The sequence below is a fragment of the Streptomyces sp. NPDC026672 genome (assembly GCF_040638185.1).
GTDB lineage: Bacteria > Actinomycetota > Actinomycetes > Streptomycetales > Streptomycetaceae > Streptomyces.
This window is the reverse complement of record NZ_JBEZXS010000009.1, coordinates 173,015-274,201: the sequence shown is the minus strand read 5'-3', so window position 1 is coordinate 274,201 and position 101,187 is coordinate 173,015. Positions and strand designations below refer to the sequence as shown.

General features: G+C 71.6%; 80 protein-coding genes and 1 pseudogene (1 of these 81 running past the window's edge). 51 read left to right on the top strand and 30 right to left on the bottom strand.

Annotated features, from left to right (window positions below; all coding sequences use genetic code 11):
• Positions 1 to 198: 198 nt before the first annotated feature.
• The 5 genes and pseudogenes from AB0F77_RS13705 to AB0F77_RS13685 form a co-directional block, all read left to right on the top strand.
• Positions 199 to 1,023, top strand: a pseudogene (locus tag AB0F77_RS13705) (TIGR03560 family F420-dependent LLM class oxidoreductase); the annotation flags it as partial.
• A gap of 143 nt (positions 1,024 to 1,166) precedes the next feature.
• On the top strand, positions 1,167 to 2,636 hold the full coding sequence (locus AB0F77_RS13700) for a 3' terminal RNA ribose 2'-O-methyltransferase Hen1 (RefSeq protein WP_361946480.1): 1,470 nt from the start codon (positions 1,167 to 1,169) through the stop codon (positions 2,634 to 2,636).
• Complete coding sequence (locus tag AB0F77_RS13695) at positions 2,633 to 5,176, top strand: polynucleotide kinase-phosphatase (protein WP_361946477.1); 2,544 nt, start codon at positions 2,633 to 2,635, stop codon at positions 5,174 to 5,176. The genes AB0F77_RS13700 and AB0F77_RS13695 overlap by 4 nt, the downstream gene beginning before the upstream one ends.
• Before the next feature lie 223 nt (positions 5,177 to 5,399).
• Positions 5,400 to 7,256: a RiPP maturation radical SAM C-methyltransferase gene (locus AB0F77_RS13690; RefSeq protein ID WP_361946475.1), complete on the top strand. Its 1,857-nt coding sequence runs from the start codon at positions 5,400 to 5,402 to the stop codon at positions 7,254 to 7,256.
• Positions 7,253 to 7,819: a DUF5825 family protein gene (locus AB0F77_RS13685; protein WP_361946472.1), complete on the top strand. Its 567-nt coding sequence runs from the start codon at positions 7,253 to 7,255 to the stop codon at positions 7,817 to 7,819. The genes AB0F77_RS13690 and AB0F77_RS13685 overlap by 4 nt, the downstream gene beginning before the upstream one ends.
• Positions 7,820 to 7,824: 5 nt before the next feature.
• On the opposite strand, the gene AB0F77_RS13680 is transcribed toward AB0F77_RS13685, so the two are convergent.
• Positions 7,825 to 8,724, bottom strand: a complete 900-nt coding sequence (locus AB0F77_RS13680) for a hypothetical protein (RefSeq protein WP_361946469.1) — start codon at positions 8,722 to 8,724, stop codon at positions 7,825 to 7,827.
• Entirely contained in the window at positions 8,721 to 10,130 is a 1,410-nt protein-coding gene (locus AB0F77_RS13675; protein WP_361946466.1) for an SPFH domain-containing protein, read from the bottom strand. The genes AB0F77_RS13680 and AB0F77_RS13675 overlap by 4 nt, the downstream gene beginning before the upstream one ends.
• 139 nt (positions 10,131 to 10,269) lie before the next feature.
• Between AB0F77_RS13675 and AB0F77_RS13670 the strand changes: the two genes are divergently transcribed.
• On the top strand, positions 10,270 to 11,493 hold the full coding sequence (locus AB0F77_RS13670; RefSeq protein ID WP_361946463.1) for an arginine deiminase: 1,224 nt from the start codon (positions 10,270 to 10,272) through the stop codon (positions 11,491 to 11,493).
• A 101-nt stretch (positions 11,494 to 11,594) separates the two neighbouring features.
• A complete protein-coding gene (gene argF / locus AB0F77_RS13665; RefSeq protein WP_361946460.1) occupies positions 11,595 to 12,659 on the top strand; it encodes an ornithine carbamoyltransferase in 1,065 nt (354 codons plus the stop codon).
• On the opposite strand, the gene AB0F77_RS13660 is transcribed toward argF, so the two are convergent.
• On the bottom strand, positions 12,619 to 13,071 hold the full coding sequence (locus tag AB0F77_RS13660; protein ID WP_361946457.1) for an ATP-binding protein: 453 nt from the start codon (positions 13,069 to 13,071) through the stop codon (positions 12,619 to 12,621). The two genes, argF and AB0F77_RS13660, sit on opposite strands and share 41 nt — an antisense overlap.
• A 320-nt stretch (positions 13,072 to 13,391) precedes the next feature.
• Here AB0F77_RS13660 and AB0F77_RS13655 point away from each other — a divergent pair, with 320 nt between their 5' ends.
• Entirely contained in the window at positions 13,392 to 14,219 is an 828-nt protein-coding gene (locus AB0F77_RS13655) for an enoyl-CoA hydratase family protein (RefSeq protein WP_361946454.1), read from the top strand.
• Between the two features lie 2 nt (positions 14,220 to 14,221).
• Entirely contained in the window at positions 14,222 to 16,516 is a 2,295-nt protein-coding gene (locus tag AB0F77_RS13650; protein ID WP_361946451.1) for a bifunctional salicylyl-CoA 5-hydroxylase/oxidoreductase, read from the top strand.
• A gap of 22 nt (positions 16,517 to 16,538) precedes the next feature.
• Here the strand turns inward: AB0F77_RS13650 and AB0F77_RS13645 are convergent, their stop codons facing one another.
• Together AB0F77_RS13645 and AB0F77_RS13640 are read right to left on the bottom strand one after the other, a co-directional pair.
• Entirely contained in the window at positions 16,539 to 17,351 is an 813-nt protein-coding gene (locus AB0F77_RS13645; RefSeq protein WP_361946448.1) for a PaaX family transcriptional regulator C-terminal domain-containing protein, read from the bottom strand.
• Between the two features lie 15 nt (positions 17,352 to 17,366).
• Entirely contained in the window at positions 17,367 to 18,959 is a 1,593-nt protein-coding gene (locus AB0F77_RS13640) for an AMP-binding protein (RefSeq protein ID WP_361946445.1), read from the bottom strand.
• Positions 18,960 to 19,093: 134 nt separating this feature from the next.
• On the opposite strand from AB0F77_RS13640, the gene AB0F77_RS13635 reads away from it, so the two are divergent.
• Together AB0F77_RS13635 and AB0F77_RS13630 are read left to right on the top strand one after the other, a co-directional pair.
• Positions 19,094 to 20,329 (top strand): acyl-CoA dehydrogenase, encoded by a 1,236-nt coding sequence (locus AB0F77_RS13635; protein ID WP_361946442.1) that lies wholly within the window; start codon positions 19,094 to 19,096, stop codon positions 20,327 to 20,329.
• Complete coding sequence (locus tag AB0F77_RS13630; RefSeq protein WP_361946439.1) at positions 20,326 to 20,724, top strand: RidA family protein; 399 nt, start codon at positions 20,326 to 20,328, stop codon at positions 20,722 to 20,724. The genes AB0F77_RS13635 and AB0F77_RS13630 overlap by 4 nt, the downstream gene beginning before the upstream one ends.
• 7 nt (positions 20,725 to 20,731) lie before the next feature.
• Here the strand turns inward: AB0F77_RS13630 and AB0F77_RS13625 are convergent, their stop codons facing one another.
• The gene (locus AB0F77_RS13625; protein WP_361946436.1) at positions 20,732 to 20,926 is read right to left on the bottom strand and encodes a DUF5999 family protein; all 195 of its coding nucleotides are present in this window, start codon (positions 20,924 to 20,926) and stop codon (positions 20,732 to 20,734) included.
• Positions 20,927 to 21,184: 258 nt separating this feature from the next.
• Here AB0F77_RS13625 and AB0F77_RS13620 point away from each other — a divergent pair, with 258 nt between their 5' ends.
• The 12 genes from AB0F77_RS13620 (at position 21,185) to AB0F77_RS13565 (ending at position 37,053) form a co-directional block, all read left to right on the top strand.
• Entirely contained in the window at positions 21,185 to 21,685 is a 501-nt protein-coding gene (locus AB0F77_RS13620; RefSeq protein WP_361946433.1) for a DUF6299 family protein, read from the top strand.
• A gap of 912 nt (positions 21,686 to 22,597) precedes the next feature.
• Entirely contained in the window at positions 22,598 to 23,251 is a 654-nt protein-coding gene (locus AB0F77_RS13615) for a Crp/Fnr family transcriptional regulator (protein ID WP_361946430.1), read from the top strand.
• 150 nt (positions 23,252 to 23,401) lie between these two features.
• Complete coding sequence (locus AB0F77_RS13610; RefSeq protein ID WP_361946427.1) at positions 23,402 to 24,313, top strand: hypothetical protein; 912 nt, start codon at positions 23,402 to 23,404, stop codon at positions 24,311 to 24,313.
• A gap of 248 nt (positions 24,314 to 24,561) precedes the next feature.
• Positions 24,562 to 26,469, top strand: coding sequence for a hypothetical protein (locus AB0F77_RS13605; RefSeq protein ID WP_361946424.1), 1,908 nt, complete (start codon positions 24,562 to 24,564; stop codon positions 26,467 to 26,469).
• On the top strand, positions 26,466 to 27,350 hold the full coding sequence (locus AB0F77_RS13600) for a hypothetical protein (RefSeq protein WP_361946421.1): 885 nt from the start codon (positions 26,466 to 26,468) through the stop codon (positions 27,348 to 27,350). Before AB0F77_RS13605 ends, AB0F77_RS13600 begins: the two co-directional genes overlap by 4 nt.
• A gap of 228 nt (positions 27,351 to 27,578) precedes the next feature.
• Positions 27,579 to 27,821, top strand: coding sequence for an S-type pyocin domain-containing protein (locus AB0F77_RS13595; protein ID WP_361946418.1), 243 nt, complete (start codon positions 27,579 to 27,581; stop codon positions 27,819 to 27,821).
• The gene (locus AB0F77_RS13590; protein ID WP_361946513.1) at positions 27,808 to 29,841 is read left to right on the top strand and encodes a hypothetical protein; all 2,034 of its coding nucleotides are present in this window, start codon (positions 27,808 to 27,810) and stop codon (positions 29,839 to 29,841) included. The genes AB0F77_RS13595 and AB0F77_RS13590 overlap by 14 nt, the downstream gene beginning before the upstream one ends.
• A 738-nt stretch (positions 29,842 to 30,579) precedes the next feature.
• Positions 30,580 to 30,852, top strand: coding sequence for a DNA-binding protein (locus AB0F77_RS13585; RefSeq protein WP_361946415.1), 273 nt, complete (start codon positions 30,580 to 30,582; stop codon positions 30,850 to 30,852).
• Between the two features lie 75 nt (positions 30,853 to 30,927).
• Positions 30,928 to 31,980 (top strand): hypothetical protein, encoded by a 1,053-nt coding sequence (locus AB0F77_RS13580; RefSeq protein ID WP_361946412.1) that lies wholly within the window; start codon positions 30,928 to 30,930, stop codon positions 31,978 to 31,980.
• Between the two features lie 602 nt (positions 31,981 to 32,582).
• Positions 32,583 to 34,544: an RICIN domain-containing protein gene (locus tag AB0F77_RS13575; RefSeq protein ID WP_361946409.1), complete on the top strand. Its 1,962-nt coding sequence runs from the start codon at positions 32,583 to 32,585 to the stop codon at positions 34,542 to 34,544.
• A 650-nt stretch (positions 34,545 to 35,194) separates the two neighbouring features.
• Positions 35,195 to 36,340, top strand: a complete 1,146-nt coding sequence (locus AB0F77_RS13570) for a hypothetical protein (RefSeq protein ID WP_361946407.1) — start codon at positions 35,195 to 35,197, stop codon at positions 36,338 to 36,340.
• Between the two features lie 41 nt (positions 36,341 to 36,381).
• A complete protein-coding gene (locus tag AB0F77_RS13565) occupies positions 36,382 to 37,053 on the top strand; it encodes a hypothetical protein (RefSeq protein WP_361946404.1) in 672 nt (223 codons plus the stop codon).
• Positions 37,054 to 37,152: 99 nt separating this feature from the next.
• Here AB0F77_RS13565 and AB0F77_RS13560 read toward each other — a convergent pair whose 3' ends face one another.
• Positions 37,153 to 38,031 (bottom strand): helix-turn-helix transcriptional regulator, encoded by an 879-nt coding sequence (locus AB0F77_RS13560; RefSeq protein ID WP_361946401.1) that lies wholly within the window; start codon positions 38,029 to 38,031, stop codon positions 37,153 to 37,155.
• A gap of 155 nt (positions 38,032 to 38,186) precedes the next feature.
• Here AB0F77_RS13560 and AB0F77_RS13555 point away from each other — a divergent pair, with 155 nt between their 5' ends.
• Positions 38,187 to 38,906, top strand: coding sequence for a type 1 glutamine amidotransferase domain-containing protein (locus tag AB0F77_RS13555; protein WP_361946398.1), 720 nt, complete (start codon positions 38,187 to 38,189; stop codon positions 38,904 to 38,906).
• A 366-nt stretch (positions 38,907 to 39,272) separates the two neighbouring features.
• A complete protein-coding gene (locus tag AB0F77_RS13550; RefSeq protein WP_361946395.1) occupies positions 39,273 to 40,235 on the top strand; it encodes an aldo/keto reductase in 963 nt (320 codons plus the stop codon).
• 202 nt (positions 40,236 to 40,437) lie between these two features.
• Here the strand turns inward: AB0F77_RS13550 and AB0F77_RS13545 are convergent, their stop codons facing one another.
• Positions 40,438 to 41,967, bottom strand: a complete 1,530-nt coding sequence (locus AB0F77_RS13545) for a UDP-N-acetylglucosamine 1-carboxyvinyltransferase (RefSeq protein WP_361946392.1) — start codon at positions 41,965 to 41,967, stop codon at positions 40,438 to 40,440.
• Positions 41,968 to 42,089: 122 nt separating this feature from the next.
• Here AB0F77_RS13545 and AB0F77_RS13540 point away from each other — a divergent pair, with 122 nt between their 5' ends.
• The 3 genes from AB0F77_RS13540 (at position 42,090) to acnA (ending at position 46,555) form a co-directional block, all read left to right on the top strand.
• Positions 42,090 to 43,046: a virginiamycin B lyase gene (locus AB0F77_RS13540; RefSeq protein WP_361946389.1), complete on the top strand. Its 957-nt coding sequence runs from the start codon at positions 42,090 to 42,092 to the stop codon at positions 43,044 to 43,046.
• A complete protein-coding gene (locus AB0F77_RS13535; protein WP_361946386.1) occupies positions 43,039 to 43,641 on the top strand; it encodes a GNAT family N-acetyltransferase in 603 nt (200 codons plus the stop codon). Before AB0F77_RS13540 ends, AB0F77_RS13535 begins: the two co-directional genes overlap by 8 nt.
• A 184-nt stretch (positions 43,642 to 43,825) precedes the next feature.
• Complete coding sequence (gene acnA / locus AB0F77_RS13530) at positions 43,826 to 46,555, top strand: aconitate hydratase AcnA (RefSeq protein WP_361946383.1); 2,730 nt, start codon at positions 43,826 to 43,828, stop codon at positions 46,553 to 46,555.
• 68 nt (positions 46,556 to 46,623) lie between these two features.
• On the opposite strand, the gene AB0F77_RS13525 is transcribed toward acnA, so the two are convergent.
• Complete coding sequence (locus AB0F77_RS13525) at positions 46,624 to 50,367, bottom strand: GH92 family glycosyl hydrolase (RefSeq protein ID WP_361946510.1); 3,744 nt, start codon at positions 50,365 to 50,367, stop codon at positions 46,624 to 46,626.
• 397 nt (positions 50,368 to 50,764) lie between these two features.
• On the opposite strand from AB0F77_RS13525, the gene ngcE reads away from it, so the two are divergent.
• From ngcE to AB0F77_RS13475, 10 genes are all read left to right on the top strand, one after another.
• On the top strand, positions 50,765 to 52,210 hold the full coding sequence (gene ngcE / locus AB0F77_RS13520) for an N-acetylglucosamine/diacetylchitobiose ABC transporter substrate-binding protein (protein ID WP_361946380.1): 1,446 nt from the start codon (positions 50,765 to 50,767) through the stop codon (positions 52,208 to 52,210).
• A gap of 85 nt (positions 52,211 to 52,295) precedes the next feature.
• Positions 52,296 to 53,222 (top strand): sugar ABC transporter permease, encoded by a 927-nt coding sequence (locus tag AB0F77_RS13515; RefSeq protein WP_361946377.1) that lies wholly within the window; start codon positions 52,296 to 52,298, stop codon positions 53,220 to 53,222.
• 4 nt (positions 53,223 to 53,226) lie between these two features.
• Positions 53,227 to 54,150 carry a carbohydrate ABC transporter permease gene (locus AB0F77_RS13510; protein WP_361946374.1) on the top strand — a complete coding sequence of 308 codons (924 nt, stop codon included), beginning with the start codon at positions 53,227 to 53,229 and terminating at the stop codon, positions 54,148 to 54,150.
• A 766-nt stretch (positions 54,151 to 54,916) separates the two neighbouring features.
• Complete coding sequence (locus AB0F77_RS13505) at positions 54,917 to 56,116, top strand: ROK family transcriptional regulator (protein ID WP_361946371.1); 1,200 nt, start codon at positions 54,917 to 54,919, stop codon at positions 56,114 to 56,116.
• Between the two features lie 133 nt (positions 56,117 to 56,249).
• Entirely contained in the window at positions 56,250 to 57,359 is a 1,110-nt protein-coding gene (locus AB0F77_RS13500; RefSeq protein ID WP_361946507.1) for a substrate-binding domain-containing protein, read from the top strand.
• Between the two features lie 183 nt (positions 57,360 to 57,542).
• Complete coding sequence (locus AB0F77_RS13495) at positions 57,543 to 58,334, top strand: ATP-binding cassette domain-containing protein (RefSeq protein ID WP_361946368.1); 792 nt, start codon at positions 57,543 to 57,545, stop codon at positions 58,332 to 58,334.
• Positions 58,331 to 59,626 carry a sugar ABC transporter permease gene (locus AB0F77_RS13490; RefSeq protein ID WP_361946365.1) on the top strand — a complete coding sequence of 432 codons (1,296 nt, stop codon included), beginning with the start codon at positions 58,331 to 58,333 and terminating at the stop codon, positions 59,624 to 59,626. The genes AB0F77_RS13495 and AB0F77_RS13490 overlap by 4 nt, the downstream gene beginning before the upstream one ends.
• Before the next feature lie 141 nt (positions 59,627 to 59,767).
• Complete coding sequence (gene dxs / locus AB0F77_RS13485; protein ID WP_361946362.1) at positions 59,768 to 61,699, top strand: 1-deoxy-D-xylulose-5-phosphate synthase; 1,932 nt, start codon at positions 59,768 to 59,770, stop codon at positions 61,697 to 61,699.
• A 155-nt stretch (positions 61,700 to 61,854) separates the two neighbouring features.
• A complete protein-coding gene (locus tag AB0F77_RS13480; protein WP_361946359.1) occupies positions 61,855 to 63,366 on the top strand; it encodes an amino acid permease in 1,512 nt (503 codons plus the stop codon).
• 87 nt (positions 63,367 to 63,453) lie between these two features.
• Entirely contained in the window at positions 63,454 to 64,902 is a 1,449-nt protein-coding gene (locus tag AB0F77_RS13475; RefSeq protein ID WP_361946356.1) for a glycosyltransferase family 39 protein, read from the top strand.
• A gap of 32 nt (positions 64,903 to 64,934) precedes the next feature.
• On the opposite strand, the gene AB0F77_RS13470 is transcribed toward AB0F77_RS13475, so the two are convergent.
• Positions 64,935 to 65,315, bottom strand: coding sequence for an NTP pyrophosphohydrolase (locus AB0F77_RS13470; RefSeq protein ID WP_361946353.1), 381 nt, complete (start codon positions 65,313 to 65,315; stop codon positions 64,935 to 64,937).
• A 100-nt stretch (positions 65,316 to 65,415) separates the two neighbouring features.
• Here AB0F77_RS13470 and AB0F77_RS13465 point away from each other — a divergent pair, with 100 nt between their 5' ends.
• Together AB0F77_RS13465 and AB0F77_RS13460 are read left to right on the top strand one after the other, a co-directional pair.
• A complete protein-coding gene (locus tag AB0F77_RS13465; RefSeq protein WP_361946351.1) occupies positions 65,416 to 66,432 on the top strand; it encodes a hypothetical protein in 1,017 nt (338 codons plus the stop codon).
• 10 nt (positions 66,433 to 66,442) lie between these two features.
• Positions 66,443 to 66,823, top strand: a complete 381-nt coding sequence (locus tag AB0F77_RS13460) for a hypothetical protein (protein ID WP_361946504.1) — start codon at positions 66,443 to 66,445, stop codon at positions 66,821 to 66,823.
• Between the two features lie 60 nt (positions 66,824 to 66,883).
• Here the strand turns inward: AB0F77_RS13460 and AB0F77_RS13455 are convergent, their stop codons facing one another.
• The 5 genes from AB0F77_RS13455 to AB0F77_RS13435 form a co-directional block, all read right to left on the bottom strand.
• Positions 66,884 to 69,013: a 3-hydroxyacyl-CoA dehydrogenase NAD-binding domain-containing protein gene (locus AB0F77_RS13455; RefSeq protein WP_361946348.1), complete on the bottom strand. Its 2,130-nt coding sequence runs from the start codon at positions 69,011 to 69,013 to the stop codon at positions 66,884 to 66,886.
• Entirely contained in the window at positions 69,010 to 70,227 is a 1,218-nt protein-coding gene (locus AB0F77_RS13450; RefSeq protein ID WP_361946345.1) for an acetyl-CoA C-acyltransferase, read from the bottom strand. The genes AB0F77_RS13455 and AB0F77_RS13450 overlap by 4 nt, the downstream gene beginning before the upstream one ends.
• A 188-nt stretch (positions 70,228 to 70,415) precedes the next feature.
• Positions 70,416 to 71,705, bottom strand: a complete 1,290-nt coding sequence (locus tag AB0F77_RS13445; RefSeq protein ID WP_361946342.1) for a ribonuclease D — start codon at positions 71,703 to 71,705, stop codon at positions 70,416 to 70,418.
• 128 nt (positions 71,706 to 71,833) lie between these two features.
• Entirely contained in the window at positions 71,834 to 72,493 is a 660-nt protein-coding gene (locus AB0F77_RS13440) for a response regulator transcription factor (RefSeq protein ID WP_361946339.1), read from the bottom strand.
• 288 nt (positions 72,494 to 72,781) lie between these two features.
• A complete protein-coding gene (locus AB0F77_RS13435; protein ID WP_361946336.1) occupies positions 72,782 to 73,459 on the bottom strand; it encodes a DUF3000 domain-containing protein in 678 nt (225 codons plus the stop codon).
• Positions 73,460 to 73,555: 96 nt separating this feature from the next.
• On the opposite strand from AB0F77_RS13435, the gene hemE reads away from it, so the two are divergent.
• Positions 73,556 to 74,623, top strand: coding sequence for a uroporphyrinogen decarboxylase (gene hemE / locus AB0F77_RS13430; protein ID WP_361946334.1), 1,068 nt, complete (start codon positions 73,556 to 73,558; stop codon positions 74,621 to 74,623).
• A gap of 3 nt (positions 74,624 to 74,626) precedes the next feature.
• Here hemE and AB0F77_RS13425 read toward each other — a convergent pair whose 3' ends face one another.
• Positions 74,627 to 75,451, bottom strand: coding sequence for a rhomboid family intramembrane serine protease (locus AB0F77_RS13425; protein ID WP_361946331.1), 825 nt, complete (start codon positions 75,449 to 75,451; stop codon positions 74,627 to 74,629).
• Positions 75,452 to 75,542: 91 nt separating this feature from the next.
• Here AB0F77_RS13425 and AB0F77_RS13420 point away from each other — a divergent pair, with 91 nt between their 5' ends.
• Positions 75,543 to 75,869: a hypothetical protein gene (locus AB0F77_RS13420; protein ID WP_361946328.1), complete on the top strand. Its 327-nt coding sequence runs from the start codon at positions 75,543 to 75,545 to the stop codon at positions 75,867 to 75,869.
• 37 nt (positions 75,870 to 75,906) lie between these two features.
• On the opposite strand, the gene AB0F77_RS13415 is transcribed toward AB0F77_RS13420, so the two are convergent.
• Positions 75,907 to 77,304, bottom strand: coding sequence for an FAD-dependent oxidoreductase (locus AB0F77_RS13415; RefSeq protein WP_361946325.1), 1,398 nt, complete (start codon positions 77,302 to 77,304; stop codon positions 75,907 to 75,909).
• A 194-nt stretch (positions 77,305 to 77,498) separates the two neighbouring features.
• Here AB0F77_RS13415 and hemG point away from each other — a divergent pair, with 194 nt between their 5' ends.
• On the top strand, positions 77,499 to 78,953 hold the full coding sequence (gene hemG, locus AB0F77_RS13410) for a protoporphyrinogen oxidase (protein WP_361946322.1): 1,455 nt from the start codon (positions 77,499 to 77,501) through the stop codon (positions 78,951 to 78,953).
• A gap of 5 nt (positions 78,954 to 78,958) precedes the next feature.
• Positions 78,959 to 79,690 carry a hydrogen peroxide-dependent heme synthase gene (hemQ, locus tag AB0F77_RS13405; RefSeq protein WP_361946319.1) on the top strand — a complete coding sequence of 244 codons (732 nt, stop codon included), beginning with the start codon at positions 78,959 to 78,961 and terminating at the stop codon, positions 79,688 to 79,690.
• 36 nt (positions 79,691 to 79,726) lie between these two features.
• Here the strand turns inward: hemQ and AB0F77_RS13400 are convergent, their stop codons facing one another.
• The 3 genes from AB0F77_RS13400 to AB0F77_RS13390 form a co-directional block, all read right to left on the bottom strand.
• Positions 79,727 to 80,560: a DUF4142 domain-containing protein gene (locus AB0F77_RS13400; RefSeq protein ID WP_361946316.1), complete on the bottom strand. Its 834-nt coding sequence runs from the start codon at positions 80,558 to 80,560 to the stop codon at positions 79,727 to 79,729.
• 101 nt (positions 80,561 to 80,661) lie between these two features.
• Entirely contained in the window at positions 80,662 to 82,095 is a 1,434-nt protein-coding gene (locus AB0F77_RS13395; protein WP_361946313.1) for a DUF692 domain-containing protein, read from the bottom strand.
• A gap of 224 nt (positions 82,096 to 82,319) precedes the next feature.
• Complete coding sequence (locus AB0F77_RS13390) at positions 82,320 to 83,081, bottom strand: aminoacyl-tRNA hydrolase (protein ID WP_361946310.1); 762 nt, start codon at positions 83,079 to 83,081, stop codon at positions 82,320 to 82,322.
• Here AB0F77_RS13390 and AB0F77_RS13385 point away from each other — a divergent pair.
• Positions 83,073 to 83,918: an ATP-binding cassette domain-containing protein gene (locus tag AB0F77_RS13385; RefSeq protein WP_361946307.1), complete on the top strand. Its 846-nt coding sequence runs from the start codon at positions 83,073 to 83,075 to the stop codon at positions 83,916 to 83,918. The two genes, AB0F77_RS13390 and AB0F77_RS13385, sit on opposite strands and share 9 nt — an antisense overlap.
• A gap of 6 nt (positions 83,919 to 83,924) precedes the next feature.
• Here the strand turns inward: AB0F77_RS13385 and AB0F77_RS13380 are convergent, their stop codons facing one another.
• From AB0F77_RS13380 to zapE, 7 genes are all read right to left on the bottom strand, one after another.
• On the bottom strand, positions 83,925 to 84,107 hold the full coding sequence (locus AB0F77_RS13380) for a hypothetical protein (protein ID WP_361946304.1): 183 nt from the start codon (positions 84,105 to 84,107) through the stop codon (positions 83,925 to 83,927).
• An 18-nt stretch (positions 84,108 to 84,125) separates the two neighbouring features.
• Positions 84,126 to 84,983, bottom strand: a complete 858-nt coding sequence (locus AB0F77_RS13375) for a polysaccharide deacetylase family protein (protein WP_361946301.1) — start codon at positions 84,981 to 84,983, stop codon at positions 84,126 to 84,128.
• A gap of 63 nt (positions 84,984 to 85,046) precedes the next feature.
• Positions 85,047 to 85,883 carry a slipin family protein gene (locus AB0F77_RS13370; protein WP_361946298.1) on the bottom strand — a complete coding sequence of 279 codons (837 nt, stop codon included), beginning with the start codon at positions 85,881 to 85,883 and terminating at the stop codon, positions 85,047 to 85,049.
• A gap of 105 nt (positions 85,884 to 85,988) precedes the next feature.
• Positions 85,989 to 87,479, bottom strand: a complete 1,491-nt coding sequence (locus tag AB0F77_RS13365) for a SulP family inorganic anion transporter (RefSeq protein ID WP_361946295.1) — start codon at positions 87,477 to 87,479, stop codon at positions 85,989 to 85,991.
• Between the two features lie 8 nt (positions 87,480 to 87,487).
• Positions 87,488 to 88,066, bottom strand: coding sequence for a carbonic anhydrase (locus AB0F77_RS13360; RefSeq protein WP_361946292.1), 579 nt, complete (start codon positions 88,064 to 88,066; stop codon positions 87,488 to 87,490).
• Between the two features lie 74 nt (positions 88,067 to 88,140).
• Positions 88,141 to 88,536 (bottom strand): hypothetical protein, encoded by a 396-nt coding sequence (locus AB0F77_RS13355; protein ID WP_361946289.1) that lies wholly within the window; start codon positions 88,534 to 88,536, stop codon positions 88,141 to 88,143.
• A 185-nt stretch (positions 88,537 to 88,721) separates the two neighbouring features.
• The gene (zapE, locus tag AB0F77_RS13350) at positions 88,722 to 89,831 is read right to left on the bottom strand and encodes a cell division protein ZapE (protein WP_361946286.1); all 1,110 of its coding nucleotides are present in this window, start codon (positions 89,829 to 89,831) and stop codon (positions 88,722 to 88,724) included.
• 37 nt (positions 89,832 to 89,868) lie between these two features.
• On the opposite strand from zapE, the gene AB0F77_RS13345 reads away from it, so the two are divergent.
• From AB0F77_RS13345 to AB0F77_RS13325, 5 genes are all read left to right on the top strand, one after another.
• Positions 89,869 to 90,669: a pyrimidine reductase family protein gene (locus tag AB0F77_RS13345; RefSeq protein WP_361946283.1), complete on the top strand. Its 801-nt coding sequence runs from the start codon at positions 89,869 to 89,871 to the stop codon at positions 90,667 to 90,669.
• Between the two features lie 173 nt (positions 90,670 to 90,842).
• On the top strand, positions 90,843 to 91,298 hold the full coding sequence (locus AB0F77_RS13340) for an indole-3-glycerol phosphate synthase (protein ID WP_361946280.1): 456 nt from the start codon (positions 90,843 to 90,845) through the stop codon (positions 91,296 to 91,298).
• Between the two features lie 161 nt (positions 91,299 to 91,459).
• The gene (gene murC, locus AB0F77_RS13335) at positions 91,460 to 92,851 is read left to right on the top strand and encodes a UDP-N-acetylmuramate--L-alanine ligase (protein WP_361946277.1); all 1,392 of its coding nucleotides are present in this window, start codon (positions 91,460 to 91,462) and stop codon (positions 92,849 to 92,851) included.
• 14 nt (positions 92,852 to 92,865) lie between these two features.
• Positions 92,866 to 93,273 (top strand): peptide-methionine (R)-S-oxide reductase MsrB, encoded by a 408-nt coding sequence (gene msrB, locus AB0F77_RS13330; RefSeq protein ID WP_361946274.1) that lies wholly within the window; start codon positions 92,866 to 92,868, stop codon positions 93,271 to 93,273.
• Between the two features lie 100 nt (positions 93,274 to 93,373).
• Positions 93,374 to 94,669: a PP2C family protein-serine/threonine phosphatase gene (locus tag AB0F77_RS13325; RefSeq protein ID WP_361946271.1), complete on the top strand. Its 1,296-nt coding sequence runs from the start codon at positions 93,374 to 93,376 to the stop codon at positions 94,667 to 94,669.
• Positions 94,670 to 94,830: 161 nt separating this feature from the next.
• Here the strand turns inward: AB0F77_RS13325 and AB0F77_RS13320 are convergent, their stop codons facing one another.
• The 3 genes from AB0F77_RS13320 to AB0F77_RS13310 are packed head-to-tail and all read right to left on the bottom strand — an operon-like array spanning position 94,831 to position 100,045.
• Positions 94,831 to 98,703 (bottom strand): CHAT domain-containing protein, encoded by a 3,873-nt coding sequence (locus tag AB0F77_RS13320; protein WP_361946268.1) that lies wholly within the window; start codon positions 98,701 to 98,703, stop codon positions 94,831 to 94,833.
• 57 nt (positions 98,704 to 98,760) lie between these two features.
• Positions 98,761 to 99,633 carry a hypothetical protein gene (locus AB0F77_RS13315; RefSeq protein WP_361946265.1) on the bottom strand — a complete coding sequence of 291 codons (873 nt, stop codon included), beginning with the start codon at positions 99,631 to 99,633 and terminating at the stop codon, positions 98,761 to 98,763.
• Between the two features lie 25 nt (positions 99,634 to 99,658).
• On the bottom strand, positions 99,659 to 100,045 hold the full coding sequence (locus tag AB0F77_RS13310) for a hypothetical protein (RefSeq protein WP_361946262.1): 387 nt from the start codon (positions 100,043 to 100,045) through the stop codon (positions 99,659 to 99,661).
• 604 nt (positions 100,046 to 100,649) lie between these two features.
• Here AB0F77_RS13310 and AB0F77_RS13305 point away from each other — a divergent pair.
• A protein-coding gene (locus AB0F77_RS13305; protein WP_361946259.1) for a right-handed parallel beta-helix repeat-containing protein crosses the window boundary here: on the top strand, positions 100,650 to 101,187 show its start. 3,047 nt of this gene lie beyond the right edge of the window; 538 of the gene's 3,585 nt are visible here — the first part of the coding sequence; it begins with the start codon at positions 100,650 to 100,652; its stop codon lies beyond the right edge, outside the window.

Sequence of the window (101,187 nt, the reverse complement as noted above, 5' to 3'; positions counted from 1 at the left end):
CCTGCATGCGTCCTGAACCCCTGTCTCCTGCCGTCGGCCGGGAGGCAGAACCCCCGCCCGGTGCCGATCCCGACCCACATCGGGGTTCGGGCGGGTAGGAGCCCCGTTCACTTCCTCCCCCGTGGAGGTGGGCGGGGCTTCTTGACGTTTATGCAGGTCAGGGGGCGTGGTATCTTAAGGTAGATAGAAGACCGGATCTTCCGTTCCGACCACTATCTCCGCATGGGCAGTTCCGACGGTCTGCCCGGCCCCACCGACGCCTGGATCACCCTGGCCGGCCTCGCCCGGGAGACCCGGCGCATCCGCCTCGGCACCCTGATGACCGCCGGCACCTTCCGGCTGCCCGGCGTGCTCGCCATCCAGGTGGCGCAGGTCGACCGGATGTCCGGCGGCCGCGTCGAACTCGGCCTGGGCGCGGGCTGGTTCGAGGAGGAGCACCGGGCGTACGGCATTCCCTTCCCGAAGGAGAAGTTCGCGCGCCTCGAAGAGCAACTGGCCGTCGTCACCGGTCTGTGGGAGACCAAGGCCGGCGAGACCTTCGACTTCCACGGCGCCCACTACGACCTCACCGACTCCCCGGCCCTGCCCAAGCCCGCCCAGGACCGCATCCCGGTGCTGATCGGCGGCCACGGCGCGACCCGCACCCCGCGCCTCGCGGCGCGCTACGCCGACGAGTTCAACATCCCGTTCGCCTCCCTGGAGGACACCGAGCGGCAGTTCGGCCGGGTGCGCGCCGCCGCCGAGGCCGCCGGTCGCCGGGCGGACGACCTGACGTACTCCAACGCCCTCGTCGTCTGCGTCGGCAAGGACGACCAGGAGGTGGCACGCCGCGCCGCCGCGATCGGCCGCGAGGTCGACGAGCTCAAGGCCAACGGTCTCGCGGGCTCCCCGGCCGAGGTCGTCGACCGCATCGGGCGGTTCGCCGCCGTCGGCTCCCAGCGGATCTACCTCCAGGTGCTCGACCTCGACGACCTGGACCACCTGGAGCTGATCTCCGCCCAGGTCCAGTCGCAGCTGTCGTGACGCCCGTGCCGTGACCGGCCCGGGGACCTGCCCCGGACCCGACCCCGCCCTGCCCGCGCCCCGTGCGCGGGCCGCGCCGCGGGCTCCGGGGCAGGCCCCGAAAACCGCTGGTGATGGTGGCGCCGGACCGGAAGACTCGGGACATGTTCCTGACCATCACCACCACCGGCACACCCGAACGCCCCGCCACCGACCTCGGCTTCCTGCTGCACAAGCACCCCGATCGGGCCCAGGCGTTCTCCACCTCGTACGGCACCGCCCACGTGTTCTACCCCGCGGCGGACGCGTGGCGTTGCACGGCGGCCCTGCTGCTCGAGGTGGACGCGGTCGCGCTGGTGCGGCGCGGAAAGGGCAAGGGGCGCGGCGGCGCTCCGGACGCGGCACTCGCGCAGTACGTCAACGACCGCCCGTACGCCGCCTCCTCGCTGCTCGCCGTCGCCCTGAGCGCCGTGTTCTCCAGCGCCATGCGCGGGGTGTGCGCCGCCCGGCCCGAGCGGACCGGCGAGCCGCTGCCGCTGCGCGTCGAGGTGCCCGCGCTGCCCGCGCGCGGCGGCCCGGAGCTGGTCCGTCGGCTGTTCGAGCCGCTGGGCTGGACCGTGGGTGTCGAACGCGTCGCGCTGGACGCCGAGTTCCCGGAATGGGGCGACTCTCGCTACGTCCGGCTCGAACTGGAGTCCGAGAAGCTGACGCTCGCCGAGGCCCTGCGCCATCTGTACGTCCTGCTGCCCGTCCTCGACGACGCCAAGCACTACTGGGTGGCGTCCGACGAGGTCGACAAGCTGTTGCGGGCCGGCGAGGGCTGGCTGGCCGGGCACCCCGAGCAGAAGCTGATCACCAGCCGCTATCTGACCCGGCGCTGGTCGCTGACGCGCGAGGCGATGGAGCGGCTGGAACTGGTGCGGCTCGCCGAGGCCGACGACAGCGAGGTCGAGGACATCGACAACGCCGTGGCGGCCGAGACCGAGACGGAGGAGCGGCCGACCCCGCTCGCCGTGCAGCGCAGGGACGCGATCCTCGACACGCTCAGGCGTTCCGGGGCCGCGCGCGTCCTCGACCTCGGCTGCGGACAGGGGCAGTTGGTGCAGGCCCTGCTGAAGGACCCGTCGTTCAGCGAGATCGTCGGCGTCGACGTGTCGGTGCGGGCGCTCACCATCGCCTCCCGCCGGCTCAAGCTGGACCGCATGGGCGAGCGGCAGGCGTCGCGCGTCAAGCTCGTCCAGGGCTCGCTCTCCTACACCGACAAGCGGCTCAAGGGGTACGACGCGGCCGTGCTCAGCGAGGTCGTCGAGCACCTCGACCCGCCCCGGCTGCCCGCCCTTGAGTACGCCGTGTTCGGCTCGGCCCGGCCCCGCACGGTGATCGTGACCACGCCGAACGTGGAGTACAACGTGCGCTGGGAGAGCCTGCCCGCCGGCCATGTCCGGCACGGCGACCACCGCTTCGAGTGGACCCGGCGGGAGTTCGCCGACTGGGCCGGCGCGGTGGCCGAACGGCACGGCTACGACGTCGGGTTCGGCCCGGTCGGACCCGACGACCCGGAGGTCGGCCCGCCCACCCAGATGGCCGTGTTCGTCCTGAGGACCGTGAACGAGAAGGAGGCGGAAGCAGCATGACCGAGAACCGACAGGCGCGCACCCTGCCCGTCACCGACCTCTCCCTCGTCGTCCTCGTCGGCGCCTCGGGATCGGGCAAGTCCACCTTCGCCCGGCGCCACTTCACGCCGACCGAGGTCATCTCCTCCGACTTCTGCCGCGGACTCGTCTCGGACGACCAGAACGACCAGAGCGCCACCCGCGATGCCTTCGACGTGCTGCACTACATCGCGGGCAAGCGCCTGGCGGCCGGCCGCCGCACCGTCGTCGACGCCACCAGCGTGCAGCAGGAGAGCCGCCGCCAACTCGTCGAACTGGCGCGCAGGCACGACGTGCTGCCCATCGCCATCGTGCTCGACGTGCCCGAGGAGGTGTGCGTCGCACGCAACGCGGCCCGCAGCGACCGGGCCGACCTGCCGCGCCGGGTCGTCCAGCGGCACATCCGCGAACTGCGCCGCTCCGTACGAGGCTTGGAGCGCGAGGGCTTCCGCAAGGTGCACGTCCTGCGGGGCGTCGAGCAGGTGGAGGCCGCCACCGTCGTCACCGAGCCGCGCTTCAACGACCTCAGGCACCTCACCGGCCCCTTCGACATCGTCGGCGACGTCCACGGCTGCGCGAGCGAACTGGAGGCACTGCTCGCCGAGTTGGGCTACGTCGACGGCACGCACCCCGAGGGCCGTACCGCCGTGTTCGTCGGCGACCTCGTCGACCGCGGCCCGGACACGCCCGGTGTGCTGCGCCGGGTGATGGGCATGGTCGAGTCCGGCGCCGCCCTGTGCGTGCCCGGCAACCACGAGAACAAGTACGGGCGTCATCTGGGGGGCCGCAAGGTCCAGCACACCCACGGGCTCGCCGAGACCGTCGAGCAGATGGCGGGCGAGAGCGAGGAGTTCAGGCAGCGGGTGCGGGCCTTCATCGACGGACTGGTCAGCCACTACGTGCTCGACGGCGGCCGGCTCGTCGTCTGCCACGCCGGGCTGCCCGAGAAGTACCACGGCCGCACCTCCGGCCGGGTGCGCTCGCACGCGCTGTACGGCGAGACCACCGGCGAGACCGACGAGTTCGGGCTGCCGGTGCGCTACCCGTGGGCCGAGGACTACCGGGGCCGTGCGGCCGTGGTGTACGGACACACACCGGTGCCCGAGGCGACATGGCTGAACAACACCATCTGCCTGGACACCGGCGCGGTGTTCGGCGGAAAGCTGACCGCGCTGCGCTGGCCGGAGCGTGAGCTGGTCGACGTACCGGCCGAGCGCGTCTGGTACGAGCCGCTGAGGCCGCTGCGCACCGAGGCGCCCGGCGGGCACGACGGCAGGCCGCTCGACCTGGACGACGTCCAGGGGCGGCGGACCGTGGAGACCCGGCACGGCGGACGTGTCGCCGTCCGGGAGGAGAACGCGGCCGCGGCCCTGGAGGTCATGAGCCGCTTCGCGGTGGACCCGCGGCTGCTGCCATACCTGCCGCCGACCATGGCCCCGACGGCGACCAGCCAGGTCGACGGCTACCTGGAGCACCCGGAGGAGGCGTTCGCGCAGTACCGCGAGAGCGGGGTCGCGCGGGTCGTGTGCGAGGAGAAGCACATGGGCTCGCGGGCGGTGGCCCTGGTGTGCCGTGACGCGGAGGTGGCGCGGACGCGGTTCGGCGCGGCGGGGGACGTCACCGGCTCCCTCTACACCCGTACCGGACGGCCGTTCTTCGACGACGCCGCGGTCACCGAGGAGATCCTGGCGCGGGTGCGGGCGGCGGCCGACGCCGCGGCCCTGTGGGACGAACTGGACACGGACTGGCTGCTCCTCGACGCCGAGCTGATGCCCTGGTCGCTCAAGGCCGGCGGTCTGCTGCGCAGCCAGTACGCGGCGGTGGGCGCCGCCTCCGGCGCGGTGTTCCCGGGGGCGCTCGCCGCGCTCCAGGAGACGGCCGCGCGGGACGTGGACGTGTCCGGACTGCTCGCGCGCCAGCGCGAACGGGCCGCCGACGCGGGCGCGTTCACCGAGGCGTACCGGCGCTACTGCTGGACCACGGACGGCCTGGACGGTGTCCGCCTGGCACCGTTCCAGATCCTCGCCGTGCGGGGCCGCAGCCTCGCCACGCTGCCGCACGACGGTCAACTCGCCCTGCTGGACCGGCTCGTGGAGCACGACGGGAGCGGACTGCTGCAGACCACACGGCGGCTGTACGTCGACACCGGTGACCCGGAGTCGGTGCGCGCGGGCGTCGACTGGTGGCTGGAGATGACCGGCCGCGGCGGCGAGGGCATGGTCGTCAAGCCGGTCGGGGCGCTGGTGCGCGACGAGCAGGGCCGGCTGGTGCAGCCGGGCGTCAAGTGCCGGGGCCGCGAGTACCTGCGGATCATCTACGGCCCCGAGTACACGCGCCCCGACCAACTGCGCCTGCTGCGGCGCCGCTTCCTCAACCACAAGCGGTCGCTGGCGATCCGCGAGTACACGCTGGGCCTGGAGGCCCTGGACCGGCTCGCGGACGGGGAGCCGCTGTGGCGGGTGCACGAGGCGGTGTTCGGGGTGCTCGCCCTGGAGTCCGAGCCCGTGGACCCGAGGCTGTGAACCGCTCCGCCCGGACCGTCGTAAAGCCCCCTTGTGGCATACACGTATCCGTGCCTACCGTGACGGCCGTGCCGCCGCGTACATGTGTTCGGAGTCGGAGAGCTGCTGAGGGAGTGGTGGACATGGAGATCAAGAAGGTCGTGGTCCGCGAGGAGCGGAGCACCGGACGCAGGCCGGCGGTCCTGGAGAAGCGACCGACGCGCTGACCGGAGGAGACCCGGCCGTGCGTGTGCACCTGGTGACGATGCCCTGGCATCCCCTCGACCTTCCCTCGCTCCAACTGGGCCTGCTGCACCGTCTGGTGCGGCAGGCCCGCCCCGCCGACGAGGTGAGCGAGTTCCACGGCTCCCTGCGCTGGGCCGAGTTCCTCCTCGACCGCTCCGACGGGCGGCTGCGACCCGGTGACTACGTGTCCGTCGGCAGCGACGCGATCTTCCACGGCCTCGGCGACTGGGTCTTCTCGGGCGCCCTGTACGACGACCCCGACTGGGGCACCGCCCGACTGAGGGACTACGCGGCCGGCCGGGACGTCTTCGTGGACACCGCCCTCGCCATGCGCCCGTACGCCGCCGCCTTCGTCGCCGAGTACGCCGACGAGGTGCTGGAGGGCGGCCCCGACGTCGTCGGGTTCACCACCACCTTCATGCAGAACGTGGCCTCCCTCGCCCTCGCCCGTGAACTCCGGCGGCGCCGCCCGGACCTCACGGTGGTGTTCGGCGGCAGCAACTGCGACGGCCCCATGGGCCACGCCCTGCACCGCAACCACCCCTTCGTCGACCACGTGGTGCGCGGCGAGGCGGAGTACGCCCTGCCCGCGCTGCTGCGCCACCTCGACGACGGCACCCCGCCCGCGGACGTGCCCGGCCTGTGCTGGTGGGACGGGGAGCGCTCCCGGGCCAACCCCGCCTCCCGGCGCACGGTGGCGCCCGCCGACATCCCCTCGCCCGACTACGACCAGTGGCAGCGCGCCCTGGAGTCGTCCCCCGTCCTGGAGTACGTCCATCCGAAACTGGTGGTCGAAGGGGCGCGGGGCTGCTGGTGGGGCGAGAAGCACCACTGCACCTTCTGCGGGCTCAACGGCACCGCCATGGCCTTCCGCGCGAAGCCGGGGGAGCGGCTGTGGTCCGAGATCGACCGGCTCGTGCGACGCCACCGCATCCTCGACGTCGTCACCGTCGACAACATCATCGACATGGCGTACTTCCGCGACTTCCTGCCCCGGGTCGTCGACAGCGGCTGGGACCTGCGGCTGCACTACGAGGTGAAGTCCAACCTCACCCCCGCCCAGCTCGAACTCCTCGGCCGCTCCGGCACGGTGCACCTCCAGCCCGGCATCGAGAGCCTGGGCAGCCGGGTCCTGGACCTCATGGACAAGGGCGTCACCGGCGCCCGCAACGTCCGCACGCTGCGCGAGTGCGAGAACCACTCCCTGACCTGCTCCTGGAACCTCCTGTACGGCTTCCCGGGCGAGACCGACGAGGACTACGACCCGGTCGTCGCCCAACTCCCCGCGCTGGTGCACCTCCAGCCGCCGAGCGGCGCCCACCGCATCCAACTGGAGCGGTTCAGCCCGCACTTCACGAACCCCGCCCTAGGCTTCGGAAAGCGGGGCCCGGCCGAGATGTACCGGCACGTCTACGACCTGCCCGAGGACGAACTCGCCGATCTGGTCCACTTGTTCGACACCGAGGACGCGGGCATCGCGGGCCCGGCCGAACGGCGGCTCAAGGACGCGGTGGCCGCCTGGCGGGCGGGACACCCGGACTCGCGGCTGCTGTTCGAGCGGGACGGTGACACGCTGCTGGTGCACGACCGCCGCTCCGGATGGCCGCCCCGCACCCACCGCTTCACCGGCTGGCGGGCGGCGGCCCTGCGCCACCTGGAGGACGGCCGTACCGACACCGCCCTGCACCGGCAGTTGGCCGGGGACGGCCACGAGGTCACGGCGGACGCGCTCGCCGACTGGCTGCGACGGGCCCTGTCCCAGGGCCTGTTGTTCCGGGACGGCGCCACCCGTGTCGCCCTGCCCACCTGGGGCGAGCCGGTGCGGATGCCCGACGGGGCGGGGGCGGCGGGGTGAGCGGACTGCCGGCCGGGGTCGCGCACCGGGTGAGCGGGCGCCTCGTCGAGGTGACGGACCCGCTGGACCTGGCCCGGGGCGGCCGCGGGACGGCCGTCGCGGTCGCCTTCCTGCGGGAGTGCGAGGGCCTGGGGCTCCGGGTGCGCTGGCGGCCGGCCGGACCGCCGCCGGCCGAACCGCCGCCGGCCGGACCGCCGTACGACGTCGGCCTCCTGCGCCATCTGCCGCCTCCGACGGAACTCCCCGGCGAGCGGGCCGGGTCGGCGGACTGGCGTGCCGGCCACACCCCCGGTCTGCTCTACCACCGCCGGGGCCCGGACTTCATCAGCGTCCTGGACCGCCGCGAGCCCGGCGCCACCGCCCGCTACACCCTCGACCACCCCGATCTGCGCGCCGCGTTCCACACCCTCCTGGCACCGACCCGCCTGGACACGCTGCCCTCCCGGCACCGCGAGGCCGCCGCCCTCCTCGCCGCCGAACGGCTGGCCCTGGTCACGGACGGCTGGGCGGTGACCCTGCCCCCGAGGGTGCGGCGCTGGCCGGTGCCGTGCACGGCGATCTGAGGCCGTCACCCCACCAACCGCAACCGCTCCTCCCGGACCCCGACCCTTACGGTCTGTCCCCAGGTGAGGTCCAGGGTGTCGGACTCGATGCCGTCGCCGAAGGCGACGAGGCGGTCCGACTCGACGGTCAGGGACAGGGTCTGCGCCGCCGTGAGGGTGCCGGAGACCAGGGAGGTGCCCGTCGCCGGGGACGGCCACGCCTCCCGCACGAACCACAGGAGGCGGTCCTCGGTGGGGGAGGGCAGGGCCAGCGTGCTGGAGCGCTCCTGCCAGACCGACCGCAGCCAGCCCGTCGCCCCCGTGCCCGTGCCGACCAGCACCCCGGAGGATGCCTGGGCCTCGACGACACCCCCGTCGACGTCGAGGCCCAGGCGGTAGCGGGCGGTCTGGTGACCGGCCGGGCCGAGGTAGATCTCGTTGAGCGCGACCAGGCGCTGGCTGTCGTCGGCGACCGCCTCGACCATGGTCAGCTCCTCCGTGCCCGTCGCCCGCGCCAGGGCCGCCGGCAGCAGGGTCGCCGCGTCGGCCGGGCGGTGCCTCACCAGGACGCCCGGATTGCGGCCGGGGTCGGTGTCGACGCCCACCACCGGCTGGCCGTCCAGGTACTTGGCCACGTTCGCCACCAGCCCGTCCTGGCCGACGACCACCACGACGTCCTCCGGGGCGAACAGGAAGCGGTCCAGGTCGGCGCGCTCCACCCGGGTCTGGCGCCAGGTCAGCGGGACCGCCGCGGTGATCTCCGCCACGGCGCGGCGGGTGCGGTGGTGGCGCGCGGCGACCTCGCCGACGTCCCGGCCGCGGGAGGAGAGGAAGAAGGCGGCCTGCCCGTGCGTGCCGTGCCGGGCCACCAACTCCTCGTACTCCGTGGTGCGGTGGACCAGCACGGCCCGCGGCGCGAGACTCATTCCCCCGACCCCGCCGGCCCCGAGGGCCCGGACGGCCTCGGCATGGCGCCGGCCGGACCGTCGGGCACGCTCGACCCCGCCGCGCCCGACGGCCCGTCGAAGTCCGCCGGGTCCGCCGGGCCGGCCGGTCCCACCGGTTTTGCCGGTCCGTCCGCGGGCGCCGACATCACCCCGTCCGACGTCCCGTTCGGCGCGGACGCCCCCGTCGTCGCGCCCAGGCGTTCCAGCATCGTCGTCACCACGTCCGGGGACACCGTCACGCTGTTGACGCGGGGGAGGTTCTCCGCGAGGCGGGCCGCCGTCAGCGCGTGGAGCGTCGCCGCGCCGTCCACACCGGCCTCGGCGTGCACCCGCAGCCAGGCCGCCCGGGCCCGCGCCCGCGCCTCCCCGACCTCCGTCGCCCGCTCGGCCTCGGCGCGGGCCAGTCGCACCGCACGCGCCGACTCCGCCTCCGCGAGCTGCACGGTCCGCGCCGCCTCCGCCTCGGCCAGCACCCGGTCGCGCCGCGCCTCCGCCTCCGCCAGCCGCTCCGCACGCCGGGCCTCCGCGTCGGTCAGCCGCGCCGAGCGCGCCGCCTCGGCCTCCGCCAGCTTCACCGAGCGCGCGGCCTCCGCCTCAGCGAGCCGTACCGTCCGGGCCGCCTCCGCCTGGGCCCGTATCGCGTCGGCCGCCGCGTGCTCCTCCGCCTCGCGCCGTGCGTTGGCGCCGCGCTGCTCCACCAATCGCTCCTCGCGGCGGGCGAGTTCGATCTGGCTGGCCAGTTCGTTCTCGGCGATGGTCCGCTCCCGTTCGACGGCCACGGCCCGGCGCTCGTAGGTGGCGCGGTCGGCCTCCTGCTGGATCTGCTCGCGCGCCGGGGTGCGCAGCGCCCGCTCCACCTCCGGTTCGGGCCGCAGCGCGACCACACGCACCGCGACGACCTCGATGCCGGTCGCCGGGAGCCGGGGCTCCGCGGCGAGCCCGGCCGCGACCCGCTCGCGCACCGCGCCCACCCCGTCGACCAGCGCCGCCGACAGGGACGTACGGGCCAGGACGTCGAGGGCGTGCTGCTGCGCGGTCTCGGTCAGCAGCGTGGCCAGCTGCTCCAGGGGCGCTCCGCGCCACACCCCGGTGTCCGGGTCGATGGAGAAGTCAAGCCGGGCCGCGGCCACGGCGGGGTCGCCGATCCGGTAGGTCACCGTCGCCTGCACGGCCACGTCCTGGAAGTCGGACGTCCGGGCGTGGAAGGTCATCGCCAGTTCGCGGTCGTCGACCGGCACCTCGGAGAGCGCGGCGGTCAGCGGGCGGAACCAGAAGCTGAGCCCCGTGCCGTCGTGCACCAGCCGGCCCGAGCGGTGGTGGCGTATGTGTGCCGTCGGCGCGCCACGCAGATGGCGCAGACCGGGGCGGCGGGTGATGTCGGCCATGGGGCCCCCTCGCTCTTTCTCGTCATGTAGACGATAACCGGAGCGGGGTGTTGTCGTCAATGGGACGAGAAGGGGGAGTGCGCGCGCGGAAACGGGCGAGGGGAGGGTGAACCGGGTCCCCGGTGGTCAGGATGGAGGCATGGGATTCCATGTCGACTCCGAGGCCGGGCGGCTGCGCCGCGTCATCCTGCACCGGCCGGATCTCGAGCTCAAAAGGCTCACCCCCAGCAACAAGGACGCGCTGCTCTTCGACGACGTGCTGTGGGTGCGCCGGGCGCGCGCCGAGCACGACGGGTTCGCCGACGTGCTGCGCGACCGCGGTGTCGCCGTCCACCTCTTCGGCGACCTGCTCACCGAGACCCTGGACGTCCCGCAGGCGAGGACCCTCGTCCTGGACCGGGTCTTCGACGAGAAGGAGTACGGCCCCCTCGCCACCGACCACCTGCGGGCCGCCTTCGAGGCGCTGCCCTCGCGCGAACTCGCCGAGGCGCTGGTCGGCGGCATGACCAAGCGGGAGTTCCTGGACGCGCACGCCGAGCCGGCCTCCGTGCGCTTCCACGTCATGGACCTCGACGACTTCCTGCTCGGCCCGCTGCCCAACCACCTCTTCACCCGCGACACCTCGGCCTGGATCTACGACGGCGTGTCCATCAACGCGATGCGCTGGCCCGCACGGCAGCGCGAGACCGTGCACTTCGAGGCGATCTACCGGCACCACCCGCTGTTCCGTGACGAAACGTTCCGCGTGTGGTCGTCGGGGCAGGCCGACTACCCCTCCACGATCGAGGGCGGCGACGTCCTGGTGATCGGCCGCGGCGCCGTCCTCATCGGCATGAGCGAGCGCACCACCCCGCAGGCCGTGGAGATGCTGGCGCACAAGCTGTTCGCGGCGGGCTCCGCGCGCACCATCGTGGCGCTCGACATGCCCAAGCGGCGCGCGTTCATGCACCTCGACACCGTGATGACCATGGTCGGCGGCGACACCTTCACCCAGTACGCGGGCCTCGGCATGCTCCGCTCGTACACCATCGAACCCGGTGTCGGCGACAAGGAGCTGAAGGTCACCGACCATCCGCCGGAGCACATGCACCGCGCCGTCGCCGCCGCCCTGGGGCTCAGCGAGATCCGCGTCCTGACCGCGACGCAGGACGTGCACGCGGCTGAGCGCGAGCAGTGGGACGACGGCTGCAACGTGCTCGCCGTCGAGCCCGGCGTCGTCGTCGCCTACGAGCGCAACGCCACCACCAACACGCATCTGCGCAAGCAGGGCATCGAGGTCATCGAGATCCCGGGCAGCGAACTGGGCCGGGGTCGCGGCGGTCCGCGGTGCATGAGCTGCCCCGTCGAGCGGGACGCCGTATAGCCTCCGCGCAGCCGCACGAAAGTGCGTGGAGGGTGTGTATATAAATGCCGAGAGTCGTATAGAATTCCACGGTCCGTTTCCCCGCATCCCTGGAGCGCCCCATGGCGACTGTCCCGACCGCCCTCGCCGGCCGCCACTTCCTCAAGGAGCTGGACTTCACCCAGGAGGAGTTCCGCGCCCTGATCGAGCTGGCCGCCGAACTGAAGGCGGCCAAGAAGGCGGGGACCGAGACCCAGCACCTGCGGGGCAGGAACATCGCCCTCGTCTTCGAGAAGACCTCGACGCGCACCCGCTGCGCGTTCGAGGTCGCCGCCGCCGACCAGGGCGCCCACACCACCTACCTGGACCCGTCCGGCTCGCAGATCGGGCACAAGGAGTCCGTGAAGGACACCGCCCGGGTACTCGGACGGATGTACGACGCGATCGAGTACCGCGGACACGGCCAGGGTGTCGTCGAGGAGCTGGCCGCGTACGCGGGCGTCCCCGTCTACAACGGTCTGACCGACGAGTGGCACCCCACCCAGATGCTGGCCGACGTGCTCACCATGACCGAGCACACCACCAAGCCGCTCGACCGGATCGCCTTCGCCTACCTCGGTGACGCCCGCTACAACATGGGCAACTCCTACCTCGTCACCGGCGCCCTGCTCGGCATGGACGTGCGGATCGTCGCGCCCCGGCTGCTGTGGCCCGACGACACGATCGTCGAGCTCGCCCGGCGGCTCGCCGCCGTCTCCGGCGCCCGGATCTCCCTCACCGAGGACGTGAAGGAGGGCGTGCGCGGCGCCGACTTCGTCGCCACCGACGTGTGGGTGTCGATGGGGGAGCCCAAGGAGGTCTGGGACGAGCGCATAGCGCTGCTCGGGCCCTACGCCGTGACCATGGACGTGCTGCGCGCCACCGGCAACGACGACGTGAAGTTCCTGCACTGCCTGCCGGCCTTCCACGACCTCGGCACCGACGTGGGCCGCGAGATCCACGAGCGGCACGGGCTGACCGAGCTGGAGGTCACCGACGAGGTCTTCGAGTCCGCGCACTCCGTCGTCTTCGACGAGGCCGAGAACCGGATGCACACCATCAAGGCCGTCCTCGTCGCCACGCTCGCGCGGGTCCCGGCCGGGGAGGTCACGCCGGACGCCACTGACGCGGGACCACGGGCAGTCTGAACCACACCGCCTTGCCCGACTCGGTGGGCCGGTGACCGCAGGACGAGCTGAGGGAACGGATCAGCAGCAGCCCGCGCCCGTGCTCCTGCCAGGGATCGGGCGTCTCGACGGTGGGCCGGGTGAGATTACCGGGCGGCGCCGGGTCGGGGTCGTGCACCTCGACCTGGCAGCCCGTCGGCCGTACCTCGACCACCAGCTCGATCGGGCCGCTCCCCGCGGTGTGCTCCACCGCGTTCGCGACCAGCTCCGCCGTGAGCAGCTCCGCGGTGTCGCTGTCGGCCACGTGCTCCAGCTCCGCCAGGGCCGTACGGACCAGGGCGCGGGCGACCGGCACGGCCGCGGTGGTGTGCGGCAGCGCGATGCGCCAGGAGGCGGAGGAGGCGGGGCTCTCGGGCAAGGCGGGTCCGTTCATGGAGCAGGCTGTCCTGCTTTCAACTTTCTGAATGGTACGGGGCCCGCCTAAAGAGGTCCTCGACCGGGCACCGCACGGGGCCTTGGGCCCCTGGTACGGGCGGCATACCCGGCCGCACGCCCCGTCTCCCTCCTCGACGCCCGCTGTTACCGCGTTATCGACGTCCCGTGATGTGCCGTGACGCGAGTGACCGGATCGCACCGGTCCCGGACCCGCTCTTGTCGCGCGGTCGTGACGACAGTCGCAAACAGGTGATAGCTTCGTGGGGCAGAGCAGACCCAGCCACGTGCGGCACCGTCCGCCCGAGGAGGCCGCGCGTCATGAGTCCCTTCACCGGCTCCGCCGCCCGCACCGCCCACTGGGAACACCTCCGGGTCGACATCGCCGAGGGCGTCGCCACCGTCACCCTCACCCGCCCCGACAAGCTCAACGCCCTCACCTTCGGCGCCTACGCCGACCTGCGCGACCTGCTCGCCGAACTGTCCCGGGAACGGGCCGTGCGCGCCCTCGTCCTCGCCGGGGAGGGTCGCGGCTTCTGCTCCGGGGGCGACGTCGACGAGATCATCGGCGCGACCCTCGCCATGGACACCGCGCGACTGCTGGACTTCAACCGCATGACCGGCCAGGTCGTCCGCGCCCTGCGGGAGTGCCCGTTCCCGGTGATCGCGGCCGTGCACGGAGTGGCGGCGGGCGCCGGGGCGGTCCTCGCCCTGGCCGCGGACTTCCGGGTCGCCGACCCCACGGCACGCTTCGTGTTCCTCTTCACCCGCGTCGGCCTGTCGGGCGGCGACATGGGCGCGGCCTACCTCCTGCCCAGGGTCGTCGGCCTCGGCCACGCGACCCGGCTGCTCATGCTGGGCGACCCGGTCCGGGCACCGGAGGCCGAACGCATCGGCCTGATCGGCGAACTGGTCGAGGAGGGCGGCGCGGACAAGGCCGCCCACGCCCTGGCCCAGCGCCTCGCCCGGGGCCCGGCACTCGCACACGCCCAGACGAAGGCCCTCCTCACGGCCGAACTGGACATGCCCCTGTCCACCGCGATCGAACTGGACGCCTCCACCCAGGCCCTGCTGATGAACAGCGAGGACTACGCGGAGTTCCACCGGGCCTTCACGGAGAAGCGCCCGCCGGCCTGGCGGGGACGCTGACGATGCGGGCCCCGGGGGCGCGCGGAACCGAGCGCGTGGCGATCGTCGGCGGCGGCCCCGGCGGGCTCTACACCGCCGTCCTCCTCAAACGCCTGGCCCCCGACCGCGAGGTCACCGTCTGGGAACGCAACGCCCCCGACGACACCTTCGGCTTCGGTGTGGTCCTGTCCGACGAGACCCTCGGCGGCATCGAGCACGCTGACCCCGACGTCCACACCGCCCTGCGCCGGCACTTCGTCCGCTGGAACGACATCGACATCGTCCACCGCGGCACCCGCCAGACCTCCGGAGGCCACGGATTCGCCGCCCTGGAGCGCAAACGCCTCCTCGACATCCTCCAGCACCGCTGCCGCGCCCTCGGCGTGGACCTCCGCTTCCACGGCGAGGCCCCCCACCCCGACCGGCTCGCCGAGACGTACGACCTCGTCGTCGCCGCGGACGGTGTGCACAGCACCACCCGCGAGACCTACGCCCCTGTGTTCCGCCCCCATGTGACCGCACACCACTGCCGTTATCTCTGGCTCGCCGCCGACTTCGCCTTCGACGCCTTCCGCTTCGAGATCGCCGAGACCCCGCACGGCGTCATGCAACTCCACGGCTACCCCTACGCCCCCGACGCCTCCACCGTGATCGTCGAGATGCGCGAGGAGGTCTGGAGGGCCGCCGGATTCGACACCGCGGACACCCAGGAGTCCGCCGCACGCTGTGCCAAGATCTTCTCCGACGCGCTCGGAGGCCGCCCGCTGCGCACCGGGAACTCCACCTGGACGACCTTCCGCACGGTGGTCAACGAACGCTGGTCGCACGGCAACGTCGTCCTCCTCGGCGACGCCGCCCACACCGCCCACTTCTCCATCGGCTCCGGCACCAAGCTCGCCGTCGAGGACGCCCTCGCGCTCGCCGCCTGCCTGCGGGAGCGCCCCACCCGGGCCGAGGCGCTGACCGCGTACGAGGAGGAGCGCAGGCCCGTCGTCGCCTCCACCCAGCGCGCCGCCCGCGCCAGCCTGGAGTGGTTCGAGGACCTCGCCCGCCATCTCGACCAGCCGCCCCGGCAGTTCGCGTTCAACCTGCTCACCCGCAGCCGCCGGGTCACCCACGACAACCTCCGGCTGCGCGACGCCCGGTTCACCGAGTCCGTCGAGCGGGAGTTCGGCTGCCCGCCCGGCACCCCGCCCATGTTCACCCCCTTCCGGCTGCGCGGACTGACCCTGCGCAACCGGGTCGTCGTCTCCCCGATGGACATGTACTCGGCCACCGACGGCGTCCCCGGCGACTTCCACCTCGTCCACCTGGGCGCCAGGGCACTCGGCGGGGCCGGGCTGGTGATGACCGAGATGGTGTGCGTCAGCGCCGAGGGCCGCATCACCCCCGGCTGCGCCGGCCTCTACACCGGCCGGCAGGCCGACGCCTGGCGGCGCGTCACCGAGTTCGTGCACACCCGGGCACCGGGCACCGCGATCGGGGTGCAGCTCGGCCACAGCGGACGCAAGGGCTCCACCAGACTCATGTGGGAGGGCATGGACGAACCGCTGCCCGAGGGCAACTGGCCGCTCTCCGCCGCCTCCCCGCTGCCCTACCGGCCGGACGGCCAGATCCCGCGCGAACTGTCCCGCGCCCAGCTCACCGACGTCCGCGAGCAGTTCGCGGCCGCCGCCCGGCGGGCCGCCCACGCCGGATTCGACCTGCTCGAACTGCACTGCGCCCACGGCTATCTGCTCTCCGGCTTCCTCTCCCCGCTCACCAACCGGCGCACCGACGCCTACGGCGGCCCGCTCGACCGACGGCTGCGCTTCCCCCTGGAGGTCTTCGACGCCGTACGGAGCGTCTGGCCGACGGAACGGCCCATGACCGTACGGATATCCGCGACCGACTGGGCCGACGGCGGCACCACGGCGGAGGACGCCGTCGAGATCGCGCGGGCCTTCGCCGCGCACGGCGCCGACGCGATCGACGTGTCCACCGGACAGGTCGTCCCCGACGAGCGCCCCGAGTACGGGCGGTCGTACCAGACGCCGTTCGCGGACCGCGTCCGGCACGAGGCCGGCGTACCGGTGATCGCGGTCGGCGCGATCTCCTCCTGGGACGACGTCAACTCCCTGATCCTGGCCGGGCGCACGGACCTCTGCGCCCTGGCCCGGCCGCACCTCTACGACCCGCACTGGACGCTGCACGCCGCCGCCGAGCAGGGCTACGACGGGCCGGGCGTGCGGTGGCCCGCCCCCTACCGCGCGGGCAGCCGCCCGCCGCGCACCGGCCGCACCGACGCACCCGCACCCCGGCTCACCCTGGGGAACTGACCCGCCCGCCGCGGCCCGCGGCCTACAGCCCGGCGTACCCGGCGCCCGCGTCCCGCAGCCGCTCGTGCAGCGCCCGGAACACCTCCGCCGAGCGCGCACCCGGCCAGTTCGCGGGCAGCAGCCGGGCCGGGAGCCCCGGGTCGACGTAGGGGAGGTGGCGCCAGGAGTCCAGGGCGAGGAGGTAGTCGTGGTACGCCTCCTCGGGCGGGGTGTCCGCACGCCGCTCCCAGACGCGCAGCACCGGGGCGTGCGTGTCCAGGAACGCCTCGTGCTCCTTGGCGATCGCCGCCAGGTCCCACCAGCGGCCGACCGCCTCCACCGTGGGGGCGAACCCCAGGTGCTCGCCCCGGAAGAGGTCCACGTACCCGTCGAGCCCCAGCCGGCACAGGGTGTGCCGCGTCTCCTCGAACAGCGGCGCCGGCGCGATCCACACCCCGGGCGCCGCCGAGCCGAAGCCCAGGCCCGCGAGACGGGAGCGCAGCACATGCCGCTTCTGCCGCTCCGACTCCGGCACCGAGAACACCGCCAGCACCCAGCCCTCGTCCCGCGGCGGCGCCTCGGCGTACACCCGCCGGTCGCCGTCGTCGAGCAACTGGCGGGCCTCCGCCGACAGTTCGTAGCCCGCCGCGCCCTGCGCCGTACGGGCCGGCAGGAGCAGCCCGCGGCGTTTGAGCCGGGAGACCGACGACCGCACGGACGGCGCGTCGACACCGACCGCGGCCAGCAGTCTGATCAGCTCGGCGACGGGCACGGGGCCGGACACGAAGCGGCCGTACGCGCCGTAGAGCGTGACGATGAGGGACCGGGGGGCGTGCTGCTCGGACACGTTGATCATCTTAGTTCTTCGGCATCAGTCCTGGTCACCATCGGTGCGCAGCCGGAAACGCTGGAGCTTGCCGGTCGCCGTGCGGGGCAGCGCGTCCAGGAAGACGATCTCACGCGGACATTTGTACGGGGCCAGTTCGGACCTGACGAAGGCGCGCAGCGCCTCCGCGTCCCGGTCGGCGCCCTCCTTCAGTACGGCGTACGCCACCACCACCTCGCCGCGCGCCTCGTCGGGCCGGCCGACCACCGCCGCCTCCACGACGTCCGGGTGGCGCAGCAGGGCGTCCTCCACCTCCGGGCCCGCGACGTTGTACCCGGCCGAGATGATCATGTCGTCCGCGCGGGCCACATAGCGGAAGTAGCCGTCGCCCTCGCGGACGTAGGTGTCGCCGGTGACGTTCCAGCCGCCGCGCACGTACTCCCGCTGGCGCGAGTCGGCGAGATAGCGGCAGCCGACCGGGCCGCGCACGGCGAGCAGCCCCGGTTCGCCGTCGGGCACCGGCCCGCCCGCCTCGTCCTGCACCCGGGCCTGCCAGCCGGGGACCGGGACGCCCGTGGTGCCGGGGCGGATGTGCTCGTCGGCGGCGGAGATGAAGATGTGCAGCAGCTCGGTCGCGCCGATGCCGTTGATGATCCGCAGCCCGGTGCGCTCGTGCCAGGCCCGCCAGGTGGCGGCGGGCAGGTTCTCGCCCGCGGAGACACAGCGCCGGAGCGAGCCGACGTCGTGCCCGTCCAGCTCGTCGAGCATCGCGCGGTACGCGGTCGGGGCGGTGAACAGCACGGACACCCGGTGGCGCGCGATCGCGGGCAGCAGCAGCCGGGGGCCGGCCTGTTCGAGGAGCAGGGCACTGGCGCCCACCCGCATCGGGAACACCACAAGACCGCCCAGACCGAAGGTGAAGCCGAGCGGGGGACTGCCGGCGAAGACATCCCCCACATGTGGTCTGAGCACATGCTTCGAGAAGGTGTCGGCTATGGCGAGCACATCCCGGTGGAAGTGCATGCACCCCTTCGGCCGGCCGGTGGTCCCCGAGGTGAAGGCGATCAGCGCGACGTCGTCGGAGGCGGTGTCCACGGCCGGGTACGGCGTGCCGGGCGCCGGGCGGCGCAGCAGGTCGTCGGGCGCGTCACCGCCGTACGTCGTGATCCGCAGACCCGGGACCTCGGCCTTGGCCAGGTCGTCGAGGGACCGTACGTCGCACAGGGCGTGCCGGACCCGGGCGATCTCGCAGATCGTCGCCAGCTCGTGCGGGCGCTGCTGGGCCAGCACCGTCACCGCGACCGCGCCCGCCTTCAGCACCGCGAGCCAGCAGGCGGCGAGCCACGGGGTGGTCGGACCGCGCAGCAGCACCCGGTTGCCGGGGACCACACCGAGGTCGTCCGTGAGGAGGTGGGCGAGCCGGTCGACACGGGTGCGCAGATCCCCGTACGTCCACGAGGTGCCCGTGGGGGTGTGGAACACGGGCCGGTCCGGATCGGCGCCGTCCAGCAGCTCGGCGGCGCAGTTGAGACGGTCGGGGTACGCCAGGTCCGGCAGGTCGAGCGGGAGGTCGGGCCAGGTGTCGGGCGGAGGGAGATGGTCGCGCGTGAAGGTGTCGACGTGCGCCGAGACGTTCATGGCGGTTCGCCCCCTCGCCTGGCCGGCCGGTCGTGGGCTCGCACAAGCAGCGTATCGTGTTGGTGACGACAGTCAACGGTCCGCGATAACGTCGAGGAGGGCCGCGGTGGCCCGTCGTGGAGGGAGGACCGGCCGTGCCCGCTTTCTCGCTCGGACCCGAACAGACCGCCTGGTGCGCCGAGTTGCGCGCCCTGGCCGCGCGGCGGCTGCGCCCGCTCGCGGACAAGGGCGAGCCCGGCCGCGTCAACCGCCCGCTCGTCGAGGAACTCGGCCGGCTCGGGCTGCTCGACCGGCTGTTCACCTCCGGCGCGCTGGACCTCTGTCTGATGCGGGAGTCCCTCGCCTACGCCTGCACGGAGGCGGAGACCGCCCTCGCCCTCCAGGGCCTCGGCGCCCATCCCGTCCACGCCCACGGCACCCCCACCCAACGCGCCCACTGGCTCCCCGGCGTCACGTCCGGCACCACCGTGGCCGCCTTCGCCCTGACGGAACCCGACGCGGGCTCCGACGCGGCGGCCCTTTCGCTACGGGCGGAGCCGGAGCCGGAGGGAGAAGCCGAAGCGGAGCCGCAGCCGGAGGGAGTCCGCGGCGGATCCGGCGGGGGCGGGGGAGTCGGTTCCGGGGTCGACGCCCGCAGGGCCGGGGGGCGTTGGTGGCTCAGCGGTGAGAAGTGCTGGATCTCCAACGCTCCCGAGGCCGACTTCTACACCGTGTTCGCGCGGACCACCCAAGGGGCCGGAGCGCGCGGCGTGACCGCGTTCCTCGTGCCCGCCGACCGGGACGGACTCACCGGCACCGCCCTGGAGATGCTCTCCCCGCACCCCATCGGCAGCATCACCCTCGACGGCGTGCCGGTCACCGAGGACGACGTGCTCGGCGAGGTCGACCACGGCTTCCGCGTCGCGATGACCACCCTCAACCTGTTCCGCCCCAGCGTCGGCGCCTTCGCCGTCGGCATGGCCCAGGCCGCCCTCGACGCCACCCTCGCGCACACCCGGCGACGGCGGGCGTTCGGCGGCCCCTTGAGCGACCTCCAGACCGTCGCCCACCAGGTCGCCGAGATGGCCCTGCGCACCGACGCGGCCCGCCTGATGGTGTACGCGGCGGCCACGGCATACGACTCCTCGGCGCCGGACGTCCCCCGCCGCGCGGCGATGGCGAAGCTGCTCGCGACCGAGACCGCGCAGTACGTCGTCGACCGCGCCGTCCAACTGCACGGCGCCCGTGCCCTGCGCCGCGGCCACCTCCTCGAACACCTCTACCGGGAGGTGCGCGCCCCACGCATCTACGAGGGCGCCAGCGAGGTCCAACGCGCCATCATCGCCAAGGAGTTGTACGCCGCCACGCCCGCACCCGAGGAGCAGCCGTGACCACCGAGCGCGTCAACCCGCCCGAACTCTCCCCGCCCACCGGCTTCTCCCACGCGGTGGTCGCGACCGGCACCCGCCTGGTCCTCCTCGCCGGGCAGACCGCGCTCGACGCGGACGGCGAGGTCACCGGGGACACGCTCCCGGAGCAGTTCGAGCAGGCGCTCGCCAACCTGCTCACCGCCCTGCGCGCGGCCGGCGGCACCCCCGCCGACCTCGCCCGGGTCACCGTTTACGCCACCGACGTCGCCGCCTACCGTGCCCACGCCCCCGAACTCGGCCGCATCTGGCGCAAGTCGGCGGGCCGGGACTATCCGGCGATGGCGGTCGTCGGGGTCGTACGGCTGTGGGACGAGCGCGCGCTCGTCGAACTCGACGGCCTCGCGCTCCTGCCGTAGCCCAGGCTCAGGCGGCGGCGGTGAGCCGCTCGGACGGAACGCGGCACGGCGGGACGACGCTGCCGTCGGGGTGCAGCTCGCCCGTGTCGTCGAAGTGGATCGAGCCGTCGCACAGCAGGTTCCAGCCCTGCTCGGGATGGGCGGCGACCACATGTTGGGCGTCGCCGTTGTGATGCTGATTCTGTGTGTGCTGGGAACACATGGCGCACCTCCGCGTGGGACGTGACGGGTGCCGGCGGCCCGGTCACCGCCCGTCACAGTGCACCATGCGCCGCTCGCGGACTCCTAGGAACCCTCTGAAGGCGCCTGTGACAGGGCCCGGACGACTCCCTGACCGTTCCACGACGCCCATGACGCACCGCCGAAGGAGTGAAGATCACGAACCCTGCCGTTGCCGCCCGGTATGTACCTGGAGAACCCCCACCCCACGCCCCCATCCCACGCTCCAGGAGGTACCCCCATGCCCCTACGCCCCTTCCTCGGCGCCGCCGCCTGCACCACCGCGCTGCTGTGCGCGGCGCCCCTCGCCCCTGCGACCGCCGCGACCGCTGCGACTGCTGAGACGGCAGAGACGGCAGAGACCGCTTCGGCTGCCGCGACCCCCGTGACCGCGGTGCCCGGCGAGTCCGTGACCGTCGACCCGACCGGCCGTGTCGCCGCGGACGGCACGCTGACCCTGTCCGGCACCTACCGCTGCGTCGGCGGCACCGGCCCGGTGTTCGTCAGCTCCTCCGTCGGCCAGGGCGACACGTCCGTCCGCTACGGCATCGGCGGCACCCACGCCGTGTGCGACGGCGCCGCACACATGTGGCGCAACACCGGCCAGGTCCCGCCGGACGCACTCGCCCCCGGCGCGGCCCGGGTGGAGGCCACCGTCATGGAACTCCGCTTCCAGGGCTGGCTGCCGCTCCCGGTGTTCCACGTGTCCGGACAGCGGGACGTGACCCTGATCACGGACTGACGCCCCGGGCGCGGGAGTCTGCTCGGCACGGCCCCGCCCTGATCGTGTGCCCCGGCCCGGGGGCCCTGGAGGCGGGGTGCGGCGGTACGTGCGGTCCTTCGGGCGGGGGCCGTGCCGAACGGCGGCGTCCGCTCCCACGGCCACGTCCATCACACACCAACGGGACGTCGATCCGGCGCCAACGGTGCGTAGACGTCCGTCCGGTTGCCTGAGTCACGGCGGTACGGCCCAACCCCGACCGCCCGACGCGGCACGCCCAGGGCGGGGGAGGGCGAGGGGGGAGGACCGGATCGGGGTGAGGGCTCTCTTGGTCCCCGTGCCGGACCAGGCGGCGGTCCCCGCCGTGCTGCCCGGCCGGCCCGAACCGGCGCGGCCGAGCGCGGACGGTGACGGTGGAGGAGGAGAGCGGCGTCACCCACCAGCGTGCGGCGTGGGCAACCGTACGGACCGCACGTTTTGCCGCAACGACGGTGCCTCCCCTCGACCGGGGCGCAGAGCGCGCTCCCGCGAACGCGCGTCCAACTCGGACGCGGCGCACCCCGCGAGGTCGGCCTTCGACGGGGTCAGCGACAGCTGGTGGGGTCCGGGATTCTCAGGGAACGCGGCGGGCCAGTACCTCCAGGCGAACTGCGCGACCCCGGTGAAGCTGGAGCAGATCATGATCACCCGTGGTCCTCGGGGCGACGCGTACGGCACGGCGGACACGAAGCAGGTGGCGATAGCGGAGGTGGAACTCTTCGGCAGGACCCGCACCTGATCCCCATCGGACCGGCTGATCACCGACCAGGCTCAACCTGGTTGCCCTGACAGGGATTTCGCCGGGTGGAAAGGATCCAGCCTCTTTTTGTGGCCGCGCCCGCGGAAGGAGTGGTTCCGTACGTGCTCGGCTCCCTCCCCCTTTAGCGTGATCGCATGAGCGAATATCGTTCCTTCTCGGTGCCTTCGCTCCGGGATCTGGTGTCGAACGAGGTGTGGTCGGGGCTGGCGCATTATCAGCCCCAGACCTATGCGACGGATCAAACTCTGTTGCGGCAGGGGGATCACGGCACTCATGTGCTTGCCCTGCTCTGCGGATTGGTCAAGGTGGTCCGTACGGACCGCGACGGGTCGCAGCGGCTGCTCGCCTTCCGTGGGCCGGGGGAGATTCTGGGCGAGATGGCCCTCCAGCAAGGAGGGGTGCGCCTGGCCGACGTGCGAACGATGAGCAAATGCAAAGCATCTGTGATTCCCGCTGGGGAATTCCATCGATTTGTTCGTGATCAGCGGCTTGCTTATCCGCTCGCGGTGCTGGCCTCCCATCGGCTGCGTGAGCAGACCGAGGTCTACGACGGGGCCGTGCACGAACGTCTCGCCATGGCGCTGCTTCGCCTTGTGGCCGTCTCCGGCGAGCGGACCTTCTCCCTGACCCGGGAAGAGCTGGCCCAGCACATAGGCGTAGGCCGCAAGTCCGTAAGCAAGGCGCTGATGCAGCTCGGGCCGGATCAGGTGAGGGCCGCCAAGAGCAGGATCAGTGTGATCAGCGTGGAAAACCTGCGGAAGACGCTCGCCGACAGCACGGGCATGTGACAGGGGAGTGGCCCACGTCACATCCCGTCCGTGCCTGCGGAGCGGAACGCTTGCGCGCCCACTGTGAAGCTCAAGTTGCGCCACTGCCCCATGCAGGGCCATGCCGCCCGGTCCGCGAAGGGCCGGGCGGCCTTCACAGAGGAGTGCGACATGCGCGAGAACATCGATGCGTTGCCACCGGGGATCACGGGTTCGTACGCCCGTAGTCGGCGGTTACCCCCCTACCGGGGCATCCTGGCCGTGGACGCCAAGGACTTCACAGGGCGACCTGCCATCGAGCACGAGGCCGTCAGTCGTGTCGTGCCCGAACTGCTCAAGACCGCACTGGCCCGGGCGGAACTGCAGGAACTGTGGCATGACCGCATGTTTCCGGCTTCGACCGGTGACGGCTACGTATTCGGGTTCGATCCATCGCTGATGCCTTTCGTGGTCCACCCGCTGCTGCTGACCCTTCAGGACGTACTGACCGACTACAACGTCCTGTCCCACGGAGTGGTCCCCATCAGACTGCGTGCCAGCCTGCACATCGGCCCGCTTCCCGATACCGGTGACGAGTTCAGCGGCAATGGGACGGCCCGCAATGAGACGCACCGGCTGCTCGACTCACGTCCGGTCAAGGCCGTGCTCGCCTCGCACAAGGAGAACGTCACACAGGTCGCTGCCATCCTCTCCGACCGTTGCTACGGGGACGCGGTCGCCAGCGGGTACACCGGCCGGCACCCGGACCACTTCGTGGAGGTGGCCGCGACGGTCGACGGTAAGCAGTTCTCCCAGCGGGCCTGGATCTACGTACCCCAGCCTTCAGGGCCACTGTACGAAGATCCCCCGACCGGTCGAGCTGCTCCGGAGACGGTCCGTCCGCCCGAGAGCGGCGAGACGCAGAGCCATCGCGTGAGCAACCGCGCACCCAACGGCAATATCAACACGGGCACCGTGCACGGTGGGCAGAGCGTGAGCAACTCCCATGTCGCTGGAGACCACGTGGGAGGCAACAAAGCCGACCGTGTCCGTGGTTTCCAGGGAGATCAGGTCCATGGTGACAAGTATCAGGGGCGGCAGTGATCCCGGACGGGGAAGCCGCACCGGAACCGCCTGGCTCCGTACGCCCTGAACCGGATGACTCGACCAGGGACGAGGTACCTTCCGCGGAACCGGATCACGACGTCTCCGAGCTCATCGACGCCTTCGTGGGCACCTCGAGTTCATTCGTGTACGCACCGTACGGAAACGTCAACGCCGGCTCCGTCCATGGCGGCCAACGTGTGCACAACAGGTCTGCGAAAGAGGCGCGGGGGCCACAGGAAGCCAGGGTGCGCGAGGGACCAATCCCGGACGCGGAAGTGCAGGCAGCGGCTTTCGGCTTCGCGAAACCGGAATGGTTCGACACTGCCCTTGACCGACTCGACCGAGGTCCGCTCTTTCTCTCGGGGCGACCGGCCTCCGGCCGTCGCACCGCGGCGCTCAACCTCCTGCGTGCGAGCTGCGGGGCGGACGCCCCGCTGCGGGCCCTGGACAGCGTTACCGAACTGGATCGTTGGCAGCCCACCGATACGTCGGCGCGTGGTTATCTCATGGACGGTCTGTTCCCCTCCCGGCCCCTGGGGCCCGGGGTCCTGGGCCATGTGCGGTCACTGCTGAAGCAGGCAGGGGCACACATGGTGATCGTCCTGCCCGACGACGCGGCTTTGCTTCGGCGCCTTGAACAAGATCTCCATGTCGGCATCACCGTGTGCGAACCGCCGCCACCCGCCTTGATCTTCGGCAGCCGTTTCGAGGCGCTGGTTCCCGACCAGCGGGAGCGGGAGCGCCTGCTCGCGGCGCTGGACGGCCGTCATGAGCTGGGAGATCTGCTGGTGCCGGAGTTGGTGCCTGCTGAAGTGGTGGAGTTGGTCACGGCGATCGTCTCGGCCGACGGCGATCCCCATGCGCTCGGGGATCTGAGCGCCCGGCTGAGTCACCGAGCCGAGCAGGAGGTCCCGGAGCTCATAGAGAAACTGCGCGATGATCCGGATGCCTTGGCCTTCCTTCTGGCCGCCTGCGTCTTCGAGGGCTCGGATCACCGGATCGTCAGAGAACAGAGCGACCGGTTGCTGGAGTTGTCGAAGGAGCGTCTGACAGCCGTGCTGCCGGCGACAGACGCTCAAGGGGCGGAGAAAGCCGAGCGGCCCAATCCTGACTTCGTCTTCCGGCGTTCCCTGACGGAGCTGTTGCACGCCATCCGTGCATATCGGCAGTCACGAGAGATCTACACGGGCGGAGCCTACGCGTACAGCGTGGAGGCGGTCGCGTTCATCAAGCACCGACAGGCCGACACAGTGCTCAGGCACGTGTGGCGTGAATACGGGCAGTTGTCGGAACTCCTCGTCGAGTGGCTGCGGGAGGTGGACCGCACTTCTGAACTGACCGCGCCGGTGGGCCGGGTCATGGGCAGGGCGGCGAGCTGGGGAGGCGGACGAAGGGCCTTGCGGCACATCCAGGCCCTCGCCGAGTCCGAGCGTATGACCAGCCGCCTCATTGCGGCACATGCGCTGGGAATCGCGGCCGAAGACCCCGTGCTGGTCGCCGAGGTGCGCTATCGCCTTCACCGCTGGAGCCTGGCAGCCAGCTCCAGTCTGCGAACCACGGTGGCGTACGCGTGCGGCACGGAGTTCGGTCTGGCACGCGTGGATCTGGCCCTGCAACTTCTTCACACCCTCATTCTCGGTGGGCGGGTTCGTGACGGAGAGGGCCAGGGGGACGACCGGGTCCTCCTGGCCGTACGGGAGGCGGTCCGGAATTTGTTCCAGGCCGGCAATGAGGAAAAGGTGTTCGGTCGCCTTCTCGAGTGGCTGGGCGCCGAGCAGCACGACGTACAGCTTCTTCTCGTGCTGTTCGGCCAGTTACTCCAGTCTCCGCAATGGTTCCAGTGGCAACTTGCCCATGAAACGCCCCAAGCCCGGTATGTCACTGACATGATGCGCCGCGCACTGAACGAGGACGCTTCATTCGACACGACGTGCGCGGCGTTACTGCGATGGGCTGCCTGGGGGCAATGGGACGAGACCGTTTTCCGAGCGGTGGAGATCCTATTCGTCACCCTGGCGCGGTCCATGAGATCCGGCGAGTTCCGGTTGTTCGTGGAAATGGATGAGAGAGGTACCGACGGCTGGGCAGGGCTGGAGACGGCGCGAGCTTCGCTCAGCAGATGGCGGGAAGGCGAAAAGAGGGAGGCGGCATGAGTGACGAGTCCACCGAGCGTCTCTACGTGCGGGCGACCAAGTCGCCCTGGCGAGAGATCCTGAGTCATCGCTGGTCCGCCGAGAGGGACTGGTCCCTGGTGCTCAAAGACGCCGTCGGCGACTACTTCTTGCTCGGCCGTCATGGAGATCCCGAGGACATCGGAACTTCCGCTCCTTTGTCCGAGGAAGTTTCATCTCCTGGTCTCGGCGGCAGCTACACCGATGTCTTCCGGGTGGATGCGGCTGAGCACGTGGACACAAGAGCAGTCGGCCTCCCCACGGTGTACGGCACAGAATCCGTGGACTTGTGGGTGTCGTGGTGGGTCCATGATCCCGTACGTGTCGTCCGCACGAAGACCGTGCACGGCTGGCACATGGTCCGCACTCATCTCACAGGTGCCCTGCACTACTTGGCCGAGGCGCAGTTGGTGTCAGGAAACGGGCTCGGGGCCCCTGAGATCATGCAGCATCTCGGCATGCCGCAGCGTTTGGAAGAAATCGGCCTGAGCTACCGTGTGTTCGACGTGCGGCTCCGAGAAACCGGTGAGGAGCTTCTCCTCGGTCAGCAGGATGAGGAAGGAGTCCGCTACTCCTGGACGTCCAGCCGTCGCGGTGAGTACGAGTTCTGTCTCCAGGCACTTCACGCCGGCCCGGCATCCCTGGCGGCGCTCTGGCTGCTCAGGCATCCGGACCAGGTGCGTCAGGTGCTGGACTGGGCGGTCGATCACCAGGATCTGCTCAGTCCTCCACGCACTGACTGGCAAGAGGAACTGGCCGCGTTGCTCGGTACGCTGACCGACCAGGAGCGGAAGGAAATCTCCTACCTGTTGCGTGACCGATTGTCCGCGTTGGGTCGTCCTGTTCCCGGCGGGACTCTCTGACACGGCAGTTGTATTCAGTAGTCGAATTGGTGGGTGGGTGTGCCGTCTCAAGGCGGCACACCCACCCATTTTTTCGTGCCATTTTGCGGGACTTCTCGGCTTGTGACCACGGTCACCTCCCGTCTGCGTTCCGGGACCAGACAGCCGGACAAGTCCGCGGGAGTCTGGAGCCGTCCACATAGCTGCGCCTCGCTGATCCCGGCGCGCCCATACTGCTGGAAGGGTGACATGGAAGCGGAAGAGACCTGCCCCGCGGACAACGTAATCAAGTTCTGTCGAGCGCAGGAGAACGAAGAGGGGGCCGTCCGACGCGATGTGTCGGACATTGCCCATGAACCGGAAAGGCTCCCGGCCATGGTTCTGAACGCCGAACGCGGAATCATCAACACCGGGACCGTCCATGGCGGTCAGCACGTCACCGCCATCGAACTTTCCAGTCACCCTCACCGCGGAGCCGATGGTGACATCTGAGATCTCCCAGACCGGAGACCTCGAGGCTCTGGTGGCAGCCCTGACTTCCGGGCGGGAGATGGTGGTCCTGGCCCCGAACGGCACAGTCAACACAGGACTGGTGACGGGTGATCAACGGCAGATAGTGGCCACGTCGACGGATTGCGCCGGCACCACGGAACCGATACGCGAAGGCCCCGTTCGCGCCGCGCGTGTGAAGACCGCGAGGAAGCGCTTTGTGCCACCACCTTGCTTCGAGGACGGACTCGCAGCTCTTGATTCCGGCATTGCCGTGCTTGTCGGAGAACCGGGGACCGGACGTGAAACACATGCTCTCAACCTGTTGGCCCACGGCAGAGAGGAGCCCGTGCTCGTCCAGGTGGACGGGGCCGTCAACTTCGCTCGGTGGACACCGCGGCCGCGGGGCGTACACGGCTACCTGGTGATGGAGCCTCCGGACCCGTTTGCGCTTCGCTCCTGGGACCTGTCCCGCCTGGAGGCTCCGCTGGCGGAGGCGGGGGCGCGTCTGCTCATTGTTCTCGCGGACGCCCCCGGACTGGCCGGCACGCTCGAGGACCACCTGGGCATGCCGGTCCTCCGACACCGCCCACCGGACCCGAGGCTGGTCTTCACCGCTCATCTCTCCGACGGCTGCTCCGCCGAGGAAGCGTGTGCTCAGTGGTTGCGGACACTGGGACCCGGCCAATTGGTCGAGTTGCTGCCCTCGGCGCTCCCTCCTCGTCATGCGGCGCAGGCCGCGGAAACCGTGCTCCGGCTGGGCATCGCTGACGGAGCCTCCGGCGCCGAGGTATTGCGTGCCTTGGGTGAGGCGGAAGGCCCGGAAATCGTTGCCCGAGCGCAGTCGGATCCCGTTCTTTTCGCTCACCTGCTCTCCGTCAGCGTTTACGGAGGACTGCACCGCAGTGTCGTGACGGAGCGGGCGGCCGACCTGCTGCGGCTGATTCGGCCTGGAGGGGAGCAAGACTCCTCCACTCGGAGCTTCCCACGACAGTCGGTCGACGCGGCCCGTCAGCGTCCCCTGTCCGAAACCTTGCGTGTCCTCGGAGCGCACCGGGTGCCGTGCGTGGGGGAGGCCGACACGGACGCAGTTGCCTTTCTCTGGCCGTCGATGGGCGGGGCCGTGTTAGAGGCCCTGTGCCGTGACCATACGAACCTGCTGTCCTTGTTCCACACTTGGCTCGCTGCTCCCGGCTATGAAGAGGCTCAGATCGAACGAGCCGGCCGGGCGGCTGCCGCCATGGCTGTGGCGACGGACGGCCGCTCCTTGGGACTCCTGCGTGATCTGGCGATGGCTCCATCGTTGTCGGCGCCGGAGGTGGCCGCCTGGTGTCTGGGCACGGCCCTCCGGGACCAGGCGTCGGCGAGGACGGCGGGCGATCTGCTGGAGGAGTGGAGTGTCTCGGCCGAGGTGCCCCTTCGCAAGGCGGTGGCGCATGCCTGCCACTCGGACCGGGGCGGTCTCAAGGTCGATCGGGCCCTGGACCTGGTGTACCGGCTCATGGAGACACTGAGCGACGACACGGCCGACACGTCAGTCGCTGCCGCCATCACGGCAGCGCTGGTGCAACGCTTCGTGGAGGGTGACTCCAGGGGCAGGTCGACTGTCCTGTGCCGGATGAGTGACTGGCAGCAGTCGGACGGCGTCCCCGGCCTGCTGACGGCTCTGACCTTTCCTGTGATGGCGAGCACGGACCTCGCATGGTGGAGCGAGCAGATCCTCGCGGACGTCGAGCTGTCAGCGAACGCTGTTCTGCTGACAGGCCACGCTCTCAGCGAGCCAACCGCGTACGTCTCCATGCGTGATGTCCTCCTCGCCTGGTGTTGCGCTGCGGACGAGGTGCAGCAGCGAGATCGGGCTCTGGAAGAACTCCTGGGTGGTCTGGTGGCTGCCCGACAGCCCGGATTCCTGCGTTGGCTGCTGGCTGTCGACCGAGGCCCGGACACGATGCCCGGCAAGGCACGGGCAGCCCGATCGCTCGCTACGTGGCGCAGCAAATCCCCGACGTCGAAAACAGATTGATCAGGAGGAACCCATGTCACTTCCCCCTCACTCCGGGCTCTTTGCGTCCCTTGAGCGCCATTGCGCCGACAGTGATCCGAAGCCTCGACTGCGCCTCTTCGACGGATCGGAACAAGCGGGTGTCCCGCTTTCTCTGGCGCAGGCCCGTCAAGCGCTTTACGACCGTTCTATGTGTCCCGTGGCGCGTGGTGCCCTTTGGCGACAGATCGCGGAGCGCCGGCGTTCGGAAGCCCACGGATCCGACTGGCCGACGGCAGTCGTGTGGTTGGGGCTCCCCGGTCTACGCCGAACCGCGTTCAGGATCACACGGAACTTCCGCGCCGAACGGGGAGATGTCGAGGCCGAACTCGTCACCTGTTATCTCGAAGAGCTGGCGGAGGTCGGAGCGCACACTCCCGACCCGGGTGGACAGGTTCTGCGTTCAGCTTGTTCACGCGCTTGGACCTTATGGCGCAGGACCCGCCCCGAGATGGCTGTGGACGATGTGGAGACCGTCGGAGGCGCTCCCGTCGAGACGGACGTGGAAGGTCTTTGGGAGGCGGACTACGATCCGCCCACCCGACGGCCCGGACTCTCGGCGACCGTGCGGATCACGGTCCCGGCCCACCGGATGGAAGGCGTACGACTCGGGGCGCTCGCTCAGGCTTGGGGCGTGGCCGACACGGCCGCAGGCATCCGGTACTCAGGCAGGGGCCACCAGGTCGCCAAGATCTCATTGCGGCGCGTCGGGAGGAAGGGATGACAGGCCAGGCCGAGTCTCCTCTCACCTTCCGGGAGATCTTCAACCTTCCGGTCAGCGTCGACCTGCGAACGGCGGCCAGGGCGTTCGGTATGTGCCTCAGCACTGCCTATCGACTCGTGGCCCAGGACGCCTTCCCCTGCCACACGGTTCGGGTCGGTCACCGCCACCGTGTGCTCACCGTGGACCTGCTGCGGGCGCTGGGCATCGAAGAACGTCCTGTCTTCGCCGACGAAGTCGCCGACGGAGTCGCGCTCACCCTCTTCGACTGATGCTCGCCCTCGACCGTCGGCTGCCTGGCCGCCGTACACGGTCACACCTCATGGACATCTTCCAAGGAGCCCGCCATGCCTACCTGTCTCGCCATCAGTGGAACGAAAACCACTGGCCACTGTTCTGCCTCCCCCTCTCCGGAGCGGCGGCATCGGTCCACCGTCCTCTACGAGGAGGTCATGGGCCCGGTGTGCGAGCAACTCGGTCTCACCTTTCTGCGGGCGGACAAACTCGCGGAAGCCGGTTTGCCCGGGGAGCAGCTGCTGCGCATGGTCGCTGAAGTGGACATCGTCGTCGCGGACGTCGGTGAACCCGACGCGGAATTGTCCTTCGGGCTCGGAGTGCGGCATGCGCTCGGTCGGTACACCGTCCATGTCACCGAAGGGACCGCCGTGCTCACTGGTGCGGCGACGACACCTCGTATCGAATTTCCCTCACGCTCCGCGGATGTCGTCATGGCCCGGCGACAACTCATGGGCCTGCTCACCGAAGTGGTCTGCGGGGAAACCGCCGTGCCACTGCCCGCTCTCTCGACGGCGCCCATTGCGCAGGCGGCAGCCGAGCACGATGAGGAAGCCCCCGGCCTTTTCGAGGTGGTCGTCGACGCGGAGGCACAGCTGGAGGCAATGGAGGGCCACATGGCCGACGTGGAGTCCGCCCTGACGGATTTCACGGCGATGATGGACCTGATCGGGGAGGACATGGCCCGCGTCAGTCATCCCGGAGCATCGATGAGTATGAAACTGTCCGTCGTCAATCGCCTGGCCAAGGCCATCGACGGACCGGCCGATGACCTGGAGTCGGCGGCCAAGAGCTTCGCGGAGGGTATGGGAGCTGCTGCGGTCGCGCTCAGAGTGTTTCTGGAATGGGCGGGGAACACGCCACGCTCCGAATGGCCGGAGGGCGCGGACGGTGTGCTGGATGACGTGGGCAACGCGACGTGGGACGTACAGGCCGCCGCGGTCGGCTTTCAGGAGGGGATGGCGTTGATCGACATGTTCGGTGCTTCCAGTCGTCGGCTGCGCCGACCGGTTCGGCGAATCAGCACGTCCTTCCGGATCATCTTCCAGAGCGTGTCCGTTCTGGAAGAGCTGCAGGACATGGCTGTGGCGCTCAAGAAATCCTGATCCACCGGCACTTCGGTATGCGCCGTAGGACCGCCCGGACGAAAACCGGGCGGTCCTCGTAGATGTGGAAGTCCCGCAGGGGGCATCAGCACCCTTCGAAGCGGCGCCCCCGGCGGATGCGGCGGCAGACGTTCGTCAGATGTCCCAGAGGACTCCTACGACTCGCGGATGCCCTTTCGGTCCTGCTCGACGTAGGACCGGGCAGCCGCTCGGCACGTCGGTGGTGCAGGTGTGGGTGGCCGACGGCCCGACGTACGCGTGCCCCGGGCAGCGCACCCAGCCCGCCCCGAGACACCACACCTCATGCGCCCGTTGTGACGCGAGGGTTGACGGTGCCTCAGCACCCCTTTAAATTCACGGCTTGTAAAAAGCTGTGAACCCCTTGTGCCACCCCACTGACCGTCCACCACAGTCGCATCAGCCTCCCGCCTTCGGAACCCCCTGCCCGATCCACCGCCCGCACCGCACGCCCGGCGTCGGACGAGCGAGCATCACCGGCTCACGCCGAGCGGCAGGCGACATCCCCCACCCGATCAGGAGTTTCCGTGCCTCTGAGACACCCACACTGGCGGCGACCGCGCTCCCGGACTGCCAGTCCCGTGGTGCGCAGCCGTCGGGCCACGCTCGCGCTGACTGCGACGGCGGTCGGCGCGCTGCTCGCGCCCGTTGCTCTGGCCACAGTGAACGCACCGCCGGCACAAGCGGTCGGCGCTCCCGTTCAGGTGTACTTCAGCTCGGAGTCGACCGCCTCGGGATTCGGCCCGGCCAACGCGAACTGGTTCACCAACCCGGCGGCGGGACTCGCCTCGACCCGGTATCAGTTGTCGCGGCAGTCCGACCTCACCGCGGTCACGGCCTCGGGCACGGCCACCATCACCGCTGACACTTCCACCCGTTACCAGTCCGTCCTGGGCGTCGGCTCCTCGCTGGAGGAGTCCACGATCTACAACCTGTCCCGGATGAGTGCCTCTGCGCGTACCGCGGCACTGCACAAGCTCGTCGACCCGGTCAACGGTGCCGGGTTCAACATCGCCCGGATCGCGCTGGGTTCGAGCGACTTCACCTCGCGACAGTTCTACACCTACGACGACGGCGCGGCCGACCCGAGCCTGTCGCGGTTCTCCATCCAGAAGGACATCGACTACAACATCATCTCGGTCCTCAAGGAAGCGAAGGCGATCAACCCGAACCTGCTGTTGTTCGGCAGCGTGTGGAGCCCCCCGGCCTGGATGAAGGACAACAACAGCCTGATCGGCGGCACGCTTCCCGACGCGAACATCCCTGTGCTCGCCACGTACTTGCGCAAGGCCGTCACCGCCTACGCCGGCCAGGGACTACCGCTGTACGCCGTCACGATGCAGAACGAACCGCTGTTCTCACCGCCGGACTACCCGGGCATGAAGCTCACCGCCGACCAGGAACGCAGGATTGCCACCGCACTGCGCGGCGAGCTGAACAGCAACGGCTCGTCAGCCACCAAGATCTGGGCCTTCGACCACAACTTCGGCGACGGCCCGGCCTACGCCGCCGGTGTCCTCGGCAATCCCGGCTCGCCCAGCAGCGCGTTCAGCTCGGTCGACGGCGTCGCCTTCCACGACTACGGCGGGGATCCGACCGCCATGGCACAGGTCAAGTCGAGCTACCCGACCAAGGACGTGGCCATGACCGAGCGCGCCGTGTGGGGCACCGCGGGCGCGGACCGGATCGTGCAGTACTTCCGCAACCAGTCGATCATGTACCAGGACTGGGTCACCATGCTCGACCAGAACCGCAGCCCCGAGCAGTGGTCCGGCGCACCCGACCCGACCATGCTCATCCAGTCGCCGAGTAACCCGGACACGTACTGGGCACTGCCCGAGTACTACATCGTCGGCCAGTTCTCGAAGTTCATCGCACGCGGTGCCACCCGGGTCCAGACGAACAACGGCAACAGTGGCAATGTAACCAACGTCGCCTTCCTCAATCCTGACGGCAGCCTGGTGACCGTCGTGGTCAACCAGACAGGTTCCAACCAGCCCTTCACGCTGCGGGCCGCCGGCCAGCAGGTCAGCAGCACGCTGCCCGCCAAGACGGTGGGCACGTACATATGGCCGGACGTCGGCGGAGGCAGCACCGGGCCCGTCGACCCGACGAAGTGGTACACGGTCACCAACACCAACAGCGGCAAGTGCGTTGACGATGCGGCTGGTTCGACCGCCAACGGCGCCGCCGTGCAGCAGTGGGCCTGCGTGCCGGGCAGCACCAACCAGCAGTGGCAGTTCCAGCCCACCGACAGTGGCTACTACAAGGTCGTCAGCCGCAACGCGGCCAACGCCGCCTGGGACATCACCGGCGGGACGGGCGCCGGCAACGGAGCAAAGATTCAGCTCTGGGCCTACGGCGGCGGTACCAATCAGCAGTGGAAGGCGGTTCCCGGGGCAGGTGGCACGTACACCCTGACGCCACGCAGCAATCCCGCCCAGTGCCTGGACGTCACTGACGTCTCCACTGCCGACGGTGCCCGGCTCCAGCAATGGACGTGCTCCGGCGGTACTGCCCAGTCCTTCACCCTTACCCCTCAGTAGGTCGGATCGGCGCTGCCCGGCGTCCGGCACCCGCGGTGCCTCAGGATGCCGGGCGGCGCCACCCGAGAAAGAGCAGGACTCACACCGGGCGATCGGCGTGCACCTGCTGGGTGGCCGGTCGAGCGGCTGAACCAGGCGAGGCGACAGGCCGCCTCGGAGCCGTCCGCTCCGTGCAGGGAGCCGGGTGCACGTCACGGATGCTCGTCGGCGTGCAGAGCCAGCGGGCGGTGATGGTGGCGAGGGCGAGGGCGGCTTCGGTCATGCCGAAGGTGTCGCCCATGCAGGTGTGCACACCTCCGCCGAACGGGGATGTGGCAGGGCCTCTGCATCATGTGGCGGCGGTTGCGGAGGCAGCGTCACGGATTGGTCGGCTGCCGAATCAGATCCGCGCGGTCTTTGACGACTGGGTTCTCACGGGTTTTCAGGCGTACTTGGCGTCGATCGCTGAGCACGCACAACGCCACGGGACCTTCGTCGGTCCGCTCGAACGGGCTCGCATGGCGTGGGGCCGTGGGGCGCCAAGCCGCGTTTACTGGCTCCTGTCGGTCGCCTGCGCGCGCGAGGGCATGGGCGCCTCTCGGAGGCCGGAGAACGGAGCCCCACGGACAGGGGCGCGTTCGGTGTCAGTGGGGTCTTCTAGGGTGCCTGCCATGAGCAGATGGATGGGGAACACCCAGGTCCTGGCAGAACAGGCCGCTCGGTACCGGTTCCTCGCGGAGCGCGGCGAGCTGCCCGAGCTGTCTCGCGTCGTCATGCGGACCGCCTGCAACAACGGCTCCATGACGGGTGTGGGGGTCGAGAACATGGAGCTCCTACGGGCGCTGCCCGACGAGGACCGGCTGGAGCTCGCCCGTATATGGGCCCATTGGTACGCCCATGTGGAAGACGACTGTTCTGCCGAGGAGTTCAGGCGGGATCCGGAATACCTCCGCACCGAACTGCTCATGGTCGCTTCCGGAGTCGTCCGGGGCCTCGACGGGGACCTGCTGGCCGCCGAACGCCAGGACGAGCTTTCCCGGTTGGGGGACCAGTTCCTCGTCTGGTCGACCCACCGGATCTGGGAACTGGCCGACGCGGAACTCACGGCGGGGCGTACTCCCGACGCGGCCGTCCTGGCCGCCTTCCGGCGCACGAGTGCGTCGGCGCACCTGCCGGGCTTCCGTCGCACGCATGCGGCCGCGAACGGCAGGGAACCCGGACTGCGGACCCTGCTGGCCCATTTTCCCGGTCCGCTGCTCAATCCCGGTGAACCGTGGGCCGACGCCGCCCTCAAAGAAGCAACTGCCGGGGGAGAGCCGTGGCAACGGCTGTTGAAGCATGCGGCCCCGGCCACGGCCGAAGCACCGTCGGCGAAGTGGAGACGGACCGGATCGGAGCTGCTGGACGCCATCGGCCCGGAGGAGGTGCGACGAGCGGTGCTCAGGTGGTTGGAGCTGGCTCATCTGGATCGCACCTCCCCGCTTCTCGGCCATCCGCACCTCCCGTTCGATGTGAACGAGTGTTTCGACCCCTACAACTCCCACGTCCTACGCGGACTCACATGGATGCTCGCCCTCCTTCCACCTCGGCCGGACACCGTCCATGCCCTCGTCGACGCCCTCGTCGACCTCGTCGAGACCTCCCTGGACGAGCGGTCCGCGGACGCGCCCCGCTCGCCGCAAGTGGCTGAGGCGGCCGTCGTCGCGCTGGCTCTGCTCGGTGACCGGGCGGCACGGACGGAACTGGAGATCCTGAGCAGACGGGTCACGCACCAGGGCACGTCACTGCGCATACACAAAGCACTCGCGATGCTCTGATCAGGCCACGGACGCTCTCGCCGAAGCGAGAACATCGAGAGATGACGGACTACATCAAGAAGGCAGGTCCGGCGGAGCGACCCGTCGGCGAACCGGGGCTCTCCGCCCACCAGCGGGCACTGCGCGACCGATTGCTCGCGGCCCCTGTCGTTCCCGCGCCCGCGCCTTGGCGGCCCGTCTTCGAGCACGCGTACGGAGTCCCCGTCGGCGGACTGCTCGGCATCGGCTTCGCGGCGCATCCCGACAGCGGCCATGACCTGGTCATGGTCGTCTCGCACGACGGTCACGGTCTCTTCGACGCCGTCACCGGCGAAAAGATCGCCCGGGACCGCGACCCCGACCCCGACGACGGCACCCCCGACGCGGTCGCCGACCTGACCTGCCCCGGGCCGGGGCCGATCGCCGGCAGCCGCGTACACATCGCGGGGCTCTTCGGGGGACGGCTGCACACCACGACCGGGGACGGCTGGACCCTGGAGGCCGTCACCCCGGCATGGCCCCACGATCGTGTGCTGCTCTCGGTCGACGGCGGGCTTCCCCACACCGGCCCGTACGGAGAGCGGTGGTGGCACATCTTCCACTCCACGTACTCGGAGCTTCGAGCCTTCGGGTTCTCCCCCTCAGGGGAGACCGTCGCCGTCGCGACGAGCAGTGACCTGTCCCTGTGGACCCGCCGCCCCGAGCACGGCAAGGGCGGCGTGGCCCCGCACTGACCCGACTCTCCGCGCACGCCGTACCCCTTGGGGTCGGGCGACCAGCCCGACCCCAACCGGTGCTTGCCGGCGTGCTCGCACCGCCGTGCTCGACCGCATTCAGGCCGAGGCGAGGAGTTCTCGCAGTTCGGTCAGCTTGGCCTCCGCGGGTGAGCCGGTGGGGGCGCTGTGGACGTTCATCTTCTGGACCGCGTCGCCGGGCACGGGCAGGGCCTCGCAGTCGAGCCGGAACTCGCCGACGGCGGGGTGGCGCATCAGCTTGCTGGCGAAGGTGCACTCGAAAGCACCCTGCTTCGCCCACATCACGCGGAAGTCCTCGCTGCGGTCGCGCAGCGAGGCGGTCACCTCGGCGACCCGGGCGTCGCCGGGATTGCTCGCGGCCTGCATACGCAGGCCGTGCGCCATGCCCTGGGCGATCCGCTCCCACTCGACGAACCGCTCCCTGGCCTCCGGAGCCAGGAAGGTCCACACGGCGAGGTTCCGCTCGGAGGCAGGCACGGCGGTGGGGTCGAAGAAGATCTCGGCCGCCAGCGCGTTCACCGCCAGGACGTCCATGCCGCGGCCCGTCACCATGACGGGAACGTCGGTGAAGGTGTCCACGAGGCGTCGGATCGTCGGCCGCACCCGTTCACCACGGGACGACGAGATGCCGGCGCGGGACGCGGCGGCGGAGGGGTGGCGCGGTCCCGCCACCAGGTCGCGCAGGTAGCGGCGCTCTGCGTCGTCGAGCGTGAGGGCGTCGGCGACGCCTGTCAGCACCGAGTCGGAGACTTGGCCGATGCGACCCTGCTCGAGCCGGGCGTAGTAGTCGAAGCTGACGCCGGCGAGCTGGGCGACCTCCTCGCGGCGCAGTCCCTTGACCCGGCGCTGGCGGACATCGACGCCGGCACTGCGGGACGAGCGTCCGCCGACGGCAGCGGGCGCCGCGCGGGCACGCGCGGCACGAAGGAACCTGCCGAACTCTTCCCTCGTGTCCATCACGCCTCCCGCTCCACGTTCCGTCCTAATGAGTACTGCCAGTCCTAGGTAACGCAGGGCCGACCGACCCGCATTCCTGACCGTCCGATCTCCGTTGTCATAAGTGGACGCGGAACGCAGCGTCCAGCCATCACATCCCGATTCAGGAGATCCCCATGTCCAAGGTACTCATCATGCTCACCGGTGCGCGTGTCTGGAGCCAGAACGACGGCACCCAGCGTCCGACCGGCTTCTGGGGCGAGGAGTTCGCCGTCCCGCACCAGCTGCTGTCCGAGGCGGGCGTCGAACTCACCCTGGCCACCCCGGGCGGCGTGGTCCCCGTCGTCGACGAGCTCAGCCTGTCGGTCGAGGCCAACAACGGTGACGCGGACGCCGTCGCACGCTTCCGCTCCTACCTCGAACAGGTGCGCGATTTCCTTGAGAACCCGCTGCGCCTGGAGGACATCGACCCGTCGGAGTACGACGCGGTGCTCGTCCCCGGCGGTCACGGACCGATGCAGGACCTGGCCGTGAACGCCGAGTCCGGCCGGATCCTCGCCGCCATGCTGCCCGACAACAGCAAGACGGTGGCGGCGCTCTGCCACGGGCAGGCGTCCTTCCTCTCCGCGGGAGACGCGGAGGGCAAGTGGCCCTTCACGGGCCGCAGGATGACCTCGTTCACCGACGAGGAGGAGCACATCACCGGTCTGGACGCGAACGCGCCGTGGCTCCTGGAGGCCCGTCTGCGCGCGGGTGGCGCCGAGGTCACCGGCGGTCCGGCCTGGCAGTCGCACGTCGTGGTCGACGGCAACCTGATCACCGGCCAGAACCCCGCCTCGGGTGCGGCCGTCGCCAGGAAGCTCCTCGCAGCCCTCGGTGTCGAACAGGCCGCTTGACCGGTGTGGGCCTGCCGTCCGGTGCCGTAGCGCGGTCCGTCCAAGAGACCGACGGGGCGATCGTCCGGCAGGTCCACGAAGTCGCCGCGGCGCGGACCTCGAAGCCCTCTTCGAGGTCCGCGCCGCGGACCATCGGCTGACGCTGCCCGAGGGCCGTCAGGCACCCGGCCCGTGGACCGGACACGACGCCGACGCGGTCCGGGAGCGGAACTCCGCCGCGGACGGTGCCGACGTGATCACCGCCCACGGGACCACCCACGAGCTCATCGCCGACGGCCCTCACCGGGTGATCGCCGTCGTCGGACTCGACCGGCCCGCGGACGGCCCGCGTCGAACCATCGCAGTGACAAAGTGAAGGACACCCCCATGACCCCGCCCATCCCGACCCGAGACCTCGGCCCCGAGGAGCTCACCGTCGGCGCCGTCGGCTTCGGCGCGATGAGCTTCGGCAACTATCACAACCCTCCGGCGTACTACGACAAGGACGCCGTCGCGAAGGAAATCCTCGATCGAGCCGGGGAACTCGGCCTCACCTTGGTCGACACCGCGGACGTGTACGGCCCGAGCGAGGAAGTCGTGGGCCGCGCCCTGCGGGGCCGTCGCGACGACTTCGTGGTGGCGACCAAGTTCGGCATCGTTCCCATGACCGCGGCGACACCCCCGCGTGCCGACGGGACCCGCGCCTACCTGCGCGGCCAGGTGGAGCGGTCGCTGCGCCGACTGGGCACCGACCACATCGACCTGTACTACGTCCATCGGATCGACCCGACCACCCCGATCGAGGACACGATCGAGGCGATGGCCGAGCTCGTGACCGAGGGCAAGGTCCGGCATCTGGGTCTGTCCGAGGCTGCCGTCGACACCGTCCGCCGGGCCGCGGCGATCCATCCGATCACCGCACTCCAGACCGAGTGGTCGCTGTGGCAGCGCGGCATCGAGGCCGAGGTCCTGCCCGCCGCCCGCGAGCTGGGGATCGCCATCGTCCCCTACAGCCCGCTCGGGCGCGGCGTCCTGACGGCGACGGGTTCACCCCGGGGCGGACAGGTCGACCCGAGCACGCGCCTGCTGGAGATCGTCCAGCGCATCGCGGGTGAGGTCGGAGCCGAGCCGGGCCAGGTCGCGCTCGCCTGGCTGCTCCACCAGGGTGATGACGTGCTGCCGATCCCCGGCACGCGCCAGGCCGACCACATGGAGAAGAACACGCTGTCGGCGCTCGTCGAGCTCAGCGCCGACCAGCTCGCCGAGCTGAGCTCCATCCCTCTCGCCGCGGAACGCAGGGGCCTCACGCCCAACTGGTTCGACGGCGTGACCCCTCCCCGACGGGCCTGACGAGCGACGCGCTGTCGGTCGACGTCCGAGGGCGCGGACGGACAAGGCCCCCGGGCCGTCGACGGAGATGTCCGACACCTCGGCCGAGCGGCCCGGCGGCCTCGTCCCGGAGGAGCCCCAGGGCTGCCGCCGCCGCACCGCCGCCGCACCCTCCCCGACCCGCCAGGCAGCAGGTCGGGCAGAGTGCGGCGGCACCCGTTCGTCAGATGTCCCGGAAGATCTCGATCTGCGCGCCGATCGAGTTGAGGCGTTCCGCCAGGTCCTCGTAGCCGCGGTTGATGACGTACACGTTGCGGAGCACCGACGTGCCCTCCGCCGCCATCATCGCCAGCAGGACGACCACCGCCGGGCGCAGGGCCGGCGGGCACATCATCTCGGCCGCGCGCCAGCGGGTGGGGCCCTCGACCAGGACGCGGTGCGGGTCGAGCAACTGGAGCCTGCCGCCGAGGCGGTTGAGGTCGGTGAGGTAGATCGCGCGGTTGTCGTAGACCCAGTCGTGGATGAGGGTCTTGCCCTGGGCGACCGCCGCGATGGCCGCGAAGAACGGCACGTTGTCGATGTTGAGGCCGGGGAACGGCATCGGGTGGATCTTGTCGATGGGCGCCTCCAGCTTGGAGGGGCGCACGGTCAGGTCCACCAGGCGCGTACGACCGTTGTCGGCGACGTACTCCGGGGTGCGGTCGTGGTCGAGGCCCATCTCCTCCAGGACCGCGAGTTCGATCTCCAGGAACTCGATCGGCACCCGGCGCACGGTGAGTTCGGACTCCGTCACCACCGCCGCGGCCACCAGGCTCATCGCCTCGACCGGGTCCTCGGAGGGGGAGTAGTCGACGTCGACGTCGATGTTCGGCACGCCGTGCACGGTGAGCGTGGTGGTGCCGATGCCCTCGACGCGGACGCCCAGCGCCTCCAGGAAGAAGCAGAGGTCCTGGACCATGTAGTTGGAGGAGGCGTTGCGGATGACGGTGGCGCCGTCGTGGCGGGCCGCGGCCAGCAGCGCGTTCTCGGTGACGGTGTCCCCGCGCTCGGTCAGCACGATCGGGCGGTCCGGGCGGACGGCACGGTCGACCTCGGCGTGGTACTGGCCCTCCGTCGCCGCGACCTCCAGACCGAAGCGGCGCAGGGCGATCATGTGCGGTTCGATGGTGCGCGTGCCGAGGTCGCAGCCGCCGGCGTACGGCAGCTTGAAGTGGTCCATGCGGTGCAGCAGCGGGCCGAGGAACATGATGATGGAGCGGGTGCGGACGGCCGCCTCGGCGTCGATGGCCGTGAGGTCCAGATCGGCCGGCGGCACGATCTCCAGGTCGACGCCGTCGTTGATCCAGCGGGTGCGCACGCCGATGGAACCGAGCACCTCCAGCAGGCGGTACACCTCCTCGATGCGGGCGACCCGGCGCAGCACCGTGCGGCCCTTGTTGAGCAGCGTGGCGCACAGGAGGGCGACGCAGGCGTTCTTGCTCGTCTTGACGTCGATGGCGCCGGACAGGCGACGGCCGCCGACGACCCGCAGATGCATCGGGCCCGCGTAGCCCAGTGAGACGATCTCACTGTCCAGGGCTTCACCGATTCGGGCGATCATCTCAAGGCTGATGTTCTGGTTGCCGCGCTCGATACGGTTCACGGCACTCTGACTGGTGCCGAGGGCCTCCGCGAGTTGGGCCTGTGTCCAGCCCCGGTGCTGTCGGGCGTCGCGGATGAGCCTGCCGATGCGTACGAGGTAGTCGTCTGCCATGAGGTTGAGGCTATCTCAGATATGAGATGGTGCCTGTCGGGGGGTCCATTCGGGTGACACTTCGTCAAGGATGCCTGGTGAGGCGGTTGTCGCCCTCACCCGATCGCCAGTGAAGCAGGGACATGTCTACCGAATCACCTCATAACGTGACGCTCGACTCGTTTCCGGTGGCGTCCGACGGGGCCGGCCCCTACGGCATCGCCTCCGGCCCGGACGGCGCCCTGTGGCTCACCCTCGTCCACGGCGGCCGCATCGCCCGCCTCGCGCTCGACGGCACGGTCCGGGAGCACCCCCTCGACCCGCCGTCCTGCCGCCCCTGTGTCATCACGCCCGGCCCGGACGGCGCCCTGTGGTTCACCCGCTCCCAGGACCACGCCGTCGGCCGGATCACGGTCGACGGCCGTACGGACACCTTCCCCACGCCGACACCCGGCAGCGCCCCCTACGGCATCACGGCCGGCCCCGACGGCGCCCTGTGGTTCACCGAGCCGGGGGCCGACCGCGTCGGGCGGATCACCGTCGGCGGGGAGGTCACCGAGTTCGCGCTGCCCGTCTCCGGGGCGTTCCCTGCGGCCATCACCGCCGGTCCGGACGGGGCGCTCTGGTTCGCCCTCAACCAGGCCGACGCGATCGGGCGCATCACCGTCGGCGGTGACGTCTCCGTGTACGCCCTGCCGACCGCCGGCTCCGCGCCCGTCGGCATCACCGGTGACGGTGTCCACGTCTGGTACGTGGGGATCGGGGCCGGCCTGGTCGGGCGGATCTCCATGGACGGCGACGTCGAGGAGTTCCCGCTGCCCGACCCCGAGGCCAAGCCCCACGCGATCGTCGCCGCCGCCCCCGGCGAGTGCTGGTTCACGGAGTGGGGCACGGGCCGCGTGGGCCGCGTGACGGCCGACGGCACCATCGAGGAGTACGACCTCCCCTCACCCACCGCCGCACCGCGGGGCGCCACCCTCGCCCCCGAACCCCACGGCCTCACCGTCGGCCCGGACGGCGCGATCTGGACCGCCCTGGAGACCGGCGGCGTCTCTCGGATCACGCTCACGGGCGTGCGATACGTTGCCCGCCGTGACTGAGCCGGGACCCGTCGCCTGGCCACCGGCCCCGATCAGGACCGAACGGCTCGTCCTCAGGGAGTCCGAGGCGCGGGACCGGGCGGCGTTCATCGAACTGTTCGCCTCGCCGGAGGTGCGTACCTACCTCGGCGGCCCCCGACCCCGTGACGAGCTCGAACGCGCGGTGCCCGAACTGCCGGGGCGGCGCCCCGGCCTCTTCGTGGTCGATCTCGACGGAGCGGCGATCGGCACGGTCACGCTCGATCGGCGCGACGCGGAGCGTCCGGGGCACGTCCGTGCGGATGCCGGGGAAGCCGAGCTCGGCTACATGTTCCTGCCCGAGGCGTGGGGGCACGGGTACGCCGTCGAGGCGTGTGCGGCGGCGCTCGGCTGGTTCGCCGACGCGCTTCCCGGTGAGCCGGTGGTGCTCTGCACCCAGACCGCCAACGATCGCTCGATGCGCCTCGCGGCGAGGCTGGGGTTCACCGAGGTGCAACGGTTCGAGGAGTGGGGCGCCGAGCAGTGGTTCGGCGTGTGGTCCCCGGCCACGCGAAACGATGGCGTTCGCTGTCAAATGCCGCGAAAGGGCGGCAGCGGTCGTCCGGGCCGGGCATGACCATCCCCGTCCCATGTACTAGAGTTATCTCGACATCGAGATATCTGCCGAGGCGCACCGCAGTCGCACGCATCACCGGTCTGGCGGTAAGGATTACCTTACTTAGTCTTACCTTAGCGGATCGGCCCACATGCCGTGGCGGCAGGATCGTGGTGATAGGCGCACATCAATGAAGGAGACTGTCGTGTCGGCGAACAGCTTCGACGCCCGCAGCACGCTGCAGGTGGGCGACGAGTCGTACGAGATCTTCCGGCTGGATAAGGTGGAAGGCTCGGCTCGCCTTCCGTACAGCCTGAAAGTGCTGCTGGAGAACCTGCTCCGCACCGAGGACGGCGCGAACATCACGGCCGACCACATCCGCGCCCTCGGCAACTGGGACTCGCAGGCCCAGCCGTCCCAGGAGATCCAGTTCACGCCCGCCCGCGTGATCATGCAGGACTTCACCGGCGTGCCCTGCGTCGTGGACCTCGCCACCATGCGCGAGGCCGTCAAGGAGCTCGGCGGCGACCCGGCGAAGATCAACCCGCTGGCCCCGGCCGAGCTGGTCATCGACCACTCGGTCATCGCCGACAAGTTCGGCACCAACGACGCCTTCCAGCAGAACGTCGAGCTGGAGTACGGCCGCAACAAGGAGCGTTACCAGTTCCTGCGCTGGGGCCAGACCGCCTTCGACGAGTTCAAGGTCGTCCCGCCGGGCACCGGCATCGTCCACCAGGTCAACATCGAGCACCTGGCCCGCACGGTCATGGTGCGCGGCGGACAGGCGTACCCCGACACCCTGGTCGGCACCGACTCCCACACCACGATGGTCAACGGCCTCGGCGTCCTCGGCTGGGGCGTCGGCGGCATCGAGGCCGAGGCCGCCATGCTCGGCCAGCCGGTCTCCATGCTCATCCCGCGCGTCGTCGGCTTCAGACTCACCGGTGAGCTCCGGCCCGGCACCACCGCCACCGACCTCGTGCTCACGATCACCGAGATGCTGCGCAAGCACGGCGTCGTCGGCAAGTTCGTCGAGTTCTACGGCGAGGGCGTCGCCGCCACGAGCCTCGCCAACCGCGCCACCATCGGCAACATGTCCCCGGAGTTCGGCTCCACCGCCGCGATCTTCCCGATCGACGACGAGACCCTGAACTACCTGCGCCTGACCGGCCGCAGCGACCAGCAGGTCGCGCTCGTCGAGTCGTACGCCAAGGAGCAGGGCCTCTGGCTGGACCCGAAGGCCGAGCCGGACTTCTCCGAGAAGCTCGAACTCGACCTCGCCACGGTCGTCCCGTCCATCGCCGGCCCGAAGCGCCCGCAGGACCGCATCGTCCTGGCCAACGCCGCCCAGCAGTTCGCCCAGGACGTCCGCAACTACGTGGACACCGCCGACGAGGCGGGCAAGGAGTCCTTCCCGGCCTCCGACGCCCCGGCCGCCTCCAACGGCGTCCCCTCCAACCCGGTCCAGGTCACCGCCCCCGACGGCACGGTCTACACCCTCGACCACGGCGCGGTGACGGTCGCGGCCATCACCTCCTGCACCAACACCTCCAACCCGTACGTCATGGTCGCCGCCGCCCTGGTGGCCAAGAAGGCGGTCGAGAAGGGCCTGACCCGCAAGCCCTGGGTCAAGACCACCCTCGCCCCGGGCTCCAAGGTCGTCACCGACTACTTCGACAAGGCGGGCCTGACCCCGTACCTCGACAAGGTCGGCTTCAACCTGGTCGGTTACGGCTGCACCACCTGCATCGGCAACTCCGGCCCGCTGCCGGACGAGGTCTCCAAGGCCGTCAACGACCACGACCTCGCGGTCACGTCGGTCCTCTCCGGCAACCGGAACTTCGAGGGCCGCATCAACCCCGACGTCAAGATGAACTACCTGGCCTCCCCGCCGCTGGTCGTCGCGTACGCCCTCGCGGGCTCCATGAAGGTGGACATCACCCGTGACGCCCTGGGCGCCGACCAGGACGGCAACCCGGTCTTCCTGAAGGACATCTGGCCGAGCGAGGCCGAGGTGAACGACGTCGTCGCGGGCGCCATCGGCGAGGACATGTTCAACAAGTCCTACCAGGACGTCTTCGCGGGCGACGCCCAGTGGCAGTCCCTGCCCATCCCGACCGGCAACACCTTCGAGTGGGACGCCGAGTCGACCTACGTGCGCAAGCCCCCGTACTTCGAGGGCATGGCCATGGAGCCGGCCGCGGTCACCGACATCGACGGCGCCCGTGTCCTCGCCAAGCTGGGCGACTCGGTCACCACCGACCACATCTCCCCGGCCGGTGCCATCAAGGCCGACACCCCGGCCGGCAAGTACCTCACGGAGCACGGCGTCGAGCGCCGCGACTTCAACAGCTACGGCTCGCGCCGCGGCAACCACGAGGTCATGATCCGCGGCACGTTCGCCAACATCCGCCTGCGCAACCAGATCGCGCCGGGCACCGAGGGCGGCTACACCCGCGACTTCACGCGGGCCGCCGAAGGTGAAGGAGGTGCTCCGGTCGCCTTCATCTACGACGCCTCCCGCAACTACATCGAGCAGGGCATCCCGCTCGTCGTCCTCGCGGGCAAGGAGTACGGCTCCGGCTCGTCCCGCGACTGGGCGGCCAAGGGCACCGCGCTGCTCGGCGTGAAGGCCGTCGTCGCCGAGTCGTACGAGCGCATCCACCGCTCGAACCTCATCGGCATGGGCGTCCTGCCGCTCCAGTTCCCCGAGGGCCAGAACGCCGAGTCCCTGGGCCTGACCGGTGAGGAGACCTTCTCCGTCGCCGGCGTGACCCAGCTCAACGAGGGCACCACCCCACGCACCGTGAAGGTCACCACCGACACCGGCGTGGAGTTCGACGCGGTCGTGCGCATCGACACCCCCGGCGAGGCGGACTACTACCGCAACGGCGGCATCCTCCACTACGTGCTGCGCAGCCTGATCACCAAGTAGGCGGCGCCCCACAGGAGAAGAGGGCCGCACCCCCGGCACCGGGGGTGCGGCCCTCTGCCGTGCGGGGATCAGGCCAGGAGTTCCACCTCCGCGAGGGTCGACTCACCGTCGAGGACCAGGCGGTACTCGGCGTACGAGCCCGGCGCGGCGACGGTGAACGCCCTGGTCTGGCGGTCCCAGGCGAAGGACTCGCCGGAGCGGTGGTCCAGCGTGCGCCACGTGGTGCCGTCCGCCGAGCCCTGGAGGGTCCAGCCGGTCGGCGCCGCGGTGTGGTCGGTGCCCGACGTCAGCGTGTACTGGATCGCCTTCGCCGCGGCGTTCACCGGCAGGTCCACGGAGGTCACCGCCGCTGACGTGGCCGACGTGTTGTCGAACAGGGCGCCGGCGCCCTTCAGCACGTCGGCACGGGGCGTGGCCACCTCGTCGTCCTTGGTGATGGAGACGGGCGCCGCGTCCTTGCCCGTGCCCCACCTGGACGGCCGGGAGCCCATGTCGAAGGTCAGCACCCCGCCCTTCTCCAGCAGCTCGTGCGGCAGCGAGGTCTTCGTCCAGGCACGGCCGTTGACCTTCAGACCCTGCACGTAGACGTTGTTCGCGCTGTTCTTCGGCGCGTTGACCACGAGGTCGCGGCCGTTCTCCAGGTGGACCGTGACCTTCTTGAACAGCGGGGAGCCGATGGCGTACTCGTCGCCGCCCATGACCAGCGGGTAGAAGCCGAGCGAGGAGAAGAGGTACCAGGCCGACTGCTCGCCGTTGTCCTCGTCGCCGTGGTAGCCCTGCCCGATCTCGCTGCCCGTGTAGAGGCGGGAGAGCGCCTCGCGGACGTTCGCCTGCGCCTTCCAGGGCTCACCGGCCGCGTCGTACATGTAGATGACGTGGTGCGCGACCTGGTTGGAGTGGCCGTACATGCCCATCCGCACGTCCCGCGCCTCGGTCATCTCGTGGATGACACCGCCGTAGGAGCCGACGAACTCCGGTCCGGCCGTCTCCGGCGTGGCGAAGTACTCGTCGAGCTTGTCGGCCAGTCCGGCGCGGCCGCCGTACAGGTTGGCCAGGCCCCGGCTGTCCTGCGGGACGGTGAAGGCGTAGCCCCAGCCGTTGGTCTCCGTGTAGTCGTAGCCCCACACCCGCGGGTCGAACTCGGCGGAGTCCACGCGCCAGTCGCCCTGCGCGTCACGGCCCTGGAAGAAGCCCGCCTTCGGGTCGAAGAGGTTGACGTAGTCCTGGGCGCGGTTGAGGAAGTACTGCGACTCCTCCTTGTAGCGCCTCTCGCCCGTCTTCTCGTACAGGGCCTGGCCCATCCTGGCGATGCCGTAGTCGTTGACGTAGCCCTCCATGGCCCACGAGAAGCCCTCGCCGGTGGCGGTGGAGGTGTAGCCGAGGAACGGCGACGTGGCCATGCCCTTGCGGCCCACGCCCGAGGACGGCGGGACCACGGTCGCGTTCTTCACGGCCGCGTCGTACGCCGCCTTCGCGTCGAACTTCACGCCCTTGACGTAGGCGTCCGCGAACGCCACGTCCGAGGAGGTGCCCGTCATCAGGTCCGCGTAGCCGGGGGAGGACCAGCGCGAGGTCCAGCCGCCGTCCTTGTACTGCTGCACGAACCCGTCGACCATCTCGCCCGCCTGGGAGGGCGTCAGGAAGGAGTACGCCGGCCAGGTGGTCCGATAGGTGTCCCAGAAGCCGTTGTTGACGTACACCTTGCCGTCGACGATCTTCGCGCCGGTGTGGGTCGGGGTGTCCGGACCGGGCATCGGCGAGAACGGCGAGGCGTACCGGTACGTCGAACCGACCTTCTCGAAGCCCGAGTTGGGGTACAGGTACAGCCGGTACATGCTGGAGTACAGCGTGGTCAGCTGGTCCGGCGTCGCGCCCTCGACCTCGACCTTGCCGAGCAGCTTGTCCCAGGTGCGCTGCGCACGGGACCTGACCGTGTCGAAGGAGGTGCCGTCCGGGATCTCCTGGCGCAGGTTGTCCCTGGCCTGGTCCACGCTGATCAGCGAGGTCGCCAGCCGCAGGGTCACCGTGCGGTCGGCGCCCGCGTCGAAGCGGAGGTAACCCTTGACCCCGCCGGCGTCGCCCTCCTTCACCGGCTTGTCGAACACGCCGTACACGAACAGCCGCGTCGCGCCCGTCGACAGGCCGGACTTGACGTCGGAGTAGCCCGTGACGACGCCGTTGTCCTTGTCGAGGGTCAGGCCCGCCTGGTCGGTGACGTTGTCGAACAGCACACTGGCGTCGTCACCGGGGTAGGTGAAGCGCAGCGCCGCCGCGTGGTCCGTCGGGGTCATCTCGGCCTTGAGGCCGTTCTCGAAGCGGACGCCGTAGTAGTACGGGCGTGCCGTCTCGTTCTCGTGCCGGAAGGCCAGTGCCCGCGCCGTGCGGTCGGTGCTCGGGGTGCCGGAGGCGGCGGACGGCATCACCTGGAAGGTCTGCCGGTCGCCCATCCAGGGGCTCGGCTCGTGGCTCGCGCTGAACGCCTGGATCGTGGGCAGGTTGTCCGCGTTGTTGCCGTGCGCGTACTCGTAGAGCCAGCTCAGCGAGCCCGCGTTGGTCACCGGCGTCCAGAAGTTGAAGCCGTGGGGCAGCGCGGTCGCCGGGAAGTTGTTGCCCCGCGAGAAGCTGCCGCTGGAGTTGGTGCCGCGGGTGGTCAGCGCGTAGTCGGACAGGTGCGCCTTCGGCTTCTCCTGCGGGACCGGTTCGATGGCGACGTCGTCCAGCCAGCCGCGGAACTTCGCCGGCCCGGCGGGGGAGTCGTAGGCCAGCAGGACGCGGTCCACGGTCTTGCCCGCGGCGACCGAGCCTATCCGGGAGGTCACGTTGTTCCACTGGTTGACGTACAGCGCCTCGGACGCGCCCTGGCCCCGCGGGGACAGCGTGAAGCCGTGCTGGTCCGTCGCGCCGAGGCCGCTCAGATAGGTGCCGTCGGTGAAGGCCAGGTCCACGGAGACGTTGGTGGCGTCGTAGTCGCGGTCGCCGTCCGCCATCGACGGGAAGAGGCGGTACGACAGCTGGGTGTCGCGGTCGACCCGCACGTCCACGTCGAAGACCTTGTTGTACGAGTACGCCCGCCCGTCGGCGGTGTGCCGGCCCGCGTACCGCAGCGCGCGCTTGCCGGTGTAGCCGGCGCCCGCCTTGGCGGTCGGCGAGCCGCTCGGGCCGCGGTCGACCAGCGAGAGCATGTCCGGCGGCACCGGGGTGTCGCCGCCGCCCGTGGAGAACTGCACGTCGGCCAGCTGCACGATGCCCGAGGCGCCGTTGTTCCGCGTGATGTCGAGCCGGAAGTGCTGGTACTCGGCGGGCTCGGCGAGGTCGTACGACCTGGTCTGGAAACGCTGCGGGAAGGTCTCACCGGAGCGGGTGTCGACCGTCTTCCAGTCCTTGCCGTCCGCCGAGCCCTGAAGGGTCCAGTCCTTCGGGTCGCGTTCGGCGGCGTCGTTGGCCGAAGTGAGCGCGTACGTCACCAGTTTGACGGGCTTGTCGAGGTCGAACTCGACCCAGCCGGTGGGCTCGAAGGTGAGCCACTTGGTGCTCGGCTCACCGTCGACGAGGTTCTCCTTGACCTCGCCGCCGCCCGTGTTCTCGCTGCTCGCCCGTACCTCGGTGACGTGGTCGTTCACACTGCCCGGGATGCCGGTGCTGTAGCCGCCGTCGACCCCCGACGCCCGCTTGCTCCCGTCCCGTGCCGTGTCCACCGTGCTCAGCCAGTCCGGTGCCGGGTCGTCGGTCTCGAACGACGAGGCGAACGTCCGGCTCGCGGTGTGCCCTTCGACGGGCAGCGCCACCGCCGCCCCCTGTGAGCCGACCACCAGACCTAATACGGCCGTGGCGACGGCCGCGGTGCCCCATGTGTGCCGGGTTCTTCGCAACAAAGCGGATACCCTCCCTGCGTGCGCTGGACAACGTTGTCAAATTCCTTGCGCAGCAACCAGTAGCGGTCAAGTGCCGCATGGTGTCAAGGGTGTTGGGTGTGGCGTTAAGGGGCCTATGTCGCGGATTTTTCCGGCAAGGGGCACCCAGCCACCGCATATTTCCGCGAGGTCTCAACTCGGAAAAGACCCATGGCCAACCTTGCATTCGATCTTGCTCAGCCGACCGGAAGTGGACTATACCTGTCGGCGTTTCCTGCACGACCCAGCGCTACCCGACCGCGGTGCCGGGGAGGATCCGGTTCACCGCCTGAGTCCTGGAGAAAGCGAGGACTTGAGCATGGGATCCAACCCGGCAGCGAGCCATGGTGGCGTGGGCCGCCGCGACCTCATCAAGCGGTCCGCCGCCCTCGGTCTGTTCACCCTTCCCGCGGCGGGCTTCCTGTCCGCCTGTGCCAGCAGCGGCGGCGACGGTCAGGACAAGGCCAAGGCGGGCAAGAAGTCCGCGAAGAACCCCCTCGCGGTCAATGACTCCGCGGGCATGGAATTCGTCCTGTTCGACGGCGGTTTCGGCAAGGAGTACGCCCAGGACGCGGTGAAGATCTACGAGAAGGACTTCCCCGGGGCGAAGGTGAAGTTCGCCGCCACCCAGAAGATCCAGTCCACCCTCCAGCCCCGCTTCAACCAGGGCAACCCGCCGGACCTCATCGACAACTCCGGTGCCGAGCAGATGGACATGGGCGTCCTCGTCGGCAAGAACCAGCTCGCCGACCTCACCCCGCTGCTGGACGCGCCCTCGTACGACGACCCGGGCAAGAAGGTCCGCGACACGCTGCGCCCCGGCATCGTGGAGATGGGCCAGTTCGACGGCGACCCCGTCTGGATCATGTACTACGCCTACACGGTCTACGGCGTCTGGTACTCGCAGAAGGCCCTCGACTCGCTGGACGCCGAGTACCCGCAGACCTGGGACCAGATGCTCGCGGTGTGCGAGAAGGCCAAGAAGAAGGGCATCGCGGGCTGGACGTACGCGGGCAAGTACCCGTACTACATCCCGTTCTCGCTGTACCCGATGATCGGCAAGGTCGGCGGCCGCGAAGTGCTCGACGCCATCGACAACCTGGAGCCGAACGCCTGGAAGCACCCGGCGGTCAAGGCGTGTTTCGACGCCTACTACGAGCTCTTCAAGAAGGGGTACATCCTCAAGGGCACCCCCGGTCTCGACCACATCCAGTCGCAGACCGCCTGGGCCCAGGGCAAGGCCCTGTTCATCCCCAACGGCTCCTGGGTGGAGAACGAGTCGGCGAACGTCATCCCCGCCGACTTCGACCTCGCCGTCTCGGCGCCCACCGGCATCGACAGCTCCGACAAGATGCCCTTCGGCACCATCTGGGCGTCCGGCGGCGAGCCGTTCATCGTCCCGGCCAAGGCGAAGAACGCCGCGGGCGGCATGGAGCAGTTGCGCATCATGCTCAGCGAGGCGTCCTCGAAGAACTTCACGGCCAAGGTGAAGTCGCTGACCGCGTACAACGGCGGCACCGACGGCATCACCCTCACTCCGGGCCTCAAGTCCGGTGTCGCCGCGCTGGACAAGGCCGGCGACAACGTCGTGAACCCCCGCCTCCAGGACTGGTACGTGCAGCTCCAGAAGGAGAAGATCGGTGTCGCCGGTCTCGGCGAGATGATGGCCGGCCGGCTCACCCCGGCCGAGGCCATCAAGAAGATCCAGGGCTTTGCCGACGAGGCCGCCAAGGACACGTCGATCAAGCACTACAAGCACCAGTGAGCAATCGTCACCAGGGCCCGTCCGCGGTGTTTCCGCCGGACGGGCCCTGGTGGCGGCGCCCGCACGGAGATCGGGGTCGGCAGTAATGCAGCACGGGAAATACCGGTTCATCGTGGGGTTCCTGGTGGTTCCCCTGGGGCTGTACGCGCTTTTTGTCGTCTGGCCGTTCATCCAGTCCATCTACTACTCGTTCACGGACTGGACGGGGCTCAGCCCCGAATTCAAGATGGTCGGCCTCGACAACTACAAGAGGATGCTCGACGACGAGATCTTCTGGAAGTCGTTGCAGCACAGCCTGCTGTTCGCGTTGGTGCTGCCGGTGGTGACGATCGGCCTCGCCCTGTTCTTCTCCTTCATGATCAATGTGGGCGGGCGCAGGAGAAAGGGCGGCCCGGCCATCTCCGGCGTCCGGGGCTCCTCCTTCTACAAGATCGTCTATTTCTTCCCGCAGGTCCTCTCCATCGCCATCGTCGCGCTCCTGTTCGCCTTCGCCTACAACCCGGACAGCGGCGCCATCAACTCGCTGCTGCGCGGCATCGGCCTCGACAGCCTCCAGCCGCTGTGGCTGGGTGATCCGGGGCTCGCGCTGTGGTGCGTGATGGCGGTCCTGGTCTGGTCGACGACCGGCTTCTTCGTGGTGCTGTTCTCGGCGGGCATGGCGTCCATCCCGGCCGACCTCTACGAGGCCGCGCTGCTCGACGGCGCGGGCCGCGCCGCCACGTTCTTCCGCATCACCCTGCCGCTGCTGTGGGACACCGTGCAGTCCGGCTGGGTCTACATGGGCATCCTCGCCCTGGGCGCCGAGTCGTTCGCCGTCGTGCAGATCATGACGACCGGGCCCGGCGGTCCCGACTACTCGACCACGGTGATGGTCCTGTACGTGTACCAGAAGGCGTTCCGGGACGGTCAGGCCGCCTACGCCACCACCATCGGCGTCGCCCTGCTCGTCGTCACGCTCGCCTTCGCCGCGATCGTGATGCGGCTGGGCCGTCGCGAGCGGCTGGAGTTCTGATCCCATGAAGACGACCGAGACCCCCGCCTCCGTCCCGGCCCAGCCGGGCGCCCCCGTCGTGAAGACCGCCGCGCCGGCCGGGCGGCCCGAGCGGCGCAGGAAGGAGGGCGGCATCCTCAACGCCTTCTCGCACGGCTTCCTGATCATCTGGGCGTTCATGGTGGTCATGCCGCTGCTGTGGGCGGTGATGACCTCCTTCAAGGACGACCGCTCGATCTTCAGCTCGCCGTGGGCGCTGCCGGACAAGCTGCACTTCGACAACTGGTCGCGGGCGTGGACCCAGGCCAACATGAGCGACTACTTCCTCAACACCATCCTGGTGGTGGGCGGTTCGCTCATCGGCACGCTGGTCCTCGGCTCGATGGCGGCGTACGTGCTCGCCCGGTTCGACTTCCCGGGCAACCGCTTCATCTACTACCTGTTCATCGGCGGCATGAGCTTCCCGATCATGCTCGCGCTGGTCCCGCTGTTCTACGTCGTGAACAACATGGGCCTGCTGAACACGATCCACGGGCTGATCCTCGTCTACATCGCGTACTCGCTGCCGTTCACCGTGTTCTTCCTCACGGCGTTCTTCCGGACCCTGCCCACCTCGGTGGCGGAGGCGGCCTTCGTCGACGGCGCCTCCCACAGCCGTACGTTCTTCCAGATCATGCTGCCCATGGCCAAGCCCGGTCTGATCAGCGTCGGCATCTTCAACTTCCTGGGCCAGTGGAACCAGTACATGCTCCCGACGGTGCTGAACACCGACCCGGACAAGCGGGTCCTCACCCAGGGCCTGGTGCAGCTGGCGGTGAGCCAGGGCTACAAGGGCGACTGGTCGGGACTGTTCGCGGGGCTCGTCATGGCGATGCTCCCGGTCCTCGCGGCGTACATCGTCTTCCAGCGCCAGGTGGTGCAGGGGCTCACGGCGGGGGCGCTGAAGTAGCCTCCCGGCGGCTCGGGCCCGCCCCGCGGCGGCCCCGGGGACGGACGGCACCGGCGGGCGGCGGCTCGGACGCCCGCCGGTGCTCCGGCACCCTCCGCCGGGCCGCTCCACGCGTATACAACGGCATGTGATTTAGGTCACCAGATCATGAGTGTTTCCGTCGATCGCACTCGCAAGTCCGCGTTCGCGGGCGCCCGCCGCCCGCGGTTCCGCCGCGCGTGGGCTGGGTGGCCCGCGCCGGCGCCGTCCGGGCCCTCTCCCGCGAGGTCACCGGCGTGCGTGGAGCGCTCCCCGGCCGAACGCGCGACACGGCCTCCGGTCCGCCTGTCCCGCGCGGGTGCCGGACGCTTCCGCGTTCGCAACTGCGCGCTACCCACCGCGCCGTCGTCACACGCCCGGTCCGCCCCCGGCTTCACGGCAGCAATTCGTACAGGCATTCCCGTATACCCCCGTGCGAGGGTGTCGAGGTTTCTGCGGCTGAAGGCTCGGACGAGGGACTCGGCACCCTCGCGCGGGGCCTCCGGAAGGCTCCTGGACGGGCCTCACGAGGGCAACGCCGCCCTGCTCCGGGGTGGCGTAGGCATGTCCTCGGGGTGTCCTGGACGGGTCGGGGTGAGCGAGAGCGATTTCCGTCAAGGTCTTGACTGCGACAACCCCTTCGGCAGAGCTTGGAGTTCATAACTTGTAAGTGGCCCGGTTCCGCAGATGTGACCTGGGCCACGGGCGGCACAGGGGCCGCCCACCGATGGCAGGAGTGGATGGGTCGATGGAGACTCCGGGGTCGCAGTCGTCGCTGCACCGAGCCAACCTGGAACGAGTCGTACGGGCCGTGCGGCTGGCCGGGTCGCTCACGCAGGCGGAGATCGCGCGGACGACCGGCCTGTCCGCGGCCACGGTCTCCAACATCGTGCGAGAACTGAAGGACGGCGGAACCGTCGAGGTCACGCCGACTTCAGCGGGTGGACGCAGGGCCCGCAGCGTCTCGCTCAGCGGCGACGCCGGCATCGTCATCGGCGTCGACTTCGGGCACGCCCATTTGCGCGTGGCGATCGGGAACCTCGCCCACCAGGTGCTCGCCGAGGAGTCCGAGCCGCTGGACGTCGACGCCTCCTCCAGCCAGGGCTTCGACCGGGCGGAAGAGCTGGTCAACCGTCTGATCGACGCCACGGGCGTGGACCGGACGAAGATCGCGGGCGTGGGCCTCGGTGTGCCCGGCCCCATCGACGTCGAGTCCGGCACCCTGGGCTCCACGGCCATCCTCCCGGGCTGGAGCGGCACCCGGCCCGCCCAGGAGCTGCGCGAACGGCTCGGCGTGCCCGTGCACGTGGACAACGACGCCAACCTCGGCGCCCTCGGCGAGCTGGTCTGGGGCAGCGGCCGGGGGGTGCGCGACCTGGCGTACATCAAGGTCGCCAGCGGTGTGGGCGCCGGCCTGGTGATCAATGGGAAGATCTACCGGGGACCCGGTGGAACCGCTGGTGAGATCGGACACATCACGCTCGACGAGTCCGGTCCGGTCTGCCGCTGCGGAAACCGTGGTTGCCTGGAGACGTTCACCGCCGCGCGCTACGTACTGCCGCTGCTCCAGTCCAGTCACGGCACGGATCTGACCATGGAGGGCGTGGTGCGGCTCGCGCGGGACGGCGACCCCGGTTGCCGTCGGGTGATCGCCGACGTCGGCCGCCATGTCGGCAGCGGGGTGGCCAATCTGTGCAATCTGCTCAACCCGAGCCGTGTGGTCCTCGGCGGTGATCTCGCCGAGGCCGGGGAACTGGTGCTCGGTCCCATCAGGGAGTCCGTCGGCCGCTACGCGATCCCCAGCGCGGCGCGTCAACTGTCCGTTCTCCCGGGGGCACTTGGTGGCCGTGCGGAGGTGCTCGGAGCACTCGCTCTCGCGCTCAGCGAGATGGGTGATTCGACCCTTTTGGACGGGACGCTGCACGCATCCACCCCTGCCTTCACTTAGAGAACGGATGGCATCGTTGCCATCTCGTTAAGGATTTACTTCTTGACGTTGCACGCGCGGCCGAGTTGACTTCCAGCCACCTCGGCCGCAACGACGCGGCCTCGTCAGGGAGGTTTCTGAAGTGAACACGCGTATGCGTCGTGCGGCCTTCGCCGTTGCTGCTGGTGCCATGGCCGTTTCGCTGGCCGCATGTGGCAGCGCCAAGGACTCGGGTGACAAGGCGTCGTCCTCGTCCTCGTCGTCGTCCGCCAAGAAGGGCGACGACATCAAGGTCGGTCTGCTTCTCCCCGAGAACAAGACCGCCCGCTACGAGAAGTTCGACCGGCCTCTGATCGAGAAGAAGATCAAGGAGCTGACGAACAACAAGGCGGAGATCCAGTACAACAACGCGCGCCAGGACGCGAACCTGCAGGCGCAGCAGGTCGACACCATGATCACCAACAAGGTGGACGTCCTGATCGTCGACGCGGTCGACGCCAAGGCCATCCAGAACTCGGTCCAGAAGGCCGTGGACGCCGGCATCAAGGTCGTCGCGTACGACCGTCTCGCCGAGGGCCCGATCAGCGCCTACACCTCCTTCGACAACGAAGAGGTCGGCAAGGTCCAGGGCGAGGCCCTGCTGAAGGCCCTGGGCAGCAAGGCCACCAAGTCCTCCAAGATCGTCATGATCAACGGCTCGGTCACCGACCCGAACGCCGCCCTCTTCAAGAAGGGCGCGCACTCCGTCCTCGACGGCAAGGTCACGGTCGCCAAGGAGTACGACACCAAGGAGTGGTCGCCGGACAACGCCAACTCCGAGATGGAGGCGGCGATCTCCTCGGTCGGCGCCAAGAACATCGCGGGCGTCTACTCCGCGAACGACGGCATGGCCGGCGGCGCCATCACCGCCCTCAAGGCCGCGGGCATCAACGTCCCGGTCACCGGTCAGGACGCCGAGCTCGCGGGTGTGCAGCGCATCGTCACCGGTGAGCAGTACATGAGCGTCTACAAGCCGTACGCCCCCGAGGCCGACGCCGCCGCCGAGATGGCCGTCGCGCTCGCCAAGGGCGAGGACCTGGCGTCGATCGCCAAGGACAAGGTCTCCAGCGGCAGCGCCAAGGACGTCCCGTCGGTGCTCGTCCCGGTCACCTCGCTGACCAAGGACAACATCAACGACACCGTCATCAAGGACGGCGTCTACACCGCGGCCGACATCTGCGCGGGCAAGTACAAGTCCGCCTGCGACAAGCTCGGCATCAAGTAAGCGGCAGCCGGTCCCGGCACGAACACGGGGATCCGTTCACGGGTCCCCGTACGGGGCCGTCCGCACCCAGATCTCCTCCGGCGCCCCGCGCATCAGTCAGCCCCGCAAGCTCGTGCGGGGCGCCGGACGGAACTCCCCCCAATCTTTCTGCACAACCTCCCGCCGGGTCAGGCGGCGAAGGAGATGGTTCACGTGTCCGCTACGCCCGTGCTGGCGTTGCGCGGGGTCTCCAAGCGGTTCGGTGCCGTTCAGGCGCTCACCGACGTAGAGCTTGAGGTCCACGCCGGTGAAGTGGTCGCCCTGGTGGGCGACAACGGCGCCGGAAAGTCCACGCTGGTCAAGACGATCGCCGGCGTGCACCCCATCGATGAAGGCGTCATCGAATGGGAAGGCAAGCCGGTGTCGATCGGCAGGCCGCACGACGCCCAGAGCCTGGGCATCGCGACGGTGTACCAGGACCTCGCCCTGTGCGACAACATCGACGTCGTCGGCAACCTCTTCCTGGGCCGTGAGCTGAAGAAGCGCGGCATCCTCGACGAGGTCGAGATGGAGCGCCGCTCCCGCGAGCTCCTCACCACGCTGTCGATCCGCATCCCCAGCGTCCGTATCCCGATCGCCTCGCTCTCCGGCGGTCAGCGCCAGACCGTGGCCATCGCCCGCTCCATGCTCGGCGAGCCCAAGCTGGTCATCCTCGACGAGCCCACCGCCGCCCTCGGCGTCGAGCAGACCGCCCAGGTCCTCGACCTGGTCGAGCGGCTGCGGGAGCGCGGCCTCGCCGTCGTCCTCATCAGCCACAACATGGCCGACGTCAAGGCGGTGGCCGACCAGGTCGCCGTGCTCCGCCTGGGCCGCAACAACGGCGTCTTCGAGGTCAAGACGACCTCGCAGGAGGAGATCATCTCCGCCATCACCGGCGCCACCGACAACGCAGTGACCCGCCGTGCGGCGCGTACGACCGGGGAGGTTTCCAAGTGAGCGTCGACAAGACCTCCGCGACGGCGACGGACGAGACGGCCGTCGAGAACCCCGAGGCCGCGGCCGCCGCGGTCACCGCGGTCGACCCGCGTCTGCTCGTGCGCGAGCAGGGCCTCGCCGGCTACGTCGGCGAGTTCAAGCGCAAGATGAAGGCCGGTGAACTGGGCTCCCTCCCGGTCATCCTGGGCCTCATCATCATCTGCATCGTCTTCCAGAGCCTGAACTCCAACTTCCTGTCCTCGCAGAACATCAGTGACATCACCGTCACGATGGTCGGCACGGGCATGATCTCGGTCGGCATCGTCTTCGTGCTGCTGCTCGGCGAGATCGACCTGTCCGTCGGCTCGGTCAGCGGCGCGGCCAGCGCCCTCGCGGCCGTCCTCGCCGTCAACCAGGGCTGGCCCGAGTGGCTCGCGGTGCTGGTCGCCGTCGCCGCCGGCGCGGCCATCGGCGCGCTGCACGGCTTCTTCTTCGCGGTGCTCGGCGCCCCCGCCTTCGCCGTGACCCTGGCCGGTCTGCTGTTCTGGCTCGGCTTCATGCTGAAGGTGCTGGGCGACAACGGCACGATCAACCTCGACAGCGACGGCTTCATCGGCAACCTCACCACGTACTTCTTCTCGGACGTGGCCGCCGCCTACGGTCTGGCGCTCGTCGTGGTCGTGGTGTTCTTCGTCACCTCCTTCCTCGGCAACCGCCGCCGCGAGGCCGCGGGCGTCCCCTCCCGGCCGCTCAGCGACACCCTGATGCGTACGGTCCTGCTCGCCGTGATCTCCTTCGCCGCGGCGTTCATGTACAACCAGTACAAGGGCCTGCCGCTGGCCACGGTCGTCTTCCTGGTCTTCCTGATCGGCACGGACTTCGTGCTGCGCCGCACGGCCTACGGCCGCAAGGTGTTCGCGCTCGGCGGCAGCGTCGAGGCCTCCCGGCGTGCCGGCATCAACGTGACCGCCATGCGCATCTCCGTGTTCGCCATCTCCGGCGGCTTCGCGGCGATCGGTGGTCTGTTCCTCGCCTCCAAGATCGCCTCGGCCAACCAGAGCGCCGGCGCGGGCGACCTGCTCATGAACGCGATCGCCGCGGCCGTGATCGGTGGCACCTCGCTGTTCGGTGGTCGTGGCCGGACGTGGAACGCGCTGCTCGGTGTGCTGGTGATCGTGTCCATCCAGTACGGCCTCCAGCTGGAGTCCATCGCCGAGCCGGTGAAGTACATGATCACCGCGGCGGTCCTGCTCACGACGGTGGTCATCGACTCCATCACGCGCAAGACGCAGAAGACCGCCGGTCGGGCCTGACGGTTCGCCCGGTCGCCACAGGGGCGTGACAGTGCCCGGTGCCTTCAAAGGCACCGGGCACTGTCGTGTCCGGTCCGGGGCGAACATTAGACTCGTCGGGCCCGGCAACAGCTCGATCAGCTCTACTGCAAGGAGGCACGGGTGCCGCTGCTGACCCGCATCACGGGACCGCGCGATCTGGACCGGCTCAGCCTGGAGGAGCTGGACCTGCTGGCAGAGGAGATCCGGACCTTCCTGGTCGACGCCGTCTCCAAGACCGGCGGCCACCTCGGTCCCAACCTGGGCGTGGTCGAGCTCACCATCGCCCTGCACCGTGTCTTCGAGTCGCCCAGGGACCGGGTGCTGTGGGACACCGGCCACCAGTCCTACGTGCACAAGCTCCTCACCGGACGTCAGGACTTCTCGCGCCTCAAGATGAAGGGCGGCCTGTCCGGCTACCCCTCGCAGGCCGAGTCCGAGCACGACGTCATCGAGAACAGCCACGCCTCCACCGTCCTCGGCTGGGCCGACGGCCTCGCCAAGGCCAACCAGGTCCTCGAACGCGACGCCCACGTGGTCGCCGTGATCGGTGACGGCGCCCTCACCGGCGGCATGGCCTGGGAGGCGCTGAACAACATCGCCGCCGCCAAGGACCGCCCCCTGGTCATCGTCGTCAACGACAACGAGCGCTCCTACGCCCCGACCATCGGCGGCCTCGCCAACCACCTGGCCACCCTGCGCACCACCGACGGCTACGAGCGCTTCCTGGCCCGCGGCAAGGACATCCTGGAGCGCACCCCGGTCGTCGGCCGGCCCCTCTACGACACCCTGCACGGCGCCAAGAAGGGCCTCAAGGACTTCATCGCCCCCCAGGGCATGTTCGAGGACCTGGGCCTCAAGTACGTCGGCCCGATCGACGGCCACGACATCGAGGCCCTGGAGTCCGCGCTCGCCCGCGCCAAGCGCTTCGGCGGCCCCGTGATCGTGCACTGCCTCACCGAGAAGGGCCGCGGCTACCAGCCCGCCCTCCAGGACGAGGCCGACCGCTTCCACGCCGTCGGCAGGATCCACCCCGACACCGGCCTGCCGATCGCCACCTCCGGCGCCGACTGGACCTCCGTCTTCGGCGACGAGATGGTCAAGCTCGGCAGGGAGCGGCGGGACGTCGTCGCCATCACCGCGGCCATGCTCCAGCCGGTCGGCCTCGACCGCTTCGCCAAGGCGTTCCCGGAGCGCGTCTACGACGTCGGCATCGCCGAGCAGCACGCCGCCGTCTCCGCGGCCGGCCTCGCCACCGGCGGACTGCACCCCGTCTTCGCGGTGTACGCCACCTTCCTCAACCGCGCCTTCGACCAGGTGCTGATGGACGTCGCCCTGCACAAGTGCGGCGTCACCTTCGTGCTCGACCGGGCCGGCGTCACCGGCACCGACGGCGCCTCCCACAACGGCATGTGGGACATGTCGATCCTCCAGGTCGTCCCCGGCCTCCGGCTCGCCGCCCCGCGCGACGCCGACCAGGTCCGCGCCCAGCTGCGCGAGGCCGTCGAGGTCACCGACGCGCCGACCGTGGTCCGCTTCTCCAAGGGCGCCGTCGGCCCCGCCGTACCCGCCCTGCGCCGGATCGGCGGCATGGACGTGCTGCGCGAGCCCGGCACCGACACCCCGGACGTCCTCCTGGTCTCCGTGGGCGCCCTCGCCCCCATGTGCCTGGAGATCGCCGGACTCCTCGACCAGCAGGGCATCACCACCACCGTCGTCGACCCGCGCTGGGTCAAGCCCGTCGACGAGGCCATGGCCCCGCTCGCCGAGCGCCACCGCGTCGTCGTCACCGTCGAGGACAACTCCCGCGTCGGCGGCGTCGGCTCGACGATCGCCCAGGCCCTGCGCGACGCGGACGTCGACGTCCCGCTGCGCGACTTCGGCATCCCGCCGCGCTTCCTCGACCACGCCTCGCGCGCCGAGGTCATGGCCGAGATCGGGCTGACCGCGCCGGACATCGCCCGCCAGGTCACCGGCCTGGTCGCCAAGCTCGACGGCGCCCGCTACGACCGCCCGGTCGGCGAGGCCGACCCCGTGGAGACCGCCCGCGACTGACGCCACCGCACACCGCCGTACGGGCCGGTCCCACCACCGCGACGGGTGGCGGAACCGGCCCGTCCGCGTGAATCCGCCCGCGCCGGGGCATACGAACTGCGCCCCCTCTCGATCATGTCGAGCATGTCGAGGACGACAAGCGTGGGAGGTATCCCGTGAGCAGCACCCTCTTCCGGACGAAGAAGGTCGAGCAGTCCATCCTCGACACCGAGGAGCCGGAGCACGCGCTCAAGAAGTCCTTGTCCGCGCTGGATCTGACCGTCTTCGGTGTCGGGGTCATCATCGGCACCGGCATCTTCGTCCTGACCGGCACGGTGGCCAAGAACAACGCCGGACCCGCCGTCGCCCTGGCGTTCGTCGTGGCCGGCGTCGTCTGCGCGCTCGCCGCGCTCTGCTACGCCGAGTTCGCCTCCACCGTCCCGGTGGCCGGTTCCGCGTACACGTTCTCGTACGCCTCCCTGGGCGAACTGCCCGCCTGGATCATCGGCTGGGACCTGGTCCTGGAGTTCGCGCTCGGCACGGCGGTGGTGGCCGTCGGCTGGTCCGGCTACATCGCCTCCCTGCTCGACAACGCGGGGGTGCACCTGCCCGCGGCGCTCAGCGGACGTGAGGGCGCCCAGGGGTTCGGCTTCGACATCCTCGCCGCCGCGCTCGTCCTGGTGCTCACCGGCATCCTCGTGCTCGGCATGAAGCTGTCCGCGCGCATCACCTCCCTCGTGGTCGCCGTCAAGGTCGTCGTCGTCCTCATCGTGATCATCGCCGGCGCCTTCTTCGTGAAGGCCGAGAACTACCGGCCCTTCGTCCCGAAGCCGCAGCCCGTCGAGGCGGGCGGCAACCTCCAGGCGCCGCTCATCCAGCTGATGTTCGGCTGGGCCCCCGCGAACTTCGGCGTCATGGGCGTCTTCACCGCCGCGTCGGTCGTCTTCTTCGCGTTCATCGGCTTCGACGTCGTCGCCACCGCCGCCGAGGAGACCCGCAACCCGCAGCGCGACATGCCCCGCGGCATCCTCGGCTCCCTGCTCATCTGCACCGTGCTGTACGTCGCGGTGTCGGTCGTCGTGACCGGCATGCAGAAGTACACCCAGCTGTCCGTGGACGCCCCGCTCGCCGACGCCTTCAAGGCCATCGGCCACCCCTGGTACGCGGGCGTGATCAGCTTCGGGGCCGCCGTCGGCCTGACCACGGTCTGTCTGATCCTGCTGCTCGGCCAGACCCGCGTCTTCTTCGCCATGAGCCGCGACGGACTGCTGCCCCGGTTCTTCTCCCGCGTCCACCCGCGCTTCAAGACCCCGCACCGGCCGACCATCCTGCTCGGCGTGATCATCGCGATCGTCGCGGGCTTCACCAGCCTGAGCGAACTGGCCGAGCTGGTGAACATCGGCACGCTGTTCGCGTTCGTGGTCGTCGCGATCGGCGTGATCATCCTGCGCCGCACCCGCCCCGAGCTGCCGCGCGCGTTCCGCACCCCGTGGGTGCCGTTCCTGCCGATCGTGTCCGTGCTGGCCACGCTGTGGCTGATGCTCAACCTGCCCGCCGAGACCTGGCTGCGGTTCGCGATCTGGATGGCGATCGGCTTCGTCGTGTACTTCCTCTACGGCCGTACGCACAGCCGCCTCGCCAAGGGGGAGCAGGAGACCGGGGAACCGGGCCGCCGGCCCACCGCCTAGTCCGGCCCACCCTCCCGCGGAGTTCGTCGCTCCGGCCCCGTATGTCCCGCTTCGGTGGGAGGTGCGGGGCCGGATAGCGTGCTGTGCATGCTCGCCGCCGTGCCCCTGGCCCCCGCCCGGTCCGCCGCCGTACGGACGGCGTACTGGACGCGGCTCCTGCCCCTGCTGGCGCTGCTGGCCTGCCTCACCCGCGTCCCCTCGTTCACCCGGCCCCTGTGGAACCCGGACGAGGGCTACCTCGCCGTACAGGCCCGGATGCTCGCGCACGGCGGCCGGCTCTACGAGACGGTCGTGGACCGCAAGCCGCCCCTCGTGCCCTGGCTCTACCAGGCGGCGTTCGCGCTCGACGGGTCCGAGTCGCTCACCGCGGTCCGGGTCCTCGCGGTCCTCGCCCAACTGCTCACCGCGGCGCTGCTGGCCTCCCTCGCCCGCAGGCGCTGGGGCGACACCGCGGGACGCACCGCCGGGGTGCTGTACCTGCTGGTGTCCGTCGGGCTCAACCCCGAGGACGCCCAGGCCGCGGGCTTCGAGGTGTTCATACTGCCCTGCACCGCCGCCGCGATGTGGTGCGCCGACCGCCGCCGCTGGGGCGCCGCCGGGGCCGCCGTCGCCTGCGCCCTGCTCGCCAAGCAGACCGGCGGCGCGGTGCTGGCCCCGGTCTGCTGGCTGCTGCACCGCTCGGGCGCCCCGGCCGGCGGGGCGCTGCGGCTGGCGGCCGGGGCGGTCGTCCCCGTGCTGTGCGCGGCGCTGCTCACCGACCCCGCGGGCTTCGTGTTCTGGACCCTCACCGGCTCGGCCGCGTACGCCTCGTTCGCCGGCTCCGAACTCCACCTCCTCGCCCGGGGTTCGGCCAACGCGGCCATCCTCGCGGTGGCCTGCGCAGGACTGCTGCCACCGGTGGCACGGGCGCTGCGCCGCACCCGCCTGCCCGCCGACCTGTGGCTGTGGCTCGCCTGCTCGGCGGGCGCCGTCCTGCTCGGCTTCCACTTCTTCGGCCACTACTACCTGCAACTCATCCCGCCGCTCGCCCTGCTGGCGACCGCGGCGCTGCGCGTCCTGCCCCGGGAACGGCTGACGGCGGCGGTGGCCGCCTCCGGCTGCTGCTGCGCCCTCTTCGTCACCTGGGGGCTGCTGGCGCCCCGGCCCGAACTCGCCCACGCCCAGCGGGTCGCCGCCGCCGTCGCCCACCGCACGTCACCCGCCGACCGCGTCCTGGTGTGGGGGATGCATCCCGAGACGTACTGGCTCGCCGACCGCACCCCCGCCAGTCGCTATCTCACCGCGGGCCTGCTCACCAACTACAGCGGCGGCCGCGACGGTCCCGAGGTCGGCGAGGAGTACGCCGTCGACGGCAGCTGGCCCGTGCTGCGCGCCGAACTCGCCCGCCACGCCCCGGCGCTGGTCGTCGACGACTCCCGGGGCAAGCCGTACGCCCCGGACCGCCTGCCCACCCTGCACCGCCTCCTGGAGGCCCACTACGAGGAGGTGGACCACGTGGACGGCGCCGTGGTCTACGCCCGGGTCGGCCACGACTGACGCCCGCTCGGCCGCCGGAGCCGGGCGGATGCCTACGCCGTGTCGCCGAGGACCGAGCGGGGGCCGGTCACCTCGGCGCCCAACTCCATGACCCTGCGGCGCAGTTCACGGTCGGCCGTGATGACGAGACAGGGGCGGGCCGGGTTCTCCGCGACCAGCTCCACGATCCGGTCGTCGCCGCTCGCCGGGGCGGACACCACACGGACGCCCGGCGCGGACTCCACCCCGCGCGCGGCACCCTCGACGACCAGCACCAGGTCCACCGGGCTCGGCCGGCCGGGCAGCCCCTCCGAGGCGAGCCGGTCCCGCAGCCGCTCCGCGGCGCCCTTGCGGTCCCGCCACCACCCGTCGGGCACCGACCCGACCACGTTCGCGCCGTCCACGATCACGAGCAGGGGGTCTTCCACGTCCATGGGTCAAGCGTCCCACGCCGCCCGCCCCGACGGCCGTACGGACGCAGCGGGTGCCGGGGCCGGGCCGCGGCACCGCGCCCGTGCGCCGTAGAGTGAACCGGTGAACGGCGACTGGCTCATACGCGGCCGCGACGGCCGCCTCAGCGTCTATCTCCTCTCCGGCGAGGCCGTCCTGTGCCGGGCGGAACGTTCGCCCGGCGGCCCCTGGACCGCCCCCCGCAAGGTCGGCGGCGACCAGCGGCTGCACGACGTCCTCGCCCTCGGCCGCGGCGCCGACGGCTACGCCCACCTCGTCTCCTGGCGGCCCACCGTCCGGAACGAGTCGGGCATCGTGCACTCCACCCACTTCCGCCCGCTGCTCGCCGCCCTGGACTGGGACCCGGTCGGCCACCCGGACCGGACCGGCGGCCGCACCGGCACGCCCGCCGTCGCCGTCGACGCCCAGGGCCGCGCCCATCTCTTCGTGCGCAACAAGGCCGGCGGCGTCAGCATGCTCGCCCAGAAGGAGAAGGGCGGCTGGGGCCCCTGGCGCGACCTCAAGGGCCGCGACGTCCAGGAGGAACCGGTGGCGGTCACGGGGGAGTCCGGGCTCGTCGAGGCGTACGCGGCCGTGCGCGGGGCCGTCCTGCACTGGCGCCAGGAGGAGCCCGGCGCCCAGCCCGTCCTGGAGGAGGCCATGGAGGCCCCGGTCCGGACCGGCACCCTGTACGCCCTCGCCACGTCCGCCGGGAGCACCACGCTCTTCTACACCGACACCTCGGGCGACGTGTGCGCCTGGCGCCCCGGCGGCAAGCCCGTCACCGTGCTCCCCGCCGCCGGACCCGGCCCGGTGGCCGCCGTGCGCTGCGAACTCGACGGCCACGACTGCACCCTGCTCGCCCAGCGCTCCGCCGCCGGCCGGGTCGCCTTCGCGGCCTATCCGACCGAACAGGAGACGGCGGGCGCCTGGTGGGCCGAGTCGGGACCCCGACTGCCCCCGGACGCCGTGGTGGGCCTCGCGCTCGACGAGGAGGAGCGGGTGGTGGCGGCGACCCTGTCCCCGTCGACCGGACAACTGCTCGTCACCCGCCGCAAGGACGAGCCCGGTCTGGCCCTGGAGGCATGGCGCGAGGTGTGAGTGCGCCATGATGGCGGACGTGGACACCGAGACACTCGTCGACGCCTGGCGGCGTCTGCTCAGCGGTTCAGGGAAATCGTGGGTGCTCTTCGAGCACGGCACCTGTGTGGTCCTCGACAACCCGCCCGGCGACCTCGCCGAGCGGGCGAAGGACATCCTGCGGGAGTACGGGCCCGTCCACGTGGCCACGTCCTCCGGCGACTTCCGGGTGCTCGAACTCAAGAACGGCGCGGGCTGGCTGGTGACCGGGCACCACCCGGACGTCGTCACCTTCGTCCCGCTCGACGAACCCGCCGAGCCCACCCACCTCGCCGTCGGCATCCACGGCCGGGGCAAGCGGCACGAGGACGGCACGGAGCTGAACGCCGTTCACGTCGAGGACGCCCGCTGACACACCGGTGCCCGGCCCGCCCCGGGGGCGGACCGGGCACCGTGCGCCGGCCGGGACCGGTTACGCCGGGACGCTCGCCACGCCCGGGGCGAGGAACGGCTTGCCGTTCACCCGCTCCGCGACGCCCTCGCGGTCCAGGTACGGCGTGATGCCGCCCAGGTGGAAGGGCCAGCCCGCGCCCGTGATCAGGCACAGGTCGATGTCCTGGGCCTCGGCGACCACACCCTCGTCGAGCATGAGCCCGATCTCCTGCGCCACCGCGTCCAGCACCCGCGCCCGCACCTGTTCCTCGGTCAGGACGCTGTCGCCCTGCTCAAGGAGCGCGGCGACCTCCGGGTCCAGCTCCGGCCTGCCGCTGTCGTAGACGTAGAAGCCGCGCTTGCCCGCCTCGACGACCGCCTTGAGGTTGCGGGAGACCGTGAAGCGGTCGGGGAAGGCCCGGTTGAGGGTCTCCGACACGTGCAGGCCGATGGCCGGGCCGACCAGTTCGAGCAGCACCAGCGGGGACATCGGCAGCCCGAGCGGCTCGACGGCCCGCTCGGCGACGGCGACCGGGGTGCCCTCGTCGATGACGTTCTGGATCTCGCCCATGAAGCGGGTGAGGATGCGGTTCACGACGAACGCCGGGGCGTCCTTGACCAGGACCGCGGTCTTCTTCAGCTTCTTGGCCACGGCGAACGCGGTCGCGAGCGAGGCGTCGTCCGTCTCCTCGCCGCGCACGATCTCCAGCAGCGGGAGGACGGCGACCGGGTTGAAGAAGTGGAAGCCCACGACCCGCTCGGGGTGCTCGAGCTTCGACGCCATCTCCGTCACCGACAGCGAGGAGGTGTTGGTCGCGAGGATCGCGTGCGCCGGGGCGACCGCCTCGACCTCCGCGAACACCTGCTGCTTGACGCCGATCTCCTCGAACACGGCCTCGATCACGAAGTCGGCGTCCGCGAAGCCCTCGGCCTTGTCCAGGACACCGGTGACCAGCGCCTTGAGGCGGTTGGCCTTGTCCTGGCCGATCCGGCCCTTGCCGAGCAGCTTGTCGATCTCGGAGTGGACGTAGCCCACACCCTTGTCCACGCGCTCCTGGTCGATGTCGGTCAGCACGACCGGCACCTCCAGACGGCGCAGGAACAGCAGGGCGAGCTGCGAGGCCATCAGACCGGCGCCGACGACACCGACCTTGGTGACCGGCCGCGCCAGGCTCTTGTCCGGGGCGCCCGCGGGTCGCTTGCCGCGCTTCTGCACGAGGTTGAACGCGTAGATGCCGGCGCGCAGTTCACCGCCCATGATGAGGTCGGCGAGGGCCTGGTCCTCGGCGTCGAAGCCGCGCTGGAGGTCGCCGTCCTTGGCGGCGGCGATGATGTCCAGGGCGCGGTAGGCGGCCGGGGCGGCGCCGTGCACCTTGCCGTCGGCGAGGAAGCGGCCCTTGGCGACGGCCTCGTCCCAGCCCTCGCCGCGGTCGATCGCCGGGCGCTCGACGGTGATCTCGCCCTTGAGCACCTGGGCCGTCCAGACCAGCGAGCGCTCCAGGAAGTCGGCGCCCTCGAAGATCGCGTCCGCGATCCCGAGGTCGTACACCTGCCGGCCCTTGAGCTGCTTGTTCTGGTTGAGGCTGTTCTCGATGACGACCGAGACGGCCTTCTCGGCGCCGATCAGGTTCGGCAGCAGGGTGCAGCCGCCCCAGCCGGGCACCAGGCCGAGGAACACCTCGGGCAGGGAGAACGCCGGGATCGCCGCGGAGACGGTCCGGTAGGAGCAGTGCAGGCCGACCTCGACGCCGCCGCCCATGGCCGCGCCGTTGTAGTAGGCGAAGGTCGGGACGGCCAGCTTCGACAGGCGCTTGAAGACCTCGTGGCCGCCCCTGCCGATGGCGAGCGCGTCCTTGTGCTCCTTCAGCAGTTCGACGCCCTTGAGGTCGGCGCCGACGGCGAAGATGAACGGCTTGCCGGTGATGCCGACGCCGACGACGTCACCGGCCGCGGCCTCCGCCTCGACCTGGTCGATCGCCGCGTCGAGGTTGGCCAGCGAGGCCGGTCCGAAGGTGGTCGGCCTGGTGTGGTCGAGGCCGTTGTCCAGGGTGATGAGCGCGAAGCGGCCCGCGCCGTACGGCAGGTCGAGGTGGCGTACGTGCGCCGACGTCACGACCTCGTCGGGGAACAGCTCGGCCGCGCCCTTCAGGAGCTCGGTGGTGGTGCTCACTTGTCCCCCTCGAAGTGCGGGTTCTCCCAGACGACGGTCGCGCCCATGCCGAAGCCGACGCACATGGTGGTCAGGCCGTAGCGGACGTGCGGGTGCTCCTCGAACTGGCGGGCCAGCTGTGTCATGAGCCGGACGCCGGAGGAGGCCAGCGGGTGGCCGAAGGCGATGGCGCCGCCGTACTGGTTGACGCGCTCGTCGTCGTCCGCGATGCCGTAGTGGTCGAGGAAGGCCAGCACCTGGACGGCGAACGCCTCGTTGATCTCGAACAGGCCGATGTCGGAGATGGACAGGCCCGCCTTGGCGAGGGCCTTCTCCGTCGCCGGGATCGGGCCGTAGCCCATGACCTCCGGCTCGACGCCCGCGAAGGCGTAGGAGACCAGGCGCATCCTGACCGGCAGGCCGTTCTCGCGCGCGAAGTCCTCGCTCGCGATGATCGACGCGGTGGCGCCGTCGTTGAGACCGGCCGCGTTGCCCGCGGTGACCCGGCCGTGCACCCGGAACGGCGTCTTGAGGCCGGCCAGGTTCTCCAGGGTGGTGCCCGGACGCATCGGCTCGTCGGCGGTGACCAGGCCCCAGCCGGTCTCACCGGCCCCCGCGTCGGTGCGGCGCACGGAGATCGGCACCAGGTCCTGCTGGATCCTGCCGTTGGCGTACGCCTTGGCGGCCTTCTCCTGCGAGCGCACCGCGTACTCGTCGGCGCGCAGCTTCGTCAGATGCGGGAAGCGGTCGTGCAGGTTCTCCGCGGTCATGCCCATGAACAGGGCGGACTCGTCGACCAGCTTCTCGCTGACGAACCGCGGGTGGGGGTCCACGCCCTCGCCCATCGGGTGGCGGCCCATGTGCTCGACGCCGCCGGCGATGACGGCGTCGTACGCGCCGAACGCGATCGAACCGGCCGTGGTGGTCACGGCGGTCAGCGCGCCTGCGCACATCCGGTCGATGGAGTAGCCGGGCACCGACTGCGGCAGACCGGCGAGGATGCCCGCCGTCCGTCCCAGGGTGAGGCCCTGGTCACCGATCTGGGTGGTCGCGGCGACGGCGACCTCGTCGATCTTCTTCGGGTCCAGACCGGGGTTGCGGCGCAGCAGCTCCCGGATCGCCTTCACGACGAGGTCGTCGGCGCGGGTCTCGTGGTAGACGCCCTTCGGGCCCGCCTTGCCGAACGGGGTACGGACGCCGTCGACGAAAACGACGTCCCTGACGGTACGAGGCACGATGGCTCTCCTCCAGGGTGCGGGGCGCTGAGCGCTTGCTTAAGCCCATGCTACTTATGAGTAACGTAGCTGCCCACCCCAGAAGAAGCGAGCGGCGAACGTCACACTCCCGCGTCCCCGGATCTTGGCGCAATCCCGTCGTCCACCACGGCGACGCGGCCACCGCGCGGCGCACCCGGCGACGACGGTCAGACCTCGGTGACGGCCAGCGCCGAATCGAGCACGGGCGTGACCAGCTCGATCTGCCAGGGTCGCGCCCCGTACCCGGCGAGCGCCGCCTCCACGGACTCGGCGGACACCGACTTCGGCGGCTCCCAGCACACCCGCCGCACGGTGTCGGGGGCGATCAGGTTTTCCTGCGGCATGTTCAGCCGTTCCGCCAGCGCCGACACCCCGGCCCGCGCCGCGGACAGCCGGGCCGCCGCGACCGGGTCCTTGTCGGCCCACGCGCGGGGCGGCGGCGGTCCCGTGACGGCCTGGCCCGGCTGGGGCAGCCCGGACTCCGGCAACGCCTTCGCCCGGTCCACGGCCGCCTGCCACTGCTCCAGCTGCCGCCGGCCCGTCCGGTGCCCGAACCCGTTCAGCGCGGCCAGCGCGTGCACGTTGGCGGGGAGGGCGAGCGCCGCCTCCACGATCGCCGCGTCGGAGAGCACCTTGCCCGGCGACACGTCCCGCCGCTGGGCGATCCGGTCCCGGGTCTGCCACAGCTCGCGCACCACGCCGAGCTGCCGGCGCCGGCGCACCTTGTGCATCCCGGACGTACGGCGCCAGGGGTCCTTGCGGGGCTCGGCCGGGGGCGCCGAGGCGATCGCGTCGAACTCCTGCCGGGCCCACTCCAGCTTGCCCTGCCGGTCCAGCTCCTTCTCCAGGGCGTCCCGCAGGTCGACGAGGAGTTCGACGTCGAGGGCGGCGTAGCGCAGCCAGGGCTCGGGCAGCGGCCGGGTCGACCAGTCGACGGCGGAGTGGCCCTTCTCCAGCACGAAGCCGAGCACGCTCTCCACCATGGCGCCGAGGCCCACGCGGGGGAACCCGGCGAGCCGCCCCGCCAGCTCGGTGTCGAACAGGCGGGCCGGCAGCATGCCTATCTCGCGCAGACAGGGCAGGTCCTGGGTGGCGGCGTGCAGCACCCACTCGGCGTCGGACAGCGCTTCGCCGAGGCCGGACAGGTCGGGGCAGGCGACGGGGTCGATCAGCGCGGTGCCCGCTCCGGCGCGGCGCAGCTGCACGAGGTAGGCCCGCTGGCCGTAGCGGTATCCGGAGGCGCGTTCGGCGTCGACGGCGACGGGGCCGGAACCGCCGGCGAAGGCGGCGATCGTCTCCGCGAGGGCGGCCGCGTCGGCGATCACGGGCGGAATGCCCTCGCGCGGTTCGAGCAAGGGGACCGGTGCCGCTTCCGCAGGAGTTCCGCCGTCGTCCGGAGGGGTCCCTCCGGTGGTGCGCAGGGGGCTGTCTGCTGCGGTCTCTTGGGCGTCGGTCACCTGTCAAGGGTATCCGTGTATGGAGAGCGCCCGTCGACGGAACGTTCCGTCGACGGGCGTCAGGGGGTCGTAAACCAGTCAGGCTGGTGAAACCACTCGTTCACATGAGTGAATGATCAAGGCTGTCGTCAGTGGATGATTCCGGTCCGCAGGGCCACGGCGACCATACCGGCCCGGTCGCCGGTGCCGAGTTTGCGGGCGATGCGGGCGAGGTGGCTCTTGACGGTCAGTGCGGACAGGCCCATGGAGACGCCGATGGCCTTGTTCGACTGGCCCTCCGCGACCAGTCGCAGGACCTCGACCTCACGGCCGGACAGTTCTCGGTAACCGCCCGGGTGGCTCGGGGCGCCCGGGGGGCGGCGGTGCATACGGGCGGCGGCGCCGATGGGGGTGGCGCCCGGGCGGGTGGGGAGTCCGATGTTGGTACGGGTGCCGGTGACGACGTAGCCCTTCACCCCGCCCGCGAGGGCGTTGCGCACGGCACCGATGTCGTCGGCGGCCGACAGTGCGAGGCCGTTGGGCCAGCCGGCGGCGCGGGTCTCGGACAGAAGGGTCAGGCCGGAACCGTCCGGCAGGTGGACGTCGGCGACACAGATGTCGCGGGGGTTGCCGATGCGGGGACGAGCCTCCGCGACGGACGAGGCCTCGATGACATCGCGCACGCCGAGCGCCCACAGATGGCGGGTGACGGTGGAACGCACGCGCGGGTCGGCCACGACCACCATGGCGGTCGGCTTGTTCGGGCGGTAGGCGACCAGGCTTGCGGGCTGCTCGAGGAGAACGGACACCAGGCCTCCTGGGGTGCGGGACGGGGCCGGCTCTGGGGATGAAGCCGGGACGAACCGTGCTTTCAAGGTCACAGTCGTCTTCGGCAGCAAACCTCTGCGCCTTTAGAGAATGATCACGATCTGGTGAGTAACAATCCGTGCAATTCGGACACGCGATCGATCATCCGAAGATCGAGTCGGTTCACCCGGGTTCGCTAACGGGATCGAAAGTGGCCGTATCGACAAAGAGAGTCGATCAGATGATGATCAACCGGTCCGTACGCCGGTCACCGCGTCCGGCGGCGCCCGTCAGCGCGTCTGCGGCCCCCGGCGCTGCGGCAGCGTGACCACCGACGCGTCCCCCGGAGCGGCCGGCGGCAGCCCCGCGACCTGTGCCAGCAGATCGCACCAGGCGGCCAGGTGCCCCGCCGCGTCCGGGACCCCGCCCAGACCCTCGCGCGGCGTCCAGGACGCGCGGATCTCGATCTGCGAGGCCGCCGGACGCTCCGACAGCCCGCCGAAGTAGTGCGAACTCGCCCGCGTCACCGTGCCGCTGGGCTCGCCGCACGACAGCCCGCGCGCCTGGAGCGCGCCCGTCAGCCACGACCAGCACACCTCGGGCAGCAGCGGATCGGCCGCCATCTCCGGCTCCAGCTCCGCGCGCACCAGCGTCACCAGACGGAACGTTCCGCGCCAGGCGTCGTGCCCCGCCGGGTCGTGCAGCATGATCAGCCGGCCGTCGGCCAGGTCCTGGTCGCCGTCGACGACCGCCGCCTCCAGCGCGTAGGCGAACGGGGCGAGCCGCTGGGGGGCGGGTGTCGGTTCCACCTCGATCTGCGGCCTCAGCCGCGCGTGCCGCAACGCCTCGACCGCGGCCCCGAAGGCCGGCGGGGCCGAACCGTCCGTATGCCGCTCCGCCTCCCCGGCCTCCTTCGCGTCGTCCATTCCGCCAGCGCCGTCCGACAGTCGTCCCTGAGCCGCAGCCATGCGGGGAAGATTAAGGGGAACGGGGCCTTCGCGCAGGGAGAGACACCACCAAGGGGGCGGTCGGATCGGGTTCGTCGGCGTGGGAGACTTGCGCGCGTGAGTGCCAACCCCCGCCCCACGGGCCAGCAGCCGACCGCCACGCACGACTCCGCCTTCCTCAGGGCCTGCCGTCGCGAACCCGTGCCGCACACTCCCGTGTGGTTCATGCGGCAGGCCGGGCGCTCACTGCCGGAGTACCGCAAGGTCCGCGAGGGCATCCCGATGCTCGAGTCCTGCATGCGGCCCGAGCTCGTCACCGAGATCACCCTCCAGCCCGTGCGCAGGCACAACGTGGACGCGGCGATCTACTACAGCGACATCGTCGTCCCGCTCAAGGCCATCGGCCTCGACCTCGACATCAAGCCCGGCGTCGGACCGGTCGTCGAGGAGCCGATCCGCACCCGCGCCGACCTCGCCCGGCTGCGCGACCTCACCCCCGAGGACGTCTCGTACGTCACGGAGGCCGTCGGCCTGCTCACCCGCGAGCTCGGGGCGACCCCGCTCATCGGCTTCGCCGGCGCCCCGTTCACCCTGGCCAGCTATCTCGTCGAGGGCGGCCCGTCGCGGACGTACGAGAACGCCAAGGCGATGATGTACGGCGACCCCGAGCTGTGGGCCGACCTGCTCGACCGGCTCGCCGACATCACCGCCGCCTTCCTCAAGGTGCAGATCGAGGCCGGCGCGAGCGCCGTCCAGCTCTTCGACTCCTGGGTCGGCGCCCTCGCCCCCGCCGACTACCGCCGCTCGGTCATGCCGGCCTCCGCGAAGGTCCTGGAGGCCGTCGCCGGGTACGGCGTGCCGCGCATCCACTTCGGCGTCGGCTCCGGCGAGTTGCTGGGCCTGATGGGCGAGGCCGGCGCGGACGTCGTCGGCGTCGACTGGCGCGTCCCGCTCGACGAGGCCGCCCGCCGGGTCGGCCCCGGCCGGGCGCTCCAGGGCAACCTCGACCCGACGGTGCTGTTCTCCACCACCGAGGCCGTCGAGGAGAAGACGCGCGAGGTGCTGGACGCGGCGGCGGGCCTGGAGGGCCACGTCTTCAACCTCGGCCACGGCGTGCTGCCCACCACCGACCCCGACGCCCTCACCCGGCTCGTGGAGCACGTGCACACGCACACCGCGCGCTGACCCTCACCAGGTGTGCCGGGGCCGGGCCTGCCTGCCGAACAGGAGGCGCCGCGGCTCCGGCGGGGGCGGTGTGCCGGGGCGCAGCGGCAGCGCGAGGAGCATCCCGGCGACGAAGCCGACGACGTGCGCCGCGTACGCCACGGTGCCGGTGCCCCCGACGCCGTGCCCGGAGGAGTAGACGGCCTGGAGCGCGAACCAGAAGCCCAGCACCATCCAGGCCGGCAGCCGCAGCGGCAGGAAGACCAGGAACGGCACCAGCACCCACACGCGGGCCCGCGGGTACAGCACCAGATAGGCGCCCAGCACCCCCGCGATCGCGCCGGACGCGCCGATGAGCGGGTCGCCCGAGCCGGCGTTGAGGACCGCGAAGCCGTACCCGGCCGCGTAGCCGCACACGACGTAGAACAGCAGATAGCGGACGTGTCCCATGCGGTCCTCGACATTGTTGCCGAAGATCAGCAGGAACAGCATGTTCCCCAGCAGGTGCAGCCAGCCGCCGTGCACGAACATCGACGTGAGCACCGACAGCGGCGGCGACTTGTCGTAGTCCGGCGGGCCCACCACGCACCCCGGACCCTGCGGGCCGAGGCCGACCTCGCCCGTCGGCACCGCGCGCGGCAGCTGATGGTGGATCAGCTCCCTGGGCACCGCGGCGTAGTGGTCGAGGAACGCCTGGAGGTGGCACAGCTGCGCGAGGTGACTGCTCTCGCCCACGGCGCCGGCGATGCCGGGCGTGAACAGGAACACGAGCACGTTGGCACCGATGAGCGCGTACGTCACCCACGGCGTACGCCGTACCGGGTTCACGTCATGGACGGGGATCACCACACAGGAGTAGTGCCCCCGAAACGCCTCGTGAACCGGTGAACAGGACCGGGTCGGCCCCCGTATCTCACCTCAACCGACGTGAGGACAGGCGATGAACGACCGAGGTACTCCTCAGACTTCCCCCGCGATGCAGGCCCTGCCCGACGGCGAGGCGGAGCTGTCCCTGGTGGTGCGGCTGCCCTGGGAGGACGTCGCGCGGCTCGGCCAGGAGGCCGGACGGCTGGCCGCGCAGTTGCAGCGACCGGTCACCCTCGACGAGGCGGTCGGCCACCGGCTGCGGTCCGTGCGCCCCACGGCCACCCACGCCAGGGCCGCCGTCGAGCAGACCGCGGCGGCGGCCTCTTCCTCCTCCGGCGCGGCGGCCGTGACGTCCAGCGCCTCGGTGGCGTCGCTGCCGCGCATCAGCGGGACCGCCTAGGAGCCTGCCGGGGCGGTCCGGGCGGTCCGTGCGGTTCTCAGTGTGTCTCCCGCACCTTCGCCGTCGCCTTGCGGGCCGCCACCAGGACGGGGTCCCACACCGGGGAGAACGGGGGCGCGTAGCCCAGGTCCAGCGAGGTCATCTGTTCCACCGTCATCTTGGCGGTCAGCGCGACCGCCGCGATGTCGACGCGTTTCGCCGCACCCTCCCTGCCGACGATCTGCACGCCCAGCAGCCGTCCGGTGCGGCGTTCCGCGAGCATCTTGACGGTCATGGGGGAGGCGCCGGGGTAGTAGCCCGCGCGGCTCGTCGACTCGATGGTGACCGTCTCGAACTGCAGGCCCACCCTGCGCGCGTCCTTCTCCCGCAGTCCCGTGCGCGCGATCTCCAGGTCGCAGACCTTGCTCACCGCGGTGCCGACCACGCCGGGGAAGACCGCGTACCCGCCGCCCGCGTTGGTCCCGATGACCTGGCCGTGCTTGTTGGCGTGCGTGCCCAGCGCGATGTGCCGCTCCTGCCCGGACACCAGGTCCAGGACCTCCACGCAGTCCCCGCCCGCCCAGATGTCCTCGTGTCCGCGCACCCGCATCGCGAGGTCGGTCAGCAGCCCGCCGTGGGCGCCCAGCGGCAGGCCCGCCGCCCGCGCGAGCTCCGTCCGGGGCCGCACCCCGATGCCGAGCACGACCACGTCCGCCGGGTACTCGGCGTCCTCCGTCGCCACCGCCCGCACCCGGCCCTCCGGCCCGGTCAGCACCTTGGTGACCTCGGCGTCGTCGACCATCGTGATGCCCATGCCCGACATCGCCTCGCGCACCAGCCGGCCCATGTCCGGGTCGAGCGTGGCCATCGGCTCGCTGCCGCGGTTGACCACCGTCACCTCGTACCCGCGGTTCACCAGCGCCTCGGCCATCTCGACGCCGATGTACCCCGCGCCCACGACGACAGCCCGCCGGGCCCGCGTGCGGTCCAGCGAGTCCAGCAGCGCCTGCCCGTCGTCCAGGGTCTGCACCCCGTGCACACCGGGCGCGTCCACGCCCGGCATGTCCGGACGGACCGGCACCGCACCGGTCGCGATCACGAGCTTGTCGTACGGCGTCCAGGACTCCGCCCCGGAGTCGACGTGCCGGGCGCGCACCCGCCGCCCCGGTACGTCGATCTCCACGACCTCCGTGCGCATCCGCACGTCGATGTCCCGCGCGTGGTGCTCCTCGGGCGTCCGGGCGATCAGTTGATCGCGCTCGGCGACGTCGCCGCCCACCCAGTACGGGATGCCGCACGCCGAGTACGAGGTGAAGTGGCCGCGCTCGAACGCCACGATCTCCAGCTCGTCGGGCCCGCGCATCCGCCGGGCCTGTGACGCCGCGGACATCCCCGCGGCGTCACCGCCGATCACGACCAGTCGCTCCACCGCACCCCGCCCGTCGCTCATGCCCATGCGAACACGCTACGGGCCCCGGGCATTTCGAGCCCGCTCGGTCCGTGCCGCCGGACGCCTCGCGCGGTGCTCCTTCGACGCGGGAAGGGTGCGGGACGTCGGCGGCGGACCGTACCGATGAGGTCACGGTCACAACGCGATGGGGCCACATGGCCCTGGCCCGGCCGTCGGTGGCGTCTGAGAAGGTGGAACCCATGAGCGCACAACCCACGGCCACGAGCCATGTTGTCGTCGTAGGAGCCGGAGTCGCGGGACTCGCGGCCGCCCACCGCCTGCTCGGGCGAGGAGCGCGCGTCACCGTCGTCGAGGCGGCCGACCGGGTCGGCGGCAAGCTCCTGCCGGGCGAGATCGCGGGCGTCCGCGTCGACCTCGGCGCCGAGTCGATGCTCGCCCGCCGCCCCGAGGCGGTGACCCTGGCCCGCGAGGTGGGCCTGGGCGACTTCCTCCAGCCGCCGGTGACCGCGTCCGCGTCGATCTGGACCCGCGGCGCCCTGCGCCCCATGCCCAAGGGCCATGTGATGGGTGTGCCGGGCACGGCCGCCGCCCTGGCAGGGGTGCTGTCCGACGAGGGACTGGCCCGCGTCGAGCACGACGCCGAGCTGCCGCGCACCGAGATCGGCGACGACGTGGCGGTGGGGGAGTACGTGGCGGCCCGGCTCGGCCGCGAGGTAGTCGACCGGCTCGTCGAGCCCCTGCTGGGCGGGGTCTACGCGGGAGACGCGTACCGCATCTCGATGCGCTCCGCCGTTCCCCAGCTGTTCGAGGCGGCGCGCGCGCACGACTCGCTCACCGAGGCCGTCCGCGACATCCAGGCGAAGGCCGCCGCCGCACAGCAGACAGGACCGGTGTTCCTCGGCATCGCCGGCGGTATCGGCCGGCTGCCGGTCGCCGTCGCGGAGTCGGTGCGGGCGCGCGGCGGCGAGATCCTGACCGGGACCCCGGTCACGGCGCTGCGCCGCGAGGCGGACGGCGGCTGGCGGGTCGTCGCGGGCGAGCGGGTGCTGCACGCGGACGCCGTGGTGGTCGCCGTACCCGCCCCGGCCGCCGCCCGGCTCCTCGACGCCGAGTCCCCGGAGGCCGCCGCGGCCCTGCGCACCGTCGAGTACGCGTCGATGGCGCTGGTCACCCTCGCCTACCGCCGCGCCGACACCGCCCTGCCCGACGGCAGCGGCTTCCTCGTCCCGCCCGTCGACGGCCACACGATCAAGGCGTCCACGTTCGCCTCCCGCAAGTGGAGCTGGATCGCCGACGAGGACCCGGACGTCGTCGTGCTGCGCACCTCGGTGGGCCGCTACGGCGAGACGGAGATCCTGGGCCGCGAGGACACCGCACTGGTCGACGCCTCCCGGCGCGACCTGCGGGCCGCCACCGGGCTCGACGCGGTCCCGCTGGAGACCCGCGTCACCCGCTGGGACGACGGCCTGCCCCAGTACCCGGTCGGCCACCACGCGCGCGTGGCCCGCATCCGCGAGCACGTCGCCAAACTGCCGGGCCTCGCGGTGTGCGGGGCGCAGTACGACGGGGTCGGCATCCCGGCGTGCATCGCGAGCGCGTACGCCGCGGTCGACGGACTCGCCGGCGACGAGAGCGGCACGCTGGAGCTGACCGCCCACCCGGTGCAGAGTCTGCACGGAGGAGCAGGAGAATGAGGGACATGAGTGACGACGCCCCCACCAACGAGTCCGGCAAGGTCCCCCACCGGGGCAAGCTGGCCAAGGACCTCAACGAGGTCATCCGCTACACCCTGTGGTCCGTCTTCAGGCTGAAGGACGCGCTGCCCGAGGACCGCGCGGGTTACGCGGACGAGGTCCAGGAGCTGTTCGACCAGCTCGCGGCCAAGGACGTCACGGTCCGCGGCACCTACGACGTCTCGGGGCTGCGCGCCGACGCGGACCTGATGATCTGGTGGCACGCGGAGACCGCGGACGCGCTCCAGGAGGCGTGCAACCTCTTCCGCCGCACCCGTCTCGGCCGCGCGCTGGAGCCGGTCTGGTCGAACATGGCGCTGCACCGGCCTGCCGAGTTCAACCGCTCGCACATCCCGGCGTTCCTCGCCGACGAGACCCCGCGCAACTACGTCAGCGTGTACCCGTTCGTGCGCTCCTACGACTGGTACCTGCTGCCGGACGAGGACCGCCGCCGGATGCTCGCCGACCACGGCAGGATGGCCCGCGGCTACCCGGACGTGCGCGCCAACACGGTCGCCTCGTTCTCGCTCGGCGACTACGAGTGGATCCTCGCCTTCGAGGCCGACGAACTGCACCGCATCGTCGACCTGATGCGCCACCTCCGCGGCTCGGAGGCCCGCCTCCACGTCCGCGAGGAGGTCCCCTTCTACACCGGCCGCCGCAAGGACGTGGCGGAACTGGTGGCGGGCCTCGCCTGACGGCGGGGCATCGTCGGGGATGTCAGGACCCGCCCCTCAGGGTGTCCCCCGGGACGCCCGGGACTCCTGGGGGGTGGGGTCCGCCGGTGCCCCCGGCCCGGGCGGCGGGCTGGAGGCGGCCGGCGGCAGTGGATAGGTGGGGTCGGGGGAGGGCGCGACCGGGACCGCCGCGGACGGGTCGACGACGGGCGGCACGGGCGCCGCGGGCGAGGGGGTCGAGGCCAGGTCGCGGGCCAGCCGGGCGAAGTCGACGTAGCCCGTGGCCTCCAGCACCTTGATGTGGTCCAGCACGGTGCTGTCGGCGTCGTCGGCCAGATCGCGCACCAGGGCGTTCTGGGTGCCCGCGCGGACCTGCGCGACGACGGTGAGCACCCGGCCGTGGGCGAGGCGCAGGATGTTCGCGAACCGCCGGTCGAAGTCCTCCCCGCGCGCCGCCTCCAGGGTGGCCAGCCACCGCTTCTGCTCGTCGTTCGGCTCGTCGGGCAGCGGCAGGCCGAGGCGCCCGGCGACCAGACGGACGTGCGCGTCCAGCGCGGTGTGCCCGTCGACGAGGTGCTGTCCCGCGGTGCGTACGGCCTCGGTGGTGCCCTTGCGCTCGGCGAGTTCGCCCGCGGGCAGTTCCCACAGGCCGGCCAGCCGGACCCGGGTGACGAAGTCGCGGTCCTGCTCGGACAGCGGGCCGTACTGGGTGGGCACGGTCGAGGAGTTGAGGACGTGGGCGTCGGCCGCCGACCGGTCGGCGACCCCGGACCGGTCGGCGTAGGACCAGATCGGGAAGATCAGCGCGAGGGCGGTCGCGGCGAGGGCGGCGACGAGGAGTCCGGTGCCGCTGAAGACTCCTCGGCCCTTGATCGGGGGGCGCGGTCGCATGGTGCCTCCTGCTCGGACACCGCACACCAAAGCGAACACATGGGTGCGGAGAGAGGCATATTACTCCGGGGTCGCCGGCCACCCCGTCCGTGCCCCCGCCCTCACCCCCTGCGCAGCAGCACCCTGCGCGCGGCCCGCGCGGCGCGTACGGCCGGCCGGCGCGAGTACGGCACCGGTCCCGAGCGTTCGCGCCACCACTCCCGCACCGCCCGGAGCGCGGCCGGGTCCGGGAGGGCCTCCGTACGCAGCAGGTGCTCGGCGAAGTCCAGGGCGTCGCGGCGGTGACCGCCGGTCAGCGGACGGCCGTGGGCGTAGGCGAGGAACGCGGGACGGTACCGCTCGCCCAGGATGTCCGGCAGTTCGGGCGCGACCCTGGCCACGACGTCCGCCCGCTTGGCGGCGAGAGCCCGTGCCTGCACGCCCATCCGCACCCGGTCGAAGCCCTCGGGCACGGGGGTCCCGGCGACCAGCGCGGACAGCACGACGGCCTCGGCGAGCCCGACCCGCTCCCGCCCACCCGGGGGGACGGCACCGGCGCCCTCGACGGCCTCGACGGCCTCGACGGCCTCGACGGCCTCGACGGCCTCGACGGCCTCCCCGGCCTCCCCGGCCTCTTCGGTCTGCGCGGTCTGTGTGGTCTGCGCGGCCTCTTCGGTCTGCGCGGTCTGGGCGGTCTGTGTGGTCTGGGCGGTCGCGCGGGCGGGCCGTGCCGCCCCCTTGGTGACCGCCTTCCGGATCTCCTTCAACTCCCTTTCCAGCTCGGCCGGTTCGGGGAAGTTCTCGTCGCGTTCCAGCAGCACCCCGGGCGGGGCGACCCGGGAGGACAGGTCGGTGAGGATGTCGAGGACCGGGCGCGGAACGGGGTGGGCGTGGGAGTCGTGCCACACGCCGTCCCGCTCGAACCCGCCCGCGACATGGACGTACGCGATGGCCTCCAGCGGCAGCGCCGCGAGCGCCTCTGCCGGGTCCTCGCCGCGGTTGACGTGGTTGGTGTGCAGGTTCGCCACGTCGATCAGCAGCCGTACGCCGGTCCGTTCGGCCAGTTCGTACAGGAACTGCCCCTCGGTCAGCTCCTCGTGGGGCCAGGAGATCAGCGCGGCGATGTTCTCCAGGGCGAGCGGCACCGGCAGCGCGTCCTGGGCGACGCGCACGTTCTCGCACAGCACGTCGAGGGCGTCCCTGGTGCGCGGCACGGGCAGCAGGTGGCCCGCCTCCAGCCGCGGCGAGGCGGTCAGCGGGCCGCCGGCGCGGACGAACGCGATGTGCTCGGTGACCAGCGGCGAGCCCAGCGCCTCCACCCGCTCGGCGAGCGCCGCGAGCCGTCCCGCGTCGGGCCGTTCGGCGCCGCCGAGACCCAGCGAGACGCCGTGCGGGACCACGGTCACCCCGCGCTCGCGCAGCCGCAGCAGCGACTCGGGCAGATGCCCGGGACACACGTTCTCCGCCACGGCCTCGACCCAGTCGACACCGGGCATGCGCTCCACGGCGTCCGCGATCTCCGGCCGCCAGCCGATCCCCGTCCCCAGTCGCCGCATCACCCGTCCCCCTCCGTGCCGTGCCGCCACCGTGGCGTGACGGGGGTATGGCCCGGCGGTCCGCCCCCGAACCCCGCGGCCGTCACCTTCAGAGCAACATTTGAGGTTGTGCACGAGCACGCGGGGCGAGGGCAGCGCCCCCGAAGGGGCGCGGGGAACCGCGCGACAGGCCACGACGACGCCGCGGCCGACGGACGACACACGACGGCCCTTCCGGCGGAGCCCTAACGCAGGGCCGGGTGGTCGGCGACGACCGTGCTGGACCCGGGGGCGATCTCCGTGAAGCCCGCGTCACGGACCAACGGCAGCCCGCTGCGGGTCAGTTCGGCCCACCGGGAGGGCTCGGCGGTGCGCACCGCGAGGGGGAAGCCGGCCTCGCGCCAGACGGTGCGCTCCTCGTCGGGCAGCTCCCACCAGGCGAGTTGGGCGCCGTGCCCGGCCTGCGCCATGGCCTTGCCCGCGGACATGCCGAGGTCCGGGTTGAGCCACAGCACCACCGCGCCGGGGTCGGCGTCGGCGGGCGGCTCCGGGTCGTCGAGGTCGGTGCCGGAGACCTGGAGCCGGGCCAGGTCCTTGGGCCAGCCGTCCAGCGGGACCGGCGGGAAGACCCGTACCTCGGCGGACTTGCCGGTGACCGTGATGCCGGGCAGCGCCTCCGCCCGCCGCCACTCGGCGCCGCGGGCCCGCCGCACCACCTTGCGGATCCGGGCGTCCTGCCAGTCGCGCATCACCCGCGCCCACTCGCCGTCCCCCACCGACCGGGCGTCGGCGAGCATCACGAGCACGGCCCGCGCCGCGGTCTCCAGCGCGTCCGTGCGGGCGGGCGGCGCGGCCCGCTCGATCCGGGCGACCAGGGGCAGCACGAACTGGGGGGCCTCGTCGCGCGCGGTGCGCTCGGACCGGAAGGGGCTGTCGCCCGCGGGCGTGGGAACGTCGTTCACAACAGCCCACCTTAAAGGGCACGTGAGAATACCCTCATGCGACATGATCTTCGGCTGGCCGGCGTGGGCCGCCGCTACGGCCCACGCGGCCCCTGGGTCTTACGCGGCGTCGACCTCACCGTCCGGCCCGGCACCCTGACCCGGATCCAGGGCGCGGCCGGCACCGGCAAGTCCACGCTCCTGCGGCTGGTGGCCGGGCTCGACACCCCGACCGAGGGCCGGATCACCGGCCGCCCCCGCACCGCGTACGTCCCCGAGCGCTTCCCCACGGCGCTGCCGTTCACCCCGTCCGCGCAACTCACCCGGCTCGGCGCCGCGCTCGGTCTGTCCCTGCCGACGGCGGCCCGGCGCGCGGCGGAGTGGCTGGAGCGGTTCGGCGCCCAGGTCCACGCGGCCACCCCCATCGCCCGGCTGTCCCGGGCGGGCGGCCAGCGGGTCGCGGTGGCGCAGGCGCTGTGCGTCGAGCCGGACCTGCTCGTGCTGGACGAGGCGTGGACCGGTCTGGACGCCGACACCGGGGCGGAGCTGGAACGGGCCGTCGCCGAGCGCACGGTGGAGGGCGGCGCCGTCGTCTTCGTGGACCGCGATCCGCGCCGGCTCGCGGGGGCGCCGGACGCCACGTACACCGTGACCGGGGGAGCGCTCGACCGCCGCACGGGGGAGGCGGGCGCGGCCGGCGTCCCGCTCGTGCTCGTCGAGGCGCGGAGGCCGGCGGGCGGGCGGCTGCCCGCCGGTCTCGTGCGGACCGTCGTCGCCGAGGAGGGCACCCCGGGCGTCCACCGGCTCACCGTCCCGGCGTCCCACTCCGACATCCTGCTCAGGGCCCTGCTGACGTCCCGGCCCCCGTGGCACGTCGTGGGCGTGCGCCCCTACGACGGGTGACGGCGCTCAGCCCGAGCAGGCGGTGCGCTGTGCCTCCTGCCACGCGCAGACCGGGCACAGCGTGATGCCCTTGTACGACTCCGGGTACTCCGTGGGCGCGCGGCACAGCACGCACTCCGCGTACGGCGGGCCCTCGGCCAGGGGCGGCCGGGGGACGTCGGTGCTCGTGCAGTGGTCCTCGTCGCTCATGTCCCCAGCGTAGGCCGGTCAGCGGCCGGTGCCGGCGCCGATCAGCTCCGAGACCTTCACGAAGCGGAAGCCGCGCTTGCGCAGCTCGGGCACGACCGTGCGCACGACGCGCTCGGTGGTCGGGGCGGCGCTGCGGGTGCAGTGCATGACCACGACCGAACCGGGCTTCACGCCGTCGAGGACCTGCCGGACCACGGCGTCGGCGTCGGTCGCGAACGCGTCGCCGCTCACCACGTCCCACTGCACGGCCGTGATCCCGAGGCCGCTCAGCGCGCGCAGCGCACCCTGGTCGTAGCAGCCGCCGGGGAAGCGGAAGTAGGGCATCGGGTGCGGCACGCCCGCCCTGCGGATCGCGGTGTACGCCCGTTCCACCTCCGTGCGCATCCCGTCGGCGCCGACGGTCGGCAGTCCGTAGCAGTCGCCGGTGAAGGCGTAGTGGCTGTAGGAGTGGTTGGCGACCTCGAACAGCGGGTCGATGCCGATGGAGCGGGCCTCGGCCGGGTACTCGTCGGCCCACCGGCCGGTCATGAACACGGTCGCCGGGACCTTCAGCGTGCGCAGGGCGTTGATCAGCCCGGGGTTGTCGAAGTGCTCGCCCGAGGCCGCGCGCGGTCCCTCGTCGGCGGTCATGTCGGCGTCGAAGGTGAGGGCGACGGTCCTGTCCCGGGTGCGGGAGCCGTTCATGAGGACGGGGGTGAGGCCGCCCGGGCCCGGGGCCAGCGTGGGCGGCGCGGTGGCGGAGGGCCTGGCCCCGGCGTGGGCCGGAGGCGCGTGGGGCGGGGCCTGCGCGGCGCGCGGGGGCTCGCTGGTGGCGCAGGAGGCGAGGGCGGCGCTCAGGGCGCAGACGGCGGTGACACGGCGTACGAGAGTGAACACCGTAGGAAGATATGACCGGAATTCCGGCAAACCGCCCAACATGGCCCGGTCGGCGCGACGTGGTCACCCGGCCGGAGGCGGAAGGGGCGGAGGCGGCTGCGGCGGAGGGGCCTGCGGCGGAGGCGGCTGCTCGCCGGGCGACGACGGGGGCCTCTCCAGGAAGCGCAGCAGCTCCACCGGGAACGGCAGGACCAGCGTGGAGTTCTTCTCCGCGGCCACCGCCACCACGGTCTGGAGCAGTCGCAGCTGGAGCGCGGCGGGGGTCTCGGCCATCTCCTTGGCCGCCTCCGCCAGCTTCCTCGACGCCTGGAGCTCGGCGTCCGCGTTGATGATCCTGGCCCGGCGCTCCCGGTCGGCCTCGGCCTGGCGGGCCATCGAGCGCTTCATCGTGTCCGGCAGGGACACGTCCTTGATCTCGACGCGGTCGATCTGCACGCCCCAGCCGACGGCCGGGCTGTCGATCATCAGCTCCAGGCCCTGGTTGAGCTTCTCGCGGTTGGACAGCAGATCGTCGAGGTCGCTCTTGCCGATGATGGAGCGCAGCGACGTCTGCGCCATCTGCGAGACGGCGAACCGGTAGTCCTCGACGTTGACGATCGCGGCCGGCGGGTCCACGACCTTGAAGTACACGACGGCGTCGACGCGCACCGTCACGTTGTCGTGTGTGATGCCCTCCTGGGCCGGCACCGGCATGGTGACGATCTGCATGTTCACCTTGCGCATCCGGTCGACCCCGGGAACGACCAGGGTGAAGCCGGGCGGCCGGGGTCCGCCGGAGACCCGGCCCAGCCGGAAGACCACCCCGCGTTCGTACTGCTTGACGACCCGCGCGGCGGCGGTGAGATAAACGAGGCCCGCGGCACCGGCCGCCGCGATCGCCCCCAGCAGCTCCTGGAACATGACGCCCCCTCCGCGAGAGGTCGGATGCGTCCGCTGCTGCAACGATAAGCCGGACATCTGGTCCGGGGCCACGCCCCTGCCCCGGACCAGACCGGGTCCGCCCGGCTACACCGCGGTGAGCCGCACGGGCTCGGTTCCGTCGGCGCTGTGCTGCGCGGCCCAGCTCTCCAGTGCCATGCGGCAGGCGTGATCGAGGTGGTGCAGGCCCGACAGGTCCAGCAGGACCGGCCGGTCCTGGGGCAGCGCCTCCAGGCTGTCCAGTATCTTCGGCAGCCGGAGGAAGGTCGCGTTGCCCGACAGGAACGCCTCGACCGGGCCCGCGCCCTTGTCGACGACCTCCAGCCGGATGTGCGACGCCTCCCACGCCGACTTCACGACGGCCAGCGCGAGCCCGATGAGCACACCCTCGAACATGCTGATCGCGACGATCGACACCGCCGTGACGACCAGCACCACCGCCTCGCTCCGGTGGTCGCGCCACAGGGTGCCGAGCGCCCGGACCGGGATGAGCTTGGCGCCCGAGTACACGAGGATGCCCGCGAGCGCCGGGAGCGGGATGTACCCGAGGACCTCGGGCAGGAACGCCGCGAACAGCAGCAGCCACACACCGTGCAGCACCCGGGAAGCCTTGGTCCTGGCGCCCGCCTGGACGTTCGCCGCGCTGCGCACGATGACCGCGGTCATCGGCAGCGCGCCCAGCAGCCCGCACACCGTGTTGCCGGCGCCCTGGGCGAACAGCTCCTTGTTGTAGGCGGTGCGCGGGCCGGAGTGCAGCCGGTCCACGGCCGCCGCGCTGAACAGGGACTCGGCCGACGCGATCAGGGTGAAGGCGACGACCGTGCCGATCATCCCGAGGCTCGCCAGTTCACCGAAGCCGCCGAGCGGGGGCGGCTGGACGGCACCCAGCAGCCCCTGCACCTCGACCGTGGCCACCGGCAGCGACAGCAGCAGTGTGGCGAGCGAGGCGAGCCCGACGGCGGCCAGCGGCGCCGGCACCGCCCGCACCCGGGCCGGCGCGAGCCGCCACAGGACGAGGACGGCGACCGTGCCCGCGCCGAGCGCCAGCGAGGACAGCGCGTCGGTCCGGCCGAGGGCGTCCACGAACGCCCCCGGCAGTCCGGCGATCTTGCCCGGACCGGAGTCGGGTGCCTTGGCGGCCAGCGCCGGGTACAACTGCCCGGCGATGAGCACCAGTCCGATTCCGGCCAGCATGCCCTCCACGACGGAGACCGAGATGGCGCGGAAGTAACGCCCCAGTCCCAGGGCGCCCATGAGGAGCTGGAGCAGCCCGCAGGACAGCACGAGCACACCGAGCGCGGGGAGCCCGAACTCCTTGACCGCCTCGAAGACGAGCACGGTCAGACCGGCGGCCGGACCGGACACCTGGAGGCTGCTGCCCCGCATGGTCCCGGTGACCAGACCGCCCACGATGCCGGTGACCAGGCCGAGTTCGGCCGGCACACCGGAGGCGACGGCCACGCCCACGCACAGCGGGAGCGCGACCAGGAAGACGACGAGGGATGCGGCGAAGTCCTGCTTGAGGTGCGGGAACCTGGACTTCGACAGGAACGGTGCACGCGTCGACCCGCTCGACACGGGCGTGCTCACAGGGCCTCGAAGGTGTCGGTGAGGGCACGGTGCGTCCGTACGGCGCCGGTGTGCACCTCGTAGTACCAGGCGTGCAGGGTGAGCACGCCGCGTTCCAGCTTCTCGGCGACGCAGGGGTAGGAGCGCAGTCGCAGCAGCTGGGTGAGCACATGGCTCTGGACGCCCTCGGCGACGGCCGGGTCGGCGGCCGCTCCCTCGGGGCGGGGGGTCGCGTGCGCGAGCCAGTCGCGCACGGCGGGTACGGCGTCCAGGTCGTCGCCGCGCACCAGCGCGCCGACGGCACCGCAGTGCGAGTGCCCGCAGACGACGACGTCGCGGACGCCGAGCACCTCGACGGCGTATTCGATGGTGGCCGCCTCGGCGGTGGGGTGGGCCGAGGCGTGCGGCGGGACGATGTTGCCCGCGGTGCGCAGCTCGAAGAGCTGACCGGGGCGGGCGCCCGTGATCAGGGCCGGGACGACCCGGGAGTCGGAGCAGGTGATGAACAGGACCTGCGGTGACTGGCCTTCGGCGAGCTGGGCGAACTCCTCAGGGCGTTGTCCGAACGTACGGGCGTTGTCGATGAGGGGCTGCATATGGGTTTTTCCTCCTGGCGCGCGGCTGTGGCGCGTCGGACGTGCACGACGGTTGTGGGGGGTCGCGTCCCCCGTCAGCAGCGGAAGACCTGAAGCGCTGCCGCGGAGTGGGATCTTGACGGTCTTGCGGTGTGACGGTGCGTGGGGCCGGATGCGGCCGCCGTGGGCGGAGGCACCGTGATCCGGGCGACGGACGGGCGCTCCTGCGCCCATCCGGAGCCGGTGGTGCGGTGGCGGTCGCGGGTCTGCGGGGGGCCGGTCGGCTCCCCGTCCTTGTCCGGGGCGCGGAACGTTGCGAAACCGTTGCGCAACGGCTGGGCGGAGGGCTCGGTTCCAAGCTGAGCCTTGGCCTCTGCGTGACGCGGGGTGTACGCGGTTGCGAAGGTTTCCGCGGGCGCGAAGAACTGAAGGGCGAGCAGGGCGATGGCGAGGAGCGACACCACGGTCCGGGCCGTCGTACCTCGGAACATGCGCCCTCCTCCCGACAGATTCGCGTCTCTCGCACGCACCAAGCGTTGGTCAATGGATGGTCAAGAAACACGTTAACCCTGCAAAGTTGTTTGCAGGGTTAACTCGGCGTTTCCAGCACACGGAAGCGTGAAAACCGCTGGTGATCTGGCGCGAACCGGCTCTTGACCGGCGTGGGCGGCGTCAGCTAATCGGCCGCGACGAGCCCCTTGGCGTCCCGGGCGAGCGCGGTCAGCCGGGATATCGCGCGGAAGTACTTCTTGCGGTAGCCGCCGTTCAGCATCTCCTCGCTGAACAGCCGGTCGAACGGCAGCCCCGAGGCCAGCACCGGGACCTCGCGGTCGTAGAGCCGGTCCGCGAGGACCACCAGCCGCAGCGCCGTCGACTGGTCGGGCACCGCGCGGACACCGGTGAGGCAGACGGCCCGCAGTCCGTCGGTCAGCGCGCCGTACCGGCTCGGGTGGACCTTGGCGAGGTGGTCGAGGAGGTGCGGGAAGTCGTCGAGCGAGGTGCCGGGCGTGGCGTACGCGGCCCGTGTCACCTGGTCGTCGGAGTACGGCGCCGGCGCCTCGGGCAGACCGCGGTGGCGGTAGTCGTCGCCGTCGATGCGCAGGGTGCGGAAGCGGGCGGACAGGCCCTGGATCTCGCGCAGGAAGTCGGCCGCCGCGAAGCGGCCCTCGCCCAGCTTGCCCGGCAGCGTGTTCGAGGTGGCGGCGAGCGCGACCCCGGCGTCCACCAGCTTGCCGAGCAGCGTCGACACGAGGACGGTGTCGCCGGGGTCGTCGAGCTCGAACTCGTCGATGCACAGCAGGCGGTGGCCCGAGAGGGTCTGCACGGTCTGCTGGAAGCCGAGGGCGCCGACCAGGTTGGTCAGCTCGACGAACGTGCCGAACGCCTTGAGCGAGGCGTCCGCCGGGGTGGCGTGCCACAGGGAGGCGAGCAGATGGGTCTTGCCGACGCCGTACCCGCCGTCCAGGTACACCCCGCGCGGGCCGGCCGGGGTCTTCGGCGCCTTCGCCCTGCCGAAGCCGAAGAGGCCGCGCCGTGCGCCGCCGCCGACGGCGTGCGCCCCGCCGAGTCCCGCCGCGAAGCCCTCCAGGACGCGCACGGCCTCGGTCTGGCTGGGCTGGTTCGGGTCCGGGTGGTACGTGGCGAAGCGGACCGAGTCGAAGCGCGGCGGCGGCACCATCTCGGCGACCAGCCGGTCCGCGGGGACGTGCGGCTCGCGCGCGCACAGGGACTGCGGGGTCGCGCCGGTGAGGTGGCTGAGGCCGGAGGCTGCGGTGGAGGACGACACGGTTCCCCATGCTAAGCGCCGTGTCACACTGCACGGCATGCGACGCCTGTTCCCTGTGACCGACGAAACAGCAGCCCAGACCTCCACCGGGGACACGGGGGACGGCGTCCCGGCGGGGGCCGACCGGGAGTGGGGAGTGCGGGAGTTGGCGCACGCCTACGCCTATCCCGGGGGGCGGGTCTGGCTGCGGGCCAACATGGTGTCCACCCTCGACGGGGCCGCCCAGCACGAAGGGCGCTCGCAGGGCATCTCCTCGGCCGCCGACATGCGGATCTTCGGCACGCTGCGGGCCCTCGCGGACGTCGTGGTCGTGGGCGCGCAGACCGTGCGGCAGGAGCGGTACCGGCCGGCCCGCGCGCGTGCGGAGTTCGCCGAGGCCCGCGCCGCGGCGGGACAGGGACCGGCCCCCGTGGTCGCGGTGGTCAGCGCGAGCCTCGACCTGGACTTCTCGCTCCCCCTGTTCACCTCGCCCCTCGTGCCCACCCTGGTCCTCACCGGTGCCGCCGCGCCCCCCGACCGCGTCGCCGCCGCCGGGCGGGCGGGCGCCCGCGTGGTGGTCGCGGGCGACGGCGCCGGGGTCGACCCGGCCCGCGCCGTGCGCGCCCTCGCCGGCCTCGGCCACACCCGGCTGCTCACCGAGGGCGGTCCCCGGCTGCTCGGCCAGTGGATCGCCGCCGACGTGCTCGACGAGCTCTGTCTGACCCTCTCGCCGCTGCTCGTCGCGGGCGGCGCCCAGCGCATCGCCGACGGGCCGCCCGTTTCCGCACCCCTGAATTTCGAACTGGTGTCCTTGCTGGAAGAGGCCGGGTTTTTGTTCGGTAGGTACCGTCGTTCCTGAATTCGGCGGAATCGGTAATTCCGCTTAGCCTCGGCCGGGCACACTTATTCCGGCAGGTCCGTGCGATCACGGGGCAGGATGGTTTCCGCAGGGCCTCGAACGGCCCACGGAGGAGAGAGGGCCCGAGGGGTCCTCGAATGGAGAATGGGGCGCTGGTGTTCACAAGCGTACTGATGATCGAGAAGGCCCTGACGTCCGCCGACGTGGAGTTCGTCAGCACCTTGCACGGGGACGAGGACGTCGCCTTCCACGTGCTGCTCCAGCCCCGCGGAGACCAGGCCGACCGGCTGCTGCGGGCCATCGACGACATCGCCCTCGGTGAACTGGACGACGCCGCGCGGGAAGGCGCGACGCCGGAGGGCGCCGAGGCGAAGGAGCCCGCCGAACAGGCGCTGGCGGTGTCGCTGGCCGCGCTGCGGGCCGGCGGCGGCGGGGCGGAGGGGCGGCTGGTCGAGGACCATCCGTTGGACGCGCTGAAGTCCCTCGTGGAGGAGGTGGGCGCGGACGAGGTGATCGTGCTGACCGATCCCCACTACGTGGAGGAGTTCTTCCACCGGGACTGGGCCTCCCGGGCGCGGCACAAGGTGGGGGTGCCGGTGCTGAAGCTGTTCTCGCACAGCAAGGCGTAGCGGCCGGGCCGCGCGCCGGCGGGTCCCCGGCGCGCGGTGACGCCGCATACCGGTGACGCCGCATACCAGTACAGACGGCACCCTTCCGGGGGCGCTATAGGCTGGGGGCGCTTCCCCGCGGGGGAGCGTTCCGCCCTGTACCGCACTTGGGAGAAACGCGTATGGCACCCGGCCTTCCTCACGCCATGGACCGACCGCACTTCATCGGGATCGGCGGGGCCGGGATGTCCGGTATCGCGAAGATCCTCGCGCAGCGGGGGGCCGTCGTGGCGGGCAGCGACGCGAAGGACTCGGAGACCGCCGGGGCGCTGCGCGCGCTGGGTGCGACCGTGCACGTCGGGCACGCCGCCGGCCACCTCGCCGACGACGCCACCTGTGTCGTCGTGTCCTCCGCGATCCGCGAGGACAACCCGGAGCTGGCCCGGGCCGCGGAGCTGGGCATCCCGGTCGTGCACCGCTCCGACGCCCTCGCCGCGCTGATGGACGGGCTGCGTCCGATCGCCGTCGCCGGCACCCACGGCAAGACCACCACCACCTCGATGCTGGCGGTGTCCCTGGGCGAGCTGGGCCTCGACCCGTCGTACGCCATCGGCGGCGACCTGGACGCGCCCGGCTCCAACGCCCTGCACGGCACCGGCGAGATCTTCGTCGCCGAGGCGGACGAGTCGGACCGCAGCTTCCACAAGTACGCGCCCGAGGTCGCCGTCGTCCTCAACGTGGAGCTGGACCACCACGCCAACTACGCCTCGATGGACGAGATCTACGAGTCCTTCGAGACCTTCGCCGACCGGATCGTGCCCGGCGGCACGCTGGTGATCTCGGCCGACCACGAGGGCGCGCGCGAACTGACCCGGCGGCTTCGCGGCCGGGTGCGGACGGTGACGTACGGCGAGGCCGCCGACGCCGACGTACGGGTCCTGTCCGTCGTCCCACAGGGGCTCAGGAGCGAGGTCACCGCGGTGCTGGACGGCCGGGAGCTGACCTTCGCGGTCTCCGTGCCCGGCCGGCACTACGCCCACAACGCCGTGGCAGCCCTGGCCGCAGGCGCCGCCCTCGGTGTCCCGGCCGAGCGGCTGGCGCCGGCGCTCGCCGCGTACACCGGGGTCAAGCGGCGCCTCCAGCTCAAGGGCGAGGCCGCCGGGGTCCAGGTCGTCGACTCGTACGCCCACCACCCCACCGAGATGACCGCCGACCTGGACGCGATGCGCGCGGCCGTCGGCGAGGGCCGCATCCTGGTCCTCTTCCAACCGCACCTGTTCTCCCGCACCCAGGAGCTGGGCAAGGAGATGGGCGAGGCGCTGGCCCTCGCGGACGCCTCGGTCGTCCTCGACATCTACCCGGCCCGCGAGGACCCGCTCCCCGGCGTCACCAGCGAGTTGATCGTCGAGGCGGCGCGCGCGGCCGGGGCCGACGTCACGGCCGTCCACGACAAGGACAAGGCGCCCGCGGTGATCGCGGGAATGACGAAGCCCGGGGATCTCGTTCTCACCATGGGCGCGGGTGACGTGACGGACCTGGGCCCGCTGATCCTTGACCGTCTCTCGCAGCAGTAAAGGGGCTGACACTCATGTCGTACGACGTCGAGAAGCCGGACGAGCAGTGGCGCGCGGAGCTGACCCCGGCCGAGTACGCCGTGCTGCGTCAGGCGGCGACCGAGCCCGCGTTCACCGGTGAGTACACGGACACCAAGACCGAGGGCGTCTACTCCTGCCGGGCCTGCGGCGCCGAACTGTTCACCTCCACCACCAAGTTCGAGTCGCACTGCGGCTGGCCGTCCTTCTACGACCCGAAGGACACCGACGCGGTGGAGCTGATCGCGGACCGCTCGCACGGCATGGTCCGCACCGAGGTGCGCTGCGCCCGCTGCGGCTCCCACCTCGGACACGTGTTCGAGGGCGAGGGCTACCCGACCCCGACCGACCAGCGCTACTGCATCAACAGCATCTCCCTGCGACTGGCGGCCGACGAGGGCTGAGTCCCGCCCGGCCCCTCCTCCCGGGCCGCGGCGGCCCGGGAGGCCCAGGCGTGACATGCGCGGCTGGTGTCTGGAATGTTCTGTTTGAGAGTCTGTGGGGGTGGTGGGTGTCGCGCGTTGGATCCAGGCCCTGCGGAGACCCGCGGCGGCCGGTGTCCTCGGCCGCGCGGACGAGAGCTCCGGCGACGGCGCACGGCCGGGGCTGAAGGCCGTACGCGCGGCGGTCGCCGGGATCGGCACCACCCTCGACGAGTCCACCACCTGCGACGAACTCGTCCGCACCGCCGTACGGCTGGCCGGGGGCGCCGGGGCCGTGCTGCGCCTGGCGGGGGACACGCTCACCGGGTACGAGTCGATCAGCGGGGACCCGGACACCCTGCCCGACGCCCGCTGGGCCACCGCCGTGGCCCGCGAGGCCGGCCACCCCGCCGTCGACCGGCCGGTGCGGCCCTGGACCGTGCAGATGGACACCGACGGCGCCCGCCCCGCCCTGTGCGTGCCGCTGACCAGCGGGGACGGGCACTACGGCGTCCTGGTCTGCGCCCGTGAGGGCGGGCCGTTCACGGCCGCCGAGGCCGAACTCCTCGCCCTGCTGGCCGAGCGCGCCGCCTCCCACATCCGGCACGCCCGCGCGTACGCCCACGCCAACCGCACCGCCGGCGACCTGCAACGCGCCCTGCTCGCCGAGCCCGGCCGCCCGCACCCCAACCTGGAGGTCGCGATCCGCTATCTGCCCGCGGGCGGGCACACCCTGGTCGGCGGCGACTGGTGCGAGACCGTACGGCTGCACTTCGGGCGCACGCTGCTCGTCGTCGGCGACGTCATGGGGCACGGCCTGGAGGCCGCCGTCGACATGAACGCGTACCGCTCCTCGCTGCGGTACATCGCCTCCGCCGACCTGCCCCCGCACCGGGTGCTGCGGCAGATGGACGACATCGCCTCCACCGAGGCCGAGCGCCGCCCCGCGACCTGTCTGATCGTCCGCGTCGACCCCGCCCGCGGCCAGCTCGCCCTGTCCAGCGCCGGGCACCTGCCGCCCGCGCTGATCACCCGCACCGGTAGGACCCGGCTGCTGCCCGTGCCCGTGGGCCCGCCGCTCGGCACCGGCTTCGGCGGCTACGAGTCCACCACCCACGTCATCGGTCCCGACGAGACGCTGGTGCTGTTCACCGACGGCCTCGTGGAACACCGCGACGAGGACATCGACGCCTCCCTGGACCGCCTCGCCGGCCTGCGCTTCGCGACCGTCCCCGCCGTCGAGGACGTCCTGGAGACCATCGTCGACCGCCTCGACGCGCGCAACGCCGAGGACGACGTGGCGGTGGTGGCGGCCCGGCCCCGGCTGCGCGCGGGCGTCACGGTGGGGGAGCAGTCGGCGTGGGAGGCGGACCGGTGAACCGGCGGCCCGGATCGCCTTGACCGTGCGGATGCCGTGCCCGAGCGGCACCCGGTGGCCCACGGTCAGCGGCTGGTCGGCGACGTGGCAGACGGTCGCCTCGACATCCCGCGTGGTCACGGGCGCGTCCTCCGTGGGCACGATCGGATCGCCGCCCCCGCTCACGACCCGGCGTGCACCAACGCCCCCCAGGTCCACGGCCGTTCCGGGTCCGCCGCGCGCAGCTCACGGACCGCGCGGTGCAGCGCGAGGGCCGCGGGCAGGGGAGCGGGGTCGGCGAGGGCCGGGGCGAGGACGCGGTGGAAACCGGCCGCGGCCCGGGCCGCGAAGGCGTCGGGGACCTCCCAGAGCGTGGCCACCGACTGGGTGTAGCCGGCGAGTTGGAAGACCGAGGCCAGATGGATGACCTCGTCGGCGAGCGCCGGGGTGACATTGGCGCGGGCCGTTCCGCAGGCCGACAGATAGGCCAACTCCGCCGACTCCAGACGCAGTTCGGCGATGTCACGGATGTGCAGATCGCCGTCCGCGAGCAGCAGCCGGCTCGCCGCCGGGTCCTCCGGATCGCTGTCGGCATGACAGGCGAAGTGGACCACCGACGCGGCCGGCAGGGCCGAGCGCACCGCCTCCCGGGTCGCCGCACCGCCGATCAGCGGGGTGCCGCCGCCCGCGGCCGCCACCGCCGTGACCTCCGCGACCGTGCGCGCCAGCGGCGCCTGCCCCGGTGTCTCGGGCAGCGCGACGGCGAGCGTGCCGCGGTCGCCGGGCGCCGCGCGCCGACGGGCCCGGCTGTGCAGCAGGGCCCGCACGGTCGGCGTGTACGAGGACGCCACCCGGTCCAGGACCGCCGCGCCCGCCGGGGCACCCGGACCGTGGCGGCCGGCCGCGTGCAGCGGGAACGCGTTGAGCACACCGGACGGCGACCACCACAGCCGCGGCCAGGGCGCGCCCCCGTCGGGCGGACCCGTGAACCCCAGTGCGTCCAGGACCGGTTCGGCCAGGACGTCCCAGAGCCAGGCCAGCGTCCCGGTGAAGATCTCCCGGGCCTCCTCGAACAGCGGATCTCCGGGCCCCGCGGCCAGGACCTCCACCGCGAAGCGGAACGACTCGGCCTGCGCCGCGAGATCGGAGGCGTACAGCCGGGGCAGCGGCACCGCGCGCAGCCCCTCGGGCCCCAGTACGAGCGCGTCGCAGCGCCGGGGATGGACGTTGACGCTCACCACCGGGCCCTCCGCGGCGGCCGGCCGCAGATCGTCCAGGCCGAGCGGCAGCGGCGTGAGGAACCGCCGGAAGCCGGGGCGCTGTTGGAGCTCGGCGACGAGCCGGGCGGCGTCCTCGGAGGCCAGCCGCTGCGCCTCGACCTCGTGCGGCTCGGGCCAGCGGCCCCGCTCCATGCCGGCGCGCAGCTCACGGATGTGTTCGAGGGCCGTCCGCAGCCGCGCGTGCAACTCCGCGTCGGCGCCGTGCAGGACCTCCAGCTCCCGGCGGGCGTTGAGCGCCGTGGACAGCAGATGCGCCCGGCCGTCCTCCAGCGTCTCCAGCGCCTCCACGGGGTCGTGCTCGTCCAGCGCCCGCGCGGCGCCGTCGGAGGCGAGCCGGGTGATCAGGCTGGAGGACTGGCCGGGCCGCGCCGCCGCCGCGCCCAGCAGCCGGGCGCGCTGGAGCCGCGAGCCGGTGGTCTGCGTCCACTGCGTCAGCACCATCGCGGCGCGCATACCGGGATCGGGTACGGCGGTCAGCTCACGGGCGATCGCCACCGCCTCCTCGAAGTCCGCCTCCTCGGACCACACGCCGTGCCGGATGAACAGGGAGATCGCCAGGGAGGCCCGCGTCGCGTCGTGCTCCGGTGTGCCCGGCTCCGACGTGGACAGCCTGCGACGGGCCTCCCGCACCCCCCGCTCCACGGCCTCCAGCTGGTCGAAGGGCGACTCGGCGGAGTACGCCAACGCCGTGTGCCCGCCGAAGAGTTCGGGCGTGATGCCCAACCCCTCCATATAGGAGGGCAGTTCCTCGAACAGTTCGCGCAGCAGCGGCAGCGAGCCGCGCATCGACCGGAGCCGGGACTCGTCGTCGGGCTGGTTCTGCGAGTCGTACATGATCTGCTGGAGCCGCAGCGCCGACAGACCGCCGCGCAGCAGCAGGTGCTCGCGCGAGCCGGGCTCCAGGCGGGCGAGCAACCGTTCGTGCAGGACGAGGAGTTCGTCGAGCGGGGCGGTGTCGACCGGCTCCGCGGGGACCGACGCCTCCGGCTCGCCGTCGAGGAACGCGGCCAGCGCGTCCGCGCGTTCCTCCTCGGGCAGCCGGGAGATACGGCGGGACTGGAGCTCCAGCGCCTTGCCGAAGACCTCGCCCAGGGAGACCCGGTCGGGATAGCCGAGCACCAGGTTGCCGAACTCCATGAGCTCCTGCCCCCGGCTCCCGCCGCCCTCGGCGCCCATGCCGAGCAGGTTCAGCACCGCGCCGAGCGGATGGCCACCGGCCTCCCCGGACAGCAGCGGCCGCATGTACGCGTCGACCGCCTCCCAGTCCGCCCGCTGCTCGTCGGTCAGGTCCGAGCGGGAGGCCAGCTCGCCCCGGAGCGTGGCCGCCTGGACGAGCAGCCCCCCGGCCTGCCGGGTGCGCTCCGCGTCGCCCGCGAACACCGGGTCGGCCTCGCCGAGCAGCCTCGTGACCTCCTCCGGCTCCTGCGCCGTGAGATGGGCCGAGGCCAGCCGCAGCAGGACGTCGGGCCGCTCGGGGTGCCCCTCGGGGGTGAGGTCCAGCAGCGTCCGCAGGGGCTCGACCGCCTCCCGCGCCCCCGCCGCGGCGCGCGGCCGGTCGTCCTCGGGCAGCCCGGTCAGCAGGGCATCGGCGAGCCGGTCGAGCCGCTCGCGCAGGGCGGGGTCGTCGTCCGGGGTGAGGTCCACGGCGCGGCGCAGCTCGGCGACGGCCTCCTCCCGCACCTCCGGGCCCACCACGTCGCCCTCCCCGGCGCTGCGCGCGTACACGGTGAGGGTGTGGCCCAGGTCGGAGTGCATCTGGGCCACGTTCTCATCGATCTCCGTGGCGGTCCTGACCGCCGTGCGCAGCATCGCGGCGGCCTCGGGCAGCCGGTCGCGGTCCTCGGCCTCGGCCGCCGCGGAGAGGAGGGCCAGACCGAGACCGTTGGCGCAGCGGGCGTGGTTGGGATGGTCCTCGGGGGTGCCGGCGAACGCGGTGCGTAGCACGGCCACGGCCTCACCGAGCCGCCCGCGTCCCTCCGGGGAGTGCACCGAGCCCAGCAGCAGCGCGTAGCCGAGGTTGCAGCCGGCAACCGAGCGCTCGGGCTCGGCGAGATACGGCAGGGCCTCCCCGGTCAGCCGCTCGCACACGCCGAACGCCTCCGGATACGGCAGCGCGACCGCCAGCTCCAGGACCAGCAGCGCCAGGTCGGCGAGGGCCGCGGCGTGCTCGCGCACGGCCGCCTCGGGGTCCGGGGACCGGGCGCCGCCTCCGCGCCCATGCCCGCTCCCGCTCCCGGCCGGGTCCTCCTCCGGCGCGTTCTGCTGCGTGTCCCGCCGTACGTCCTGGTGGGTGTCCTGCCGTGTGGCCTGCGCCGTGTCCCGCTGTGTGTCCTGGCGTGTGTCCCCGCCTCCGCCCCCGTCCCCGTTCTCGTCCTCACCGAGCAGTTGGTCGAGGGCCGCGCGCAGCGGGGGCGGCAGGACGTCGGGCTGTCCGGGCAGCCGGCAGTAGAACGGCGCGAGCAGCACCAGTCCGATCCGGCCGTCCGTCAGGGCGGTGGGTGCCTCGGGCCGGTCGTCGGCGCGGAACAGGCACATCACCCCGAGGACGTACGCCACTTCCAGGTCGACGGCGAAGCCGCCGCCCGGCGCGGGACCCACCAGGTGCCACAGCAGCCCGTCGGTGTCGCCGCGCGCCTCCGCGGTGTGCAGCCGCGCCGTACCGCCGGGCTCGTCCAGCCGGTCGAGGCCGGCCCGGACCGCCGCCAGCAGCCGCTCGCGCTCGGCGGGCCGGTCGGCCTCGGAGGGCCGCAGTGCGCCCGTCGTCCCCGTCGTCATGCTCCGCACCCCGTTTCCGCGCCCCCGGCGGCGGGCCGGGGGCACCTTCGTGACCGGTCAGTGGTGGCGGGGCCCCGCCCCCTTGCGGAAGCGCGCCGTGAGCGAGGGCCCCAGGCTCGCCCGGACCGGGCGGGCCTCCTCGTCGAACCGCTCGAACAGCTCCGGCAGGTGCACGTCGACCGCCGATTCCACCAACTCGGCGTACTCGTCGGCCCGTTCCCGTCCGCGCCGCCACGCCACCAGGCCCGCGACCACCCCGGCCGGCGCGCTCGGCCACCACACCGCGCCCAGCAGCACGTAGAGCACGGCCCAGCCGCCGAGCCGCATCGCCTCGTCCAGCCGCTGCCGGGCGTCCGCGAGCGGTCCGCGGGTGGTGTCCGGCAGCAGCAGCCACAACCGGGGCCAGGCGTCGGGCAGTTCGAGCCGGTACTCCAGTCTGGTCCGCACCGCGGGGGCGCGCAGCCGGTCGCCGATCCAGGTGGGGCACTCCGGCGGGACCAGCGCCACCGCGTCGCGCCGCACCTCCAGTTCGCCGACCCGGGTCGCGTCCGCGCCCGCCGCGCGGGCCTCGGCGCAGGCGTCCTCCCGCTCCTGCCACACCCGGCGCCGCCGGGCGGTCAGCGCGCGGGCCGCGCGGCCCAGCGGTCCCGGCCAACTGCCCAGCAGGGCACGCTCGTACGGTCCGGCGAGCGCGTCGGCGAGCAGTCCGGCCCCGAAGGACACGGCGAGCACCCCGAGCAGCAGCACGGACGTCCGTGTCGAACCCGATCCGGAACTCAGCTCGGTCAGCCGCTGCCGCAGCCGACCGGTGTCGTCCCAGCGGGACTGGCCCAGCGTCAGCGCGGCGGCCAGCGCGGCCGTGAACAGCAGACCGGGCAGCACCACCGAGGCCGCCCAGCGCTCCGCGAGCCTGCGGCCGACGTCCGTCATGAACCCCGAGAGCACACCGACCCCCTCAGCCCTCGGCGTCGAAGCGCAGGGCCAGGTCGAAGACCTCGCACACCGGCAGTTCCTCGCCCGCCGCGCGCGGCTCCCGCCGGTCGCAGACCCCGAGCGGGCACACGTGGACACCGAGCAGCGCCCGCGGGGCGGCCTCCGCCACCCGGGGCACGGTCGTCCGCGGTTCCTCGCCCTCCGCGACGGGCACCGCCGTACGGGCCCGGGACAGGCCGAGCGCCTCCAGGTGCTCGTCGAGGGGCGCACCGGCGCGGGCCGCGCGCACCGCGCGCTCGATCACCAGCCGCCGCGCCGCGCCCACCGGGCCCCTGCTCAGCCTGCGCAGACCCGGCAGGCTCCGGCACAGGAGGGTCAGTTGACGGTCGCGGGATTCATGTGACGACACGTCACCCATGGTAGTCGGATCCTCTACGCTTGCTCCCGGGTCGGTCCGATCCACTGATCCGGGACGGGGGTTGCCGGTGAACGTCCTGCTGGGTACGGGCGACAACGACGATGCGCATCCGCGCGGCGCACCGAACACACTGCCAGACCCACCGACTTCGGAAGCGCCGTCCCCGAACTCGCCGTCTCCGCACGTGCCGTCTCCGGGTGCACCGTCCCCGAACCCGAACGCCCCGAACTCCACGGGCCCGAACTCGCCGACCCCGGACGGGCCGTCTGCGAACTCGCCGTCCCCGAACGCCGCGGCCCCGACCCTGCCCGCCCCGGGTGCTCCGCCTTCGAACCCGCAGTCTTCGGATGCGCTGTCCTCGGATGTGCCGTCCTCGAACTCGCCGTCCCCGAACCCCACGGCCCCGCACTCTCCCGCCCCGAACCCCGCCGGCCCGAACCTGCCCTCCCCGAACCCGCCTTCGCCGGACGTGCCGTCCCCGCACTCATCGTCGTCGGGCGGACCGTTCCCCGACGCCCCCACCCCCGACGCCCCCGGCACCCCAAGTCGCCCCACTGCCCCCGCCCGTGTCGTCTTTCGGCGGGATCTGCGGGTCGTGCGGGCCCGGTTGTGGGCGGGGGTCGGAGCCGGGGCGGGGGTGCTGGTGTGCCGGCTGGCCGTCGACGCCACCCGCGCGGTGGGGGCGCCGTCGGTCGTGGTCGCCGAGGGTGTGCTGGGCGCGGCCGTCCTTACCGTCCTCGGCCTGCGGTTGCTGCTGACCTCGCTGCTGCCGCAGGCGCTCGTCGTGGACGCGGCCGGAGTGGAGTGGCGCGGCACCCTGCGCCGGCTGCGGCTGCCGTGGAGCGAGATCACCCTGCTGTGCGTCCTCCCGGCCACCGACCGGCGGCTGCTGCGCACCGGCCACCGCTTCCCCGAACAGCTCCTGATCCGCACGGCCACCCCGGCCGCCCGGCACCGGGTCACCCGCCCCACCGCCCGCTGCGCCCGGCTCCTGGAACCCGCGCCCCGCTGGGACCACGGCTGGGACGGCCTCGCCGTCGACCTGCGCCCGCTGGACACCGAACCCGCCACGCTCGACCGGGCCCTCGACACCCACGCCGGGCCCCGCTGGCGCCGTATCGGAGTACCGCCGG

What these genes read in the sequence shown, in the direction of transcription:
- AB0F77_RS13475 (WP_361946356.1), top strand. Translation starts at nt 63,454, where the DNA reads ATGCTCGCCGCCGTGCCCCTGGCCCCCGCCCGGTCCGCCGCCGTACGG.
- AB0F77_RS13385 (WP_361946307.1), top strand. Translation starts at nt 83,073, where the DNA reads ATGCGACATGATCTTCGGCTGGCCGGCGTGGGCCGCCGCTACGGCCCA.
- AB0F77_RS13420 (WP_361946328.1), top strand. Translation starts at nt 75,543, where the DNA reads ATGAACGACCGAGGTACTCCTCAGACTTCCCCCGCGATGCAGGCCCTG.
- AB0F77_RS13695 (WP_361946477.1), top strand. Translation starts at nt 2,633, where the DNA reads ATGACCGAGAACCGACAGGCGCGCACCCTGCCCGTCACCGACCTCTCC.
- AB0F77_RS13315 (WP_361946265.1), bottom strand. Translation starts at nt 99,633, where the DNA reads ATGACGGACGTCGGCCGCAGGCTCGCGGAGCGCTGGGCGGCCTCGGTG.
- AB0F77_RS13620 (WP_361946433.1), top strand. Translation starts at nt 21,185, where the DNA reads ATGCCCCTACGCCCCTTCCTCGGCGCCGCCGCCTGCACCACCGCGCTG.
- AB0F77_RS13460 (WP_361946504.1), top strand. Translation starts at nt 66,443, where the DNA reads ATGGCGGACGTGGACACCGAGACACTCGTCGACGCCTGGCGGCGTCTG.
- AB0F77_RS13590 (WP_361946513.1), top strand. Translation starts at nt 27,808, where the DNA reads ATGGTGACATCTGAGATCTCCCAGACCGGAGACCTCGAGGCTCTGGTG.
- AB0F77_RS13615 (WP_361946430.1), top strand. Translation starts at nt 22,598, where the DNA reads ATGAGCGAATATCGTTCCTTCTCGGTGCCTTCGCTCCGGGATCTGGTG.
- AB0F77_RS13700 (WP_361946480.1), top strand. Translation starts at nt 1,167, where the DNA reads ATGTTCCTGACCATCACCACCACCGGCACACCCGAACGCCCCGCCACC.
- AB0F77_RS13415 (WP_361946325.1), bottom strand. Translation starts at nt 77,304, where the DNA reads ATGGGCATGAGCGACGGGCGGGGTGCGGTGGAGCGACTGGTCGTGATC.
- AB0F77_RS13625 (WP_361946436.1), bottom strand. Translation starts at nt 20,926, where the DNA reads ATGTGTTCCCAGCACACACAGAATCAGCATCACAACGGCGACGCCCAA.
- AB0F77_RS13565 (WP_361946404.1), top strand. Translation starts at nt 36,382, where the DNA reads ATGACGGACTACATCAAGAAGGCAGGTCCGGCGGAGCGACCCGTCGGC.
- AB0F77_RS13390 (WP_361946310.1), bottom strand. Translation starts at nt 83,081, where the DNA reads ATGTCGCATGAGGGTATTCTCACGTGCCCTTTAAGGTGGGCTGTTGTG.
- AB0F77_RS13495 (WP_361946368.1), top strand. Translation starts at nt 57,543, where the DNA reads ATGGTTCACGTGTCCGCTACGCCCGTGCTGGCGTTGCGCGGGGTCTCC.
- hemQ (WP_361946319.1), top strand. Translation starts at nt 78,959, where the DNA reads ATGAGTGACGACGCCCCCACCAACGAGTCCGGCAAGGTCCCCCACCGG.
- AB0F77_RS13600 (WP_361946421.1), top strand. Translation starts at nt 26,466, where the DNA reads ATGAGTGACGAGTCCACCGAGCGTCTCTACGTGCGGGCGACCAAGTCG.
- argF (WP_361946460.1), top strand. Translation starts at nt 11,595, where the DNA reads ATGGCGACTGTCCCGACCGCCCTCGCCGGCCGCCACTTCCTCAAGGAG.
- AB0F77_RS13515 (WP_361946377.1), top strand. Translation starts at nt 52,296, where the DNA reads ATGCAGCACGGGAAATACCGGTTCATCGTGGGGTTCCTGGTGGTTCCC.
- AB0F77_RS13345 (WP_361946283.1), top strand. Translation starts at nt 89,869, where the DNA reads ATGCGACGCCTGTTCCCTGTGACCGACGAAACAGCAGCCCAGACCTCC.
- AB0F77_RS13655 (WP_361946454.1), top strand. Translation starts at nt 13,392, where the DNA reads ATGAGTCCCTTCACCGGCTCCGCCGCCCGCACCGCCCACTGGGAACAC.
- AB0F77_RS13560 (WP_361946401.1), bottom strand. Translation starts at nt 38,031, where the DNA reads ATGGACACGAGGGAAGAGTTCGGCAGGTTCCTTCGTGCCGCGCGTGCC.
- AB0F77_RS13660 (WP_361946457.1), bottom strand. Translation starts at nt 13,071, where the DNA reads ATGAACGGACCCGCCTTGCCCGAGAGCCCCGCCTCCTCCGCCTCCTGG.
- AB0F77_RS13555 (WP_361946398.1), top strand. Translation starts at nt 38,187, where the DNA reads ATGTCCAAGGTACTCATCATGCTCACCGGTGCGCGTGTCTGGAGCCAG.
- AB0F77_RS13680 (WP_361946469.1), bottom strand. Translation starts at nt 8,724, where the DNA reads ATGAGTCTCGCGCCGCGGGCCGTGCTGGTCCACCGCACCACGGAGTAC.
- AB0F77_RS13645 (WP_361946448.1), bottom strand. Translation starts at nt 17,351, where the DNA reads ATGATCAACGTGTCCGAGCAGCACGCCCCCCGGTCCCTCATCGTCACG.
- AB0F77_RS13640 (WP_361946445.1), bottom strand. Translation starts at nt 18,959, where the DNA reads ATGAACGTCTCGGCGCACGTCGACACCTTCACGCGCGACCATCTCCCT.
- murC (WP_361946277.1), top strand. Translation starts at nt 91,460, where the DNA reads ATGGCACCCGGCCTTCCTCACGCCATGGACCGACCGCACTTCATCGGG.
- AB0F77_RS13355 (WP_361946289.1), bottom strand. Translation starts at nt 88,536, where the DNA reads ATGTTCCGAGGTACGACGGCCCGGACCGTGGTGTCGCTCCTCGCCATC.
- AB0F77_RS13595 (WP_361946418.1), top strand. Translation starts at nt 27,579, where the DNA reads ATGGAAGCGGAAGAGACCTGCCCCGCGGACAACGTAATCAAGTTCTGT.
- AB0F77_RS13340 (WP_361946280.1), top strand. Translation starts at nt 90,843, where the DNA reads ATGATCGAGAAGGCCCTGACGTCCGCCGACGTGGAGTTCGTCAGCACC.
- AB0F77_RS13580 (WP_361946412.1), top strand. Translation starts at nt 30,928, where the DNA reads ATGCCTACCTGTCTCGCCATCAGTGGAACGAAAACCACTGGCCACTGT.
- AB0F77_RS13650 (WP_361946451.1), top strand. Translation starts at nt 14,222, where the DNA reads ATGCGGGCCCCGGGGGCGCGCGGAACCGAGCGCGTGGCGATCGTCGGC.
- hemG (WP_361946322.1), top strand. Translation starts at nt 77,499, where the DNA reads ATGAGCGCACAACCCACGGCCACGAGCCATGTTGTCGTCGTAGGAGCC.
- AB0F77_RS13500 (WP_361946507.1), top strand. Translation starts at nt 56,250, where the DNA reads ATGCGTCGTGCGGCCTTCGCCGTTGCTGCTGGTGCCATGGCCGTTTCG.
- AB0F77_RS13670 (WP_361946463.1), top strand. Translation starts at nt 10,270, where the DNA reads ATGGGATTCCATGTCGACTCCGAGGCCGGGCGGCTGCGCCGCGTCATC.
- AB0F77_RS13360 (WP_361946292.1), bottom strand. Translation starts at nt 88,066, where the DNA reads ATGCAGCCCCTCATCGACAACGCCCGTACGTTCGGACAACGCCCTGAG.
- AB0F77_RS13320 (WP_361946268.1), bottom strand. Translation starts at nt 98,703, where the DNA reads ATGACGACGGGGACGACGGGCGCACTGCGGCCCTCCGAGGCCGACCGG.
- AB0F77_RS13395 (WP_361946313.1), bottom strand. Translation starts at nt 82,095, where the DNA reads ATGCGGCGACTGGGGACGGGGATCGGCTGGCGGCCGGAGATCGCGGAC.
- AB0F77_RS13675 (WP_361946466.1), bottom strand. Translation starts at nt 10,130, where the DNA reads ATGGCCGACATCACCCGCCGCCCCGGTCTGCGCCATCTGCGTGGCGCG.
- AB0F77_RS13435 (WP_361946336.1), bottom strand. Translation starts at nt 73,459, where the DNA reads ATGGCTGCGGCTCAGGGACGACTGTCGGACGGCGCTGGCGGAATGGAC.
- AB0F77_RS13470 (WP_361946353.1), bottom strand. Translation starts at nt 65,315, where the DNA reads ATGGACGTGGAAGACCCCCTGCTCGTGATCGTGGACGGCGCGAACGTG.
- AB0F77_RS13505 (WP_361946371.1), top strand. Translation starts at nt 54,917, where the DNA reads ATGGAGACTCCGGGGTCGCAGTCGTCGCTGCACCGAGCCAACCTGGAA.
- AB0F77_RS13400 (WP_361946316.1), bottom strand. Translation starts at nt 80,560, where the DNA reads ATGCGACCGCGCCCCCCGATCAAGGGCCGAGGAGTCTTCAGCGGCACC.
- AB0F77_RS13540 (WP_361946389.1), top strand. Translation starts at nt 42,090, where the DNA reads ATGTCTACCGAATCACCTCATAACGTGACGCTCGACTCGTTTCCGGTG.
- AB0F77_RS13545 (WP_361946392.1), bottom strand. Translation starts at nt 41,967, where the DNA reads ATGGCAGACGACTACCTCGTACGCATCGGCAGGCTCATCCGCGACGCC.
- AB0F77_RS13570 (WP_361946407.1), top strand. Translation starts at nt 35,195, where the DNA reads ATGAGCAGATGGATGGGGAACACCCAGGTCCTGGCAGAACAGGCCGCT.
- msrB (WP_361946274.1), top strand. Translation starts at nt 92,866, where the DNA reads ATGTCGTACGACGTCGAGAAGCCGGACGAGCAGTGGCGCGCGGAGCTG.
- AB0F77_RS13585 (WP_361946415.1), top strand. Translation starts at nt 30,580, where the DNA reads ATGACAGGCCAGGCCGAGTCTCCTCTCACCTTCCGGGAGATCTTCAAC.
- ngcE (WP_361946380.1), top strand. Translation starts at nt 50,765, where the DNA reads ATGGGATCCAACCCGGCAGCGAGCCATGGTGGCGTGGGCCGCCGCGAC.
- AB0F77_RS13510 (WP_361946374.1), top strand. Translation starts at nt 53,227, where the DNA reads ATGAAGACGACCGAGACCCCCGCCTCCGTCCCGGCCCAGCCGGGCGCC.
- AB0F77_RS13550 (WP_361946395.1), top strand. Translation starts at nt 39,273, where the DNA reads ATGACCCCGCCCATCCCGACCCGAGACCTCGGCCCCGAGGAGCTCACC.
- AB0F77_RS13380 (WP_361946304.1), bottom strand. Translation starts at nt 84,107, where the DNA reads ATGAGCGACGAGGACCACTGCACGAGCACCGACGTCCCCCGGCCGCCC.
- AB0F77_RS13610 (WP_361946427.1), top strand. Translation starts at nt 23,402, where the DNA reads ATGCGCGAGAACATCGATGCGTTGCCACCGGGGATCACGGGTTCGTAC.
- AB0F77_RS13370 (WP_361946298.1), bottom strand. Translation starts at nt 85,883, where the DNA reads ATGTTCCAGGAGCTGCTGGGGGCGATCGCGGCGGCCGGTGCCGCGGGC.